Below are 112,183 nucleotides of genomic sequence, written 5' to 3'. Positions count from 1 at the left end.
GCTGCACTGCGTGGACTGCTGCCGTTCGAGATCGTCTACATCGACGACCACTCGCGCGATGACACCCTGGCGGTGCTGCAGGGCCTGAAGGCGACCACGCCGGAACTGCGGGTGCTGCACCACGTGGACCAGAGCGGGCAGAGCACCGCCGTGCGCACCGGCGTCAAGCACGCACGTGCGCCGTGGATCGCGACCCTCGATGGCGACGGGCAGAATGATCCGGCCGACATTCCCAAGCTGCTGGCCGCGCGCGATGCGGCTGAGGCGCAGGTGAAGCTGTTCGCCGGCTGGCGGGTCAACCGCCAGGACAGCGGCAGCAAGCGCTGGGCCAGCAAGTGGGCCAACGCCATCCGCGCGCGCATGCTGCGCGATGACACGCCTGACACCGGCTGCGGCATCAAGCTGTTCGAGCGCAGCGCGTTCCTCGACCTGCCGTACTTCGACCACATGCACCGCTACCTGCCGGCGCTGATGCAGCGTGCCGGCTGGAAGACCACCAGTGTGCCGGTCAACCACCGCCACCGCACCGCCGGCGTCTCCAAGTACAACAACCTGGGCCGTGCGCTGGTCGGCATCCGTGACCTGCGCGGCGTGGCCTGGCTGATCACCCGCAGCAAGCGCACTGCGGTGGAAGAGCGGTGATGGGCCTGGAACTGCACTGGCTCGACCAGCCGCTGACCTGGCTGTACTGGACTGGCCTGCATGTGACCGGCTGGAAGCTGATCGGCTATACCGGCGCGCTGATGTTCGGTGGCCGCTGGCTGGTCCAGTTCGTCGCGTCCAAGCGTGCGGGCAAGCCGGTGATCCCGCGGCTGTTCTGGTACATGAGCGTGGTCGGCAGCCTGATGACGCTGAGCTACTTCCTGTTCTCGGCCAAGCAGGACTCGGTGGGGGTGCTGCAGAACCTGTTCCCGGCGTTCACCGCGCTGTACAGCCTGCAGCTGGACATCAAGCACCGGGGCTGGAAGCGGGACAAGGCGAGCCACTGAGGCCTGCGGGGCCCATCCTGTAGGTGCCGACCTTGGTCGGCACAGGTGTATCGGGGCCCGGCGCATCCACGCATGGCGTGGATCTACTGCGTGCCTCGCGGCCACGCTACGGTAGACGCCGACCTTGGTCGGCGCTGGCTTTGGGGGGGCCAACCTAGGTTGGCCGCTACCCGGGCCCCGGTCTGCGTTGCAGGCAGGACCTTCGTCCCATGCCACGGGCCGTGGGCGGTGCCATCATCAGGGTCTGCCTTCCCGGGAACCTGTGCTCGTGAAAACCCGTCTTGCCGTTGCCCTTTTGATCGCCCTGTCCGCCCCCGCTGTGGCCCTGGCCGCGTCGCCCGCCACCGCCGCACCGGCCAGCGTGGCCGCCGAATCGCCCGCCGATGCCGCCTTCCGCGCGCTGTACGAGAAAGAATGGAAGTGGCGCCAGCAAGGTGGCGGCGAGGCCAGTGAGGACGAGGACGCCCCGGCCAATGCCACCCGCATGCCCGACATCGGCCCGGCCGCGCAGCAGGCTCGCCTGAAGGTGTGGGACGAGACCCTCGCCGCGCTGAAGAAGATCGACCCGAAGACCCTGTCGCCCGACAACCAGGTCAACTACGCGATCTACCGCGACCAGGTGTTCAACCTGGCCGAAGAGACGCGCCTGCGCGGCTACGAGATGCCGTTCAACGCCGACTCCTCGTTCTGGTCCAACCTGTCCTTCATGGCCCGGCGCGAGATGAAGACCGTGCAGGACTACCAGAACTACATCGCACGGCTGAACGATGTGCCGCGCTACTTCGGCCAGCAGACCGAGAACATGCGTGCCGGCCTGAAGCGTGGCTTCAGCGTGCCGCGTGCCGTGCTCGATGGCCGCGAGGTCTCCATCGCCACCGTCGCCGAACTGAAGGACCCGACCGAATCGCCGCTGTACGCGCCGTTCAAGAAACTGCCCAACAGCATTCCGGCCGCCGAACAGGCCAGGCTGCAGGCACAGGCGCGTGAAGCGATCAGCGGCAAGGTGGTACCGGCGTTCCAGCAGCTGCGCACCTTCTTCGTCAACGAGTACGTGCCGCAGGCGCGTACCACCCTGGCCGCCGAAGCGATGCCAGATGGCAAGGCGTACTACAAACAGCAGATCCACGAATACACCACGCTGGACCTGTCGCCGGACGAGATCCATCGCATCGGCCTGGATGAAGTCGCACGCATCCAGAAGGAAATGAACGACATCATCAAGCAGGTGAAGTTCAAGGGCAGCTTCGCCGAGTTCCTCACCTTCCTGCGTACCGATCCGCAGTTCTACGCCAAGACGCCGGAAGAGCTGTTGTCGCGTGCCGCGTGGATCTCCAAGCGGGCCGATGGCCAGCTTGGCAAGTACATGACGCTGCCGCGCGCGCGCTTCACCATCGTGCCGGTGCCGCCGGACATCGCCCCGTTCTGGACCGCCGGCCGCGGTGGCATGGGCACCTACTGGCTCAACACCTACAACCTGCCGTCGCGCCCGCTGTACAACCTGCCGGCACTGACCCTGCATGAGTCCGATCCGGGCCACGCGCTGCAGGGCGCCATCGCCGCCGAGCAGAAGAACCTGCCCGAGTTCCGCCGCAACGCCTACATCTCCGCCTATGGCGAAGGCTGGGCGCTGTACTGCGAGAAGCTGGGCGTGGAAATGGGCATCTACGAAACCCCCTACGAGGATTTCGGCCGCCTGACCTACGAGATGTGGCGCGCCACGCGCCTGGTGATCGACACCGGCGTGCACAGCAAGGGCTGGACCCGCGAGCAGGCGCTGGCCTACCTGCGCGACCACACCGCGCTGAGCGAGCATGAAGTGACCACCGAAGTGGACCGCTACATTTCCTGGCCGGGCCAGGCGCTGAGCTACAAGCTGGGCGAGATCGCCATCGTGCGCCTGCGTGCGCAGGCCGAGAAGGAACTGGGCGACAAGTTCGACATCAAGGGCTTCCACGACACCCTGCTCAAGCAGGGCTCGGTGCCGCTGCCGGTGCTGGAACAGCAGATCCAGGCCTACATCGCCGAACGCAAGAAGGCCTGACCGCTACCGGGTAGTGCCGGCCGCTGGCCGGCAACCTGCACGCACCGCAATCGTTCGACATTGCCGGCCAGCGGCCGGCACTCCCTCGGACCGGGAAACGGGGTCGGATCACAGGATCCGACCCCGTGGTCTTTCAGCCCACCGCCCGCGGCTTGGCCACCCGTGCAGCGAAGGTCGGCAGCACCAGCAGGGTCAGCACGGTGGCGGTGATCAGGCCACCGATCACCACCGTCGCCAGCGGCTTCTGCACCTCCGCGCCGGAACCGCTGGCAATCGCCATCGGAATGAAGCCGACGATCGCCACCAGCGCGGTGGTCAGCACCGCGCGGATACGGCTGGAGGCACCGTTGATCGCCGCCATCATCGGCAGGTCGCCGGCATCCAGCCGCTCGCGGATCGCCTGCATCAGTACCAGGCCGTTCAACGTGGCCACGCCGGAGACGGCGATGAAGCCAACCGCCGCCGACACCGAGAACGGCATGCCCCGCAGCAGCAGCGCGAGGATGCCGCCGACCAGCGCCAACGGCACGCAGCTGAACACCAGAATGGCCTCCTTGCCACTGCGCAGGGCCATGAACAGCAGGCTGCCGATCAGCAGGAACACCACCGGCACCACCGTTGCCAGTCGCTTCTCCGCGCGCTGCAGGTTCTCGAACTGGCCACCCCAGGTCAGGTAGGCACCCGGCGGCAGCGCCACGTCGGCCACCGCCGCCTGCGCCTCGCCGACGAAACCGCCCAGATCGCGACCGCGCACGTTGGCCTGCACCACCACGCGGCGGCTGCCGTTGTTGCGGCTGATCTGGTTCGGCCCTTCGCTCACCGTGATGCGCGCTACCGATGACAACGGAATCACCAACCCCGAGGGCGTAGCAATCGGCAGCGAGGCCAGCTGGTCCGGATCGTTGCGCGAGGCATCGTCCAGGCGTACCACCACGTTGAAGCGGCGATCACCTTCGAAGATCTTGCCGGCCGCCGTGCCACCAATGCCGGTGGACAGTGCATCGCTGACGTCCGCAGCAGTCAGGCCGTACTGCGCCGCCGCCACGTGGTCGATCGCCACGTTGAGCGTCGGCAGGCCGGAGATCTGCTCCACCCGCACGTCGGCCGCGCCATCCACCGCACGCAGCTTCAGCGCCACCTGGTCGGCCACCTTCTGCAGCTGGCTGAAGTCATCGCCGAAGATCATCACCGCCAGGTCGGTACGCACGCCGGAAATCAGCTCGTTGAAGCGCAGTTCGATCGGCTGGCTGAACTCGAAGCTGTTGCCCAGCTGCTGCCCGGCCAGCTTTTCAAAGCGCGCCACCAATGCCTCCTTGTCCAGCTTCGGATCGGGCCAGTCCTTGCGCGGCTTCAGCACGATCACGCTGTCGGAGATATTGGTCGGCATCGGGTCGATGGCCGCCTCGGCGGTACCGGTACGCGAGAACACGGTCTCCACTTCCGGCTGCTTGGCGATCGCCTTTTCCAGTGCCAGCTGCATCGCCAGCGACTGTTCCAGCGAGGTCGACGGCACGCGCAGGGCCTGCATCGCCACGTTGCCTTCGTCCAGCGTCGGCATGAACTCGCGGCCCAGCAGCGAGAACGAACCGATGCCCACCACCACCATCATCACCGCACCGGCCAGCACCGTGCGCGGATGCGCCACGGCCTTGCGCACCACCGGTTCGATGCGCGCACGCAGCACGCGGATCAGCTTGGTTTCGTGCTCGCCGTCGTCCGCATGCGCGTCGCCGTCCTTCACCTTGGGCTCGCGCACCAGCAGCGCGGCCATCGCCGGCACGAAGGTGAAGGAGAAGATGAAGGCACCCACCAGGGCCAGCATGAAGGTCGCCGCCATCGGGTGGAACGTCTTGCCCTCCACACCTTCCAGCGTGAGGATCGGCGCGAACACCAACAGGATGATCAACTGTCCGAACGCCGCAGGGCGCGCCATCTTCATCGCCGAATCGGCGGCCACGCGCAGGCGCTCCATCGCGGTCAGCGCACGGCCCAGTTCGGCGCGGCGCTGGCCCAGCATCAGCAGCGTCGACTCGACCACGATCACCGCACCGTCCACCAGGATGCCGAAGTCCAGCGCGCCCAGGCTCATCAGGTTGCCGCTGATGCCGAAGCGGTTCATGCCGATCACTGCGAACAGGAACGACAGCGGAATCACCAGCGCGGTGATCGTCGCTGCACGCAGGTTGCCCAGCAGCAGGAACAGCACCACCACCACCAGCAGCGCGCCCTCGGTGAGGTTCTTGGCCACGGTCTTGATGGTGGAATTGACCAGCACGCTGCGGTCCAGCACCGGCGCGGCCACGATGTCGGCCGGCAGCGACTTGTTCACCTGTTCCAGGCGCGCCGCAGCGGCCTGCGCCACGGTGCGGCTGTTGCCACCGGCAATCATCAGCGCGGTACCGAGCACGGCTTCATGGCCGTTGCGGCTGGCCGCGCCCAGGCGCGGCGCGCGGCTCAGATCGACGTCGGCCACATCGGCCACGCGCACCACCACGCCATTGCGGGTCGCCACCGGGGCCTGTGCCAGATCGTCGGTGGTCAGCGCCAGGCCATCGGCACGTACCACCAGGCCCTCGCCGGCACGCTGTACAAAACCGGCACCGGCCTGCACGTTGGAACGCTGCAGGGCAGTGACCAGGTCGGCCAGGCCGAGGCCGTGCGCGGCCAGTCTGGCGCTGTCCGGATGCACGCCGTATTCCTTTACATAGCCGCCGACCGTATCGACGCCGGCCAGCCCCGGGCTGGAACGCATCTGCGGCGCGATGATCCAGTCCTGCACGGTGCGCAGGTAGGTCGCACGTTCTTCGGGGGTACGCAGCAGGTTGCCTTCCGGCGTGCGGTAGACCTCGCCGGCCTGCCAACCCGCTTCACCGGGTTTGGCCAGTTTGGCCGGATCGAACGCAGTGAAGTCCACCGTCCACATCAGCACCTCGCCGAGGCCGGTGGTGACCGGCGACAGCATCGGCGACGCGCCATCGGGCAGGTCTTCGGAGGCCTCGCGCATGCGCTCGGCCACCTGCTGGCGGGCGAAGTAGATGTCGGTCGCATCGGTGAATATCGCGGTCACCTGCGAGAAGCCATTGCGCGACAGCGAACGCGTGGTGGTCAGGCCGGGAATGCCGGCCAGCGCGGTTTCCAGCGGATAGGTCACCTGCCGCTCGATCTGTTCGGGCGTCAGCGCCGGTGCCACCGTGTTGATCTGTACCTGGCGGTTGGTGATGTCCGGCACCGCGTCGATCGGCAGCTTGCCCAGCTGGAACAGGCCCACGGCGGCGATCAGCGCGGCCATGAACACCACCAGCCAGCGGTGGCGCACCGCTGTTTCAATGATCAGCTTGAACATGGTCGCCTCCTCAGTGGCCGTGCTCGGCTTCGCCCTTGGCCAGTTCGGCCTTGAGCAGGAAGGCGTTGCTGCCAACGATGCGCTCGCTGCCGGTCAGGCCACCGAGGATCTCGATGCGGTCACCGGCGCGACGGCCAGCAAGAACCGGCTGCACCTTGAAGCCGCCTTCGACAGCGACGAACACTGCACTGCTGCCATCGACGTTCTGCACCGCATCGGCCGGCACGCTGAGCGAGCCGTCCTGGCCTTCAGTGACGACCACGGCCGATACCGGCGAACCGGCCGGCGGCAGCGAAGCATCCACCGGCGTGGCACGGATCACCGCGACGCCGCCCTGCTGGCGCACATCGGCGGCCGAACCGGTGACGGTGGCGGTGAAGCTGCCACCCGGCACGCTCACTTCCAGCTTCATGCCGGGCGTGACCTGTGCGGCCAGCGCCGGCGGTGCGGTGAACACCAGCTCGTTCATCGTCGGGTCGGCGACGTCGGCCACCGCGCTGCCGGCGGCGACCACGCCACCCGGGGTGACCTGCACGTTGCCGACGATGCCGGCTACCGGGCTGGTGATGCGCACGCGACCGCTGCTGTCCGGCGAACCGTTGGCAGCGGCCTGGGCCTGCGCGGCGGCGGCCTGGGCCTGTGCCGCCAGCGAACGTGCGCGCGAGGTTTCCATTTCCTGGCGGGCGACCACGCCCTGGTCGACCAGCGCCTTGTCGCGGCCATAGGCCAGGCGCGCGGCTTCGGCTTCGGCCGATGCGGCCAGCGCATTGGCGCGGAACACCGCGGCCTCGCCACTGACCACGATGGCCAGTGCCTGGTTCTGCTTCACCGCCGTGCCCGGCGCGACCAGCACGCGCTCGACGCGGCCGGTCACCGTGGAGGCCACTGAAGCGCGGGCGCCCACGGTGGGCTCGACCCTGCCGGACAGCCGGGTCGAGCCACCACCACCGCGACCGATCGCGACCACTTCGATACCGGAGGCCTTGATCTGTTCCGTGGTCAGCGCAACCACGCCTTCGTCAGCATCAGCGGGGGCCTTGGCGGCTTCCGCCTTGGCTTCCTTGCTGTCGGTCGCGTGGCCATGGCCATCGTCGGTGCCCGCCTTGGCCGCGGCGGGGTCTTCATTTGCAGGTGTCTGCGCGTTGCCAGCGCAGCCGGCCAGCAGGACGGTCAGCAGCACGCCGCCGATCAGCGGGAAAGTACGGGAGAGAGTCATGGGGCCTCCACAAAAGGTGCGCGCCCTTCAAGGCGGGCAAGATCGATTTCCGCGCCGACGCGCGACAGGCGTGCGTCCACGGCGGTGCCGCGGGCGGCGATGAGAGCGCTGCGGGTGCTGCGCAGTTCCAGCTGCGAGATGCGTCCTGCATCGAAGCCGACGCGGGCCAGGCGATACGCCTCTTCGGCGGCGACCACGCTTTCATCGGCGGCGCGGGTACGGCTGCCGGCGGCTTTCAGTCCGGCTACGGCGGACAGGCGTGCGGCCTCGCTGTCGCGGCGCTGCTGGTCCAGGCGTGCTTCGGCCGCGCGCTGGTCGGCATTGGCGGCGCGGATGCCACCGCGGTTGCGGTCGAACAGCGGGATGCTGAGGCTGACCCCGAGGTTGTAGGCACGCTCGCCGCCTTCGCGGAAGCGGGTCTGCGCGGCGGTGACGCTGAGGTCGGGCAGGGCGCGCTTGCGCTCCACGTCGACCAGCTTGCCCGCCGCATCGGCTTCGGCTTCGGCGATGCGCACCGCCAGCGCCACGTCGGTGGCGCCGCGCGGCAGCGGCGGCGCCCGGTCGAGCAGGCTGTCGTCGATCGATTGCACCGGCGCATCCAGCAGCGCGGCACCGGCCAGGCGGGCCAGCGCGGCATCGCGGAAGGCCTGCGCCTCATCCAGTGAAGCACTGGCGTTGGCCACTTCGCTCTGCGCCTGCACCGCACGCAGCTGCGGCTCGCGGCCCTGCTTGACCATCGCGTTGACGGCGTTGGCGTCATCGCGGGTGAGGGTCAGCGCTTCTTCGGCCAGGGTGTAGCGGCGCAGTGCACTTTCCGCCTGTGCGTAGACCACCGCCAGCTGGCTGGCCACATCGCTGCGACTCTGCGCGCCACGCAGGTTGGCCGCCTGTGCCTCGGCGCGGGCGGCACGGACACGCGCGCCACGCTGGCCCCAGACCTCCAGCGGCTGGGACAGGGTGAGCACGGTATCGGCCTTGCCCATGCCGCCATAGGAGCCGGTGCCCCAGGCGTTTTCGGCAGAGTAGGAAAGGGAAGGGTTGGGCAACGCACGGGCCTGGTCGGCGCGCGCATCGGCGGCCTCGGCCAGTGCCGTACCCACACGGGTGCCGGGCAGCTGGTCCAGGCGTTCAAGCAGGGTGTCGTAGGAAGGGGCGGCTTGTGCCGACGCCTGCATTGCCGGGGCCAGGCCCAGCAACACGGCGACGACCAGCCCGGCCGCGCGCGGCGACCGAGGTGTCAGGATCGACATAGGGGGATTCCGGTTGTGAGTGAAACGGGAGCCCGCAATCGCGGGACGCGCTCAACTCACGCCCGGGGGGGACGCGTCAATTCATCCTGGGCGACCGCATAGGTCGCCACGTCGCCGGCATTCATCCAGCGCGCCGGCAGCGGCGTACCGAAGGCGGCGAAATCGTTCGCTGGCAGGCTCAGCGTGGAGTGATGGCAGTGGTTATGCGTGCAGGCACCCGTGTGCTTGCTGTCGCTGTCACCGCCTGCATCGTCCGCAAGGGACTCGACATGGGCGCTGCTGGCATGCGGTTCCACCGCACACACCAGTGCGTCGGCCACCGGCACGACCACGAATGCCGCCATCAGCAGCATCATCAGGTACGTACGCAGTTGGCGGGTGATCCGGCGCATGGAAGGGAGGCTAGCAAGCGGTTTTCGCCGGATACAATATCAATGGCCACCTCGGGAATTCGTCGGAACCTCCCGTTCAGGTGGGCCGCGTCGCCTGCTTTGGTGGGGATCAACCTCCTGCCTTGGTGGGTGTCGACCTCCCGCCCTGGTGGGTGCCGACCTTGGTCGGCACGCTTTTCGGCCCCACCAGGTTGCCGGCCAGCGGCCGGCACTACCCGTGTCACGGCAGCTTCGCGATCACCTTGATCTCGAACTGGAACCCGTACAGCCAGGTCACGCCGATGCCGGTCAGGGTCGGGTGCGGCGCCTCGCCCCAGTACTCGGGCACGATCGCCCAGGCCTTCTGGAAGTTCGTTTCCGGGTCGACCAGGAACACGGTCACGTCGACCACGTCATCGAACGTGCAGCCTGCGGCAGCCAATACCGCATTGAGATTCTCGAAGGCGCGGCGCACCTGCGTTTCGAAGTCCGGCTCGGGCGAGCCGTCCTCGCGACTGCCGACCTGGCCGGAGACGAACAGGAAGCCATTGGATCGGATCGCCGGCGAGTAGCGGTTGCGCTCGTACAGGGCCTGGCGGCCGGCGGGGAAAACGACATCGCGCTGTGACATGGGGAAGATCCCGTGGGAGAGAACACCATCCTCCCCCGCCAGCGCTGTCTGGATAAACCGCGATGATCGGCCTAGATTGATTGCTAATTCCAAACAATCATGGCCCGCCATGGACCGTTTTGAGGCGATGCGGGCGTTTGCCCGGGTGGTGGAGACCGGCAGCTTCACCCGCGCGGCGCAGACCCTGCAGATCAGCCGCACCACAGCCACCCAGCTGGTGCAGCAGCTGGAGGCGCACCTGCGGCTGCGCCTGCTCAATCGCACCACGCGCCGGGTCAGCGTCACCGCCGATGGCGCGGCCTACTATCCGCGCATCGCCCGGCTGCTGGCCGAACTGGAAGAGGTGGAAGGCGGGCTGGGCGACGCGGCCACCCAGCCGCGCGGACGCCTGCGCGTGGATGTGCCCGGGCCGTACGCGCGGTTGCGGCTGGTACCCGCACTGCCGGATTTCCAGGCGCGTTACCCGGAGATCCAGCTGGACATCGGCGTCAGTGACCGCGAGGTCGACGTCATCGTCGACAACGTCGACTGCGTGATCCGTGGCGGCACGCCGGCCGATCCTGCACTGGTGGCGCGACCGCTCGGCGCGCTGCCGATCGGTTTCCACGCCAGCCCGGGCTATGTGCAGCGCTTCGGCCTACCGACCGATCCGCGCGCGCTGGAAGGGCCCGATCACCACATGGTCGGCTTCCTCAGCCCGCGTAGTGGTCGGGCGAGAGTATTCAGCGCGCAGCGCGGCGATGAGCGCGTTGAGGTGCAGGGCCGCTATACGGTCGGCTTCGATGACGGCAACGCCTATCTGGCCGCCGCGTTGGCGGGGCTGGGCGTGGTGGCGCTGCCCAGCTACATGGCCGAGCCGCATGTGGCGCGTGGCGAGCTGTTGCCGGTGTTGCTGGACTGGCAGCTGCCGCCGATGCCGATGCACGTGATGTTCCCGCCGAACCGGCACATGAGCCAGCGGTTGCGGGTGTTCATCGATTGGGTGGTGGAGGTATTGGGGTGACACGCACCGGGCGTGCGAAAATCACCACAGCACGCAACAGGAAACAGCCCCACGCATGAGTCGCATCGTCGCACTGGATACCGAAACCACCGGCATCTCCCACCGCCTGGGGCACCGGGTGATCGAAATCGGTGCCGTCGAACTGATCGATGGCCAGCTCACCGGCCGCCAGTTCCACACCTACCTGCAGCCGCAGCGCAAGGTCGATTGGGGCGCGCAGCGGGTGCATGGCATCAGCGATGCGATGCTGGTGGGCAAGCCACTGTTTTCCAGCAAAGCCGCCGAACTGCTCGACTTCCTGCGCGGCAGCGAGATGGTCGCGCACAACGCCACCTTCGATGTGGGGTTCCTGGACAACGAGCTGCGCCTGTCCGGCATCCCCGGCACGCTGGCCCAGCATTGCCGCATCACCTGCAGCCTGAAGCTGGCGCGGGGGCGCTGGCCTGGCCAGGGCAACAAGCTGGACGATGTGCTGCAGCGCCTGCGCATCCCGGGCAACCGGGGCCTGCATGGCGCGTTGAAGGATGCCCATCTGCTGGCCCAGGTGATTCCGCACCTGCGTTGAGCCAGTCCTTGCCGCTCCGGTAGAGCCGAGCCCACGCTCGGCTGCTGTGTCCCGGAATGCCTGAGCCGAGCATGGGCTCGGCTCTTCAGGCCAGGTGGGGCCGCCGCATTCAGCCCCAGCCTGTGGGTAACTTGCGCAAGTGCTTGAACCCGTGCATAATGCGCGGCTCGCTGTGTCCGGTTTTCTACCGGGCGGCGCCCCCGGGAGCACGTCCCCGGCCGCCCAACGCCAGCGTAACCCTTTGATTCTCTTGACGTGTGGTGGGCAACCATCGAGGCCGCCGTCTCCCGGGCTACGGGCTGACACAACTTACTATCGAGGTGCGCAATGTCCCGCGTATGCCAGGTTTCCGGCAAGCGAGTGCAGACGGGTAACAACGTCTCGCACGCCAACAACAAGACCCGTCGTCGTTTCCTGCCGAATCTGCACGAGCGCCGCTTCTGGGTTGCCAGCGAAAACCGCTGGGTGAAGCTTCGTGTTTCCGCGCATGCACTGCGCACCATCGACAAGAACGGTATCGATTCCGTTCTGGCTGAGCTGCGTGCGCGCGGCGAAAAGGTCTGAGGAGTAGACGATCATGGCAGGCAAGCGCGATAAGGTCCGTATGATTTCGACCGCTGGTACCGGTCACTTCTACACGACCGACAAGAACAAGAAGAACACCCCGGGGAAGATGGAATTCTCCAAGTACGATCCGGTCGTGCGCAAGCACGTCCCGTACAAGGAAGGCAAGATCAAGTAATCCGCAAGGATTGCTGATCCCCGCGAAGAAACCCGCCCTTGTGGCGGGTTTTTTCATGCCCGGTGTTCCCGTGGTGGGTGCCTGTGGGTGCCTGTGGGTGCCGACCGTTGGTCGGCACACTCCCCCCACACCCGGTAGGTGTCGACCTTGGTCGACACGCTGGTTCAAAGCAGTCGAGCGCAGCTCGACTCTACACACCCCGCTGGGCAGAATGGCCCATCACCTCCCGACGGGCGACACGATGCTGTTCGAGTGGTTGCTGGGTTCGTACCTGCTGCTGATCGACTGGCTGATCCGGCTGGTCGCGCTGTGCTGGATCCCCACCCGCACGACGCCGGGTGCGGCGCGCAGTTGGCTGCTGCTGGTCGGCTTCGTGCCGCTGCTGGGCCTGCCGCTGTACCTGCTGTTCGGCCACCCGTGGCTGTCACGCGAGCGCATCCGCCGCCAGGCCGAGGCCTCGCAGGTCATCCGCGAGGAACAGGCGCTGCAGCATCGCCTGCGCTGGACCCCGCAGCCGGACACCGCCTGCGCCGAGATCGTGCCGCTGGTGCAGCGCCAGGGCGACTTCATGCCGGTGCACGGCAACGCGGTGGACCTGCTGACCGACTACGACGAATCGCTGCACACGCTGATCGCCGACATCGACCAGGCCGAAGACCGCGTGCACCTGCTGTACTACCTGATGTTCGACGACGCGGTGGGCGAGGCGGTGGTCGAGGCACTGCAGCGTGCCGCCGCCCGTGGCGTGCAGTGCCGTGTGCTGCTCGACGCGGTGGGCGCCAAGCGTGGCCTGCGTGCCTATCGCAAGCGCCTGCAGGCGCGCGACATCGAAGTGCGCGCGATGCTGCCCGGCGGCCTGCGCTGGCGCCGCAGCGGGCGCATGGACCTGCGCAACCATCGAAAGATCGCGGTGATCGACAACGAAGTGGCCTATGTAGGTTCGCAGAACCTGGCGGGCCCGCAGTTCGTGCCCGGCCACCCGAACCGCGAGCTGGTGGCGCGCGTGCGCGGCCCGGCGGTGGCGCATCTGGAAGCCGTGTTCGCCAGTGACTGGTACATGGAGACCGGCCAGCGCCTGGATGTGATCGCCGATGTGCCCGAATGCGGCGACGACATCGCCACCCAGCTGCTGCCCAGCGGCCCGGCCTACCCGTACAGCAACGCGCGCGACGCGGTAGCCGCGCTGATCCACCTCGCACGGCGCCGGCTGGTGATGGTCACCCCGTACTTCGTGCCGGACGAAGCCACGCTCAGCGCCTTGCGCATTGCGGCGTTGTCCGGCGTGCAGGTGCAGCTGATCCTGTCGGCCAGCAACAACCAGCGGCTGACGTCGTGGGCGCAGGAGGCGTACTACGACGAGCTGCTGCGCTGTGGCGTGCGCATTGCCCTGTACGAACCGCAGTTCCTGCACGCCAAGCACATGAGCGTGGACGAGGACATCGCCGTGCTCGGCTCGATCAACATGGATATCCGCTCGTTTGCGCTGAATGCCGAGATCGGCCTGATCTGCTACGACCGCGCGCTGGTGAAGCAGTTGTGCGCAATCGAGGATGGCTATCTGCGTGAGTCGCGGCAGCTGGATCTGCAGCAGTGGCGCAGCCGCCCCACGTGGCGGCGCAGCCGCGAAGGCATCGCACGGCTGGCCGATGCGTTGATGTAAGGCACTGCCGGCCGCCCATTCCGGCAATCCGGCCTGTCATCGCCGATGGCCTACAATCGGCACATGACTGATTCACCGCGTAATGGCGAACTGGACCTGGCGATCATCGGTGGTGGTGCGGCCGGGGTGCTGGTGGCGATCCAGGTATTGCGCCAGGCCAAGGCGCCGCTGGCGCTGGCCATTTTCGAACCCGCCTCGCAGCTGGCCCAGGGCATCGCCTATGCCACGCCGTGGCCGGAGCATCTGCTGAACGTGCCGGCGGCGAAGATGAGTGCGTTTGCCGACCAGCCTGGCGATTTCCTCGACTACCTGATGGCCGCCGACGCCTACCCGGGCGAGGCGCGCGAGGTGCTGGGCGAGCGTTACGTATGCCGCCACTACTTTGCGGCTTATCTGCAGCAGCGCCTGCAGGAGGCCGCCGCCGCCAGCCCGGCGCAGCTGCAGGTGATCGCGCAGCCGGTGCTGGGCCTGCAGCCGGATGACCACGGCTACCAGCTGACACTCGGCGATGGCAGCACGCTGCACGCCGCGCAGGCGGTGCTCGCCACCGGCAACAGCATGCGGCCGCTGCCGGTGGCCGGTGCCGAGGCACTGCCCGCCGATGACGTGATCGAGGCCTGGGACTACGACGGCGTACGCACCCTGGCCGGCGAGCAGGCCGTGGCCATCGTCGGCTCCGGCCTGAGCATGGCCGACAGCGTGTTGGCATTGGTCGCCGCCGGCCACACCGGCCCGCTGCATGTGATCTCGCGCCACGGCCTGCTGCCGTTGCCGCATGCGCATGGTGGCCTGCCCACGTTCGACCCGGCTGCGCTGCTGCCGATGAACCTGCGCCAGCGCCTGCGCGCGCTACGCGGGTTCGCTCGTCAGGCGCAGGCCGACGGCCTGCCATGGCAGGGCGTGATGGACCGTATTCGTCCGCACGGGCAGGCGCTGTGGTGCAGCCTCGATGAGGCCGACCAGCGCCGATTCCTGCGCCATGTGGTGCGCTACTGGGACGTGCATCGCCACCGCATCGCCGAAGAGGTGGACGCGCAGCTGCAGTCCCTGCAGGACAGCGGCCAACTGCGCATCCATCGGTCACGCCTGCAGCGCGTCTGGCGCGAAGGCGATGCCCTGCGGCTGTCTGGCCGCGCTCCCTCCGGCAATGAACAGCAGTGGACGATCGGCGGGGTGATCAACGCCACCGGTGTGGAAACCCGTGCCAGTGCACTGCGCAATCCGTTGCTGCAGCAACTGCTGGCCGATGCGCTGGCCCGCCCCGGCCCGCATGGGCTGGGCCTGGACAGCACGGTGCCGGGCGACCGCCTGTGTGCCGCCGGTGGCCAGCCGCAGGCACGGCTGGGCGTGCTCGGCAGCCTGCGTATTGGCAGCCTGTGGGAAAGCCTGGCAGTGCCTGAACTGCGTCAGCAGGCGCAGGCACTGGCCACGCAGGTGGTCGCAGGAGCCGCGACGGCGATGCCGTAAAATGGGGGCATGGATGTCTCCCACCTGCTTGATGGCCTGAACCCGGCCCAGCGCGAAGCCGTCTCCGCTCCCCCCGGCCACCACCTGGTGCTGGCCGGTGCCGGTTCCGGCAAGACCCGCGTACTCACCCACCGCATCGCCTGGCTGCATGAAGTCGATGGCGTGCCGACCCACGGCATTTTCGCGGTGACCTTCACCAACAAGGCGGCCGGCGAAATGCGCCACCGCATCGACGCACAGCTGCCCAACGGCAGCCGTGGCATGTGGATCGGTACCTTCCACGGCCTGGCCAACCGCCTGCTGCGCCTGCACTGGCAGGACGCGAAGCTGCCCGAAGGCTTCCAGGTGATGGATTCGGACGACCAGCTGCGGCTGGTCAAGCGCGTGGTGCAGGCGCTGGAACTGGATGACGGCAAGTACCCGGCCAAGCAGATCGCGTGGTGGATCAACGAACAGAAGGACGAGGGTCGCCGCCCGCAGCACATCCAGCCCGAACCGCACGACGCGTGGCTGGAAACCATGCGCCAGGCCTACATCGAGTACCAGGCGCGCTGCGACCGCGCCGGCCTGGTCGACTTCGCCGAGCTGCTGCTGCGCGCGCATGAACTGCTGCGCGACAACCCGGCGCTGCTGGCGCACTACCGCGCCCGCTTCCGCGAGATCCTGGTGGACGAGTTCCAGGATACCAATGCCATCCAGTACGCCTTCGTGCGCGTGCTGGCCGGCGATTCCGGCCACGTGTTCGTGGTCGGCGACGATGACCAGGCCATCTACGGTTGGCGCGGTGCCAAGGTCGAGAACGTGCAGGGCTTCCTGCGCGACTTCCCGGGCGCACAGACCATCCGCCTGGAACAGAACTACCGCTCCACCGCCAACATCCTGGGCGCCGCCAATGCGGTGATCGCGCACAACCCGGATCGCATCGGCAAGCAGCTGTGGACCGACAGCGGCGACGGCGAGCCGATCGACCTGTACGCCGCGTACAACGAGATGGACGAGGCGCGCTACATCGTCGAGCGTGCCCGCCAATGGGTGCGCGATGGTGGCAGCTACACCGAAGTGGCCGTGCTCTACCGCAGCAACGCGCAGTCGCGCGCGCTGGAAGAAGCGCTGCTGAGCGAGCAGGTGCCGTACCGCGTGTATGGCGGCATGCGCTTCTTCGAGCGGGCCGAAATCAAGGACGCGCTGGCCTACCTGCGCCTGCTGTCCAACCGCAACGATGACGCCGCCTTCGAGCGCGCGGTCAACACGCCCACCCGCGGCATCGGCGACCGCACGCTGGACGAAGTGCGCCGCGAGGCACGCGCGCAGGGCATCTCGCTGTGGGAAGCGACCATGCTGGTCACCCAGGGCAGCGCGCTGGCCGCACGTGCGCGCAATGCACTGGCCGGCTTCCTGGTGCTGGTCAACGAGCTGCAGGCGCAGACCCTGCACATGACCCTGGCCGAGCGCGTGGACCATGTGCTGGCCCGCTCGCAGCTGCGTGAGCACTGGAGCAAGGAAAGCCGCAACGCGCTGGACTCGGAATCGCGCACCGACAACCTCGACGAACTGGTCTCGGTGGCCTCGCGCTTCGTGCGCCGGGCCGACGACATCGAGGAAGTGGGCGAGGACATGGACGAGCTGGTCGCGTTCCTGGCCTATGCCGCACTCGAGGCCGGTGAGGGCCAGGCGCAGGCGGGCGAGGACGGCGTGCAGCTGATGACCCTTCACTCGGCCAAGGGCCTGGAATTCCCGCTGGTGTTCCTGGCCGGTCTGGAAGAAGGCCTGTTCCCCAGCGCACGTTCGCTGGAGGAAAGCGGGCGGCTGGAAGAAGAGCGCCGGCTGGCGTACGTGGGCATCACCCGCGCGCGCCAGAAACTGGTGCTGAGCTATGCCGAATCGCGCCGCATTCATGGCCAGGACAACTACAGCCTGCCATCGCGCTTCCTGCGCGAGATTCCGCGCGAGCTGCTGCACGAAGTCCGCCCGAAGGTGCAGGTCTCGCGACCGGCCTCGATGGGCGCAAGCCGGGTGATGGGACATGCCTCGATCGAGGCACCGCCGATCAAGCTCGGCGCGCTGGTCACCCATCCCAAGTTCGGCGAAGGCATGGTGACCGACTACGAAGGCAACGGCGCCCACGCCCGCGTGCAGGTCGAGTTTGCCGACGCCGGCAGCAAGTGGCTGGTGATGGCCTACGCCAACCTGACGGTGATCTGATCACCGCAGGCATCCTGTAGAGCCGAGCCCATGCTCGGCTGCCTGTACCGGGAAAATCAGCCGAGCATGGGCTCGGCTCTACAAGGGCGAGTACCCATGACCCGCAACGTGCTCTTCCTCTGCAGCCAGAACCGCCTGCGCAGCCCAACGGCCGAGCAGGTATTCGCCGATTGGCCGGGCATCGAGACCGCCTCGGCCGGGCTGCTGGCCGACGCCGAGGAAGTGCTCAGCCCGGAGCTGCTGCAGTGGGCCGACCTGGTGTTCGTGATGGAGCGCGCCCACCGCAATCGGCTGTTCAGCCGCTACAAGGCCTAGTTGAACGGCAAGCGGGTGATCTGCCTGGATATCCCGGATGACTACGACTACATGGACCCGGTGCTGGTGGAGCTGCTGAAGCGCAAGGTGGCGCCGTTCCTGCGTTGACGGGATGTTGTGGAGCCGAGTCCATGCTCGGCTGCTTCTGGCGGGAAAGGCAGTCGAGCAAGCTCGACTCTACAATGGGGCCTGACATCTTCCAGGAACGCCCCCATGACCGAACCCACGCTGTACGTCACCGTGAAGTTGAACGCCCGACTGCAGCCGGAGCATCGCCACGAACTGTTCGAGGATCCGCTCGACGCGTTGTTGCAGGCGGCCCAGGTGGGCGAGCTGACTGGCGGCGGCACCGCGATGTCCGACCTCGGTGAGGTCGAATACGGTGATATCGAAGTTGCCCTGGTCGATGCGGCCGGCGTGCCGAAGCTGATCGACCTGCTGGAACAGCTGGGTGCGCCGAAGGGTTCGCAGCTGCAGGGTGCGGGCGAGGTCGACCGCAGCTTCGGCGTGACCGAGGGGCTGGGCATCTACCTGGATGGCCTGAACCTGCCGGACGACGTCTACGAACAGTGCGATTCCAACCACGTGTTCGAACAGCTGTCGGAGAACATCGACGGCCTTGGCGAGATCTGCAGCTGGTGGCAGGGCCCGACCGAGACCGCGCTGTACATGTACGGCGAATCGTTCGAAGCGATGCGTGATGCGATTGCCGAATTCGTGGCCAGTTATCCGCTGTGCCAGAACGCACGCGTGGTGCAGATCGCCTGAAGATGGGGGCACTGTAGAGTCGAGCTTGCTCGACTGCCTTTTGTGAGCAGAAGCAGTCGAGCAAGCTCGACTCTACGGCAGCAGGTTATCGGCCGGCTGACTGCCGGGCGTTGTCGCGCTGGGCAAGATCCTTGCCCAGGTAATAGCCGCCGCAGAACAGCGCGAAGGCGGCGATGAGGCTCCACAGGATGATCCTGAGCGTTCTTGGTGGTGTCGGCTTGCTGTCCTGCATGCGGGTTCTCCCAGGGCGGCCCGATACCGCTTGGTCAGCATGCGCCGCGGTCAGTGGGTACGCAAGCCGGCGGTGCGCACACGCCGCTGCGCGGCGCCGGATTGATCCTGCTCAAGGCGCGCCCTGCACATCCGGTGTGCAATGGTGTTGTTCCCATCTGGCAGACCGCCACGGAGCCCCACCATGTACAAGCGCATCCTGATTGCCACCGACGGATCCGAGCTGGCCGACAAGGGCCTGGCCAAGGGCCTTGAGCTGGCCAAGGACCTCAATGCCGAGGTCGATATCGTGACCGTTTCCGAGCCATGGGCCGTCGGCATGTACGACGCCATGGGCTGGAGCGTGGGCTACATGAACAGCCCCGAGTACAAGGCCGACCGCGAGGAAGGCGCGCAGAAGGTGCTGCAGCCGGCGCTGGCCAAGGCTGCCGAGCAGGGCATTACCGCCAATCCGGTGCACGTGCTGGACCGCTATGCGGCTGACGGCATCATCGAGACCGCCGGCGAGCGCAATAGCGACCTGATCGTGATGACCTCGCATGGCCGCCGTGGCGTGACCCGCGTGCTGCTGGGCAGCCAGACTGCCGAGGTGCTGGCACGCAGCACGCTGCCGGTGCTGGTCATCCGCTGATTCAAGCGTTCCCGGGGAGGGGACCCGACGCCGGCCGCAGGATGCGCGCCGGCGTTGTTTTTTGTGGGGGGCGGGGAAGGCCATATCCACGCATGGCGTGGATCCACGTTCGTTGTCCCGGTAGATCCACGCCATGCGTGGATACGCCGTGCCGATCGCTCTGACCCCGGTCACCTCACCAGCTGTACAGCTTCCAGTACACCGGCGACACACCGTCCTTGTCGTTGTCGAAACGGCCATCGCCGTTCTTGTCGTACATGTAGAACGGGGCGCCGCGCGACGGAGTCACTTTGACCATGCGCAGCTGGCCGGATACGCGGTACTCCTCGATGACATCGCCGTTGTCCATGGTGCGCTTGGACACATCCGCGCCCTTGACGTCCACCGGGGGAGCGCCTGCGCCACCCATGCTGGCGCAGCCAGCGAGCAGGAGCAGGGAAGCCAGCATCAGGGTCTTCATCGGCGGGGGCCTTTGCCTGGAATGAGCCTTGATTATGCCCCATCGCCGGGCACCTGCCGTGTCGCCGCGATGCAGGCACGGGCGCGTAGAATCGACCCATGAGCAGATTAGTCCTGATCGACGGGTCCAGTTACCTGTACCGCGCGTTCCACGCGCTGCCGCCCCTGTCCAATGCACAGGGCGAACCCACCGGCGCGCTGTTCGGCGTGGTCAACATGCTGCGCTCGACACTGAAGGAGCGCCCGGCCTACGTGGCGTTCGTGGTCGATGCGCCGGGCAAGACCTTCCGCGATGACCTGTATGACCAGTACAAGGCCAACCGCCCGCCGATGCCCGATGAGCTGCGCAGCCAGGTCGAGCCGATGTGCCGCATCGTCGAAGCACTGGGCATCAGCATCCTGCGCATTCCCGGCGTGGAAGCCGACGATGTGATCGGCACGCTGGCCCTGCAGGGCGTGGCGCAGGACCTGAAGGTGACCATTTCCACCGGCGACAAGGACTTCGCCCAGCTGGTGCGCCCGGGCATCGAACTGGTCAATACCATGACCGGCAGCCGCATGGATTCGGATGCGGCGGTGATGGAGAAGTTCGGCGTGCGCGCCGACCAGATCATCGACTTGCTGGCGCTGATGGGCGACACCGTCGACAACGTGCCGGGCGTGGAGAAGTGCGGGCCGAAGACCGCCGCCAAGTGGCTGGCCGAGTACCAGCACCTGGATGGGGTGATGGCGGCCGCGCCGACCATGAAGGGCAAGATCGGCGAAAACCTGCGCGCGGCACTGGAGCGCCTGCCGCTGAACCGCGAGCTGGTGACCATCCGCACCGACGTGGAGCTGGACGCCAGCCCGACCACGCTGGCCCTGCGCGAGCAGGACGTGCCGGAGTTGACCGAGCTGTATGCGCGCTACGGCTTCACCCAGGCGCTGAAGGAGCTGGGTGCACCGCTGCCGGCGCCGACCGCCGCCAGCGAAGCTACCCCAAGCCTGCGTGGCACCGCGGCCGGCTTCGCCCGTGGCAGCGCCGAGGCACCGGCAGCGGGCACGCTGGATCCGGCGCTGGCGGCACCGGGTGAATACGAGACCGTGCTGACCGCCGAGCAGCTGCAGGCCTGGGTCGAGCGCCTGCAGCAGGCGGACCTGATCAGTTTCGATACCGAAACCGATGCGCTGGACGCGATGCGTGCGCGCCTGGTGGGTATCAGCCTGGCGGTCGAGCCGGGCAAGGCCGCCTACATCCCGGTTGGCCACGATTACCCGGGCGCGCCGGCACAGCTGCCGTTGCAGCAGGTGCTGGACGCATTGCGCCCGGTGCTGCAGGACCCGGCGAAGAAGAAGCTGGGCCAGCACGGCAAGTACGACCTGCATGTGCTGCGCCGCCATGGCGTGGACGTGCAGGGCTACCACGACGACACGATGCTCGAGAGCTTCGTGCTCAACTCCACCGCCACCCGCCACGATATGGATTCACTGGCCCTGCGTTACCTGGGCTACAACACCATCAAGTTCGAGGACGTGGCCGGCAAGGGCGCCAAACAGATTCCGTTCTCGCAGGTGGGCATCGACGAAGCCAGCCGCTATGCGGCCGAGGACGCCGACATCACCCTGCGCCTGCACCGCGCGCTGCAACCGCAGCTGCTGGCCGAACCGGCGCTGGACAGCGTGTACCGCGACATCGAGATGCCGCTGGTGCCGGTGCTGACCAGCATCGAAGCCAATGGTGTGCAGATCGATGCCGCCGAACTGCGCCGGCAGAGCCAGGACCTGTCCTCGCGCATGCTGGCGGCGCAGCAGAAGGCCACCGAGCTGGCTGGGCGCAGCTTCAACCTGGATTCGCCCAAGCAGCTGCAGGCCGTGCTGTTCGACGAGTTGAAGCTGCCGGCGGTGGTGAAGACCCCGAAGGGCCAGCCCAGCACCAATGAAGAGGCGCTGGAGGCGATTGCCGACCAGCACGAGCTGCCGCGGGTGATCCTGGAGTACCGCGGGCTGGCCAAGCTGCGCAGCACCTACACCGACAAGCTGCCGGAGATGGTCAATCCGGACACCGGCCGCGTGCATACCAGCTACCACCAGTCCGGAGCCGCCACCGGCCGCCTGTCCTCGTCAGACCCGAACCTGCAGAACATCCCGATCCGCACCGAGGATGGCCGCCGCATCCGCCGCGCGTTCATCGCCCCGGAGGGCTTCCAGCTGCTGGCGGCCGACTATTCGCAGATCGAGCTGCGGATCATGGCCCACCTGTCCGAGGACCCGGGCCTGGTGCGCGCGTTCGAGCAGGGCGCCGACGTGCACCGTGCCACCGCCGCCGAGGTGTTCGGGCGCACGCTGGAGGAAGTGACCCCGAACGAGCGCCGGGCTGCCAAGGCGATCAACTTCGGGCTGATGTACGGCATGAGCGCCTTCGGCCTGGCCCGCAACCTGGGCATCGACCGTGGCCAGGCGCAGGATTACGTGGCGCTGTACTTCAGCCGCTACCCGGGCGTGCGCGACTTCATGGAGCGGATGCGCCAGCAGGCCCGCGACCAGGGCTATGTGGAAACCCTGTTCGGTCGCCGCCTGTACCTGAACGACATTCATGCACGTAACCAGGGCCTGCGCGCCGGTGCCGAACGTGCCGCGATCAACGCACCGATGCAAGGCACCGCCGCCGACATCATCAAGCGTGCGATGGTGGACGTGGATCAGTGGCTGCGTGACAGCGGCGCACCGGCGCGGATGATCCTGCAGGTACACGACGAACTGGTGTTCGAAACCGAAAGCAGTTCCGTCGAGGAGTTGCGTTCGCAGGTGGTCGAGCGCATGTCGCAAGCGGCCAAACTGCGGGTGCCGCTGGTGGTCGATACCGGCATCGGCAACAACTGGGACGAAGCGCACTAAGGGTGTTTCAGGCCGAAAACGACGTGAATTCGTTCATTCGTCAGAGGTTTCTGACTCGATCATGAATGTTGCCCTGATCGAGGTTCATTAAATTGGGCCCCTTCACGAACCGTTAGTGTTCGGAGTGCTTCTATAACTCTCGACAGGCGCAACGCCTGTTGTGGATCTCTCCCATCCCCTGGAGCAGATCTCGGAACGGGGACTCCTCCCCAAGTGCCCGTTCCCCGGCCCCGTTGACCTCCCCCTGGTCAGCGGGGCTTTTTATTTGTGCCGTTGCCAGACGCCATGGCCTGCGCCACGCTGGGCCACCGCTCCGCAGGGGAAGACAATGCCCGACCTGTTCGCACTGGCAATGCCGTGGTGGGAATTCATCCTGCGCGCGGTGGTGGTCTACGTGGTGGTGCTGGGCATGGTCCGGCTCAGTGGCAAACGTCCGCTGGGGCAGATCACGCCCTTCGACGTGCTGCTGGTGGTGCTGCTGGGCAACGCGGTACAGAACGCGCTGCTGGGTACCGACACCTCGCTGGGGGGTGGCCTGCTGCTGGCGGCCACCCTGATCCTGCTCAACTACGGGGTGGGTTGGGTGAGTACCCGCAGCCGGCGGATCGAGCGCCTGGTTGAAGGAGAACCCGTGGTGATCGCGCGTGATGGGCGCCTGTTCGACGCCGTTCTGCGTCGCGAGCAGGTCACCCGTGCCGATTTCGAGGCCGCCATGCGCCAGCAGGGTTGCCTGGGCGTGGAGGATGTCGAGCTGGCCCTGCTGGAGATCAACGGGCACATCACGATCATCCCCAGGAAGAGCACCTGACCTGTAGAGTCGAGCCTGCTCGACTGTTTCCATCCACTGCCAGCAGAAGTCGAGCAAGCTCGACTCTACGGGTACCCCTTCCCGCGCCCTCAGGGCGCGGCTTCGGCCTTCAGCGCCGGCCAGTTGCGGGTGGCGTCCACATCACAGGCCACGTGCGTGCCTTTGCCATCCTTCGCGCAGATCGCCGCCATGGCCTGCGGGATCTTCGGGTCTGCGGTGTGCGAATACACCGCTGCCAATGCCAGGCACCCTTCGCGCACGCCCGCGCCGCACAGCGTCTCGAAGTAGGGCAGCGACGCGGCCCATTTTTCGGACTCGAACAGCGCTTCGCCGGCAACCTTGCAGCCCAGCAGCTTGCCATCGGTACAGCAGGCCTTGGCGCCGTCCTTGCGGGCCAGGGTCGGGCAATCCAGCGGAAGCGGGATCTCCACGAAGGCCACCGGCGGTGTGCAGGTGGCATTGCCTGTGGCGGGCTTGCGCTCGTAATAGGCAAAGCGGTTGCCGCTGTCGACGCTGGCCAGGTTTCCGTTCTTCAGCGGCTGCAGTACGAAGTCGCTGCCGACATCGCGACGGATGAAGATGCGGCCGTCCTGCAGGCGCGCGCGCAGGCGCTGGTCGCGGCCCTCGGCCTCAACCAGGCCGCCATCGAGGAAGCGCAGCTGCGAGAGCACGCTGTACTCGGCTTCAAAGCTGCCACAGGGCAGCGCGGAGGCCAGCACCGGGGCCAGTGCAGCGGCCGGTGCAGCGGCCAGGCTGGCTAGTGCCTGGGCACGGCCGCAGGCCACGCCGTCCGCGCGCTGCGCGCACGACAGCTGCAGCGCTTCGTGGGCCTGCGAAAGGCGCCCGCCGCTCCATAGCACCTCGGCAACGTCGGCGCAGAAGGTCTCGCCGTGCTGCTGCCGGCACAGTGCGGCCAGCTCATCGAGCTGCGCGGGCAGCAACGCAGGATCGACCGAATGCTGCAGCCCGAGCAGCGACTTGCCGATCATCTCCAGGCCGATCACCTCGGCGATCGCCCGGCAGCCCTCGGCGTTGAAGGACGCGGAATCCTCCTTGCAGATCTCCGGCTTCGGCGGCTCGGCCCGTGCAGGTGCTGGGGCTGCGTCCTTGGCCTGCTGCTGGTAGGTCTCCAGCAGTCGCATGCAGGCTGCGCCCACGCCCTCGGCGCACCAGGCGTGCAGTTTCACGGGTGCGGCCTCGGGCAGCGCCTCCAGACACCCGGAGGTGTTCATCACGCAACCGTCCTCGACGGGCTCCGGCATCGTCCTGCAGGCGGCGGCGTGCTCACGGGTGAACTCGCGATAGGGCGTGCTGATCGTGCGGTCGTTGTCCGAGAAGTACCAGTTTTCCAGCTGGCCCGTGGACAGGTTGCCGGTACCGAGCACGTCTTCCTGGCGGGCGACGCGCAGCTCCTCGGTGGCCTGGTAGGGGCCGGACAGGAAGCCGTGGCCTTCGCTCTCCAGGGTCAGCGTGGTGTTGCCGCTGCTGTCCTTGTAGGTGCCGCAGGCCATCGACTGCGCGGCGGCCGGCAGGCTGGCCGAGGCCAATGCAAGCAACAGCAGGGAGCGCCAGCCCGCAGCGCGGGGGCGGAGGGAAACAGCGGCAGGCATGGGGTCATCCTTGAAGGAAGTGGGACAGGGCCTGTCCGGTGCGGGGCGCACCACAGGCAGGAGAAAGGGCCACGCGTCAGGCGTGGCGCCGGAAGATCAGAGCCAGTCGCGCGGCACCAGATAGTCGGCCAGGCGCGCCTCGGCGCTGCCCGCTTCCGGACTGAAGCCGTACTCCCAACGCACCCGCGGCGGCAGGCTCATCAGGATGCTTTCGCTGCGGCCACCGCTCTGCAGACCGAACAGCGTGCCGCGGTCATAGACCAGGTTGAATTCCACATAGCGGCCGCGACGGTACAGCTGGAACTCGCGTTCGCGCTCGCCATGCGCGGTGTCCTTGCGCTGCTGCACGATCGGCAGGTAGGCGTCGAGGAAGCCATCACCGACCGCGCGCAGGTAATCGAAATCGCGCTCGAAGTCGCCGTGCAGGTCGTCGAAGAACAGACCGCCGACACCGCGCGTTTCATTGCGGTGCCGCAGGAAGAAGTACTCGTCGCACCAGCGCTTGTGTGCGGCATAGCGTTCTTCGCCGAACGGCGTGCACAGGTCGCGCGCAACCCGGTGCCAGTGCTGCACGTCCTCGTCGAACGGATAGAACGGGGTCAGGTCGAAGCCGCCGCCGAACCAGCTGGCCACCACTTCGCCGTCGCGCTGTGCCTGGAAGAAGCGCACGTTGGCATGGGTGGTCGGCACGTAGGGATTGAGCGGGTGGAACACCAGCGACACGCCGGTGGCACGCCAGGAGGCGCCGGCCAGTTCCGGGCGGTTGGCCGAGGCCGACGGCGGCAGGCGGCTGCCGGCCACGTCGGAGAATCCGATGCCGGCCTGCTCGAACACCGCACCGTCGCGCAGCACGCGGGTACGTCCGCCACCGCCCTCGGCCCGCTGCCACAGGTCTTCCTGGAAGCGGGCCTGGCCGTCGGCGGCCTCGATCGCCGCACAGATGCGGTCCTGCAGGTCGGTGAGGTAGGCGCGCACGCGCTCGAATTCGTTCATGGCGCGTACTTTACCGCAGGGCCCGCCCGAAGCTGCGGACAGGCCCTGGCCGGCTCAGCGCTTGCGGTTGGAGTTGCGCGGCGCCGGAGCGTCGTCCGCGGTCGCCTCGTCAACCGCCTTCTGCAGGGCACCGCCCAGTGTGATCAGCTCCCAGTTCTGGGTTTCGAGCACGTCGCAGGCCACATGCAGGCCGCTGCGGTCGGCCTTGCACAGCTGCTCCAGGAGTGCTCGTGCGCTCACTTCGGCACCGTTGCCCTGCGCGGTGACCAGGTTCTCGCACCCTTCACGGACGCCGGCACGGCAGACCGTGGTGTAGTGCTCGACGGCCTGCAGCCAGTTCCCGGACAGCGCAAGACGGTTGCCGAGTATGTTGCAGCCCTGCAGCTTGCCCTGCGCGCAGCAGGCTTCGGCACCGTCCTCGTTGGCCAGCGCCAGCGGGCAGTCCTGCGGTAGTGGCAGCACCTTGAACTGCTTCGGCGCACTGCACCGGGTCGGGCCCTCCCCGGTCGGGACGAACACCTGGAAACGGGTCCAGTTATCCAGGCCCAGCAACTGGCCGCCGGGCAGCGGGCGCAGCACGAAGTCGCCGTCACGGTCGTGGCGGATGCGGATGTCGCCCGCTTCGACGCGTGCGCGAAGATGGCTGCTCCAGCCCACACCGACCAGGCCGGCGTCACCGAAATCCAGCGTGTCCATCAGGCCGCCGTCGGACCGGTAATTGCCACAGGGCAGGACCGTTGCCGGCTGCGGTTGCAACGATGCACCCACCGCCTGCAGCGCCGGCAGGCGCTCGCAGGTGGCGGTGTCATTGCCGGGGGTGCAGGCCGCAGCCAGGGCCTGCACCGCCTGCTGGGGGTCTCCTGCTTCCCAGGACAGCTCAGCCACGCGGGTGCAGAAGCCGCCGTGCGGCACCTCGCGGCACAGCCGCAACAACTGTTGCCGCCGCTCAGCCGGAATGATCACCGGCACGGTCGGCGCCGTCATCGTCACCATGGCTTCGGTCATGGCTGCCGTCATCGCCGCCTTGACCAGCTGCTCCTGCACCGCGGGATCGGCCTCGAGTGCGGCGGCACACGCCGGGGTTCCCTGTTCGAAGCCACCGTCGTCACAGGCGGCGGGGAGCTTGATGCCGGACAGGGCGGCGTCCAGCGCTGCCTTCGTCAGGGCGGGATCGGCCTCGACCGTGGGTTTGGCCTCCTCGTGCCAACGATCAGCCAGTTGCAGGCACATGCCGGGCACGCCTTCCCGGCACCCTGCTTCCAGCGCGGCCGGGGGCGCTTCACGGCGGTTGTCCAGGCACGCCGCCGCATCGGCCAGGCAGCTGCCTTCAGCCGGCCTGGCTGCGGCGGCGCACTGTGCGGGGGTCTGCAGAATGTAGACCGTGCCATCCACCTCGACCGTGCGGCCACGATCGCGCACCTGCAACGCGCTGGGCAGGCCGTACTCCAGGTTCACCAGTTGCAGCTTTCCGTCGATCTGCTGGAACGCGACCGGAGATGGCGCACTGCCGAAGTGTTTCTGCTCGCCGCGGTTCGGTGAGCTGATGCGCAGCGTACCGCTGCCTTCGTCGGCCTTGAACAGGCCGCATTGCGGTGACTGTGCGGCGGCCATCGGCGCGGCCAGCAGCAGCGCCCAGGCCAGCCAGCGGCGGCGCGGTGCGGGTGAATGCATGTCGTCTCCTTGACGATCGAACGGGAAACTCCAGGCGCTACGGCGAACCACGGCCCTCGCGCGGGGGCGTGCATTGTGCCGTGCCGGGCACGGGCTGGTAACGCTGGTAGGCGGTCTGCGCATCCATGCCAAGCAGGTCGCCATTGCCGAGCTGGCGCAGCACAAGGGTTTGGCCGTTCTGCTGCAGGTGGATGGCGCCGCTCTGCAGGCGGCCTCGCGCGCCATCGCCGAAGTCGAGCCTGTCGATCACGCCACCGGCGGCCTGGTAGCGGCCGCACGGCACCTGTTGGGCCGGAACCAGGCGCAGGTCAGCACCGAGTGCCTGCAACGGCGCGGTACGTTCGCAGGCACTGATGCGGCCTGCATCGCAGGCCACCTGCAGCGCCTGCACCGCCAACGCAGGTTCCTGTGCGATCCACTGCTGTTCGGCCACTTCGATGCAGAAGCGGCCATTTCGATGCTGCTGGCACAGCTGCTGCAGATGATCGCGTGCAGCGGCCGGAAGCGGCGAATCCGGCGTGTCTTCGTCTTCCTGTTGCAGGCGTTCACCGACCTGCTGCATGGCGGTGACCAGCGCATCGCCGGTCAGCGTCTCGCAGGCCTGCGGGTCATGGCCGGGCGTGTGTTCGCGGCAGACGGGCGGGCGTTCGAAGCGCGCGGGGCTGGTGTCATCGCTGCCGACTACAGATGTTCCATCACGAAGCTGTCGCAGCAGCGCCGAGCAGCCCGCGCCAACGCCTTCGCTGCACGCACGCTGGGCCTGGCCGGATGAAGCCGTGGGCAGCTGCGCAATGCAGTGGCTGCCGGCGGCGCGGCAGCTGCCGTCCATCGCGCTGGGCTCGCTGGCGCAGGTGCGGGACCGGCGCAGGGTGTAGGTCACCACCCCGTCGTCCTCGATGCGCTGCCCATCGGCGCTGATCCGGATCGGCTGCGCCACACCATCGTCGAGCATGACCAACCGCGTCTGTGCCGCACCGCGATCAACCCACAGCGGCTGCGGTTCGCTGCCGTCATCGTGGCGGTAGCCGCTGCCGCGAGTGGTGAACATCAGCGCCATGCCGCCATCGGCGCTGCGGTATTCGCCACATTGCAGCGCATCGGCGGCAGCGGGCAGCGCAGCCAACAGCAGCAGTGCGGGGAGAAGGGTCAGCAAGCGCATGCGACGGTCCTTGTCGTGCGGGAAAGGGGTGTGGCTCAGTGGAAGCGCGAGCGGATGTCCGGCCGCAACAGGCGCCAGGCCAGCCAGCCCTGCAGGCCGAGGATCACAAATGACATGGCCACCACGGTCAGCGTGACCAACCAGCGTTTCAGATGGAGTTCCTGCTGCAGGGCGGCGTCGTCGGAGAGAAACGGGATGACGTCACGCATGAACACGTCCAACCAGCCGGCGATCGCAAAGTTGGTCAATGCGCTCAGCAGCAGGATCACCACAAAGCTCCACAGGCCCCAGCTGCGCTCGCGCAGCAGGCCCCAGCTGGCCAGGGTCGAGGCCAGGCACAGCAGCGCGGCAATCATCGACGTGGCCACCGGATGCGCCAAAAGCCAGATCAGGCTGTGCAGGTGCTGGTCTTGCACTTCCCTCTCAACCAGGTGCCAGATCGGAAGGTTGTGCAGCGGCCACAGCAGCAGTCCCTGCATCACGAAGTAGACCGTGAGCAGCAGTGACAGCCAGAACGAGGCCTGTGCGATCGGGCGCACCCAGGCGTGATAGGCCGGCTGGACCAGCGAAGGAATCGGCGGGATCGACATTGACATCCGGTGTCCTTGCGGTCGGCGCCCGCACGCTCAGCGGGCTGTCACCCGAGTGGCGACGGCCGGCAGGATATGGTGTTCGCTCAACGGTGCCAAGGGCTGGCCATGCGGCGGCTGCAGCGGCACCCAGGCCAGTTCGGCGATCTCTGCACGTGCCTGTGGCGTGCCGTCCACCCGCACCCACCAGGCCTGCGCCTGCACGCGATGGCCGGGCTCGTTCACCGCCCAATCCTCAAAGGTGCCCAGCGCGATGGCGGTTTCGGCGCACAGCTGCACACCGAGTTCTTCGTCCAGTTCGCGGGCCAGCGCCTGCAGCGGCGCTTCGCCGGGTTCGGGCTTGCCGCCCGGCTGGATGAAGCGGCTGGCGCCCTGCTTGCGCACCACCAGCGCCCGGCCGCGGTCATCCAGGATGACCGCGGCCACGATGTGGATCGTGGCCGCGGCGTTGCTCACTTCAGGTTCTGCTCGAACAGCTTGAGGATGCGCTTGTACTGGTCCAGCCAGGAATCGGCGCGCACGTAGCCGTGGCGCTCCAGCGGGTACGGTGCGATCGACCAGTTGTCCTTGTGCAGTTCGATCAGGCGCTGGGTGAGGTTCACCGAGTCCTGGAAGAACACGTTGTCATCCATCATGCCGTGGGCGATCAGCAGGTTGTCCTGCAGGTTCTGCGCGTATTCGATCGGCGAGGACACGCGGTACGCCTCCGGATCGATGTCCGGCGTGTTGAGGATGTTGCTGGTATAGCCGTGGTTGTACTGGTGCCAATCGACCACCGGGCGCAGCGCGGCGCCGGCCTTGAACGTGCCCGGCGAGCGGAACAGGGCCATGAAGGTCATGAAGCCGCCGTAGGAACCACCGTAGATGCCGGCATGGTCGCGGTCACCCTGCTGGGTGTCGACCAGCCAGTCCAGGCCGTCCTTGTAATCCTCCAGCTCCGGGTGGCCCATGTTGCGGTAGATCGCCGTACGCCAGTCGCGGCCGTAGCCTTCGCTGCCGCGGTAATCCATGTCCAGCACGATGTAGCCCTTCTGCACCAGCAGGTTGTGGAACATCTGCTCGCGGAAGTAGGCCGGGTAGCGCTGGTGCACGTTCTGCAGGTAGCCGGCGCCGTGCACGAACATCACGATCGGGTACTTCCTGCCGGGTTCCTTGTTCGCCGGCTCGTAGTACTTGGCCCAGACCACGCCGGCGCCATGCTTGGACGGCACTGCCACCAGCTTCGGCTGGATCCACTCGCGCGCCTTGAACTCGGCAGTGCGGGTGTCGGTCAGCACGCGGGCCTGGCCTGCGCCGGAGCTCGGTACCACGGCCAGCTGCGCCGGCAGGTAGGCGCCGGAGTAGCGCACCAGCAGCTGCTGGCCGTCAGGCGACAGCGAGAAGTCTTCCACGCCGTTGAGGCTGGTCAGCTCGCGCACCTGGCGGCTGCCGGTGTCGACCGCGCAGACTTCGTAGTCATGCGGCGCCTGCTGGTTGCACAGGAAGTAGAAGCCCTTGCCATCGGCCGACGGCACCGGCGCCGAGGTTTCCCACTTGCCGCCGGTCAGCGCCTGCGGCTTGGCCGTGCCGGCCTGGGTGTACAGGTGCGAGAAGCCCGATTCCTCCGACAGCAGCCACAGCGTGCGGCCATCGGCCATCCAGCCGAAGTCGTTGAAGCCCCAGTTGATCCAGCCGTTGTCGGTCAGGCGATGGCGGTTCTGCACGCGGCCGTCGGCGGCGTTGACGCTGATGATCCAGCGGTCCTTGTTGTCGTTGGCACGCAGCATCACCGCGGCCTGCTGGCCATCGGGGCTCCAGCGGATGCCACCGCCCATGAAGTCGCTCATCACCTGCAGGCTGCGCTCGCCCTTCAGCGCGTCCTTGCCGGCCTTGCGGCGCAGCTCGGCCAGCGGATCGGTGTTGATGCCCGGCAGGCCGGCCAGCGAGACCTTCTCGGCCTTGCCGGTGCGCACGTCCACGTACCACAGGGTGTGCGGTTCGAAACCGTTGCGGCCGACGCGGGTACGGGTGTCTTCGGTTTCCTCGTAGCCCGACTCGGTCACGTACAGCGGCATCTTGCCGCCACGGCCGTCGTCGAAGTCTTTCGGCTTGGTCACCACGATCAGGTGGGTCAGGTCCGGCGACAGCACGCTGTCGGCGATCTCCACCTCGGCGCCCAGGTACACCGGGCCCGGCGCGCGGGTCGGGTCGGCCTGGCGCCAGCGCTGGTCCTGGTCCTTCAGTGCTTCGCGCTGGTCACGGTCGCGGCGCAGGGTTTCCAGCGTGCGCAGCTGCTGGTCGCGCAGCACGTCGGCCTTCGGTGCGGTACGCGGGTCCTTCTCGGCCTTCAGGCTGGCCACCTGCTGCACGCCGCTGGCGGCAGTCCAGTGGAACCAGTTCTGGCCGACGCGCCAGATCACGCCGTTGTCGGCGGCGAAGTTCACGTTGCCCGCGCGCTCGTTGCTGCGGGTCAGCTGGGTCAGCGCGCCGCTGCGCAGGTCGCGCACGAACACATCGCCATTGCGCACGAAGGCGCTGCGGCTGCGGCTGCGGTCGTAGACCGGTTCGGCCACGTCCAGGGTGCCGCGCTGGTCATCGGCCACCTGCGCGGCCACGCCACCGGTCACCGGCTGGCGGAAGGTATCGCGCACCGGGCTGCCGTTGCGCTTGAGCTGGTACTCCACCTGCTGGCTGTTCCACGACCACCAGGCCTTCTCGACCGGCGGGCCGATCCAGTCCGGGTCGGCCATGGCCTGTTCGATGGTGATCGGCGTCGGCGCGGCATGCGCAGCCGGTGCGGCCAGCACGGCCGACAGCAGGAGGGACAGGGGCAGCACTCGGGACATGGGCGGACGGCACCAGAAGAGGAAACCGGCCAAGCGTAGCAGCCGCAAGGGCCGGGGGCAGGGGCCACAGGTCATGGCAGCGGAATCGGCAAAATGCTGCAACCGGTTGCCGTGGTCGCGCATCCATTCTCCTGAACCCGCATCATCCACCGAACAGGAGCCCGACCATGCAGGAACTGATCCCGATCACCCTCTTCATCTGCATCGCCTACGCGATCCACGCCATTGCCGATGCGCGCGCGCGCAGCAAGCTGGTGGCCCCGCACGTGCCCGAGGAAGTGATCCGCTCGCTGGCCGTGCTGGAAGAAGAGCGCCGCCGCCAGGGCGCCCTGCGCTGGGGCATCAGTCTGGTCTGCCTGGCGCTGGCCATGGCCCTGCTGGAAGCCATCGGTGCCCGCGACCTGACCTTTGGTGCCGTCGCCGCACTGGTCGGCAGCGCCGGCCTCGGCCAGCTGCTGGCCTGGCACTTCACCCGTCCTGCCACACGCAAGGGCTGAGCCGGAACATGCCACGGGCACAGGGGGCGCCCCGTAGATGAGCCTGCTCGGCGAGGCATTGTCGGCACTGCGGGGCCGTCGCCGCCACGATACAGCGGCGACGGCGGCACCCGCCGCACCGCTGGACGCGGACCAGGCCCTGGTGCGGGCCATCATCGACGGCTCGCAGGTGGCGTTTTCGCAGCTGGTCGAGACCCATCAACGCACCTGCGCGCACGTGATCGGGCGCATGGTGGGCGACCGCGATCAGGTGGCCGACCTGCTGCAGGAAACTTTCCTTGCGGTGTTCCGCCAGCTGCACCGGTTTCGTTTTGAATGCTCGCTGCGCACCTGGGTATCCCGGGTCGCTTACACCACGGCGCTGCAGCACCTGCGCCGGCGGCGGCTGGAGGCGCAATGGATGGTGGCCGTGGAGGTGCCGGAGGAACTGGGCGTCGGCGATGAAGGCCCGGGCCCGGTTGAGTTGAGTGAGGCGCTGCAGGCCGGGCGCCAGCTCGGCGCGGCGCTGGAACGGCTGAGTGCACCGCAGCGCCTGATCGTCGGCCTGCACTACCTGGAGGATTTCGATCTGGCCGAGATCGAGCAGGTGACCGGACTGGCACGCGGTACCATCAAGAGCCACCTTCACCGCGCGCGCCAGGTCCTGAAGCAGGAGCTGACGCGACGTGCTGCCGCCGGAGAACTGCTGTGACTCAATCGACCGACCCTCGCGATGCGGAAAAGCGCGCGCTGGCGCAGGCGTTGCGTGAGCAGGCGCAGCAGGAAGAAACACCGGATGTGAGTGAGACGCTGCAGAAGCGCATTGCCGCTGAGTCGCGCGACAGCGGTGTGGGCTATGTGGTGGTGCAGGTGCTGTTGTTTGGCGCACTGCTGGCTGCAGCGGCCTGGTATTTCTGGCACTGAGGCGACTGCCGGGCAAGGGGCCGTTTCAATCGCGGTGGGTAGATGCCGACCCTGGTCGGCGCCCGGGTGTGTGCCAACCAAGGTTGGCAGCTACCAGAGCGGTCAATCGGTAGCGCCGGGCCATGCCCGGCGGCCTTCACGCCACCCTGCGACAAAGTGAAGCAGCGCGTCACCCGGTCGCATCCCACCTTAACGAAATCCTCCTAAAGTGGTCCGGTATCCCACCGGTCACAGGCAGGAGGCGTCCCTTGGACGCGTTGTTGTTGTCGCGGATCCAGTTCGGATTCGTCATCAGTTTCCACGTGCTGTTCCCCGCCTTCACCATTGGCACGGCGAGCTGGCTGGCCTTCATCGAATGGCGTTGGCTGCGCACGAAGTTGCCCGTGTGGCGCGAGCTGTATTTCTTCTGGCAGAAGATCTTCGCGGTGTCGTTCGGCATGGGCGTGGTCAGCGGCATCGTAATGGCCTTCCAGTTCGGCACCAACTGGCCGCGGCTGAGCGAGGTGGCCGGCACGGTCATCGGCCCGCTGTTGACCTACGAGGTGCTGACCGCGTTCTTCCTGGAAGCCAGCTTCCTCGGCGTGATGATGTTCGGCTGGGGCCGGGTCTCGCCGCGCCTGCATTTCTTCTCCACCTGCATGGTGGCGCTGGGCACGCTGTTCTCCACGTTCTGGATCCTGTCGTCCAACAGCTGGCTGCATACGCCGGCCGGCTACGAGATGGTCAACGGCATCGTGCATCCGGTCGACTGGTGGCAGGTGGTGTTCAATCCGTCCTTCCCGTACCGGCTGGCGCACATGGCGCTGGGTTCGTTCATCACCACCTGTTTCGTGATCGGTGGCGTGGGTGCGTGGTACCTGCGCAAGGGCACGCACGTGGAAGCGGGTCGGCGCATGCTGATCGCGGCGGTGGCGTTCGCCGCACTGACCGTGCCGGTGCAGATCTTTGTCGGCGACATGCATGGCCTGAACACGCTCAAGCACCAGCCGATGAAGATCGCGGCGATGGAAGCGCACTGGCATGAAACCAGGGAAGGCGAAGGCGTGCCGCTGGTGGTGTTCGCGCTGCCGAACGAAAAGGAAGAGCGCAACGACTTCGAGGTGGCCATTCCCAAGCTCGGCAGCGTAATCCTTACCCACAGCCTGGACGGCACCTTCGATCCGCTCACCTCGGTACCCGCAAGCGAACGGCCGCCGGTGACGCCGGTGTTCTTCGCCTTCCGCATCATGGTCGGGCTGGGCACGTTGATGCTGGTGCTGGCCTGGGTGTCGGCCTTCCAGTTGTGGCGGAAGAAGCTGCTGGATTCGCCGTGGCTGCTGCGTGGCTGGAACTGGATGCTGCCCAGCGGTTTCATCGCGCTGCTGTCGGGTTGGTTCGTTACCGAGATGGGGCGCCAGCCGTGGGTGGTGTATGGCGTGCTGCGCACCGCTGATGCAGTGGGCCCGCAGAGTGCGTGGATGACGGCGTTGTCGCTGGGCGTCTACGTGGTCGGCTACGCCTTCGTGTTCGGCTGGGGCATCTGGTATCTGGTGAAGATCCTGCGCCATGGGCCGCAGCCGTACGCCGAGGGGCCGTCGCTGGACCATGGCAGCCATACCCCGGCGCGCCCGCTGTCGGCCGCCGACGAACCGCTGGAGGAGCGCTGACATGGACCTGATGACCTGGCTGCCGGTGGCGTGGTTCGCGGTGATCGGCTTCGGCGTGCTGATGTATGTGGTGCTGGATGGCTTCGTGCTGGGCATCGGCATCCTCGCCCCGTTCGCCGAGGACGAGGAACAGCTGGACCTGATGATGAACACCGCCGCGCCGATCTGGGACGGCAACGAGACCTGGCTGGTGCTCGGTGGCGCCGGCCTGCTGGCGGCGTTCCCGAAGGCGTATGCGGTGCTGCTGTCGGCACTGTACCTGCCGGTGCTGCTGCTGGTGGTGGCGCTGGTGTTCCGCGGCGTGGCGTTCGAATTCCGCTTCAAAGCACATCGTTCGCGCCGGTTGTGGAGCGTGGCGTTCGGCCTCGGTTCGCTGCTGGCTACGTTTGCCCAGGGCGTGATCCTCGGCACCCTGGTGCAGGGCATCCCGCCGGTGGACGGTGTCTATCAGGGCGGGCCGTTTGCCTGGTTCAGCCCGTTCGCGATGCTGACCGGCGCCGCGCTGGTGGCCGGCTATGCGCTGCTGGGCAGCACCTGGCTGATCCTGAAGACCGAAGGGCGCGTGCAGGCGCTGGCGCGGCAGATGACCCGGCCGCTGGTGGTGGCGGTGATCGCGGCGATGGGCCTTGTGAGCAGCTGGCTGCCGTTCCTCGATTCGCGGTTGATGGATCGCTGGTTCAGCGACGGCAACTTCTGGTGGCTGTCGCCGGTGCCTTTGCTGACCCTGGCGGTGGCTGCCGCGCTGTGGCGCAGCGCGACCCATCCGCGCCGCGACCTGCCGCCGTTCCTGCTCAGCCTGGCCCTGTTCGTGCTCGGCTTCCTCGGCCTGGTGCTGGGCATGTGGCCCTACCTGCTGCCGCCGTCGATGACGCTGTGGCAGGCCGCCGCGCCGGCCTCCTCGCTGGGCTTCACCCTGGTCGGGCTGGTCATATTGCTGCCGGTCATCCTCGGCTATACGGCGTGGTCCTACCGGGTGTTCCGCGGCAAGGTGCACGCCGACACCGGTTACCACTGATCGATGGAAGACGGGGCCTGCCGTTGCCGGGCCCCGTGTTGGGGAATGTGAAACCTGCACACCCTGCGCGGGACGTGCTAGCGTGCGCTCCTTTCCGGCGGCCAGGGGGGCAGCCGGCGACGTCCTGGACGGACGCACGGCTGCAGGAACGGGGGGCCGCCGCGCGTCGCCGTAATGGCTCGTGCCTATCGTTCTCCCGTTGAAGCACCATCGCTAAATGATCGAATTCTCCATCGTCGACTGGGCCGCCTGGGCGCCCGGCCTGAGTGAGCGTAGCCAGTGGCTGGGCTGGGCCGATGCGCCGTACCTGCCGCACGGCGGGGACACGCCGGCGCTGGCCGAAGTGCCGGCGATGCAGCGCCGCCGCATCGAGCGGCTGGGTCGTATGGCGATCCAGGCCGCGTGCTGGTGCGAGGACGGGCAGGGTGCCGACAGTGATGTGCCGCTGGTGTTCGCCAGCCGCCACGGCGACGTGGCCCGTTCGATGGACCTGCTGGGCGCGCTGGTCGGCGACCAGCCGTTGTCGCCGACCGGATTCGGCCTGTCCGTGCACAACGCGATCGCCGCGCTGTATTCCATCGCCCGCGGCCACCGCGGCAACTACCTGGCGCTGGCGGCGGGCCAGGCCACGGTGGAGACGGCCTGCCTGGAGGCCGTCGGCCTGCTGGCCGACGGCGCCCGCGAGGTGCGGGTGGTGGTCTATGAGTCGCCGCTTCCTGAGATTTACGCGACGTTCGCCGACGAACCCGACCCGTTCTTTGCCTGGTGCTGGCGTTTGACCGCCCCGGCAGCGGGCCGGCCGACGCTGTCGCTGCAGTGGCAGCCGGCCGACGGCCAGGCCAGCACTGCGCCCGGCCTGCTGCCGCATGCGCTGGACCTGCACCGGTTCCTGTTGTCCGGCGCGCCGGCCCTGGAACACGTGGCCCACGGCCAGCGCTGGCGCTGGAGCCGCCGTGGCTGAGCTGCTGCGCCGCCTCGACCATGCCTGGCGGGTGTTTGGCACCGGCCTCAGCTTCGTCGCATTTGGCCTGGGCGGGCTGCTGCTCGGCGTTCTGGTGATGCCGGTACTGCTGCTGATGCGTGACCCGGTGGCGCGCCGCCGCCGCGCCCGGCGCGTGGTCCAGGTCGCGTTCGCCAGCCATCTGCGGCTGATGCGCGGGCTGGGGGTGATGACGTACGAGATCGAGGGCGGTGAGCGCCTGCAGCGCGACGGCCTGCTGGTGCTGGCCAACCACCCGACGCTGATCGACGTGGTCTGCCTGATCTCGCTGCTTCCCAACGCCGACTGCGTGGTCAAGCGGGCCGTGGCCTGCAACCCGTTCATGCGCGGTCCGGTGCGGGCCGCCGGCTACATCTCCAATGACGATGGCGCCGGCCTGGTCGATGACTGCGTGGCTGCGGTGCATGCCGGCGGCACCCTGGTGATCTTCCCGGAGGGCACCCGCAGCGTGCCAGGGCAGCCGCCGCGGCTGCAGCGCGGGGCCGCCAACATCGCTGTACGGGGCCGCCTCGACGTCACCCCGGTGCGGATCACCTGCAGCCCGCCGACGCTGACCAAGGGGCAGAAGTGGTATCGTGTCCCCTCACGTCGCTTTCACGTTCGGCTGCAGATCGGCGAAGATATCCCGATCGCGCCATTTCTGGCCGAAGACGACTCGCCAAGGGGGGATGCCTTGGCAGCCCGTCGCGTCACCGAGCACCTTTCTCGTTATTTCGACCTGTCTGGAGATCCGAACCGTGCAAGCACTTGAGCACGAGATCAAGGAATTGATCATTTCCTCCCTTTCGCTGGAGGACATCACGCCGGAGGACATCGATCCGACCGCGCCGCTGTTCGTCGAGGGCCTTGGCCTGGATTCGATCGACGCGCTGGAGCTGGGCCTGGCGCTGCAGAAGAAGTACGGTGTGAGCCTCTCGGCCGATTCGGAAGAAACCCGTCGCCATTTCTCCAGCGTGCGCGCGCTCGGCGAGTTCGTCGCCGCCCGCCAGTCGTAACGGTGCCAGGACCTGCCATGACCAAGAATGAACTGTTCGAACGCATCGTCAGCATCCTGACCGACAGCTTCGAGATCGAAACCGCCCGGATCACGCCCGAGGCCCGCCTGTACGACGACCTGGACATCGACAGCATCGATGCGGTGGACCTGATCGTGCAGCTCAAGCCGCTGCTCGGCCGCAACCTGCAGCCGGAAGCGTTCAAGGCCGTGCGTACCGTGCAGGACATCGTCGATGTGGTGCACAGGCTGCTGCCGGACCAGGCAGCCGCCTGACCGCAGCGCCGGCGGCTCCACCATGGCACGCGCACGCACGGTCGTGGTGGCTGCGATCTCGCTGGCCTACCCGGTGCTGGTGTACCTGGCGATGGGCCGCTTCGAGCCACGCTGGCTGTCGCTGCTGCTGTTCACCCTGGCCCTGCTGCGCGCGCTGAGTACGCGCCAGCCGCTGTGGTGGGCCGCGGCTGCGGGCACCGGCCTGCTGGCGGTGCTGGCCACCGTGCTCAACCAGGCCCTGCCGCTGAAGCTGTACCCGGCGCTGGTCAACGCAGTGATGCTGGCGGTGTTCGGCACCAGCCTGCGTTTCGGCCCGCCGCTGGTGGAACGCCTGGCACGGCTGCAGGAACCGGACCTGCCTGCGTTCGCGGTGGCCTATACCCGCCGCGTCACCCAGGTGTGGTGCGGGTTCTTCGTTCTCAACGGCAGCCTGGCCCTGCTGACCGCGCTGTATGCGTCGGACCGGGTCTGGATGCTCTACAACGGATTGTTGGCGTACGTGATGATGGGCGTGCTGTTTGCAGGTGAGTGGCTGGTGCGGCGGCGGGTGAAGGCGGCGCACGCGCATGGCTGAGTGGATTGCCCTGGACCGGCTGCTGCTGGAGGCGCGGCCGCATCGAAGCGTTGGCGTCTGCGATGGCGAGGTGATCGACCACGCCCGCTTCCGCCAGCGCGTGCTGGCCTGGCGCGCCGCATTTGGGGCCGCCGAAGGCCGTGACTGGGCCCTGTATTTCGATGATGCCGTGGCCTTTGCCGCTGCGTTGTTCGGTGCCTGGCATGCCGGCAAGCGAGTGTTCCTGGCCGCCGACAACCTGCCGGCCACGCTGCAGGCGCTGCAGCCGCAGGTGAGCGGTTTCGCAGGCGACGTGTCCGCCGATTACCGCCCGCTGGCGGCGCTGGACGCTGCACTGGACGACGGACTGCAGGCGCTGGACGAGCGCGCCTGCGAACTGTGCGTGTTCACCTCCGGCAGTACCGGTCAGCCGAGCGCGATCGGCAAGCGCCTGGACCAGCTGGCGCGCGAGGTGGATGCGCTGCAGGCTGCGTTCGGCGCGCAGATGGAAGGCGTGCAGGTGCATGGCACGGTGTCCCACCAGCACATCTACGGCCTGCTGTTCCGCGTGCTGTGGCCGCTGGCCGCCGGCCGCCTGATCCATCCACGCCGGTTCTTCCATGAAGACCTGGTGGGCGCGCTGGCCGGTACCGACACGGTGCTGGTGGCCACCCCGGCCCACCTCAAGCGCCTGCCCGAGCAGCTCGACTGGGCCAGCCTGCATGGCCGCCTGCGCGCGGTGTTCTCCTCCGGTGGCCCGCTGCCGGAAGACGCCGCACGCCAGGTGCGGCAGTGGCTGGGCGTGGCACCGACCGAGGTCTATGGCAGCAGCGAGACCGGTGGTATCGCCTGGCGCCGCTGGGATACGGATCTGCCGCCGTGGCAGCCGCTGCCGGGCGTGCAGTGGCGCATCGAGGATGGCTGCCTGGCGGTGGCCTCCGCGCATCTGGAAACCCCGGATTGGTGGCGTACCCAGGACCGCGTTGAAGCGTTGGCCGACGGCCACTTCCGCCTGCTGGGCCGTGCTGACCGCATCGTCAAGATCGAAGAACGCCGCGTTTCGCTGGATGCACTGGAACGCGCGCTGCGCGAAGACGCCGAAGTGGACGACGTGCGCGTGCTGGTCCTGTCTGGCCAGCGCGAGCAGCTGGCCGCCGTGGTGGTACCGGCCGACCCGGCACTGCTGGAGGGCGGTGACGCCGCGCGCCGCGCGCTGGGCCAACGCCTCGGCGCGCGCCTGGCACATGCGCATGACGCGGTGACCCGGCCGCGCCGTTGGCGGCTGCTGCCGGCGCTGCCGATCAACGCACAGGGCAAGGTCACCCAGGCGGCACTGGCAGCGCTGTTCCAGCCGCTGATGCCGGTGCCGGTCTGGGACCGCCGCGATGCTGCCAGCGCCACGCTGCGCATGACCCTCGACCCGGCGCTGCGGCCGTTCCAGGGTCATTTCCCGCAGGCGGCGATCCTGCCCGGCGTGGCGCAGCTGGACTGGGCGGTGCGTTTCGGCCGCCAGGTGTTCGCGATGCCGGCAGCGTTCCTGCGCATGGATGCGGTGAAGTTCCAGCATGTGGCCCGACCGGGCGATGAGCTGACCCTGCAGCTGGACTGGGATGCTGCACGCAGCGTGCTGGCCTTCCGTTACACCTCCAGCCACGGTGTGCATGCCAGCGGCAAAGTGGTCTTCGCCGATGCGGACTGATCCGGCCGTTGCCGGTGCCGCGTTCGCGCCACTGGTGGTGATTCCCGTCTACGACCACGAGCACGCCATCGCGGCGGTGGTCGACGGCGTGCAGGCCGCTGGCCTGCCGTGCCTGCTGGTCGACGATGGCTCGCATGAGGCGTGCGCGACTGCACTGCGTTCACTGGCGCAGCGCCAGGGCGTCGACCTGCTGCGCCTGGACATCAACCAGGGCAAGGGCGGGGCGATGCTGGCCGGTTTCGCCGAAGCCGGTGTGCGTGGCTACAGCCACGCGCTGCAGATCGATGCCGACGGCCAGCACGATACCGCTGACCTGCCACGCTTCATCGAAGCAGCGCGCGCCCATCCCGAGGCGGTGATCTGCGGCATCCCGGCCTACGACGCCAGTGTTCCGAAGGCGCGCCTGTACGGCCGCTACGCGACCCATATCTGGGTCTGGATCAACACACTGTCGCTGCACCTGCGCGACACCATGTGCGGCTTCCGCGTGTATCCGCTGCCGCCGGTGCTGCGCCTGATCGGTGAAGAGACCATCGGCCACCGCATGGATTTCGATACCGAGGTGATGGTGCGCCTGTACTGGCGACAGCTGCCGGTCGAGCACCTGGCCACGCGCGTGACCTATCCCGCCGATGGCGTGTCGCACTTCGATGTGTGGCGTGACAACGTGCGCATCAGCCGCATGCATACCCGCCTGTTCTTCGGCATGCTCTGGCGCGCACCGCGCCTGCTGTGGCGCCGCCTGCGGGGGCAGTGCTGAGATGGCGGCCGCGCAGGGTGCCCCGCACTGGGCCGACATCGGCGAATCGACGTCGGTGGCCGGCGTGCTGTTCCTGTGCTGGGTGCACCGCTGGTTCGGGCGCTGGCCGTTCCGCCTGTGCGTGTGGCCGGTGGTGGCCTGCCATTGGCTGGGCAACCGTGTCGGTCGCCAGGCTTCAATGCAGTACCTGCAGCGCCTGCAGGCGCACAGCGGCGCGCTCGGCCGTGCGCCGACCCGGCGCGACAGCCTGCGCCACTTCTTCGCCTTCGCCGACACGATGCTGGACAAGATCCTCGGCCTGGGCGGGCGCTATCCGGCCGAACGCATCCACCTGCATCGCGACCTGGTGCTGGAGAAGATCGCGCGCCGCGAGGGCGGGCTGATCCTGACCGCGCACATCGGCTGCCTGGAACTGTGCCAGGTGCTGGCCGAACAGGTGCCGGGGTTCCGCATCACCGTGCTGGTGCACACCGCGCATGCGCAGCGCTTCAATCGCCTGCTGCAGCGGCTGGATCCGCTGGCGGCGGTGGAACTGGTGCAGGTGACCGAAATGGGGCCGGCCACGGCAGTGATGCTGGCCGAGCGCGTGGCGGCGGGTGGCTTCGTCGCCATCGTCGGCGACCGCACGCCGGTGCAGGGCGGACGCAGCGTCACCGCCGATTTCCTTGGCCACCGCGCCCCGTTCCCGATCGGCGCCTATGTGCTCGCCGCCGCACTGGGCTGCCCGGTCTACACCATGGCCTGCCTGCACCAGGGCGAGGGCTACCGCGTGGCATTTGAACAGTTCGCCGAACGCATCGTGCTGCCGCGTGGCTCACGCGATGCGGCACTGGCCGAACAGGCGCAGCGCTTCGCGCGCTGGCTGGAACTCCAGGTCATCCAGTCCCCGTTGGACTGGTTCAATTTCTTCCCCTTCTGGGATCAGGCTCCGCATGACGACTGACGCCGTACCCGTGTGCCGCTTTGGCGATGCACCGTTGACCATCGAAGACGTGGTTGCCCTGGCCCAGCGCCAGTGCGAGGCCGCACTGAGCGACGCGCCGGCGTTCCGCGTGCACATCCAGCGTGGTGCCGACTTCCTCGACCGCCTGCTGTGCGAGGATGGCGTGATCTACGGTGTGACCACCGGCTATGGCGACTCGTGCACGGTGAATATTCCGCCGGCGCTGGTGGCCGAGCTGCCGCACCATCTGTACACCTACCATGGCTGCGGCCTGGGTCGTTACCTGGACCCGGTCGAGACCCGTGCGGTGCTGGCCGCGCGCCTGGCGTCGCTGGTGCGCGGCATGTCCGGCGTCAGCGTGCCGCTGCTGGAAGGCCTGGCCACGCTGCTGCAGCACGACGTGCTGCCGATGATTCCGGCCGAAGGTTCGGTCGGTGCCAGTGGCGACCTGACGCCGCTGTCGTACGTGGCGGCGGTGCTGTGCGGCGAGCGCGAGGTGCTGCACGACGGCCGCGTGCAGCCGGCGGCGGATGTGCTGGCAAAGATCGGCATGACCCCGCTGAAGCTGCGGCCGAAGGAAGGCCTGGCGATCATGAACGGCACCGCGGTGATGACCGGCCTGGCCTGCCTGGCCTGGCAGCGCGCCGATTACCTGGCACGCATGGCCACGCGCCTGACTGCGTTCAACGTGCTGGCCAGCGATGGCAACGCGCACCACTTCGACGAAACCCTGTTCGCGGCCAAGCCGCACCCGGGCCAGGGCCGCATCGCCGCGCGCCTGCGCAGTGACCTGCACAGCGAGCGCCCGCCGCGCAATGAACAGCGCCTGCAGGACCGCTATTCGCTGCGCTGCGCGCCGCATGTGATCGGCGTGCTGGAGGACAGCCTGCCGTTCCTGCGCCAGCTGATCGAAACCGAACTGAACAGCGCCAACGACAACCCGCTGATCGACGCCGACGGCGAGCGCATCCTGCATGGCGGCCACTTCTACGGGGGCCACATCGCGCTGGCGATGGACACCTTGAAGAACACCGTGGCCAACGTTGCCGACCTGCTCGACCGGCAGCTGGCCCTGGTGGTCGATGCCCGCTACAACCATGGCCTGCCGGCCAACCTGTCGGCGGCCACCGGCCCGCGCGCGGCCATCAACCATGGCCTGAAGGCACTGCAGATCAGCGTGTCGGCCTGGACCGCCGAAGCGCTGAAGCAGACCATGCCGGCCAGCGTGTTCTCGCGTTCCACCGAATGCCACAACCAGGACAAGGTCAGCATGGGCACCATCGCCGCGCGCGACTGCCTGCGCGTGATCGAGCTGACTGAACAGGTGGTGGCCGCGATGCTCATCGCCGCCCGCCAGGGCCTGGCCCTGCGTGAACGGGTTGGCCTGAACGCGCAGCTGCATGGCAGTCTGGCCGGCATGTACGCCGACCTGGGGCAGCGCATCGCCCTGGTTGAAGAGGACCGCGCGCTGGATCGCGAACTGCGGGAACTGCTGGTGGAGATCCGCGCGCAACGTTGGGAGCTGTATGCCGGTGAATGAGGCTATCGAACGGGTTGGCGAGATTGCGTTGACGCCCGCCTTCCATGACTGCGATCCGATGAACGTGGTCTGGCATGGCAACTACTTCAAGTACTTCGAAATCGCGCGCTGCGCGCTGCTCGGGCGCTACGACTACGACTATCCGCAGATGCTCGAATCGGGCTACCTGTGGCCGGTGGTCGATGCACGGGTGAAGTATGTGCGCCCGCTGCTGTTCAACCAGGCGCTGCGCGTGATCGCGCGCATCGTGGAATGGGAGAACCGGCTGAAGATCGAGTACGAAATTCTCGATGCGCAGAGCGGCCAGGTATTGACCCGTGCGATGACCATCCAGGTCGCGGTGGACGCGGCCAGCAAGGAAATGCTGTACCAGTGCCCGCCGGTACTGTGGGAACGCCTGGGAGTGCCTGCGCCATGAACCGAGCGAACCGTTTCGCGCGTGCGCTGCTGTGCGCGCTGCTGCTGGTGGCCGCACCACTGGTGCAGGCGGCCGATCCTGCCATCGATGCGATTACCCAGGCGGTGGCGCGGCCGGATGTGCTGCGTGGCCAGTTCAGCCAGGAAAAGCAGGTCAGCGGCTTCAAGAATCCGCTGCGTTCGCAGGGCCGGTTCGTGGTCGCGCGCCAGCACGGCGTGATCTGGACCACGCTCAAGCCGTTCCCCTCGGAAGTGGTGGTCACCGCCGACCGCATCCTCAGCCGCCAGCGTGATGGCAGCACCCGCGTCGAACTGGACGCGCGGCAGCAGCCGGCGATGCGTTCGGTGAACGCGATCATGTTCGCGCTGATGAGTGGCGACGTGCAGGCACTGTCCAGCCAGTTCAACGTGGCGGCCAGCCGTGAAGGGCAGGGCTGGCGGCTGCGCCTGACGCCGAAGTCGGCGATGCTGGCCAAGGCTTTCGAATCGCTGACCCTGCAGGGCGACCGCTACGTGCGCCAAGTCGAGATCGTCGAGGCCAACAAGGATCGCACGCAGATCCAGTTCAGCGCGTTGAGCGAGGCGCCGGCCACTCTCAATGCCGACGAGGCCCGCCGCTTTGAGTGAGGCCGTGGCATCGAACGCACCGGACCGGTTGCGGCGCTGGTGGCACTGGCTGGGCATTGCCTGGCTGCTGGTGCTGCTGGTGATGGGCGCGCAGCAGTGGCGCCTGTGGAGCCAGCAATCGCGGATCGACACCGACATCCTCGCCCTGCTGCCGCAGGATGCGCACGACCGCCTGTTGAGCGACGTCACCCGGCGCATCGCCGATGGCAGTTCGCGGCAGGTGGTGGTGCTGCTCGGCAGCAAGGACAGCGCGGCCGCCAAGCGTGCGCAGGCGGCCTTTGCGGCGGCCATGGCCAAGGACGCCGACCACGCCTTGCTGGTACCCAGCGGCTCGATCGAAGGCTGGTTTGACGAGGCGCGCGCGTTCTACGCGCCGTACCGCGACCGCCTGCTGACGCCGGTCCAGCGCGAGCAGCTGCAGGGCAGCGAACCGGGCGCGTTGGCCGAGCAGGCGTTGGCCGCGCTGTACGGCCCGATGGGTGCGCCGCGATTGACTGAATGGCGCCAGGATCCGTTGTCGCTGTGGCCGCAGTGGTGGCAGCAGCAGGCGCAGGGTTCGGGCCTGCGGTTGGGCGATGACGGCCTGCTTGAAGCCGAGGGCAGGCATTGGGCCGTGCTGCAGTTCGATACGCCCGGCTCGGCGTTCCAGCTGGATGGCGAGCGCCATCTCGATGGCCTGCTGGAACGTGCCGGGCAGGCCGCCACGGCGGCGGCGCCGGAGCTGGAAATCCTGCACGCGGGCGTGCCGCTGCATGCCGAGGCCGCCGCGGTGCAGGCCAACCAGGAGATCAACACCATCGGTTGGGGGTCGCTGGCGGCGGTGCTGCTGCTGGTGTGGCTGGCATTCCGCTCGCTGCGGCCGATCCTGCTGGTCGCCGCCTCGCTGCTGATCGGCTGTGGCGTGGCGCTGGCGGTGACCGTGCTGGTGTTCGGCAAGGTGCACGTGCTGACCCTGGTGTTTGGTGCGTCGCTGGTAGGTGTGGCCGAGGATTACGGCATTCACTGGTTCGCCTCGCGCCAGGCCGAACCGGCCGATCGCCGCTGGAAACTGCTGCGGCATCTGCTGCCCGGCCTGTGGCTGGCCCTGCTGACCAGTGCGCTGGCCTACCTGGCGCTGGGCCTGGCCCCGTTCCCGGGCCTGCGCCAGATGGCATTGTTCTCGGTGGTCGGCCTGGCCGCTGCTTTCCTTACGGTGATCTTCTGGTTCCCGTGGCTGGATGGCGGTGAGATCCGCCAGACCCGTTTCTCGCAGTGGCTGGGCAACACGCTGGAGCGCTTCCCGCGCCTGCATGGCCGCCGCGCGGTGACGATGTTCGTGGTGATCACGCTGGCGCTGTCTGCCATCGGCATCGCCCGCCTGCAGAGCAATGACGACCTGCGCAGCCTGCAGTCCTCGCCGCCGGCGTTGATGGCGCAGCAGATCCGCCTGAGCCAGCTGCTGGGCATGCCCAGCCCGGCGCAGTTCTACCTGGTGCAGGGTGCCGATGCCGCGCAGCTGCTGCAGCGCGAGGAAGCACTGACCGAGCGCCTGCGTGTATTGGCCACCGACAAGCGCATTGGTGGCTATCGCGCGATCAGCGATTGGCTGCCGTCGCCGGCGCGCCAGCAGGCCGATGCCGCGCTGACCGCGAAGGTGGAACCCGGCGTGCTGTCGGCCGTGGCCGAGGCCGTGGGCGAGCCGCTGCAGCGACCGCAGTTCGCCGCCGCGCCGCTCACCGCCGAAGCCTTCCTGGCCTCGCCGGCGTCGCAGCCGTTCCGCCACCTGTGGGTGGGCGGGGTCGGCGGGCAGATGATCAGCGTGGTGATGGTCGATGACCTGTCGCGCGCCGACGCGCTGTCCACCCTGCAGGGCGCGGCCGAAGGCCTGCCCGGTGTGCGCTGGGTGGATCGCACCGCCGACTTCTCCACGTTGCTGGGCCACTACCGCAAGCTGATGGGCGGGCTGCTGCTGGTCGGCATCGCGCTGGTGTTCGGCGCGCTGTGGCTGCGCTACCGCCGCCAGGCCTGGCGCGTGTTCGCGCCGACCCTGATTGCCGGTGCATTGACCCTGGGCCTGCTGGGCCTGTTCGGCCAGCCGCTGCAGCTGTTCAACGTGCTGGCGTTGATGCTGCTGCTGGGCATGGGCATCGACTACGGCATCTTCCTGATCGAGCACCGTGGCGATGCCAGCGCCTGGCTGGCGGTGTGCGTGGGCGCGGCCAGCACCTGGCTGTCGTTCGGCCTGCTGGGCCTGTCGCAGACCCCGGCGCTGCGCGCGTTCGGCCTGACCCTGCTGTTCGGCATCGGCCTGGTCTGGCTGATCTCGCCGTTGTTCCGGCCGCCGCCGCATGACCTGCCGCCAGCCTGAACCTGTCTTCCGACTTCCTTCTTTCCACCTGATCGAGCAACAAGGACGCACCGATGAATACTGCTGTGGATGCTGTCGAACGTACTGAGATCCTGATCATCGGCGCCGGCCCGGCCGGCTCCGTGGCTGCGGCGATGCTGCGCCAGCAGGGCCGCCAGGTGCTGATGCTGGAGCGCCAGCAGTTTCCGCGCTTCTCCATCGGCGAAAGCCTGCTGCCGCAGAGCATGGAATACATCGAGGCCGCCGGCCTGCTGCAGGACGTGGTCGAAGCGGGCTTCCAGCACAAGAACGGCGCCGCCTTCGTGCATGGCGAGGCGCGCACCGCGTTCGATTTCAGGAAGAAGTTCTCGCCAGGCTGGGGCACCACCTACCAGGTGCAGCGCGCCGACTTCGACAACGTGCTGGCACGCGGTGCCGAGCGCATGGGCACCACGCTGCGCTTCGGCGACGAAGTGCTGTCGGTCGAAGCGGGCGAGCAGCCGGCGGTGGCCGTGCGCCGCCCGGATGGCAGCGAATACCGCATCGAGGCCGATTTCATCCTCGACGCATCGGGCTTCGCGCGCCTGCTGCCGCGCCTGCTGCAGCTGGAATCGCCGTCCAACTTCCCTGTGCGCGGCGCGATCTTCTGCCACGTGCGCGACAACATTCCGGCTGAAGCGGACTTCGACCGCAACAAGATCCTGATCACCACCCACCCCGAACACATCGACGTCTGGTACTGGACGATCCCGTTCTCCAACGGCTGCTGCTCGCTGGGCGTGGTTGCCGAACCGTCGTTCTTCGAACGCTACGAGGGCGACGACCTGCGGAAGCTGCAGGCCATCGTCGGCGAGGACCCCAACCTGACCCGCCTGCTGGCCAACGCCGAATGGGCGGTGCTGCCGGTGCGCCGCATCACTGGCTACTCGGCCAACGTCAGTTCGCTGTGGGGCCCGGGCTACGCCCTGCTGGGCAATGCCGGCGAGTTCCTCGACCCGGTGTTCTCCTCCGGCGTCACCATCGCCTTCAAGTCCGCGCAGCTGGCCAGCGAATGCCTGGCGCGCCGCTATGCCGGTGAAACCGTCGACTGGGAAGCTGAATTCTCGATCCCGCTGCGTGCCGGCGTGAAGACCTTCCGCCGCTTCGTCGAAAGCTGGTACGAGGGCGGCTTCCAGAAGATCATCTACCACCCGCAGCAGCAGCCCGAAGTGCGCGACATGATCAGTTCCATCCTGGCCGGCTACGCCTGGGACACCAACAACCCGTATGTGGCCGACGAAAGCGGCCGCCGCATGCGCGTGCTGGAGCAGCTGTGCAGCGCCTGATCGCCCGTACCGCGACCGTGCTGCTGTGCCTGCTGCTGGCCGCCTGTGCCGGCCGCATGCCCAAGCCATTGGTGGAACTGCCGCCGCTGCGCCTGTCGCCGGCCAGCCTGCCGGCGCCGCTGGCATTGCAGCAGCAGCTGCATTTCCGTTTCGGCAGCCATGAGCGCGACCTCGATGCGCTGCTGGAAGCCGATGCGCAGCAGGTGCAGCTGGCGGTGCAGGCGATGGGCCAGACCGGCGTGCGCCTGCAGTGGGACGGCCAGCAGCTGACCCAGCAGCGCGCGCCGTGGCTGCCGCCGCAGGTACGTGCCGAGCGTGTGCTGGATGACCTGCAGTTCGCGCTGTGGCCGACCGCGGCCATCGCCGCCGCGCTGCCGGCCGGCTGGGAGGTCAGCGACGACGGCCAGCAGCGCCGCCTGTCGCGTGGCGGCACGGTGTGGCTGCAGCTGCAGCGCCTGGACGATGGCAGCGTGCAGCTGGACAACCGTGCCGAAGGCTATGCGCTGCGCATCGAATCGATCGACATGGCCGGGCAGGACCGATGAGTGCACCGATCTACCTGAACGACCTGGGCGTGGTCTGCGCGCTCGGCGATGGCCGCGCCGCGGTCGCGTCGGCGATGTTCGCCGATGTGCCGGGCGGGCTCAGCGACAACGACAGCCTGTTGCCGGGGCGCACCCTGGCGTTGGGGGAAGTACGCACGCCGCTGCCGGCGCTGGATGACCTGCCAGTGGCCCTGCGCGGGCGCAACAACGCCCTGCTGGACGTGGCGCTGGCGCAGATCGCACCGGCGGTGGCCGCCGCGATCGCCCGCCACGGTGCCGAGCGCGTGGCGGTGGTGCTGGGCACCAGCACCTCGGGCATTGGTGAATCCGAGCAGGCATTGCGCAGCCACGCCGAACAGGGCCAGTGGCCGCAGGGCTTCGATTATGCCCAGCAGGAAATGGGCACCGCCGCGCAGTTCGTGCGCCAGCGCAGTGGCGCACAGGGGCCGGCATGGACCCTGTCCACGGCGTGTTCGTCCAGCGCCAAGGCGCTGATGTCGGCCGCGCGCATGCTGCGTGCCGGCATCGTTGATGCGGTGATTGCCGGCGGTGCCGATTCGCTGTGCCGCTTCACGGTGGCCGGCTTCAGCGCACTGGAATCGGTGTCGGCCCTGCGCTGCAATCCATTCTCGCAGCACCGCTCCGGCATCAACATCGGCGAGGGCGCCGCGCTGTTCCTGCTCACCCGCGAGCCCGGCCCGGTGTGCCTGGCGGGGTGGGGCGAATCGGCCGACGCCCACCACATGTCCGCCCCCGACCCGCAGGGGATGGGGGCCATCGACGCCCTGCAGCAGGCGCTGCTGCGCGCCGGCTGGGGCGCCGACGAAGTGGATTACGTGAACCTGCATGGCACCGCCACCGGGCACAACGATGCGATGGAAAGCCTGGCGGTCTCGCAGGTGCTGGGCCACAGCGTGCCAGCCAGTTCGACCAAGCCGCTGACCGGCCACACGCTGGGTGCCTCGGGCGCGATCGAGGCCGCGCTGTGCTGGATCCTGCTGGCCGAGAACCCGCAGCAGCAGCTGCCGCCGCACTGGTGGGACGGCGTGGCCGACCCCGCGCTGCCGGTGTTGCCGCTGGTCGCACCGGCCACCCGGCTGGCGCAGGCGCCGCGGCGGGTGCTGAGCAATTCGTTCGCCTTCGGCGGCAGCAATGCCGTGCTGGCGCTGGAGCGCCGATGAACACCTTGTACGCAATCGAAGACGTGGTGCCGCACCGCCAGGACATGTGCCTGCTGGAGCGCATCACGCAGTGGGACCAGGACACCCTCGAGGCCGAACTGGTGGTGCCCGAATCCGGCCTGTTCGTGGAGAACGGCGAAGTGCCGGCGTGGGTCGGCATCGAATACATGGCGCAGGCCATCGCGGCCTGGGCCGGCTGCCGTGCGCGTGCGGCCGGCAAGCCGCCGCAGCTGGGCTTCCTGCTCGGCAGCCGCCGCTACAGCAGCGCGCGCAGCAGCTTCCCCAGTGGTTCGCGGCTGCGCGTACAGGCGCGCTGCGAGCTGTTGGGTGACAATGGATTGGGGATGTTCGCCTGCCGCATCCTGGCAGGTGAGGACGAATGGGCGACAGCCAACGTGTCGGTGTTCGAACCGGCCGACGCGATGGCCTATCTGGAGAGTGGACAGGCATGACAGGGAATCGAAGCGTGCTGGTGACCGGCGCCAGCCGGGGCATCGGCCGGGCCATCGCGCTGCGCATCGCGCGTGATGGCTTCGACGTGGTGGTGCATTGCCGCAGCCGCCTGGAAGAAGCACAGGCCGTGGTGGCCGAGATCCAGGCCTTGGGCCAGCAGGCCCGCGTGCTGGCGTTCGACGTGGCCGACCGCGAGGCCGCACGGGCCGCGCTGGAGGCCGATGTCGAAGCGCACGGCGCGTACTACGGCGTGGTCTGCAATGCCGGCATCGCCCGTGATGGCGCCTTCCCGGCACTGTCGGCGGAGGATTGGGACCAGGTCATCCACACCAACCTGGATGGCTTCTACAACGTGCTGCATCCGCTGATCATGCCGATGGTGCGGCGGCGCAAGCCGGGCCGCATTGTCACCCTGTCGTCGGTGTCCGGACTGGCCGGCAACCGCGGCCAGGTCAACTACAGTGCCGCCAAGGCCGGCATCATCGGTGCCACCAAGGCCCTGGCGCTCGAACTGGCCAGCCGCCAGATCACCGTCAACTGCGTGGCCCCGGGCCTGATCGAGACCGAAATGCTCAACGATGAAGTGATCGAACACGCGCTCAAGCTGATTCCCGCCGGCCGCGTCGGTCGTCCCGACGAAGTGGCGGCGACGGTGGCGTTCCTGCTGTCCGAGCCGGCCGGCTACATCACCCGCCAGGCCATCTCGGTGAACGGGGGCATGCTCTGATGGCCGCCGATCGTCGCGTGGTGGTTACCGGTGCGGCCGCCATCAGTCCGCTCGGCCACGACTGGCCGACCATCGAGGCGCACCTGCGCAGCTGCCGCAACGCGGTGCGCGCGATGCCCGAGTGGGACGTCTATGCCGGGCTGAACACCAAGCTGGCCGCGCCGGCGCAGGACTTCGAGCTGCCGCCGAACTACAACCGCAAGACCACCCGCTCGATGGGCAAGGTCGCGATCATGTCGGTACGCGCCACCGAAGTGGCGCTGCGCGAAGCCGGCCTGCATGAGCACCCGGTGCTGCGCAGCGGGCGGACGGGCGTGGCCTACGGATCGTCCTCGGGCAGCCATGAGGCCACCGGCGAATTCGGGCGCATGCTCAACGAATTCACCACCGAAGGCATCAGTGCCACCACCTACCTGAAGATGATGAGCCATACCGCGCCGGTCAATATCGGTGTGTTCTTTGGTTTGTCCGGGCGCGTCTACACCACCTCCAGCGCCTGCACCTCGGGCAGCCAGGGCGTGGGCGCAGCCTATGAAGCGATCCGCAGCGGCAAGCAGACGGTGATGGTGGCCGGCGGTGCCGAGCAGCTCGATGCCACCGCCGCGGCGGTGTTCGACACCCTGTTCGCCACCAGCGTGCGCAACGATGCGCCGCAGACCACGCCGCGCCCGTTCGATGCCGGCCGCGATGGCCTGGTGCTGGGCGAGGGTGCCTGCACGCTGATCCTGGAAGACCTGGAGCACGCGCAGGCGCGCGGTGCCACCATTCTTGCCGAGGTGGTCGGCTACGGCACCAACAGCGACGGCCAGCACGTCACCCAGCCCAGCGCCGACACCATGGCCCAGGCCATGCGCCTGGCGCTGGAGGATGCGGGCCTGGAGGCGGCGCAGATCGACTACGTCAACGCCCACGGCACCGCCACCGATCACGGCGACATCGCCGAGACCCAGGCCACCGTGCAGGTGTTCGGCAGCCGCATGCCGATCAGCTCGCTGAAGAGCTACGTCGGCCACATGCTGGGCGCCTGTGGTGCGTTCGAGGCCTGGATGAGCATCGAGATGATGCGTGCCGGCTGGTTTGCGCCCACCCTGAACCTGGCCGAGGTCGATCCACGCTGCGGCCAGCTCGACTTCATCACTGGGCAGGGCCGCGAACTGCAGGCCGAGTACGTGATGAGCAACAACTTCGCCTTCGGCGGCATCAACACCTCGCTGGTGTTCCGCCGCTGGCGCGAGTGATCCACCGCCCCACCGCCGCTGTTCCCGCAACCTACCCGCACCCTCGACAAGGAGATGTTCCGATGCGCCGCACCCTGATGATCGCCACGGCCACCGCACTGCTGGCCCTGGCCTCCACCGCTTCTGCCCGCGATACCCGCGTGGAGCAGTCCCTGCAGGAACTGGTCAGTTCGCAGGCTGCCAAGGACGCCGGCATCGACGGCAGCGTCCGTTTCTACCTGGCCGGCCAGCCGGTCAGCGTGCAGCAGCGCCTGGGCGAAGACGTGACCAACAAGAAGACCAACGCCGCCAACAAGAGCGATGCCGAAGCCTGCCGCTGGGTCGCGCTGTCGGCGCTGCGCGCGCTGCAGGACGGTGCCAAGTCGCGCGGCGCCAACGCCGTGGTCGACATCGTCAGCTACTACAAGAAGAACGAGTTCAAGAGCAGCACCAACTACGAATGCTATGCCGGTGCGATCCTCGCCGGTGTCGCGCTGAAGGGCACCTACGCCAAGGTCAAGTAAGCGCCTGCGTGGTGGCGGCTGTGGCTGAACGCCGCCGCCACATTGCTGAACCCCGCCGGGGAAACGCCGTCGATCGCGCCGCCATCGTCGGCTGACGGCTTTCCCCGGTGTCGGCTTTCCGACACAATCATGGCTCTTCCCGGGTTATCGTCCCGCGGACATGCACGCCTACGTCTATAAAAGCCAACTCAAGCCGGACACCTACGTCTACGTTCCCCGTCGCGATGATTTCAGCGCGCTGCCTGCGCCGCTGCTCACTTCGCTGGGGACGCTCGCCTTCGTCCTGGAAGTGGCCCTGGATGCCCAGCGCCGCCTGGCCCAGGCCGATCCGGAAAAGGTCCGCAGCGAAATGAGCGAGCGCGGGTTCTACCTGCAGGTGCCGCCGTCGGTGGCCAGCCTGATGCCGCGCCACTATGACTGACACGTCCCGTCCGCGCGCCCTGTCGATCGCCTTCGCCGTGGGCGCCGTGCTGGCGCTGGGCGCCGCCGTGGGCGGCGTTCCAGGCGCCATCCTTGCCGCACTGGCACAGCCGGCGTTCGCGCTGGCGGTGTCGTGGTGGCGGCGCAGCCGCGCGTTGCTGCCGCTGAAGGTGGTTGCGCGCCAGGACCTGCCGGCGCTGCTGGCGTTGTGGGCCGCCGCCCCGCTGCTGCTGGCGCTGCTGCTGGCCTGGCCGCTGGCGGCGCTGCGTGACAGCGGCAGCCTGGCCGCGGTGCTGGGCCTGAGCGTGCTGGTCAGTGCGGGCCTGCTGGCGGCCTGGCGCACCTGGCCGCTGTGGAACGACGTTGAACGCCTGGATGGCAGCCTGGCCCAGCATTGGCAGGCGCTGGCCGGACGCGACCTGACCGCCTGGCGCGGCCTCGGTGTCGCCGCGCTGGTGATCGCGCTGGCCGCGCTGGTGGTGCTGCCGGCCTGGCCGGGCCTGCTGCCGGAAAGCGCACGCTGGCCCGCCGCGCTGGCGGTGGTGCTGCTGTCTCCCGTGCTGCACCTGCTGCTGCAGCGGGTCGCGCCGGCACCGCTGGTGTCGCTGCGCGCGAGCCCGTTGGCCACCGCCAGCAACGAGCACGAGCCAATGTTCGCCGCCGCGGCAGAAACCGCGCCGCTGGAGGCGATGGCACCGCAGGAGCTGACCCCGGCACTGTATGAAGCCGCCCGCCATGGCCGCATCGACCGGGGCCTGCAGCTGCTGCAGGCCGGTGCCGATCCGTATGCGCTGCCGGACCCGAACTGGCGCGACCAGCGCAGCCTGGCAGTGCTGGCGGCGGTGCTGCCGGACTTGCGCCTGCTGCGTGAACTGATCGCCCGCGGCGTCGATGTGAATGCGCCGCACCGGGGCATGACCCCGCTGCTGGCCGCCACCCGCGACAGCTGGCACGGCCGCCCCGAAGCGGTGATGACCCTGCTCGCCAACGGTGCCGATTCGCGTGCCATCGACAGCGATGGCAACACCCCGCTGCACCATGCCGCGCGCAGTTCCGACCCGGGCGTGGCCGCACTGCTGCGCGATGCCGCCGCCGAAGTCGATGCATTGAACAACGAAGGCTGGTCGCCGCTGGCCGTGGCCTGCCAGGTCGGCAACTGGCGCCTGGCCCGCTTCCTGCTCGAACGCGGTGCGCGCAGCGAACCGGCCGAGGGCACGCCGGTGCTGTTGGCCGCCGCTGCCACCGAAGATGACGATCCGGCCGGTGTGCAGCTGCTGCTCAAGCACAAGGCGCGCGCCGACGCCCGCGATCGCCAGCGCCGCAGCGCGCTGCACGAGGCGGCGCTGGCTGGCCACGTGGAGATCATCGGCGTGCTGCTCGGTGCCGGAGCCAATCTGGAAGCGCGCGATGCACTGGGCCGCACGCCATGGCTGGAAGCGGCCCGTGCCGGTCGCGCCGCCGTGGTCGAACATCTGCTGCCGCACAAGCCGGACCTGGTCGCGGTGGACGGCGAAGGCCGCAACGCGGTGCAGCTGGCGGCGATGGCCGAGGATGTCTCGCCGCTGCTGATCAAGCGCCTGGTCGAACTGGGCATCGCCGCCGATGCCGCTGATCCGGTCGGTCGCCGTGCGGTGGACTACGCCGCCGAAGCCGGCCGCTGGGCGATCGTGGCCCTGCTGGACCCTTCCTACCCGTTGCCGGCCGCCGTCAGTGATGGCCTGGCCGAGCGCGGCGAAGCCGCCAGCGCCAGTGGCCTGCTGCCGGACCGTCCGCCGTTGACCCTGCTGCGCGAAGCGCTGGGCTTCGGCAACACCGAAGGCATGGCCGCGCTGGCCAGGCTGTGCCAGCCGGAAGAACTGGGTGGCCTGCTGCTCGATCCGGAACTGGCGCTGGAGCCGCGTGCGGTCGATTGGCTGCTGACCCATGGTGCCGATCCCTACGTGCGTGACGCCTGCTCTGACACGCCGATGTTCGCTCTGCTGTCGCGTGGCATCGATGCGGTGCCGGCGCTGCAGGTGATGCTGCAGCGTGGCCTGTCACCGGCCGGACGCGGTGGCCTGGCGCGTTTCCTGGCGGCCTGTGCGCAGCACGACCAGGCCGCCCGTGGCCTGGAACAGCTGGCGCTGGAACTGCTGGAACGTGGCGCCGATCCGTTCGCAGCTTCGCCGGCCGGTGATCCGCCGTTGTCGCTGGCGGTGCGCCTGGGCTGGCTGCGCCTGCAGCAGGCCCTGCTCAAGGCCGGTGTCGATCGTGAAGCGCGCGACAGCCATGGCATGACCGCATTGCATCTGGCCACCGCCTTGGCCCGCGAAGGCGCGCTGAAGCTGCTGGTGCAGCACGGTGCCTCGCCGGAAGCCCGTGCCGCCGACGGCCAGACGCCGCTGGGCGTGGCGCTGTCGATCGGTCGCCGTGATCTGGCCGACTGGCTCGACTGGCGGGTATGGCCGTTGCCGCGCCGCACCCTGCGCGAGGCCGATCTGCCCGCCGCCGCGATGGCCGGTGATGTGGATGCGGTGCGCCGCCTGATCGATCTGGGCTTCGCCGTCGACGCGGTCGACGCACAGGGCTGCACCGCGTTGCTGCGCGCCGCCGGTGGTGGCCATCTGGCGGTGACCGACCTGCTGCTGGCGCGTGGCGCCGATCCGCAGCACGCGGCGGCCAGCGGTGCTACGCCGCTGTCGGCGGCGGTCAGCATGCGCCAGGTGGATATCGTCTCGGCCCTGCTCGACGCCGGCGCCAAGCTGGAACACCGCCTGCCGGGCGGCGTGACCGTGCTGATGCTGGCCTCGGCGCTGGGCCTGCCGGACATCGTCGCGCGCCTGCTCACCGCCGGTGCCGACGTGCATGCCGGTGACGCGCAGCAGCTGGGCCCGCTGCACTGCGCCGCGCTGTACGGTTTCAGTGCCCGCGACCGCTCGCGCCTGCTGGCCCTGCTCGACACCCTGCTGCTGGCCGGTGCCGAACCGGACCAGGCCGCCGCCGGTTCGGTGACGCCGCTGCTGCTGTTGCTGGGCGCGCGCGCCGAGCCGGGTACCGCCTGCGACGAGCAGGTGGTGATGGCGGCGGTGGAGCGCCTGTTGGACGAGGACGTCAGCCTGGACGTGCGTGATCCGCGCGGCTTCGGCCCGCTGCACCTGGCCGCGCTGCATGGCCTGCCGCTGCTGGTGCAGCGCCTGCTGCGTGCCGGTGCCGATCCGGAAGTGCGCGACAGCCTCAACCGCAGCCCACGCGAGATCGCGGTGATGCGCGGCTTCATCGACGTGGCCGGCGAGTTCGAACCGCGCGTGCCGGGCGTATCGTCGATGGCGCGGTTCCTGCGCGACAACGGCTGAGCCGAGGTCTGCGACATCCACGCATGGCGTGGATCTACGGCCGCAATCTGTGGTGGGTGCCGACCGTTGGTCGGCACGCCTACTTGCCGTCGCTTTCCGCGTCGGCCTCGAACAGATGCATCAGGTCGTTGCGTGCGTCGCGCGAGGTCTGGATCACCGCCGCCTCGTCGTCGTACACCAGGTACTGGTCGCGCAGCAGCTGCTCATCGTGCTCACGGAAGCGCTGCACGTGGCGTTCGGCCACGTCCGGTGCCACGCCCAATGCAGTCAGCACGCGCCCGCTCATCTCCAGGCTGGTGCCGAACACTTCGCGGAACGGCTCGGCCGACATGTCCATCAGGCGCCACGCATGCTGGCGGTTGCGTGCACGCGCCAGCACCTTCGCGTCCGGGTACAGCCGGCGCACCATGCGCACCGCGCGCAGGTTGGTCTCCGGGTCGTCCACGGTGATCACGAACACATCGATGTGCTCGCCGCCGGCCGCACGCAGCATCTCCGGCCGGGTCGGGTCGCCGTAGTACAGCTGGTTGCCGAAGCGGCGCAGGTCGGCCACGGTGTCCGGATTCGCTTCCAGCGCCACGAACGGCACCTTCTGCGCGGTCAGCAGGCGCGCGATCACCTGGCCGAAGCGGCCCATGCCGGCGATCAGCACCTTGGGCCGGTTGTCCGGCGCCACCTTGTCGGCCTCGGCGGCCTGGCGCGGTGCGACCTTCTCCTGACCGAGCAGCTTGAGCAGCGCGATCATCAGCAGCGGCGTAATCGCCATCGACAGGCCGACGATGGCCACCAGTCGGTCATGGTTGGCGTTGCCCAGCAGGTGTGCGCGCTGCGCTTCGTTGAACACCACGAAGGCGAACTCGCCGCCCAGCCACAGCACGCTGCCCAGCAGCAGTGACTGTCGCGAACTGAGTTTGGCAATACGTCCGATCACGTACAGCAGGCTGAATTTGACCACCAGCAGGATCGCCACGCCGGCAGCGATCAGCCACGGCTCGGCGGCGATGCGGTCCAAGTCGATGCCCATGCCTACCGCGATGAAGAACAGGCCCAGCAGCAGCCCCTTGAACGGCTCGATCTGCGCTTCCAGTTCGTGCCGGAACTCCGAATCGGACAGCAGCACGCCAGCCAGGAACGCGCCCAGGCTGGGGCTGAGGCCGGCCTCCTGCATGAACCAGGCGGTGCCCAGCACCACCAGCAGTGCGGTCGCGGTGAATACTTCCGGGCTGCGGGTGCGCGCGATGATGCTGAACACCTTGCGCAGCACCGGGCGCCCGCACAGGATCACCACCGCCAGCGCGCCGAGGGCCACGGCGGCGTCTTCCCAGCGCAGGGTCTCGTTCTTCACCCCGCCCAGCAGCGGGATGGCCGCCAGCAGCGGAATCGCGATCAGGTCCTGGAACAGCAGGATGGCGAACCCGAGCCGGCCATGGTCGCTGTTGATCGCCTTGTGCTCGGACAGCAGCTGCAGGCCCACCGCGGTGGATGACAGCGCCAGCGCCACGCCCACCACCAGCGCGCTTTTCCATTGGAAGTGGTCAAGCAGCAGCAGGCCGCCCAGCACCAGCCCGGACAGCGCCACCTGTGCCGCACCGGCGCCAAATACCGAGCGCCGCATCACCTTCAGGCGTGCCGGCGACAGCTCCAGGCCGATCACGAACAGCAGCATCACCACGCCGATCTCGGCGGCACCGAGGATGCGGTCGGCGTCCTGCACGAAGCCCAGCCCGTCCGGGCCCAGCACCACACCGGCCGCCAGGTAGCCCAGCACCGCGCCGAAGCCGAACTTCTTGAACACCGGCACGGCGATGACCGCCGCCAGCAGCAGCACCAGGGCCAGTTCCAGACCACCGCTATGCATGGGAATACCTGGTCATCGGCGGAGCCCGCTGTGCGTCCATTCGGGTGGGAGAAGAGGTGGCGAGTGCCACCGCGTCATTATGCGCGCCGGCCTGTGTATGCACGAGAACAACCTGCCGGGCAGGTGCCCCGCGCGGGGCTGCCGGGTTGACCTGCATGGCCCACGGGTCCAGACTGCCCGCCGCTGGCGGCGCGTCCGTCGGCATACGCATCCCGGAGTCCCCAACCCATGTCCAGCGACAGTAGAAGTCGACCTCGTTCGACGCCAGCGATGGCCACCGCCTGACATCGGGACGGATTGCCTGCGTTGGCGTTGCGCGAGGTCGCACCCCACAAGGCAAACCCGATGAACCAGAAGCAATTGCTGCGCCCGGTGGCCGATGCCGCCGCACTGGCCGCACCCCTGGCGAACTACAACACCGCCGACGCGGTGGAATTCCTCAACACGCTGGAACTGACCCGCGCCGCGGAAACGCTGGCCGCGCTGCCGTTGCCGCGTGCAGTGAAAATGCTGGAAGCGCCGGAACTGCACCGCAGTGGCGAACTGGTGGCCGCGCTGCCGCCGGCGCGCGCCGCCGCCCTGCTCGGTCTGATGGCCGACGACCGCGCCACCGACATCGTCCACGAGCTGGATGAGGAAGAACGCGCGCGGTTGATCCCGCTGCTGGGCACCGACGCCCGCCAGGCCATCCAGAAGCTGCTCAGCTACCCGCCGAACACCGCCGGCGCGCTGATGACCACCGAGTACGTGGCGGTACCCTCCAGCTGGACCGTGGCGCAGACCCTGCAGCACATCCGCCAGGTCGAGCGCACCCGTGAAACGGTGTACGCGATCTACGTGCTGGAGCCGGCCAGCCAGCAGCTGCAGCAGGTGGTGACCATGCGCCGCCTGATTACCGGCCTGCCCGAGGAATCGATCCTGGACGTGGCCCAGGTCAATCCGCCGGTGACGGTGGACGCGCTGATGGACCAGGAAGAAGTGGCGCGGCTGATCCGCCGCCACGACCTGCTGGCGATCCCGGTGGTCGATGCGCAGCAGCAGATGCTCGGCATCGTCACCGTGGACGACGTGCTCGATGCGCTGATCGAGGAATCCACCGAGGACGCGCACAAGTTCGGCGGCATGGAAGCGCTGGACAAGCCGTACATGCAGATCGGCTTCTTCGAGATGCTGCGCAAGCGCGCCGGCTGGCTGAGCGTGCTGTTCCTGGGCGAGATGCTGACCGCCAGCGCGATGCAGCACTACGAGGACGAACTGGCGCGCGCGGTGGTGCTGACCCTGTTCATCCCACTGATCATGAGCTCGGGCGGCAACTCCGGTTCGCAGGCGACCTCGCTGCTGATCCGCAGCCTGGCACTGCGCGAACTGCGCCTGCGTGACTGGTGGAAGGTGGCCCTGCGCGAAGTGCCCACCGGCATGGTGCTGGGCGCCATCCTCGGCTGCCTGGCCATCGTGCGCATCGTGATCTGGCAGCTGGGTGGCCTGCATGACTACGGCGAGCACTGGATCCTGCTGGCGATCACCATCGGCGCCGCGCTGGTCGGCATCGTCACCTTCGGTTCGCTGTCCGGCTCGATGCTGCCCTTCATTCTCAAGCGGCTCGGCTTCGACCCGGCCAGCGCCTCGGCCCCGTTCGTGGCCACCCTGGTGGATGTCACCGGCCTGGTGATCTATTTCAGCATCGCCGCGATGATCCTGCACGGCACGCTGCTGTAACAAAAAGGGGACGGAGGGGATTAAGTCGTTTGTGGCACAAACGACTTAATCCCCTCCGTCCCCTTTTTTGGGTACCGTAGGCGCATGAGTACCTACCACCTGCAGTCCGTGTTCCGTCCGCAGTCGGTCGCGGTGATCGGCGGCAGCCCGCGTGAGCGCTCCGCCGGGCGCGCGGTGATGCGCAACCTGCGCGGCACCGGTTTTCCCGGCAAGGTGGCGTGGATCAACCCGCGGCATGCCGAGATCGATGGCATCCGCACGATCAAGCGCTTGAAGGACCTGGACTGGGTACCCGACCTGGTGGTCATCACCGCACCGGCGGCGATCGTGCCGCAGGTGGTGCGTACCGCCGCCGAACGCGGCGTGCAGGCCGCGATCATCCTCACCGCGCACCTGGGCGAAGGCCCGGGCTCGTTGTCGGAACAGGTGGAAACGGTGTCGCGCAAGCACGGCCTGCGCATCCTTGGCCCGCACTGCCTGGGTGTAATCGCACCGCATGCACGGCTTAACGCCAGCATCGCCGCGCACTTCCCGCAGGCCGGTGATCTTGCGTTGATCTCCGAATCCTCCGCCATTGCCGCCGCGCTGGTCGAGTGGGGCGTGGCGCGCTCGGTCGGCTTCTCCGCCGTTGTTTCGCTGGGCGACACGATGGACGTCGACTTCGGCGACCTGCTCGACTACTTCGCCACCGACTACCGCACCCGCGCCATCCTGCTCTATGTCGAGCAGATCAAGGATGCGCGCAAGTTCATGTCGGCCGCACGTGCCGCCGCCCGCGCCAAGCCGGTGGTGGTGGTGAAGTCCGGCCGCGCCGAGCGCGTGCAGCCGGGCAGCCGCGATACCCATGTGCAGGCCCTGGCCCGCACCGACGACGTGTACGGTGCGGCCTTCAATCGTGCCGGCCTGCTGCGCGTCAGCGCGCTGGACGAACTGTTCACGGCTGCCGAATCGCTGGGCCGGTTGGGGACGTTCCCCGGTCGTCGCCTGGCCATTCTCAGCAATGGTGGCGGTGTCGGCCGCCTGGCCGTGGACCAGCTCATCGCATTGCGTGGCACGCTGGCCAACCTGTCCGACAGCACGGTCGAGAAACTCGACGCCGTGTTGCCGCAGGGCTGGTCGCGCAGCAATCCGGTCGACATCGTGGTCGACGCCGATGGTGACCGCTATGCCGCCGCCATCGAAGCGCTGCTGGCCGACAACGAGAACGACGCGGTGATGGTGGTCAATGTGCCCACCGCATTCACCTCGTCTGCAGACGCTGCGCAGGCGCTGACCCGCACGCTCGGCCTGCGTCCGCGCCACCATCGCGACAAGCCGGTGTTCGCGGTGTGGCTGGGCAACGATGACCAGGCCACCGCCACGCTCAACGCGGCGCGGGTGCCGACCTATCCGACCGAGGCCGAAGCGGTACGTGGCTTCCAGCATCTGGTGCGTTACCGTGAAGCGCAGAACGCCCTGATGGAAACGCCACCCAGCCTGCCGCAGGACTTCAACGTTGACGCAGCGGCCGCGCGTGCACTGGTCGATGCTGCGCTGGCCAATGGCCAGCAGTGGCTGGACCCGCTGGCCACGCATGAACTGCTCAAGGCCTACGGCATTCCGTCCGCGCCGGTGATGCATGCGCGTGATGCGCACGAGGCGATGGACCTGGCGCAGCCGCTGCTGGAACGTGGTGCCACGGTCGCACTGAAGATCCTGTCACCGGACATTCCGCACAAGTCGGAAGTGGATGGCGTGCGCCTGAACCTGTCCACGCTGCCGGCGGTGCAGAGCGCTGCCAACGCGATCCTGTCGCGCGCGCGCCAGCTGCGGCCGGATGCGCGCATTGACGGCCTGCTGGTGCAGCCGACCATCGTCCGCCCGAAGGCGCGCGAGTTGATCGTCGGCATTGCCGATGACGCGACGTTCGGTCCGGTGATCGTGGTCGGCCGTGGCGGTACCGCGGTCGAAGTGATCAATGACAAGGCGCTGGCGCTGCCGCCGCTGGACCTGCGCCTGGCCCATGAGCTGATCGGCCAGACCCGTGCCTCGCGCATCCTCAAGGCCTACGGTGATGTGCCTGCCGCCGACGAGCGCGCACTGGCATTGGCGCTGGTCAAGCTGGCACAGCTGGCCGCCGACATCCCCGAAGTGCGTACGCTGGACATCAATCCGCTGCTGGTCGACGGCAAGGGCATCCTTGCCCTCGACGCACGTGTGGCGGTGGCGCCGTCGCGCATCCTGCACAAGGGCCGTGGCCATCCGCGTTTTTCGGTGTTCCCGTACCCGAAGGAGTGGGAGCGAACCATCGAACTGTCCGATGGCGGCCGCGCCTTCGTGCGCCCGGTGCGGCCGGAGGACGACGCGCTGTTCCGTGCGTTCTTCGCCCGCGTCAGCGACGAGGACCTGCGCCTGCGCTTCTTCCAGTCGGTGAAGCACTTCAGCCACGAGTTCATCGCGCGCCTGACCCAGCTCGACTATGCACGCTCGATCGCGCTGGTGGCGATCGAACCGCGCAGTGGCGAAATGCTCGGCGCGGTGCGCCTGCATGCCGACGCCGATTACCACCGCGGCGAGTACGGCATCCTGATCCGCTCGGACCTGAAGGGCCACGGCATCGGCTGGCGGCTGATGGCGATCATGATCGAGTACGCCAAGTGGCTGGGCCTGGACGTGGTCGAAGGCCAGGTACTGCGCGAGAACAGCACCATGCTGGCGATGTGCCAGAGCCTGGGCTTCAAGACCAAGCTCGATCCGGACGACCCGACGGTGATGATGGTGACCCTGCCGGTCCAGCAGGTAGAGGTGCCGGCGGCACCGCTGTAGAGTCGAGCTTGCTCGACTGTTGCCATCGAAAGCAGTCGAGCAAGCTCGACGCTACGACCAGGCTACCGCAGTGGTTCCACCACCACCGCCGTGCCATAGCACAGCACCTCGGTCAGCCCGGTCATCACATCGGTGGCGTCGTAGCGCATGCCGATGATCGCGTTGGCACCCAGTTGCCGCGCATGCTTGACCATGTCGCGGTAGGTTTCCTCGCGGGCCTGTTCGCACAGTTCGGTGTAGATGGTGATGTTGCCACCGAAGAGCGTCTGGATGCCGCCCAGGAAGTTGCCGACGATCGAGCGCGAGCGCACGGTGATGCCGCGCACCACGCCCAGGTTGCGCACGACGCGGTGCCCGGGCAGCTCGAAGGCGGTGGTGACCAGCGCATCGTCGAAGCGCAGTGTGGGCGGGGAAGGTGAGCCGCTGTTGTAGGGGTCTGCCATGGTCGCGTCCGTATCGCTGCCTTCTGTAGAGTCGAGCTTGCTCGACTGGTTGTGGAGCAGTCGAGCAAGCTCGACTCTACAATGCAATCGCCCGTTGCGGCATGGCTCCGTCACCGTGATGGCGCGACAATACCCCCATGACCGACCGTATCCCTCTGTTGCTGCTGCCCGGACTGCTCAACGATGCCGAACTGTGGCGCGCGCAGTTGGCTGACCTGGCCGACATCGCCGATTGCACCGTAGGCGACCAGACCCGCGGCGAGACCCTGCAGGCGGTGGCCGAGGACGTGCTGGCGCAGGCGCCGGAGCGCTTCGCCCTGGCCGGGTTCTCGCTGGGTGGTTTCGTCGCCCAGCAGATACTGCGCATCGCGCCGGAACGCGTGCTGCAGCTGGCGCTGGTCGATACCTCGATCCACGCCGATTCACCGGAACGTGCTGAACAGCGTCGCAGCCAGCGCGCCAGCGTGCGCCTGCCCGGCAAGTTCCATGGCTTCGGTGACGCGCTGATGCGCAGCTACATCGATGCCTCGCGGCTGGATGACTACGTGTTGGTGCAGCGCGTGCGCGATATGACCGCTCGCTTGGGCGCGGAAGTGTTCCTGCGCCAGAGCGGGCTGGAACGCCGCGATGGCCACGATGTGCTGGCCGGTTACCACGACCCGCTGCTGATCGTATGCGGCGCCAATGATCGCATCACGCCGCTGGCGGTGAGCGAGGAAATGCACGCGATGGTGCCGCACTCGCAGCTGGTGGTGGTGCCCGATTGCGGGCACCTGGCACCGATGGAAAAGCCGGACGAGGTCAGTGCCGCAATGCGTGGATGGTTGCTGCAGGCGTGACACTGTCCAGCCTGATGGATTCCTCGTTCCAACCCATGCCGTTGTAAACGTGATAGCGCAGGACGCCGATGTACTCGTGCAGCATCACTTCGATCAGCAGCAGGTTGTACGCAGAGGGAAGCCACCCCGGCGAGGCGCGGAGGCGATCACTGGGCAAGCCCTCGGCCACGACACCGAAGTGCCGGAAGTAGATCAGACTTCGCCTTAGGTGCAGGCCAGAGGTCAACAGCACTACCCGGACACTGTCGCGCTGGATCATTCGGCTGCTGTTCCTGGCGTTCTGCCAGGTGTTCACGCTGGCGTGCTCGCGGATGATGTGTTCCGCAGGCACGCCCAGCGCAATCAGTTCACGCGCGTAGACGTTGGCTTCTGCGGCATTGTCTGGCGCAGTAGCGCCACCGCTGACCAGCACCACGCAGGATTCGCCGGTGCGTTCGCAGGCGAGGTAGCGCTGCGTTGCGGCCATCAACCGGCTATAGCCAGCCAGGCCGGGCCTGGAGCCGTGAGCGTCCTGATCGATGCCAGCGCCCAGCACGACAATCGCCGTGCGTGGATGGTGCGCTGTTGCAGTGCTTGGCGGCGCGTCCTGTGCCAGGTCCAGCAGCAGTTGCGTGATGGGCGTGCTCGCGCTGGCCAGGATGGCCAGTGGCGCTACGGCGAGCAGGGCGCCGCTACGCACGTGTCGCTTTCGGACCAGAACCGCACACGAGAGCAGCAGAAAGAGTGTCAGGGCGAGCATGACGAACCTCAGGAAAATTTGAAAGGAATCCGATGGCGTTACGCGATCGTTGCTTCCATGCTGGATGCCATGGATCTGAAGCGAATGTCACTCCCGGTCAGATGTGTTGCCATCGTGGGCGCCATCCTGCTCGCGGTTGCAGGCGGGCATCTGCTGGGTAGCCTGTTTCCGCAGCTGTTCCTGCAGATCCATCAACGGATGCAGTAGTCCGTACGCTCCGCACGTTGTCGCTTCAGGCCTCTGTTTGGGCGTCGCGGAACGCGGAAACGCATCTCTTCAGGTGTTGAATGCGACAAGCAGAGGAAAGCAATGCGACGCTTGAACTCAACGCAAGGCGTAGAGCCGCGGGGACATCCTGCAGACGGACCTGAGCTCGGGGAGCGATCGATGCTCAACCTGATTGCAGCGACCGCGCCAGACCAGTTCTCATCGTTTGTCGTTGACCTGGACGAGGCGATTTCGCGCTGGATGAGCGCTGCGGAGAATGAATCCCCGGGTTGCCTGGAACAGGAGCTTTCGCGCATGCATGCCTTGAAAAGTGTGACCTCGGCGTTGGGCAGCTGCAGGATTGCCGATGCCTGCGAAGATCTGGCTGATGCTCTCCGCTCCGGCGAAGCCATCGGCAGCGTGCGGCTGCGCGGCTGCGCGCTGGCAATCTCGGCAAAGCGCCTTCTGGGACGCACGACAGGTCAATCACTGACCGGGGGGCGCTGACATGCATGATCCGTACACGCCCTCTCCAATGTCGTCCCCGGCAGCGCTGCTGCATGCTGCGCGCGTGCTGGAAATGCATCGTCTGGCGCTACTGCTGTCATGCTTCCAGGAGCCGCGCGCCAGTGGGTTCCGGGTGCTGCTGCAGGCGCTTGCGGTGCTGTGGTGCTGGCTCTGGATCGATGGCCCTCAGCCTGTTCTGGCCGATGAGGCAGCGCGGGTGCTGCCGGCCGCCGTTGTACTTCTGGCGGTATCTGTAGCGTGGGCACTCTTTGTAAACCTTCGCAGGGCGCGTCACGACACGTGGTACGACGCGGCGGGTCTTCTGCTCAGTCTGGCGATGGTGGCCATCCAGGTGCACGCGGCCTTCATCCTGTTGATGGCACTCAATGCAATCCTGCCGTTCCTCGTCATCGCCGCGACGGTGGCTTACGGACGCAAGGCCATGGCGCCGGCAATCGCGGTAACGGCCGTGGCGCTGCTGTGGGCAGCCCCTGAAGGCTACTGGTTCTCGCGGCCCGCCTATCTGGCCTATGCGCTGGCGCTGACCATCCTGTTGCCGCTGGTCGTGGCGTCACTGGTGGCAGCGATGCGCGAAATCGCGTTGCGTGCCATTGCGTCGCGTGAGGCGCAGGGGCGATTCGTCGGCACCATGAGTCATGAGCTTCGCACGCCGCTCAATGCCATCATCAGCGGCATCCAGCTTCTGGAGGTCAATACGGCAAGTGCTGCCCAGCGACACGCACTGGCCACCGTTGCAGGGCAGGCCCAGGCGCTCCGACGTCGCATTGATGATGTACTTGATGTTGCCAGCATTGATGGTGGCAAGCTGAAACTGCGGCCACATCCTTGTTCGCTGCGTTCCATCATCGAGGCGGCGCAGGCGAGCTGCATGCCTGCGGCTGCAGACAAAGGCGTGGTACTGCAGGTGGATGTTGGGAGAGCAGACGTATGGCTGTTGGCAGATGGCGGTCGCATCGAACAGGTGGTGACCAATCTTCTCTGCAATGCCATCAAGTTCAGTCCCATGGCGGGCGAGGCGAGGGTCTCGGTTGGCGCCGTTCGAGCGGTGGATGACTGGGAGGTGCGGATCTCGGTCTGCGACTCCGGGACGGGCATCGACGAAGCACAGAGAGACATGATTTTCTCGCCTTTCGTGCAGGTCAGTCAGGGCGAAGCACGTTGCGAACAGGGCGTCGGGCTCGGGCTGTACATCGTTCGGTTGATCTCCGATGCCATGGGCGGAACGATCAGCGTCGGCCGCAGCGACGCCGGCGGCGCCTCATTCGTGTGGTGCTTCGCTGCTGCCGTGGCCGATGAGGCTGACCCGCTTCCTTCCCTGGGTGAGCTTTTCCAGTCGCACGCGGCGGTGGTTCGTCCGCTGCACTGCCTGCTGTTCGAAGACGTGGAGACCAACCGCGAGGTGGTGCAGCACCTGCTGCAGTGTGCAGGCCATCGCCTCAGCTTCCGGAAAGATGGTCACGATGCTCAGGCCGTCATCAAGGCGCTGGCGCCCGACGTAGTTCTGCTGGATCTGCACATGCCAGGTTGCAGTGGATGGGACGTACTGGAGGCGCTGGTCAGGGACCCTGCGGCGCCTCCCGTTCTGGTGATGAGCGCAGACACCCGGGTGGAGGTGATTGACAGGGCGCAGGCGCTGGGCGCGGCTGGTTTTCTGTGCAAGCCACCGGACATCGAGAGCGTCCTGGATATGTTGCGCGGTGTTGCCGAGCGCTGACCGTCCGGTAGGTGCCGACCTTGGTCCGCACGGTGTTTCAATGATCGATCAGAGGTCAGTGCCGACCATGGTCGGCACCTACCGATTCCGATCCGTAACCGCAGTTGGGATCAATCCCAGGCCGGGGCGATACCTTCCGGGTTGGCCAGGCGGTGCCCACGATCCAGCTTGGCGATCTGTGCCATGTCTTCGTCGGTCAGGCGGATCGCTGCTGCTTCCAGGTTGCCCGACAGGTTTTCGCGCTTGGTGGACGAAGGGATCACCGAGAAGCCCTGCTGCAGCGCCCAGGCCAGCGCGATCTGCGCCGGAGTGGCCTGGTGACGGCCGGCAATGGCCTGGATCACCGGGTCCTTGATCACCTCGCCATAGGCCAGGCTCATGTAGGCGGTGATGTGGATGCCGTTGTCCTGCAGGAACTTCACCAGCAGGCGGTTCTGCAGGTACGGATGGATCTCGATCTGGTTGGTGGCGATGGCGTCGGCACCGAGGATGCCGATCGCCTTGCGGGTCTGTGCGATGGTGAAGTTGGAGATGCCGATCTGCTTCGTCATGCCCTGTGCCTTGGCCTCGGCCAGTGCGGTCAGGTACTCCTCCATCGGCACGTCGACCTTGTCGTTCGGCGACGGCCAGTGGATCAGCGTCAGGTCCACATGATCGGTACGCAGCTTTTCCAGACTGGTATGCAGGCTGGCCAGCAGCGCTTCGCGCTTGAACTCGGTGATCCAGACCTTGGTGGTCAGGTAGATCTCTTCGCGCGGCACGCCGGCATCGGCGATGGCCTGGCCGACCTCGGCTTCATTGCCGTAGATCTGCGCGGTATCGATGGCGCGGTAGCCGACATCCAGCGCGTTGCGCACGGAGTCGATCACGGTCTGGTCTTTCAGGCGGAAGGTGCCGAGACCGAAGGCGGGGACAGTCATGGGGAGCTCCAGCAGAGGGGGAGGGACGCGAATATCCGGCAAAGAGTAGGCCAGTGGCCGCATGCGTGCCGGCAACGGTGCATTGCACCACCGTACCGGCAGGGCGCCGGCACGGCATGACTTATCTCAATGCGCGGCCACGGCGATGCCATCGGCGCGGTCATCGATGCCGTCGCGGCGGTCCAGGCGGCCGCTGAGCACGGTCAATGCATACGCGCCCACCACCACCAGCGCGCCCAGCCACGGCGTGTGCATCAGGCCGATGTTCTCCACCACCAGCCCGCCGAGCGAGGCGCCCAGCGCGATGCCGATGTTGAAGGCGGCGATGTTCAGTCCCGAGGCCACATCAGTGGCCTGCGGCGCGTAGCGCTGGGCCTGCTTGACCACATACACCTGCAGGCCTGGCACGTTGCCGAACGCCACCGCACCCAGTGCCAGCACCGTCAGCAGCATCAGCCAGGTGTTGTAGGCGGTGAAGGTGAGCACGAACAGCACGACGGCCAACAGGGCGAAGATGCGCTTCAGTGCGGGCACCGGACCCATGCGGTCGGCCATGCGCCCGCCCCACAGGTTGCCGATCGCCACCGACACGCCGTACACCAGCAGCACCAGGCTGACCGCATTGGCGGAGAAACCGGTGACGTCCTGCAGGATCGGCGCCAGATAGGTGAAGGCCAGGAAGGTGCCGCCGTAGCCCAGCGCGGTCATCGCATAGACCAGCAGCAGGCGGGGTTGGGCGAGTACGGCCAGCTGCTGGCGGAAGCTGGCCGGCGCACTCTGCGGCACGCTGCGCGGCACGAACAGCAGCGCGCCGAGCAGGGCGATCACGCCCAGAGCGGCCACCGCCAGGAAGGTGGCGCGCCAGCCCAGATGCTGGCCGATGAAGGTGCCCAGCGGCACACCGGTCACCAGCGCCACGGTGAGGCCGGTGAACATGATGGCGATCGCGCTGGCGGCCTTCTCCTTCGGCACCACCGCGGTGGCGATGATCGAACCGATCGAGAAGAACACACCGTGGGCGAGACCGGTGAGGATGCGGGCGACGATCAGCGAGGTGTAGCCCGGCGCCAGGAACGCGATGACGTTGCCCAGGGTGAAAAGCACCATCAGCGCCACCAGCAGCGACTTGCGCGGCACGCGGCCGGTGAGCGCGGTCAGCACCGGCGCACCGATGGCCACGCCGAGGGCATACAGCGAGACCAGCAGGCCGGCCGAAGGCAGGCTGACCTGAAGGTCGGCGGCAATGGTGGGGATCAGGCCGACGATGACGAACTCGGTGGTGCCGATGGCGAAGGCACCGAGGGTCAGCGCCAGCAGGGCGAGGGGAATGCCACGGATCATGGCCGGCTCCGGAGGGAAGGAAGGCGCGCAGTGTGCGCGGCGCACCTTTGCCGAAAAACCGGTCTTCACGCCAATCACTATTGCCCCCCAGTCAATAATGGCGGCATGAAAACCACTCTCGATGAAATGCAGGCCTTCCTCGCGGTGATCGACAGCGGGTCGATCAGTGCTGCCGCCGAACAGCTGGGGCAGACGCCCTCGGGCGTGAGCCGGGCGCTGGGGCGGCTGGAAGACAAGCTCGGCACCACCCTGTTGACCCGTACCACCCGCCGCCTGCACCTGACCGCCGAGGGCGAGGCCTACCTGCGCCATGCACGGGTGATCATCGATGCGGTGGAGTCCGCTGAGGAACAGATGGCCGCCCGCCGCGAGCGCCCGGCCGGGCGCCTGCGCGTGGATGCGGCGATGCCGTTCGTGCTGCACGTGATCGCGCCGCTGGTGGCCGGGTACCGCGCGCGCTACCCGGAGGTGCAGCTGGAGTTGAACAGCTCCGAGCGCTACATCGACCTGTTGGAACGGCGCACCGATCTGGCGATCCGGATCGGGCCGCTGGCCGACTCCACCCTGCATGCGCGGCCGTTGGGTCGCTGCCAGCTGCGGCTGGTGGCCAGTCCGGCCTACCTGGCGGCGCACGGCGAACCGGCCAGCGTCGCCGCGTTGGGCCAGCACACGCTGCTCAGCTTCAACGAACCAGAATCGTTGAATCACTGGCCGCTGCCGGGCGATGCCGATGGCCTGCTGCGGGTGCGCCCGGATATCGCGGTGTCCAGCGGCGAAACACTACGCCGACTGGCGGTGGAAGGCGTGGGCATCACCTGCCTGTCCGACTTCGTGACCGACCGCGACCGCGCGGCCGGCACCCTGGTACCGGTGTTGGCGACGCAGACGCTGGATGTGTACCAGCCGATCCACGCGGTGTACTACCGCAACACGGCGGTGTCGGCGCGGATCAGCTCGTTCCTGGATTACCTGGGTGAAGCGATGGCGCAGAGCGGTTACCTGCGCTGAGGGTTGCAGCCGGGTTGCCGGCCAGCGGCCGGCACTACCGAAGGTTACGGTGGGTGCGGACCGTTGGTCCGCACTGCCCCTGCCATCGCCCGACCAACGGTCGGGCGCTACCCACCTGGCGTTGGACGCTGCCGGCCAGCGGCTGGCACTACCGAAGGTTACGGTGGGTGCGGACCGTTGGTCCGCACTGCCCCTGCCATCGCCCGACCAACGGTCGGGCGCTACCCACCTGGCGTTGGACGCTGCCGGCCAGCGGCTGGCACTACCGAAGGTTACGGTGGGTGCGGACCGTTGGTCCGCACTGCCCCTGCCATCGCCCGACCAACGGTCGGGCGCTACCCACCTGGCGTTGGACGCTGCCGGCCAGCGGATCAATCAGGCCGCGCGGGCCAGCGCGTCCTTTGCTACGGCCGATGTCGACAGATCGAACACATCCACCGCATCGATCAACCGGTTCGCCTGCTGTTCCAGGCTGCGCGCGGCGGCGCTGGCTTCCTCCACCAACGCGGCATTCTGCTGGGTGGTGCCGTCCATCTGGATCACGGTCTGGCTGACCTGTTCGATGCCCGCGCTCTGCTCCTGCGAGGCAGCGGAGATCTCGGCCATGATGTCGGTCACGCGCTGCACCGATGCGACGATCTCGGCCATGGTGTCACCGGCCTCGCGCACGCGCTGTGCACCGTGCCCCACCTGTTCCACCGAGGCTTCGATCAACGCCTTGATCTCCTTCGCGGCTGACGCCGAACGCTGTGCCAGGGTGCGCACTTCGCTGGCGACCACTGCGAAGCCGCGGCCCTGCTCGCCGGCGCGGGCCGCTTCCACCGCAGCGTTCAATGCCAGGATGTTGGTCTGGAAGGCGATGCCGTCGATCACGCTGATGATCTCGGCGATCTGTCGCGACGAGGTCTCGATCGCGCCCATTGTCGTCACCACCTGGCCGACCACGCTGCCGCCGTGAGAGGCAACGGTGTGCGCGCCGATCGCCAGCTGGTTGGCCTGGCGCGCATGCTCGGCGTTCTGGCGCACGGTGGAGGTCAGTTCCTCCATCGATGCCGCCGTCTCTTCCAGGTTGGCGGCCTGCTGTTCGGTACGGCGTGACAGATCGTTGTTGCCGGCGGCGATCTCCGCCGCAGCCGTGTGGATATTGCCGGAGGCGTGCTTGATGTCGGTGACGATGGTCGCCAGCTGCGCGGCGGTGGTATTGGCATCGCCGGCGATACGCGCGAACACGCCCTGGAAATCACCTTGCATGCGCGCGCCGAGGCGGCCATCGGCGATCGCGCGCAGCATGCTGGAGACCTCGCCGAGGTTCAGTTCGGTGGTCTGCATCAATCGGTTCAAGCCGTCCACCATCGCGCGGAAATCATGCTCGAAACGCGCGCTGTCGCCGCGCTGGCTGAAGTCACCAGCGGCCGCGGCTTCGGCCAGGCGGCGGATCTCGCCATTGATCATGCCGAGGTTGCGCTTGGCCATGTCCAGTGCCTCGGTGATCACTGCCTTCTCGCCGGGCAGCCGTTCCATGTCCTGGCTGAGGTCGCCGATGGCATAGCGGCCCATGATCGCGATCGCGCGCAGCTTCACCTGGATGTGCGCATCGACCAGCGCGTTGCTGTCGGCCACCATCGTGCCGAACGCGCCGGGGAAGGCACTGGCATCCATGCGGTGGCTGATGCTGCCGGCTTCATGCGCCTGTGCCATCGCGGCCTGTGCATCCAGCACACCACGCAGCGTCGACTGCACTGCCTGCATGGCCTGAGCGAGGCGGCCGATCTCATCGCGGCTGCGTACCTGCACCACGTGCTGCAGGTCGCCGGCAGCCACTGCGCGCGCAGCGGCTTCCACCGCCAGTACCGGCTGCACCACCGCACGCCGCAGCCACCAGGCCAGGCCCATCAGCAGCAGCACGGCAGCCAGCACGGTCAGCGCTGCACACAGCAGCAGGGTCTGGCGCGCCTGCTGCGAGCGTGCCGTCACCGCCGCTTCGGCCACCTGCGTGGCGTGCGTGCTCAGCGCATCCAGTGCGGTCGCCACCGGACGGTCCTTGCCGCGCACCAGATTGTCGCCGGCGGCGGGATCGTAGCTGGCCTCGGCGAAGGCCTGCAGCGCGGCGTGGTACTCCTGCTGCAGCTGCGCATGCAGGCCGATGAAGGCCTGCGCCAGATCACGCGTGCGTGCATCCGGGCTGCTGGTCAGGCCCTTGGCCAGCTGCTCGACCAGGCGGCCTTCGCTGTCGAACGCCTCCAGGTGGCGCTGGCGCAGTGCGTCGTCGCGGCCGCGCAGCAGTACGTTCTTCCATTCCTGTACCTGGCCGCGGAACTCGCGCTGCAGGCGTTCGGCATCGCGGCTGTGCGCGACCTCGGGCGGAACCTCGGTGGACAACTTCAACCAGGCGGAGGCCAGGCCCGCCAGAGCGCACAGCAGGACCACGGCCAGACCAACGGAAACCGCGCCGAGCAGCTTGGACTGCAGGCGCGGAGCACGGACAGACGCATTCATGGGAAAGAACTCTCGGGAAGGGGCACTGCGGTATCGACCCGTTGCGCACGCGCTGAAGTGGGACGCGCATCACATTCGCGTTTCGTTTATCGATGTGAAGAAATCATTTCATAGGACAAATGTGTCCATATGGAACGAATGAGGACCCTCGACAGGGGATTTAAATGTAACTATTGTTGTTACATGAAATCCGCGAACCCGCTTTCCGACGCCCTGCATGTGATGGCGCACCTGGTCGGCCATGCCGCCCCGCGCACTTCCGAGCAGCTGGCATCGTGCCTGCCCACCCATCCGGTGGTGATCCGTCGCCTGCTGGCACAGCTGCACAAGGCCGGCCTGGTGCGCAGCACCCGCGGCCACGGCGGCGGCAGCCTGCTGGCACGCGATGCCGCGGCGATCACCCTGCATGACATCTACCTGGCGGTGGGGGCTCCACCGCTGGTGCAGGTCGGCGCCCGCGATTCCGGCGGTGGCTGCCCGATCCAGCAGCTGGTCAACAGCGCCCTGCTCGAGGGTGCACGCGAGGCGCAGCGCCTGCTCGAACAGCGCCTGCAGGCGACCACGCTGGACCAGCTCGGCGCCGACTTCGCCCGTCATCTTGCCCATCACCGTTCCCTGGAAGGTCACCATGAATCCTGATGTGCTCATCGTCGGCGGCAGCTATGCCGGCATTGCCGCCGGCCTGATCCTGGCCCGTGCCCGTCGCCCGGTCACCGTCATCGACGCCGCCTCGCCGCGCAACCGTTTCGCCAGTCATTCGCACGGGGTGCTGGGGCTGGATGGCATCAGTGGCGCCGAGCTGCTGAAGACCGCGCGCCAGCAACTGCTGGACTACCCCACGGTGCGTTGGGTGCATGCCGAAGCCGTGCAGGCCACCGCCCACGCCGAAGGCGTGGAAGTGCGTACCGCCGATGGCCAGGTGCTGGCCGCGCGCAAGCTGCTGCTGGCCAGCGGTATCGCCGACCAGTTGCCGGAGTTGCCGGGCCTGGCCGAGCGCTGGGGCAGCACCGTGCTGCATTGCCCGTACTGCCATGGCTATGAAGTGGGTGGTGGTGCCATCGGCCTGCTCGGCGGCCATCCGATGTCCGCCAGCAAGGCGCCGCTGTTCGCCGACTGGGGCAATGTCACGTTCTTCAGCATGGGACTGGACATCACTGATGAGGAGCGCGCCGCCATGCAGCAGCGTGGCGTGCAGATCGAGACGTCACCCGTGCTGGGCCTGCAGGGCGACCAGCCGACCTGGCTGGAAGTGGAGCTGGCCGAAGGCCGCCGCATCGCCCAGCGTGCGTTGTTCGTGCCGGCCACCCAGGCGATGGCCACGCCATTGGTGCAGCAGCTGGGCTGTGCGCTGGCCGAGAATCCGCTGGGCGTGCTGATCGAAGTCGATGCGATGAAGCAGACCTCGGTGCCTAACGTGTATGCCGCAGGCGACGCCACGACGGTCGGCAACATCACGTTGGCTGCTGCCGAGGGCGTGCGTGCGGGCATTGGTGTGCACCATGCGCTGGTGGCCGAGGACAGCGTGCCGCGCTGATTGATGCCGGCCCTGGTCGGCGCCGTTTCATCCATGCATGGCATGGATCTACTGCAATCGGGAGCGGTGGGTGCCGACCTTGGTCGGCACCGCTCCATTACCCCTTCACGCACAGCACCTGCCGCAGCGTGTGCACCACGTCCACCAGGTCGAGCTGCGCCGCCATCACATCGTCGATCGACTTGTACGCGGCCGGTGACTCGTCCAGCACGCCACTGTCCTTGCGGCATTCCACGTGCGCGGTGGCCTCGCGGTGCTGGGCCAGCGTGATCTGCTGGCGCGCCGTGCCACGGCTCATCACCCGGCCGGCGCCGTGGCTGCAGCTGTGGAAGCTGTCCGCGTTGCCCTTGCCGCGCACGATGTAGCTGCGCGTGCCCATGCTGCCGGGAATGATGCCCAGCTCGCCCTCACGCGCGCTGACCGCGCCCTTGCGCGTCACCAGCAACTCCTGGCCGTGGTGCGTCTCCTTCTGCACGTAGTTGTGGTGGCAGTTCACCGCCATCGCCGCCAGCTGGAACTTCGGCAACCGGTGGCGCATCTCGGCCAGCACGCGCGACATCATCGCCTCGCGGTTCTGCCGGGCGTAGTCCTGCGCCCACGACACCGCTTCAACGTAGTCATCGAACAGCGGCTCGCCTTCCATGAAGAACGCCAGGTCCTTGTCCGGCAGGTGGAAGCCCAGCACGCGCCGCGCCAGTTCCTCGCGCGCCTTCTCGATGAAGTAGGTGCCGATCAGGTTGCCGGTGCCGCGCGAGCCGCTGTGCAGCATCACCCACACCGTGTCCGTCTCGTCCAGGCACAGCTCGATGAAGTGGTTGCCGCCGCCCAGCGTACCCAGCTGGCGATCCAGCTTGTCGGTGCGGATCCTGCGGTGCTTGTCCTTGATCTTCTCCAGGCCGTCGGCCAGCCCCGACTGCACCAGCCGGGTGTGGATGCTGTCGGGCATGCGGTGATGTTCGCCGCCGCGCCCATTGCCGACCGGGATGCTGCGCTCGATGCTGTTGCGCAGTTGCCGCAGGTCATCAGGCAGGTCGTTGGCGCGCAGCGTGGTACGCACCGCCGCCATGCCGCAACCGATGTCGACGCCGACCGCGGCCGGGATGATCGCCCCGCGGGTCGGGATCACCGAGCCCACGGTCGCGCCCTTGCCCAGGTGCACGTCCGGCATCACGGCCACCCAGGGTCCGACGAACGGGATCGCGGCGATGTTGCGCAGCTGCTCATGCGCCTGCGCTTCCAGCGGCACACCGTTGACCCAGCCCTTGATCGGCGTGGTGCCCTCGGCGTGCAGCCATTGATAGTTGTGTTGAGTGTCCATGTCTTCGTATATGTCCTTGATGGGCCGGCGGCGCGTCCCTGCGCCGCCGCTACCCCCTACCTGATCGTCACCAGCTGCTTCAGCACGCCATCCAGGCCGCCGAACACGGTGAGCTTGTCGATCTTCTCGGTGACCTTTTCCAGTGCCTCCAGCTCCTTCAAGCGCATCAGCACCGGGTTGTCCTCGATCAGCTTTGCGGTGTTGAGCTGCGAACGCGTGGCGTTGGCCTCCTCGCGGCGACGGATCACGCTGGCCTGGGCCTGCTTTTCGGCCAGCACCACGCCGTTGAGGATCTCCTTCATCTCGCCCGGCAGGATCACGTCCTTGATGCCGACGCCGAGCAAGCGCACGCCGTGGCCTTCGATCGCCGCCTGCACATGCGCAGCGATCTCGCCGTCCAGTGCAGCCTTGTCACCCAGCAGCTCGTCCAGGCTGCGCGCGGCAATTGCCTGGCGCAGGCCGAACTGCAGCTGCCGGTAGACGAACTCATCGGCATTGCTGAGCGTGCGGTGTGCACGCACCGGGTCGACCACCTGCACGGTCGCGGCCAGGTTCACCCGCAGGGTCACCTTGTCGCGGCTGAGCAGTTCCTGGCCGGACACGTCCAGTGAACGTGCACGCAGTTCCACACGCTCCACCGACACGTTGCCGTTGAAGTTCCAGAACGCGTGCAGGCCGGCGTCCAGCGTCTGCCGCAGCGTGCCATCGATGAACAGCAGGCCGACCGACTCGCTCGGCACGGTGCTGATCACCGCCACACGCGGCAGCACGCCCAACTGGCCCAGGCGCTGCTGCACGTCCGCCGGAATGCGCGGCTCGTCACCCAGCGCCATCACGCGCACTTGGGTGTCGACCGAACCCCGCCAGTACAGACGGCGGCTGCCCGGCGGCAGGACTTCATCGATGCGGCCGTTGCGCAGCAACAGACCGACCTCGGTGGCACCGACGTTGGCCAGCACGAAGTGCGTGTCCAGCGTCGCGCCCAGTGCCTCGATCAGACTGTCCTGGTCGCTGCCGGTGTAGGCCGCGCCCTTGGATGCGGTGTGGATGTCCACGTGCGGGCGGCCGCCGAACGGCGACAGACGGTGCACGCCCGGCAGCAGGATCTGCTGGAAGCGACGGTTGCGATACACCAGGCCGCGCTCGCCGTCGCCGATCACGACCTTGATGGTCCAGAACATGGGAGTCTCTCCTTGTATGGCTCTGGTGGTTCGACCCGTTGCGAATGAATCGCCGTGACCCGGGTCGATCCGGTCGTGGCGAGGCCGCCTGCACATCACGTGCAGGCGGCGGAAGAGGGCGGCCATCGGCGGACGGTCCGCGCGCGGAGCCTTCGGTGCACCGGCACTGCTGCCATCGTCGTTCCCGGCAGGCAGCACCGGTGCGGAACGTGGCTGGCAGTGGCGGCGGGCCGGGGCCCGGCGTGCGGTCCGTTGCCTTCCACGTTCCTGCCCGAAGGCGATATCCGTGGATGGCGACGATGGCCGCTGGGGCTTGCGCCCCGGGTGTTGCTTCAAGTCATGACGTGACAGGTCATGTGGTTTGGAGTGGGAATCGAACCCACGACAGACGGATTACGGATCCGTTGCTCTGACCAAGCTGAGCTATCCAGTTGGGGACCGCGCGGAATCGAACCGCGTACCGGCGAACCGGCGCCTGACTCCAGCAGGCGATCCAGGCGATGGCATGTCCGCGACCTCCGGCATACGCCACGGCAATGCCGCGCGCACCAGCCCGTGGTTGAAACGGGACCGTTGGAGAATCGAGGGTGCAGGCCACCGACATTATCGGCGAGCGATAATGTTTGAGTGCAATGCAGATAATGTCCAGGCGTTGCCGGTCGCGCGAAGTAAATCCTTCGGCGGGGCGGGAAAAACCTGGGTCAGTGAGCGGCGGGTCGCCGCGCGGGGTGCAGTTCTGGCATCGCGGGTCCTTGTGCCGACGCAAACGAAAACGCCCCCGGGACTTGCGTTCCGAGGGCGTCGTCAGGCCTCGGAGATCGGGGTGGCCGATCTCCGCAGGGCGGGTATCAGGCCGTTGTCAGCTGGTCTTCCTTGCCGAACGCGCGCGCCAGCACGTCCATGCGCAGGCATGGCAGCAGTTTGGCGGTGGCGACGGAATGCGCGTTCAAGGGAAGTTTCCAGTGGTTGTTGAAACGAGGTGCGCACGATAAACCACGATTTAGTCGTGCGCAACCATTTTGTTCAATTATTTTCTTCTTTACCGCGCGATGCCGGCCAGCGGCCGGCACTACCGGACTGTGCAATGCCGGCCAGCGGCCGGCACTACAACTCAGTCTTCCGTGCTGGCGGCGTCGAGTTGCGCGACATCCTGCACGCTCAGCGTTACGTTGGCCGCTGCCAGCAGATCGTGCAGCTGCTCGACGCTGGTGGCGCTGACGATCGGTGCGGTGATCGACGGCCGTGCGATCTGCCAGGCCAGTGCGATCTGTGCGGCGCTGGCGTTGTGCTTGCTGGCCACGTCATCCAGTGCCTGCAGGATGCGCAGGCCGCGCGGGTTCAGATAGCGCTTCACCACGGTCTCGCCACGTGCCGGGCTCTTGGTCGCATCGGACGGCGTGCGGTACTTGCCGCTGAGGAAGCCACTGGCCAACGCGTAGTAACCGATCACGCCGATCTGTTCGCGCTGCACCAGCGGTTCCAGTTCCTTCTCGTAGCCGGCGCGGTCGTACAGGTTGTATTCCGGCTGCAGGGTTTCGTAGCGCGGCAGCTTGTAGTCGGTGGACACCTTCAGCGCGTCGGCCAGGCGTGTGGCGCTGTAGTTGGACGCGCCGATGGCGCGCACCTTGCCGGCTTCGATCAGGCGACCGAATGCCGCAAGCGTCGCCTCCAGCGGCGTCGACTCGTCGTCCTCGTGGGCCTGGTACAGATCGATCACGTCGGTCTGCAGGCGGCGCAGCGAATCTTCGACCGCGGCATTGATGTTGTCCGGGGTCAGGCCGGGGCGCTCGGCCCACTTGGCCACCTTGGTCGCCAGCACCACCTTGTCGCGCTTGCCGCTGCGGGCGAACCACTTGCCGATCAACGTTTCCGATTCGCCGCCGGCATTGCCCGGCACCCAGGCCGAATACACATCGGCGGTGTCGACCAGGTTGAAGCCGGCGTCGACGAAGGCATCGAGCAGGGCGAAGCTGGCCTTCTCATCGGCGCTCCAGCCGAACACGTTGCCACCGAAGGCGAGCGGACGTACATGCAGGCCGGAACGGCCCAGTTCGCGGGTTGCCGTCATGGGCACGGACTCCTTGGGGGAAGTGCTCCAGAATAAAACGCGTTGTGTGACCGTGCTGCGGCGGTGACCACAAAACAGTGTTCCGCGATACGCACGCAGCTAACGTTTTGTGAACACCTGGGACGCCGCGGCTGCTAGTCTCGCCGCATCTTCCGCTGGAGTCGCTCCGATGATGCCTGCTTCGTCCCTGCGTGGTTGCCGCCTGCTGCTTGCGTCGGCCCTGCTTGCCGCTGTTCCCGCGTTCGCCGCACCGGCCACGGTGGCGCCGGCGAAGATCCAGGTCTCACCGGCCATCGATGCGGCGGTGAAGGCACCGACCCGCGATGCCAACAACGTCAAGCGCGATGGCTTCCGTCATCCGGCGCAGACGCTGTCGTTCTTCAAGGTGACGCCGGAAAAGACCGTCATCGAGATCACCCCCGGCAACGGCTGGTACTCGGAAATCCTGGCGCCGCTGCTGCATGATAAGGGTCATTACGTCGCCGCCGTGGTCGATCCGATGGCGGTGCCCGAGGGCCGCGGCCGTGACTACCAGCAGCGCAGCCGCGACAGCCTGGAAAAGAAGTACGCCGGTGCGCCGGCACAGTTCGGCAAGACAGCCGTGGTCGCCTACGATCCGGCCAAGCCGGTGTTCGGCCCGGCCGGTTCAGCCGACGTGGTGCTGACCTTCCGCAACGTGCACAACTGGCGCAAGGCCGGCCAGGCGCAGGGCATGTTCCAGGGCTTCTTCAACGTGCTCAAGCCGGGCGGTGTGCTGGGCGTGGTCGAGCACCGCGCCAAGGCCGATGTGGCCGACGACGATGACACCGGTTATGTCGGCCAGCAGCAGGTGATCGCGATGGCCGAGGCCGCCGGCTTCAAGCTGGATGCGCGCAGCGAGGTCAACGCCAACCCGCGTGATACCAAGGATCACCCGAACGGTGTGTGGACGTTGCCACCGACCAACCAGCACGACAAGACCGATGATGCGAAGTACCAGGCGATTGGCGAAAGCGACCGCATGACCCTGCGCTTCATCAAGCCGTAAGGCGGCACGCTGTACTGCCAGCGCGGCGTGTGGCTGGCCCGAGGGCCGGACACACGCGGAGATTCAATCTCATTCAAGGACGTAGACCGTTGAAGAAGGTGTTGTACATCGCCGTGGCAGTCTTTGTGCTGACACGGCTGATTGATTTCGTGTTTCACGGTGGCCATGCCCATGACCTGGTCGCGGCCGTTGGTTTCGGAGTGCTGTTCGCGGGCATCCTGTTGGAGGAACGCGCACGCAACACCAGTCCGCCTACGATCCGGCTGCGGCGCCGGGCCAATGTCATTGCGGCGTGCGGCATCGCATTGGTCCTGGGTTCGTTCCTGCTGGAATGGAAGGTTTTCGGCTGAGCCCGCCGTGATCGCGGCGGCGGGAAAGAGCCGCCGAGCCCGCGTTCATCGCGCGCGGCGCGAGGTATGGCCGGCCCCAGATCCGGCCATGCGCCGGAGCCCCATCGAATTCAAGGACATGGACCGTTGAAGAAGGTGCTGTATATCGTCATCGCGGTGCTGGTGCTGCCGCGGCTGTATGACTTCGTGTTCCACGGTAGGCATGCTTACGACCTGCTGGGAGCGACGGGTTTTGCGGTGCTGTTCTTTGGTGGCGTGCTGGACGAACGCGCCCGCATGACCTGCCCGCCACCCGCGGCGCTGCACCGCCGGGCCAATGTCGTTTCGGCATGCGGTTTCGTGCTGGTGCTGGGTTCGTTCCTGCTGCAGTGGAAGGTATTCGGCTGAGCCCTTCGTGTTCGCGGTCGCAGGAAAGAGCAGCCGGGCGTGGCCATGCCGGCCGTCCTGACCGGCACCCTTTGGTGCTACACCACCGGGGCGCCAGTACTTCGCGGCATGGGACAATGCCCCACCCGCTGACTGCCGTGCCCGCAATGCTGATCGCCTTCAACAAGCCCTTCAACGTGCTCTGCCAGTTCACCGACCGCAGCGTGCCGCCGCGGCCGACCCTGGCCGGGTTCGGCCTGCCGCCGCGCGTGTATGCCGCAGGCCGGCTGGACCATGACAGCGAGGGGCTGCTGCTGCTGACCGACAACGGCACGCTGGCGCACAAGCTCACCGACCCCAGGCACAAGGCCGACAAGACCTACTGGGTGCAGGTGGAAGGCACGCCCAGCGATGAGCAGCTGCAACAGCTGCGCGACGGCGTCGAGCTGAACGACGGGCCGACCCTGCCGGCGAAGATCGAACGCCTCGATCCGGCGCCGTCGCTGTGGACGCGCGATCCGCCGGTGCGTTTCCGCAAGACCGTGCCTGACAGCTGGCTGGCGATCACGATCCGCGAGGGCCGCAACCGCCAGGTGCGGCGGATGACCGCGGTCGTGAACCTGCCGACGCTGCGGCTGGTCCGCGTGTCGATGGGACCCTACCGGCTGGACGACCTGCAGCCAGGGCAGTGGCGGCAGATCGGTTGAAATGAAAAGGCCGGAGCCCTTCCTGCGGAAGGACCCCGGCCCTGACAGTGGCCGACGATCTCAGGCGTCGCTGCCGATATCGCTGTGCTCGTCCACGACGGTGTCGTTGCGGCGGTCACGTGCGTTGATGCGCTGCGCCTGCCCATTCACCACGTGGCCATTGGCGGCCTTCTTCTTCTGCTGCTTGCGGTACAGCGCATAGCCGAGCAGGCCCACACCCACCGCTGCAGCGGCCACGGCCACTGCCGGATTGCGGCGCACGAACTTGGTCGCGGCCTTGCCGCCGGTCTTCACTGCGCCGATGGCGGCGCCGGTCTTGATCCAGTCCGCATTGCGCAGGCTGCCACCGGCGCTCTTCAGGCCATCGCCGGCGGTGTGGGCCAGCTCCAGGGCGCGCTCCAGAGCGCGGTCGGTGATTACGGTCAGCTTGCTCATGCGGGGGTCCTTTGCCTCGGGTCGAAGTCCAGTGTCGCGTGTTGCCCGTAAACGGTATGTCAGTCGGGGCAGCACGTGGCGTGACTTTACCGCAGCCATTCAGGATCAGGCAGGTTCCGCAACCGGTCGTGCCGGCACGACCGGTCAGGTTCCGCGCGGCTTGGCCCGGTGCGTGGCCGTGGCGGTCCACGGATCATCCGGCCACGGATGGCGCGGGTAGCGTCCCTTCATCTCCTTTTTCACTTCAGCGTAGGTGTTTTCCCAGAAGTTGCGCAGGTCCTGGGTGACCTGCAATGGGCGGCCACCTGGAGAGAGCAGGTGCAGGGTGAGCGGCACGCGGCCATCGGCGATGCGCGGCGTATCCGCCAGGCCGAACAGTTCCTGCAGCTTCACCGCCAGCACCGGTGGCAGCGGATCGCCGCTCTCGCCGTCCAGCGCATAGCTGATCGGCCGCTCCAGCCCGGACGGCACGGTGATTCGGGTCGGTGCGTGGCGTTCGACCAGCTGCCGTTGAGACCACTCCAGGGGTGACTTCAACGCTTCGCCGAAGCCGGATTCATCCAGCGCATCCAGTCGCGTCTTGCCGGCGAACGCGGGCTGCAGCCATTGCGTACGCGTGGCCAGCAGGGCGTCGTCGCTGCAGTCGGGCAGGCCGAGCTCGGGCATCCAGCGGCGCAGCGATTCCACCCGTGCCTGCCACTGGCGCAGGCCTTCGGTCCACGGCAGCGCCTGCAGGCCGAGCTCGGCCACCGCATCGGTCAGCGCCTGCGCGGCGTGCTGCGGATCGACCCGGCCGGCCGAGCGGCTGTCTAGCACGATGCGGTCGAAACGGGTCTCGCGCAGGGCCACCAAGGCGCGGCGCTCGCTGTCCCAGCGCACCACATCTTCGGTGATGAGCCGCTCCGGCCACGCCTTGCGCAGTTGGCCCTCATCCACCGGTGCGGCACGCAGCAGCAGCGCATCGCGTGCCTCAAAGCGAAGCTCGCTGGCCACCAGCCACGGTTCGCCACGCAGGTCGCTCAGTTCGTGCAGGCGCGCGCTGCGACCATTGGCCAGCAGGTAGCGCAGTGGATCGCTGGGATGCTGGACACCGATCCGGTCGGGGAAGGCATGTGCGAGCAGGTCACCCAGTTCGTGCGCCTCGATGCTGGCCGGTGGCGCGGCATCACAGCGCAGGCGTCGTCGCCACTGCTTGGCGGCAGCGTCAATGGCGGCCAGCCCGCTGCGATTGGCGTCGCCCGGCGCGCGGCCGTTGCGGAACGCGGCCAGTGCGCGCCAGCGGGCCGCCAGCGCGTCACCGCCCTGGCGCAACGGGTCGCGGGCTTCCAGCAGGGCGGCCAGATCGGCGGCCAGCGCCTGCGCACGTGCATCGGGCGCCGCCAGCAGCATCGCTGCCATCCGTGGGTGCGTACCCAGCGCCAGCACACGCCGGCCGAGTGCGGTGATCGCACCACTGCTGGACAGCGCGCCCAACCGCTGCAGCAATTCGCGGGCGGCGCCCATCGGGCCGGCCGGTGGCGGATCGAGGAAGCGCAGGTCGCTGCTGCCCCAGGCGGCCAGTTCCAGCGCCAGCCCGGCCAGCTCCACCTGATCGATCTCGGCGCGGCGCTGCGGCTCCAGCCGCTGCGACTGCGGCCACAGCCGCCAGGCCACGCCTTCGGCCACGCGACCGGCACGGCCCGCGCGCTGGTCGGCCGATGCCTGGGCGATGGCCACCACGTCCAGCCGGGTGAAACCGCTGTTGGGATCGTAGCGCGGCTCGCGTGCCTGGCCGCTGTCGATCACCACGCGCACGCCGGGCAGCGTCACCGACGACTCGGCGACGTTGGTCGCCAGCACCACGCGGCGGCGGCCATCGCTGGCCACCTGCAGCACGCGCGCCTGCTGTTCCACCGGCAGTTCACCGTGCAGGGCCAGTACTTCGACGCCGGCATCCAGCGATTCCAGCAGGCCGGTCTGCACCCGCGCGATCTCACGCTGCCCGGGCAGGAACACCAGCAGGTCACCGGGGTGTTCGGCCAGGGCCTGTTGCACCGCGCGGCGCACCTGCAGTTCCAGCGCCTCATCGCGGCGCGCCGGGAAATGGCTGACCGTCACCGGGTAGCTGCGGCCCTCGCTGCTCAGCCGCGGCGCATCAAGGAAGCGTGCCAGCCGCTCGCCATCCAGCGTGGCCGACATCACCACCAGGCGAAGGTCATCGCGCAGCTGCGCCTGCACGTCCAGCGCCAGCGCCAGGCCGAGGTCGCCACTGAGATGGCGCTCGTGGAATTCGTCGAACAGGATCGCACCGACCTCTTCCAGCATCGGGTCATCCTGCAGCATGCGGGTCAGGATGCCTTCGGTGACGACTTCAATGCGGGTGCGTGCCGAGACCTTGTTCTCGAAGCGGATGCGGTAGCCGACCGTGCCGCCGACCTCTTCGCCCAGCTGCCGCGCCATGAACAGCGCAGCACTGCGTGCGGCCACCCGGCGCGGCTCCAGCAGGATGATCTTCCGGCCTTGCAGCCACGGTGCATCGAGCAGCGCCAGCGGCACCTGGGTGGTCTTGCCGGCGCCGGGCGGGGCTTCCAGCACCAGCCGTGGCTGCACGGCCAGGTGCTGCTGGATCTGCGGCAGCAGCGGGGAAATGGGGAAGAGCGGGGTGTTCATGTGCAAAGGATAAGGGGCCGCGGCGGGCGCAGGTACAATGCGCGGGCACTTTTCCCCCGCGATGACCATGCACCTGATCGATATCGGCGCCAACCTGACCCACGACTCCTTCGACCGCGACCGCGATGCCGTCCTCGACCGCGCACGGCAGGCTGGCGTGGTGCAGATGGTCATCACCGGTGCCAGCCGCGAGCACTCGCCGCTGGCCGTGCAGCTGGCGCAGCAACACCCCGGCTTCCTGTATGCCACCGCCGGCGTGCACCCGCACCACGCGGTGGAATACACCGAGGAATGCGATGCCGAGATGCGCGCGCTGCATGCCCACCCGGAAGTGGTGGCGGTGGGGGAGTGTGGGCTGGACTACTTCCGTGATTTCTCGCCGCGCCCGGCCCAGCACCGTGCGTTCGAGCGCCAGCTGCAGCTGGCCGCGGACAATGGCAAGCCCCTGTTCCTGCACCAGCGCGACGCGCACGCCGATTTCATGGCACAGATGAAGAACTTCGAAGGTCGCATCGGCCCGGCGGTGGTGCATTGCTTCACCGGTGAACGCGACGAGCTGTTCGATTACCTCGACCAGGACTGGTACATCGGCATCACCGGCTGGCTGTGTGACGAGCGCCGCGGCGCGCACCTGCGCGAACTGGTGAAGAACATCCCGGCCAACCGCTTGATGATCGAGACCGACGCGCCGTACCTGCTGCCGCGCACGCTGAAGCCGATGCCGAAGGATCGCCGCAACGAACCGATGTTCCTCTCGCACATCGTGGAGGAACTTGCACGTGACCGTGGCGAGGACGTGGCAGTGACGGCGGCCAACGCGGCTGCCGCGACGCGTACGTTCTTCCGCCTGCCCGGCACTACCGGAGCAGGTCGCGCAGGCCCTCACGGTAGCTGGGGAAGCGCGGCTGCCACGCCAGCGCTTCACGCGTGCCGCGGCTGTCGATGCGCTTGTTGCTCTCGTAGAAGCGCCGCAGCGTCGGGCTCAGTGCCGGATCATCCCAGGCCACGGCCGGCGGCATCGCGAACCCGCCCAGCTGCGCGGCGAAGGCCAGCACATCCTGTGGCGGTGCCGGTTCGTCGTCGCTGGGCAGGTAGAGACCCTGCAGGGTCGGTCGCTGCATCGCAGCGATGATGACGGTTACCAGGTCCTGCACGTGCAGGCGGTTGAACACCAGGCCCGGGCGGATCACGTGGCGTGCACGGCCCTCCGCCAACTGCAGCAGGGCGTTGCGGCCAGGGCCATACAGGCCGGGCAGGCGGAACACCGCCGAGGCGATGCCACGTTCCTCTGCAAGCGCACGCCATTGCGCTTCGGCACGCAGGCGCTGCACGCCGGCTGCTTCAGTGGCATCGGCTGCGCTGTGCTCGTCAACCCAGCCGCCGGCCCGGTCGGCATACACCGACGTGGACGACAGATAGCCTACCCAGCGAAGTGCCGGGCTGACCTGCAGTCCCGGGAACAACAGACGTAGTGCCGGGTCGCCCTCGGCATCTGGCGGCACGCTGCACAGCACGGCCTCGGCCTGCGCGATCTCATCGAGCAGGGCTGACGACGGTGGCGCGTCGGCGCGCAGCTGATGCCGCAGCAGGCCATCGTCCGGCGCCGACGAGGGGTCACGCACCGTGCCGACGACGTGCACGCCCCGTGCCTGCAGATGCGTGGCCAGCACGCATCCGCTCCAGCCCATACCGAGGATCAGCACCCGCGTAGGCAGCGCGCTGGCCTGCAACGGGAGGCTCACGCGCCGCGCAGTGCCTGGTAGGCCTGCAGGCTGCTGTAGGCGACCTGCAGCAGCAGGGCTTCCTGATCGGCCTTGCGTGCACGCGCCAGCATGTCGCCGACGATCTGCTCGGCTTCCACCTGCTGGCCGGCTTCCAGATCTCGCAGCATTGATGCCTTCAACGCCGAGCCCGCCTGGGTGAGGGTGCCGCGTGCGGTGTCCTGCGCGGCATCGGGAATCGGCTCACCGGCAGCTTCGGCCACGGCCAGGCATTCGTCGTACAGGCCGCGCACGATCGCCTCGCCATCATCGGTGGCGACGATGGTGCCGATATCCGCACGCAGCAGGCAGGTAGCGGCGGCCAACGCGGTCAGGAAGGTGTACTTGATCCACTGTTCCTGGCCGATGTGTTCGCTCGCCAGGTGATCAAGATTGGCCTGCGCGCAGGCGGCGGCGAAGGCACGTACACGTGCGGACGCCGCGCCGCCATCGCGCTCGCCGAAGGTGAGCTTGGCCGGCTTGCCCAGATGCAGCACGGCGCCATCGGGTGCCTTGGTGGCGCTGATGAAGCACAGGCCGCCGAGCACGGCGTCGCGGCCGAAGCGCAGGTCCAGCGCGTTGTAGTGGTGCAGGCCGTTGAGGATCGGCAGCACGGTGGTGTTCGCGCCCACGGCCGGAGCAATGGCGTCGATCGAGCTGTCCAGGTCGTAGGCCTTGCAGCTGAGGATGACCAGATCGAACGGCTTCTGCGCGGCCAATGCGGGCAGCGCATCGGCGGTGACGTGCTGCACCGGGAAGCGGGCATCGCCGAGCGGGCTGCGGATGACCAGGCCATCGCGGTCCAGCTGTGCGGCGCGCGCGGGGCGTACGAGGAAGGTTACGTCCACGCCGGCCTGGGCCAGGCGACCACCGAAGTAGCCGCCGGTACCACCGGCGCCAAGGATCAGGATGCGCATTGCACGTTCACCGTTTTCTGGGGGAATCATGATGGCGATTGTGCCGGAGATTGCGGCCAGCGGCGCCCCTGGTGGTGGTTCGCGGAATGCACTGTTCATTGGGGTTGGCCGGGCGCGGCTACCACGGGTAGCAGTGCAAGAACGGAAGTGGATCGCTCGCTGCGCTCGCTCGTGTGGGGCGGTGCTCAGGGCAGCCGTTCGCTGAAGTCCTCGGTGTATCCCAATAGAAGCGTGGTGCGGGCGGCCAGCGTTGTGGCCAGTTGCGACCAGGTGTCATCCGTTCCTGCGGCATAGATGTGCTGCAGATCCGCGACCAGAGCGCTTGCTTCTGCAGGCGACGGTGCGCTATCGCGCTGGAAGCCCAGCCACGACGCGCCAAGCCCGAACAGGCGATAGCCATGGTATTCCTGCAGGTGCCGGATCAGGGCGTGGTTCTGGAAGATGTCCCAGTCCGCGCTGAAGTAACCGTTGGGCAGGGCGGCGATCAGCAGGTCGTGACGGTCCACCGGCACCTGCTGCACGCAGGCTACCTCGTCGACGATCAGGTCCGGCGCGGCATTGGCCGCGACCAGCGCCTCGATGTCCGCGTCATTGCACAACAAAGTGCCCGCCAGCGCGGTCCATTGCAGCCGATGAGAGGAATGTTCGAGCTGTGCGATGACATGCGCCAGCAACCGCTCGCGTGCCGCCAACGCATCGTCGGGGGTCGCCGGGTCTTCGTCCTCGTACAGTGCGATGCGCTCATCGTTAGACGCGTGCATGCTGGTGTAGCGGCACTGGCCGGCATCATCGAGCGTGCACAGGTAGCGATACCGGGGATCAGCCGTTTGTAGTGACGCCAGGTATTCCAGCATCTCATCCAGCGTGGGCGAATCGCCCAGCAACGCATGGCTGAAGGCATCGATGGGGCCGTCCGACACGGCCTTGTCCAATGGAATGGAAGTGATCTTCATCGCCACAGCCTAGCCGCAATTCCAGACGAAAAGAGCCGAGCATCGGCTTGGAACGCTTCATCCACGCATGGCGTGGATCTATCGTGTCGACCAAGGTCGACACCCACCAGGCACCGGCCATGCCACGGATAGTCAGCTTTTGCCGTTGCCGTTGAAGTTGATTCGGCGGGTGCAGGGCCGCAGGCCCTGCAGGCAAAACTCAGCTGCGCATGCCCACGCCGCGGCGCAGCAGCCACAGCGCCAGCGCCGTCAGCGCCACCACGAAGCCGAGCATCAACCCGTAGGCCACCGGCAGCGGCACGTCACTGCTGCCCAGCAGGCCATAGCGGAACGCATTGACCATGTAGAAGATCGGATTCGCATGCGTGGCCGCTTCGGCCCAGCCCGGCAGCAGCTTCACCGAATAGAACACGCCACCCAGGTAGGTCAGCGGGGTCAGGATGAAGGTCGGTACGATCGCCACGTCATCGAACTTCTTCGCATACACCGCGTTGATGAAACCAGCCAGCGAGAAGATCGTCGCGCCCAGGATCACCGTGGTCAGCATCACCAGCGGGTGCGGGATGCGCACCGGGGTGAAGAACATCGCGATGATCAGCACGATCACGCCCACCATCAGCCCGCGCAGCACCGCACCGGCCACGTAGCCCCACAGGATCACCCAGTTCGGCATCGGGCTGACCAGCAGCTCTTCCACGTGGCGACCGAACTTGGCACCGAAGAACGAGGAACTGATGTTGCCGTAGCTGTTCTGGATCACGCTCATCATCACCAGGCCCGGCACGATGAACTGCATGTAGGTGTAGCCGCCCATGTCACCCACGCGCGACCCGATCAGGTTGCCGAAGATCAGGAAGTACAGGGTCATGGTGATCGCCGGCGGCACCAGGGTCTGGCCCCAGATGCGCATGATGCGGGCGACTTCGCGGCGCACGATGGTCATCAGTGCGACGCGGTTGCGCTGGCCGTCGGTCAGCTCGGTGGTGCTCATGCGAATTTCTCCAGGTTGCCGGTGAGGCGCACGAACAGCTCCTCCAGGCGGTTGCTCTTGGTACGCATCGAACGCACGCGGATACCGGACTCGTTGAGCGTGGCGAACACGCGGTTGAGGTCCATTGCGCGAGGCATGTCGATATCCAGCGTGTGCGGGTCCGGCGCGGTCAGCGTCGCGCCTTCGATCACCGGCAGCTGCGCCGGCAGGTCACCGTCGATGTCCAGCAGGAAGCCTTCCACGTCCAGCTTCGCCAGCAGGGTGCGCATCGGCCCCTGCTCGACGATCTGGCCATGGTTGATGATCGCCAGGTGGCGGCACAGGTACTCGGCCTCTTCCAGGTAGTGCGTGGTGAGGATGATCGTGGTGCCGGCGGCGTTGATCTCCTTCAGCACGCGCCACATGTCGCGGCGGATCTCGATGTCCACGCCGGCGGTCGGTTCGTCCAGGATCAGCAGCCGCGGGCGGGTCATCATCGCGCGGGCGATCATCAGCCGGCGCTTCATGCCACCGGACAGCGTGCGGCTCATCACCTGTGCCTTTTCCCACAGGTGCGCGCGCTTCAATTCTTCTTCGGCGCGCTGCTCGGCTTCCTCGCGCGGTACGCCATAGAAGCCGGCGTAGTTCACCAGGATGTCGAAGGGCTTTTCGAACAGGTTGAAGTTGATTTCCTGCGGCACCAGGCCGATCAGGCGCATGGTGGCGCTGCGGCTGCGCACCAGGTCGCTGCCGAACACTTCCACCTGGCCCTCGCTGAGGTTGACCAGGGAGCTGATGATGCCGATCAGGGTCGACTTGCCGGCGCCGTTGGGGCCGAGCAGGGCGAAGAAGTCGCCCGGGGCCACTTCCAGGGAAACACCCTTCAGGGCCTGGGTGCCGTTGTCGTAGGTCTTGCGCAGGTCGCGCACGCGCAGGGCGGGCGCCGTATCGTTCTGGGATGCCAAGCTCGAAGCCTTCGCGCCCATGGGCTGGCGCTGGAGAGGGGCGGGGAGGGGCTATTATAGAAGACCCCGAGGGCTTGCCCCGGCTACACACTGTCCCGAAAAGTCGTGCCTGTTCAATTCCCCCTCAAGCTGGTCGGCTGCCGCATGCTGGCCCCGACCGTCGGCCACTACCAGTTCGTGCGTGACGATGGGCAGCCGCTGGATTTCCAGCCCGGCCAGTTCATCCAGGTCCATTTCAGCTACGCAGACGGCACCGAAACCAAGCGCAGCTACTCGCTGGCGACCATCCACGACCACGCGCTGGGCCCAGGCGAGGCGGTGGATATCGCGGTCAGTTTCGTGCCCGGTGGCGCCGCCACGGCCCTGTTCGAGGCACTGGAGCAGGGCGGCCAGATCAGTGCGTCCGGCCCCTATGGCCGGTTCTGCCTGAACCCCGGCGACCACAACGCCCGTTACCTGCTGATCGCCACCGGCACCGGCGTTACCCCGTACCGCTCGATGCTGCCGCTGCTGGAAAAGGCCATGGCCGAACGCGGTGTGCAGATCGTGCTGCTGCAGGGCGCGCGCAGCCCGGGCGAGCTGCTGTACAGCGAAGATTTCTACAGCTTCGCCGAAAAGCACCCGAACTTCCGCTATGTTCCGTGCCTGTCGCGCGAGTTGCCGGCCGATCCGCACCCGGACGTACAGCACGGCTACGTGCAGCAGGCGCTGGCCGGCTTCACGCCGGACCCGGCCACCGACATCGCCTACCTGTGCGGCAACCCGGACATGGTCGATGCCTGTGCCGAGCTGCTGAAGGCTGCCGGCCTGGGCAACCCGCAGATCCGCCGCGAGAAGTACGTCAGCAGCAAGTAGGCCCGGGTAGTGCCGGCCGCTGGCCGGCAACCGCACGAACCGGAGGCGGCATCACGCCGCCCCCGGTCGCCTGCCTCAGTACGCGATCCAGGCGTCGCGCCAGGCAGAGCCGGTGCCAGGGCGGTAGGGTTCGGCATTGACGTTGCACCACGCACCTTCCGGGAACGGGCGGCAGGCGTAGAGCTTGCCGTCGGTGCCCTTGACCACGGTTTCGCCCGGCGTGTAGCTGCCGATACCGTCCGGATACACGAAGTCATAGTCGCCCGGAGGCGGATCGACCGGATCCGGCAGCTGCGTGTCGAGCTGGAAGCGATGGCCCGGCTTCAGGTAGACGCGGTTCTCGGTGGCCGAGGCGATGGGTGTGATGATGCCGTTCTTCAGTATGCCCACCCGGGCATGCTGGGCAGAAGCGTTGATCTTGCGGCCCAACGCCAGCGGCCATTGCGTGGCGGAGGTCTGCCCGGTGGCAAGGGTGATCTTCGGGCTTTCCAGGTCATTGCCGCTGGCGTTGAACACGCGCAGGGTCAGGGTGGTACCGGTCTCCAGTTCACCCCGCGCGGTGATGGCCCCAGCGTCCTCCCACTCCGGTGGCGGGATGATGTCACCACCTTCAAAACGTACGTCGGCACAGGTATAGAACGCTTCGGCCGAATCCGCGCGTTGCCAGGTGTTATAGATGATGTGCTGGCCAGTACGCTTGGGCAGTGGGCAATCCAGTCGGTAGATGCCGTTGGCATCCTCGTCCACGTGACCCAGCGAGCAGAACTGCTCTAGGTCATCCCAACGCAGCAGGTTGCCCGGTTGCCAGCCTTCGCGGGTTACATAGAAGACCCAGTCGCGGGTCTTGTGCGGAGCCGATGCGAGGTACTCGAAGGTGTATCGGCCGCGGGCATCGGCGCGGATCGGGCTGGTCGACCAGTCCGTGCGATTGAGGTCCATGCCGCGGTACTTTGCATTGCCGCCGCTGCACAGTTCGCCGTCAGGCACGACCTGGCGATGGTTGCCGTCAGCGTCGGCCTGGTTGATGCCGGCCCAGTCGTAGAAGGGCTGTGCGCCACCGATGTCCTTGGCTGCCGCACAGGCCGCGTTGGTCGGATTCTCGGGGTTGGCCTGACGGCAGGCGTAGATGCGGCTGATCGGCTTGGAAAGGGTGCCGTGGGCCTGGGCCTCTTGTGAGGCGAAGAGACCCGCGCACAGGGAGGCAGCAACTGCTGCAAGAAGGTGGGCTTGCATCGATGACGTCCTTTGACGTGTGGAAGGCCCGTCGAGTCTCCACGCAGCAAAGAGCGTCCTCCATTCAACAATTCCGAAAAAAAAGAGGCTGCGAACCCATCGGCCTTTTCCATGCGATCTCCATCGCAATGAGCCTCATGCAGGAGGGGCGACACCAAAGTGCCACCCCCGTCATGCTTAGTACGCGATCCACGCATCGCGCCAGGCCGCACCCACGCCCGGGCGGTACGCCTCGGCATTGACGTTGCACCACGCACCTTCCGGGAACGGGCGGCAGGCATACAGCTTGCCGTCGCTGCCCTTCACCACGGTCTGGCCGGGCACGTAGCTGCCGATGCCCGCCGGGTACACGTGGTCGAAATCACCGCCCGGTGATGGCGTACCCGGGTCCGGCACCTGGGTGTCGAGCTGGAAGCGGTTGCCGTCCTTCAGGTACACGCGATTGTCGGTGGCCGACGCCGACGGCGTGATCACGCCATTGGCAAGCACGCCCACGCGCGCATGCTGCGCACTTCCATTGACCTTGCGGGCCAGCGCCAAGGGCCACTGCGTGGCAGACGTCTGGCCGCTGGCCAAGGTCGCTTCCACACGTTCGACATCGTTGCCGTTGGCGTTGAACACACGCAGTGCCAGTGTCGTACCCACCGGGAGTTCACCGCGTGCGGTGACCGGGCCTGCATCCTGCCATTGCGGTGCCGGTGTCGCACCACCGCCGCCGCCTTCAAAGCGCACATCCATGCAGGTATAGAACGCTTCGGTCGAATCCGAACGCTGCCAGGTGTTGTAGATCACATGCTGGCCGGTGCGCTGCGGCAGCGTGCACTGCAGCTTGTACGTGCCATCGGCCGAGAGCGGCGTATTGCCCAGTGTGCAGAACTCCTGCAGGTCGGCCCAGCGCAGCGGGCTGCCCGGCTGCCAGCCGTCGCGGGTGACGAAGAAGCGCCAGTCACGCGTGGCGTGCGGCGCGGTCGCCTTGAACACGAAGGTGAATTTGCCATTGGCATCGGCCTGGATCGGCGTGGTCTGCCAGTCACTGCGGTTCACGTCCAGGCCGCGGAAGGTCGGGTTGTTGCCGCTGCACAGCTTGCCGTCGGGCACTACGGCCTGGTGGTTGCCGTTGGCGTTGGCCTGGTTGATGCCGTTCCAGTCGTAGAACGCCTGTGATCCGCCGACGGCCTTGGCGGCGGCACAGGCCGGGTTGGTCGGGTTCTCGGGATTGCCCTGGAAGCAGGCATAGACGCGGCTGATCGGCGTGGTCATGGTGCCGTGGGCAAATGCGTCGGCGGCCAGCAACAGGCCGGCGGCGGCCAATGAAGTGGCCAGCAGCAGTGGTGTGGATCGGAATGACATGGCGCTTCCTTGTGGTCGTCGAAAGAGAGCGGTGACCGCAGGAGCTGCGCTGCACGGCGGACTTTCGGCGGCACCACGGCGAGTATCGAGTCGCAGCGCAGGGTGCGGAACCATGGAAATGCCGATCCGTGACTGTGGGTGTGAAGCCCTTCCCGCAGGCTTCACGCGGGACTGAACGGATGCGCCGGCGATCACGTCTTCGGCGTGGCAACGATCACGTCGTGGAGATCCGGCTACGTCGGCGCCATGCCCACGCGATCCGCCTGGCACGAAAAGCAGCCGTGGGCCGCGTTGTGCAGCTGCACGAAGGCCACGGCAGGGTCGGCAAACAGCGCGTCCAGCCGAGTGGAGACATCCGTGCCCTCACTGATCTCTGCGGCCAGCATCAATGCAGCCTGGTCATAGGCGCGCAACGAGATCATCCGGCGCTGCACATACGGGGGCACTTCGCCTGGCGACAGTACGCAACGGGTCACGCCACGCTGCACGAAGATCGGGCCCGAAGCGTGATAGGGCGAGTGCAGGGGCAGATGCACATGGGACAACAGCAGCAGCTCGCTGCCACAGGGTGGATCGCTCAGGCTGATCCGGCAGGGGTGCCCTCCTGTTTCACCGGCCCAGCGACGCTGGATGCCCAGCGCAGCCAGCGCGGTGTCGCTCTTCTCGAACAGGTGCAGGAACGGGCGGTGGTCGATGCCACCGAGGTACCACGCATGCATGGGCGTCTCCTTGGTTTTCCGCCGATTCTGCGCAGGCACCGGCCGCCGTGCTCGCCGTTTTCAGACCCCGCATCTCCATCGGGCCAGCCAGCGCCGCGGGGAACGCAGCACAAGGCGCTAAGATGCGCGCGCCGCCCCGGCCGATGAGCGCCGCATGTCCCTGGATTTCCCCACCATCACCGTGCTTGGCTTCCTGCTCTGCATCGGCATTGCCGTGGGGTTCTCGTTGTTGCTGGTGGTGTTGCGCGGGCAACCGGTGCTGCGCCTGTGGACCGCCAGCCTGTGGCTGCTGACCCTGGGCGTGACCCTGTTGGCGCTGCGACCCTACCTGCCGTTGGCACCGGCCATACTGGCCGGGAATGCGGCGATGGCCGGCTGCGCGGTGCTGATGCTGCGTGGCGTGGCGCTGCATCTGGAACAGCCGCTGCCGCTGTGGCGGCCGTTGTTGATGGCGGCCGCGTTCATGGCCTGCATCTTCGCCTTCCTGATGCTGTGGCCGGACCTGCGCGTGCGCCTGCAGGTGTTCAGTGTGTTCACGCTGCTGGTCGATGGCTGGATCGCGTGGCTGCTGCTGCGGCATGCCCCCGCGCAGCAGCGCACCAGCTGCCGCCTGGCGGCGGCGGTGTTCCTGGCCGAGGCGGCCCTGTACGCGGTGCGCCTGTTCCTGCCGGTGGCACCCGATGCCGGTGAGGACATCATGCGCACCGGTACACCGATGTTCGTCACCTACATTGCCGGTGTGATGCTGGAACTGGCGCGGTGCTTTGCGATGGTGCTGCTGCTGGTCGAACGCATGCTGGTCGATCTGCGGCGTGCGGCGCGCACCGATGGCCTGACCGGGCTGCTCAACCGCAGCGCGGTGCTGGCCGACGGCCAGGCGCAGTTGCAGCGGCTGCGCCGGCAGGGCCGGCCACTGGCCCTGTTGCTGGTCGACGTCGATCACTTCAAGCAGATCAACGACCGCTGGGGCCATCTGGCCGGAGACCAGGTACTGCGCCACTTTGCTGCGGTGCTGCAGCACGGTTTGCAGGGCCATGACACGCTGCTGGGCCGCTACGGTGGCGAGGAGTTCGTGCTGGTGCTGGCCGGCAGCACGCAGGGTGAAGCGATGGCGTGGGCTGTGGCGATCCGTACCGCTCTGCAGCAGAAACCGGCGCGGCTGACCACCGGGCCCGTGACGGTCACCGCCAGCATCGGCCTGGCCATGGACGACGGCCACGGCGACCTGTCCACGCTGCTGGCAGCGGCAGACGCGGCGCTGTACCGGGCCAAGGCCGCCGGCCGCGATCGTCTGGCCTGTGCCACGCCGGCGGAGATTTCGCGTCTGCCCATCGCCGACGACGCCATGCCCGTGTAAGTTGAGTCACATCTTCCGCGGCAGCCCGTCGTGGTTGCCAGGAACGTCCTCCAGGGGAAACGAGCACGATGCAAAGACACCACCTCGCGTTGGCCGCAACGTTGGCCAGCCTGATGCTTGCCGGTTGCAGCCAGTCACCGTCACCCGGCGCCGAAGGCGCCAGTGATGGGCCCAGCCGCCGTTTCGGCATGATCGACTTCCAGCCCTGCACGCTGTCCACTGAAGGCGCCAGCGCCAACGTGGAAGCGCAGTGCGCCACCCTGCAGGTGCCGGAGGACCGGGCCCAGCCCGATGGCCGACGCATCGGCCTGCGCATCGCCTGGCTGGAATCGGGCAGCAGCGGCTCCAGCCAGCCCGACCCGGTGTTCTTCCTGGCCGGTGGGCCCGGCCAGGCCGCCAGCGAAGTGGCGGTCATCGTCGATACCGCGCTGCGCCAGGTGCGCAAGCAGCGCGACATCTTCCTCGTCGACCAGCGCGGGACCGGCGGTTCCAACCCGCTCAACTGCCTTGGCGCGGATGGCAAGGAGCTGGCCATGGACGAGGATGCCGCACCCACGGAAGCCTCGCTGCGCGATTACGCCGAGCGCTGCGCCGCCTCGCTGCAGGGGCGTGCCGATGCGCGCTTCTACACCACCAGTGAGGCGATTGCTGATCTGGATGCGGTGCGTCAGGCGCTGGGCGCCGAGCGCATCAACCTGGTCGGCGGCTCCTACGGTACCCGCGTAGCCCAACGCTATGCCGGTGCCTATCCACAGCACACGCGCAGCATCGTCATCGATGGCGTGGTGCCGAACGAGCTGGTGGTGGGCGGCGATTTCGCCACAACGTTCGAGGATGCGATCGCCCTGCAGTCGGCGCAGTGCCGCAAGGATGCCGCCTGCAGCAAGCGCTTCCCGACCGACACCCGCGCACAGCTGCGCAGCGTGGTCGAGACCCTGCGCCGTGCCCCGGTCTCGGTGGAGTATCGCGACCCCGGCACCAACCAGACCCGGCAGGATGTGCTGAGTCCGGACAGCGTGATCGGCCTCGCGTTCGCCTTCTCCTATGTGCCGCAGTATTCCTCGCTGCTGCCGCTGGTTCTCGATGAAGCCGCGCACGGCCGCTACGCACCGCTGGCGTCGCTGGCACGCGGTGCGAACCGCAGCATGGATTTCCAGATCAACCGTGGCATGCAGTGGTCGGTGATCTGCAGCGAAGATGCGCCGCGCTACCACGCGCCGGCCGAGGATCCCGAGCGCCTGTTCGGCAACGACGTGGCCAGTGCCTTCTTCGCCGCCTGCCCGGTATGGCCGCACCGGCCGGCACCGGCAGCCAATGCCGTGCCGCTGCGCAGTGACGTACCGGCGCTGCTGCTGTCCGGTGAACTGGACCCGGTGACGCCGCCGCGCTATGCCGAGCAGGTCCTCAAGGGCCTGCCCAATGGCCGCACGCTGGTCGCCCGCGGCCAGGGCCACGGCACGCTGACGGCTGGTTGCATGCCGCGCCTGCTTGGCCAGTTCATCGACAAGACCGATGCCAAGGCGCTGGATGCCGGCTGCCTGGACACGCTGAGCTACGTGCCGGCGTTCACCTCGTTCAACGGATGGGAACCATGATCGTCGCCGACAACCTGCACAAGGCTTTCGACACCCGCACAGGCCGTATCCAGGCAGTCGCCAACGTCGGCTTCCGTGCCGAGGATGGCCGCATCACCGGCCTGCTGGGGCCCAATGGTGCCGGCAAGACCACCACCATGCGCATGCTGTACACGCTGATGACGCCCGACCAGGGCAGCATCAGCGTCGACGGGGTCGACGCTGCGCGCAATCCGGTGGAAGTGCGTCGCCATCTTGGCGTGCTGCCCGATGCGCGTGGCGTCTATAAGCGCCTGACCGCGCGCGAGAACATCGCCTACTTCGGCGAACTGCATGGCCTGTCGGCCGAGCGCATCCGCGAGCGCATCGAGGTGCTGTCGCACGCGCTGGACATGGGTGACATCCTCGACCGCCAGACCGATGGCTTCTCGCAGGGCCAGCGCACCAAGACCGCGATTGCCCGCGCGCTGGTGCACGACCCGCGCAACGTCATTCTCGATGAGCCGACCAACGGTCTGGACGTGATGACCACGCGCGCGCTGCGGCGATTCCTGCTGGGCCTGCGCGAAGAAGGCCGCTGCGTGATCCTGTCCAGCCACATCATGCAGGAGGTGGCCGCACTGTGCGATCACATCGTGATCATTGCCAAGGGCACGGTGATGGCCGCCGGCAGCGCCGATGAACTGCGTACGCAGGCCGGCGAATCCAACCTGGAAGATGCGTTCGTGAAACTGATCGGCAGCGAAGAGGGCCTGCACGCATGAGCATGATGTCGACCCTGATGACGGTGATGCGCAAGGAACTGCGCGACCTTTCCCGTGATCGCCGCACGCTGCTGCTGACCCTGCTGTTCGGGCCGCTGCTGTACCCGGTGCTGCTGCTGGGCATGGGCAAGCTGGCTGAGAGCCGGGTGCGCACCCAGATCGAACAACCGCTGCAGATTCCGACCATCGGTGCGGACAACGCCCCCAATCTGGTGCGTTTCCTCGCCGCGCAGGGGCTGAACACCGCTCCGGCACCGAAGGACCTGGCCGAGGCCATCCGCAGCCAGGAGATCGACGTGGCGCTGCGCATCAGCGATGACTTCGGCAAGGACTGGGCCGATGGCAAGCCGGCGCTGGTGGAGGTGATCAAGGACAGTACCCGTCGCGCCGCAGAAGTACCCAGCGCGCGCCTGGAGGCGGCACTGGCGACCTATAACGGCCAGGTCGGTGCGCTGCGCCTGATGGCGCGTGGCATCGACGCGCAGGTGGCGCGGCCGCTGGACGTGGCACGCCAGGATCTGGCCAGTGCCGAAGCCAAGCGCGGCATGATCCTGTCGATGCTGCTGCCGGTGCTGCTCACGCTGACCTCGTTCATCGGCGGCGCCTATCTGGTGATGGACGCCACCGCCGGCGAGCGTGAGCGACAGTCACTGGAGCCGTTGCTGGCCACCCCGGGCTCGCGCAGCGCCATTGTCAGCGGCAAGATCGCCGCCGCCTGCGTGGTCGGTTTCGTGTCGCTGCTGCTGACCCTGGTGGCGTTCAAGGTGAGCGCACAGATCGCGCCTGGCAACATCGGCCGCCAGTTCAACATGAACGTCGGTTCGATGCTGCAGATGCTGCTGGTGATGTTGCCGATGCTGATGATCGGCACCTCGCTGCTGACCTTCCTGTCGGCCGCGGCCAAGAGCATGAAGGAAGCGCAGAGCCACATGACCTGGCTGATGCTGTTGCCGATGATGCCCGGCTACGCGCTGGTGGCCTATCCGCTGAAGAGTGAGCTGTGGCAGTACGCCGTGCCGTTCCTGTCGCAGAACCAGATGCTGCTGAAGGTGATCCGCCACGAGGCCATCACCCCGGCGGTCTGGGCCATCTATCTCGGCGCCAGCCTCGGCCTGGCCGCCGTGCTGTGGTTCGCCGCCGTGCGCCGCTACCACAACGAGCGTCTGGCCATCTCTGGCTGACCGAAAAAGGGGACGGAGGGGATTAAGTCGTTTCTAACCCTCTGTCCCCTTCTTCTGGGGGCGCCCGCGCTTGCGTAGCACCACGGGGCGGCCCAGTGTCTGTTCCACCATCCGCAGGTAAGTTGCATTTCCCAACGGATGCTGCCCGGCACTGTGCGCACGGATTGCGGGCAGGTCAGCGGACGCGTTCATGTCCTGCAGAAACTCCGCATAGAGCATTGCCCGCTGTCGCCGGGTCGGGGCGAGCGCCTGGAATGCGGGATGTTCTGTCAGCATCGGATCGTGGCGTCGCTGCAGGTTTCCATGCACGCTCGACCATGGGTGATCTTCCGGGGCGGTTGTCATGCCCGCACGAACCGGATTGAGTTCGATGTAGCGATAGACGCTGAGCAGATAGGCGTCGCCGTCCACCATCGAAGAATGGAAGCGGCCTTGCCAGAGCGGTCCGCTGCGCTCATGCCGCTGATTGAACGCCTGGACATAGTTGTTACCCTGCATCCGCATCGCATTCGCCAAGCCGACGCCCGTGGAAGGTGTGGCCAACAGATGAACGTGATTGCCCATCAATACGTAGGCATGCAGCGCGACCTGATGCTTCAGGAAGGCGCTGTGCAATAGGTGCAGAAACAGCTGGCGGTCGATATCGTCAACGAAAATCGCCCCCTTGTTCACACCGCGCTGGGTTACGTGGTACGGCTGTTCGGCCAACATCAGGCGCGCTTGTCGAGGCATGGCAGTTCAGGGCTTCAAGGAATCATCAGCCTGCCGCCACGCTGACCGCGAAGGGCATCAGGCGATGCCGCGAGATGGTGTGGGGGAAGGCAGAAGCGACTTAATCCCCTCCGTCCCCTTTTCCATACCGCGCAGGTGTCACGCCCATCTCGCGCTTGAACACGGCAATGAAGGCACTGGGCGTGTCGTAGCCCATCGACAGCGCGACGCTGATCACCGGCTCGCCCGCCAGCAGGCGTGGCAGCGCCAGCAGCACGCGCAGGCGTTGCCGCCACTGGCTCAAGGTCATGCCTGTTTCGGCCTGCCAACGGCGGGCGAGACTGCGGCTGGACAGCCCGCTGGTGGCCGCCCACGCCTCAACACTGCGCAGGTCGTCCGGCCAACGCGCCAGCACCGAAGCGATCTTCTGCAGTCGCCGGTCACGCGGTTGCGGCAGGGCAAGCGGCAGGGGCATGCTGGCGGCAATCTCATCGGCGATCACACCGGCCAGTCGTGCCTGCGCAGCATCCAGTGGTTGATGGGGCCATTGCAGCGCACGTGCTGTCGCCGCCTGCAGCAGTGCATTGGGCTGGAAAATGCGCGGTGTGGTGGGCAGACCCAGGCAGGCCTCGGCGTTGAAGTACAGGCTCCAGCCATCGAACCCGTCTGCGCTCAACAGCGCGTGGGGTAGCAAGGGCGGTATCCAGGCGACATGACCTGCGGGCAGCAGCCAGTGCAGGTCGTCGGCGGCGATCCGCAGCAGCCCCTGGTGCGCACCCAGCAGCTGCCCGCGGGCATGCCGGTGGCGCGCTGTGCGACGCACACCGCGCTGGCGCAGCCGGGCCGCCAGCATCACCGGTCCGTCGGCGGCATCGGCCAACGCTGGGTCGAGAAAGGCGGTGGTTGTCTGATCTGCCATATCGATTGGCAGTTATACGGCAGAAACGTCGAGTCCGGGCCCCGACACTGGAGCCCACTTCAACGGAGCGCTTCCCCATGCAGCCACAGGACATTCTTCCCGACCATCAGAACGACGTGCAGGTGAACGGCCTCACCGTGCGCAAGGGCAGCGTGGGTGCTTTCCTCGCCAGCGTTCGCGACTGGCAGGATCCGTCCAGCGATCCCGCCACGCGCGCCACTGCCGAAGCCGACCTGCGTGCGTTGCTGCCGGGCCTGCATGCGCTGGGCCTGTTCCAGGTGCTGGCCGCGCGCGATCCGGCCCTGCAGCGCCTGATTGATGGCGGTGCCTGAAACGGACAAGGCCCGGATGGACCGGGCCTTGGCGTCATGGACGTGGCAGAAACGACTTAATCCCCTCCGTCCCCTTTTTTGCGGTCAGCCGCCCGGTGCGAACACCAGGGTGCGGCGGGTGGTGACCGGCGCGTTGACCGGCTCGAAGCGCCAGCGCTTGACCGCGTTCAGGGCTTCGCGGTCGAAGGTCCGTCCGGACGTCGCGCGCAGCACGCGGGCGCTGACTACTGAGCCGTCGGTGCCGACGGTGATCTCCACCAGCACTTCGCCCGACGTTCCCGAACGCAGGGCTTCGGCCGGATAGCGCGGCGCCGGCGTACTGACCGGGCGCAGGGTGGGAGCTGCGGCGGCGGCTGCCTGGCGCGCGGCGCTGGCCTGCTGGGCGGCGGCCTGCTGCTGCTTCTGTTCGGCATCGCGACGGGCCGCGGCCTGGCGCTCGGCCTCCTGGCGCTCGTTGTCGCGGCGTGCGGCATCCTGCTGCGCGGCGATCTGCTTGGCTGCGTCGGCTTCCTTGGTGCGTTGTTCGGCCAGGCGCTGCTGTTCGATCTGCTGCTTGCTGCGATCCTCGGCGTCCTTCTTTGCCTTCTCGGCTTCGGTCTCGGTGCGCTTGGCCGCGTTTTCCACACCCTTGGCCAGGCCTTCCTTCAGGCGGGGCAGGGCGGGGGCGGAGGCATCCACCTTCTCGATCAGTGCCACCAGGCGCTGCGCTTCGGTGTAGTCCTCGCGGCCCAGGTGCTGCTCGGCGGCGATCAGGGTGTACGGCAGCAGATCGGTCAGTGCGCTCTTCACCGAGGCGTCGTCCGGCGTCTTGTCGCGCAGGGCGAGGTAGTACTCGATGGCGTTGTCGCCTGCCGGCGCATACATGCGGTTCTCGCGCAGTGCCTGGCTGGCTGATTCACGCAGCTGTTCGGTGCCCATCGACTGCACCTTGGCGGCGACCACCGGGGCGGCCGGAGCAGCGGCCGTGGGTGCGGCGGCGGGGGCCGGTGCGGGCGTTTCTTCCTTGCCCGAGCAGGCGGCCAGCGCCAGTGCAAGGGCAATCGGCAGCCACCGGCGCGCGGCGGTGATCGTTGAGACGTGCGACATCCTGCTCCCCTCTAGAAGACGACGTGACGTAAATCATTGATACGCATGGCCGGGACCTGTGGTCCGGGCGCGGAACGATGACGTTTCCCGACGCCACCGCCGGCAACGGCGAGGGTGCAATCTAGCATCCCGGCCACCGCCGCGTACAAGGGGCGGTGGCCGGGACGGGGCAGCGGCGAAGCGCCGCTGCCGGTTGCTGCATCAGTGGTCGTGCGACTTGCTGTGACTGTTGGACATCAGCTTGTCGGTCCAGGCGATGCCGATCGCCGACAGGATGAACACGCAGTGGATGATGGTCTGCCACAACACGCCTTCCTGGGTCATGGTCGTGCAGGTATCGACGCCAGCGTTGTAGAAGCTGGTCGAAGCCGACGACACTGCTGCTGCCCATTGTTCCGGTTTGCACAGCGGCAGTCCCTTCAGCGCGCTGGTGGCGATGAAAGTCTTCAGCAGGTGGATCGAGGAGATGCCGATGATCGCCATCGCCAGCTTCACCTTCAGCACGCTGGCGTTGACGTGGCTCAGCCATTCCGGCTGGTCCGGATGGCCTTCCAGGCGCAGGCGCGAGACGAAGGTCTCGTAGCCGCCGACGATCACCATCACCAGCAGGTTGGAGATCATCACCACGTCGATCAGGCCCAGCACGATCAGCATGATCTGCTGTTCGCCCATCGAGACCGAGTGGGACAGCAGGTGCCAGAGTTCCTTGCCGAACAGGAACACGTAGACGCACTGGGCAAGGATCAGGCCCAGGTACAGGGGCAGCTGCAGCCAGCGCGAGGCGAAGATCAGCGAGGACAATGGGGACAGGGGGCGAGGACTGTGGCTCATGCAGGACAGTGCGTTTCGGGGGAGCCGCGAGGTTACCGGCCCGCCGTGACGGTGCCAACCCAACTCACGCACTAGACTTCAGGTTCCTTTCCGCACCCCGAGCCGCCGCCATGATCGACCTGTATTACTGGCCCACCCCGAACGGCCACAAAGTGACCCTGCTGCTGGAAGAAGCCGGCCTGGAGTACCGCATCCACCCGGTCAACATCGGCTCGGGCGACCAGTTCAAGCCGGAATTCCTCGCCATCTCGCCGAACAACAAGATGCCGGCCATCGTCGACCATGCTCCGGCCGATGGCGGCGCCCCGCAGAGCGTGTTCGAGTCCGGCGCGATCCTGCTGTACCTGGCCGAAAAGACCGGCCAGTTCCTGCCCAGCGACCCGCGCGGCCGCGTCACCACCCTGGAATGGCTGTTCTGGCAGATGGCCGGCCTGGGCCCGATGAGCGGCCAGATGGGCCACTTCAATGTGTATGCGCCGGACAAGATCCCGTATGCCATCGAGCGCTACGACAACGAGGTGCGCCGCTTGCACGGGGTGATGGACAAGCGCCTGGCCCAGCACGCCTTCCTGGCCGGCGACGAGTACACCATCGCCGACATGGCCAGTTATCCGTGGATCGGCGCCTACGACAAGCTGCCGGTGGACTTCGCCGCGTTCCCGAACCTGAAGCGCTGGCATGAAGCGATTGCCGCACGCCCGGCCACCCAGCGCGCGTATGCCCTGCGTCAGCAGGTGAACCCCAACGCCGGCAAGCCGCTCAGCGACGAAGAGCGCAAGCACCTGTTCGGCCAGCGCTGACCCAGGACAGCGTCATCCACGCATGGCGTGGATCTACTGGTGGTGGGTGCCGACCGTTGGTCGGCACTCGTCCGCACGCCTTATGGGCAAAAGGTCATGCTGCCTTCCTGCACGGGCTTGGTTAGGATGGGGAACGACCGCCCCGTGCTCCGAGCCGGGGTGGACCTGCCGTTTGCCGGGACCTTCCATGCGCCACCTGTTCGCTTCGCTCGCCCTCATGCTCGCCACCACAACCGCCGCCCACGCTGAAAAGCTGACCCTGGAAGCCATCACCGGCCCGTTGCCGTTGTCCGGCCCGACCCTGATGAAGCCGAAGGTGGCGCCGGACGGTTCGCAGGTCAGTTTCCTGCGCGGCAAGGACAGCGACCGCAACCAGCTGGACCTGTGGACCTACGACATCGGCAGCGGCCAGACCCGCCTGCTGGTCGACTCCAAGGTGGTGCTGCCCGGCACCGAAACCCTCAGTGATGAGGAAAAGGCCCGCCGCGAACGCCAGCGCATCGCCGCGATGACCGGCATCGTCGATTACCAGTGGTCGCCGGACGCGCAGCGCCTGCTGTTCCCGTTGGGCGGCGAACTCTACCTGTATGACCTCAAGCAGCAGGGCCAGGCCGCGGTACGCCAGCTGACCCACGGTGAAGGCTTCGCCACCGACGCCAAGCTGTCGCCCAAGGGCGGCTTCGTCAGTTTCATCCGCGGCCGCAACCTGTGGGTGATCGACCTGGCCAGTGGCAAGCAGCTGCAGCTGACCCGTGATGGCAGCACCACCATCGGCAACGGCGTGGCCGAGTTCGTCGCCGATGAAGAAATGGACCGTCACACCGGTTACTGGTGGGCGCCGGATGACTCGGCCATCGCTTTCGCCCGCATCGACGAGGCACCGGTGCCGGTGCAGAAGCGCTACGAGGTCTACGCCGACCGCACCGACGTGATCGAGCAGCGTTACCCGGCCGCCGGCGACGCCAACGTGCGCGTGCAGCTGGGCGTGATCGCACCGGCCGCCGACGCGCAGCCGCGCTGGGTCGATCTGGGCAGGGAACAGGACATCTACCTGGCCCGCGTCGACTGGCGCGATGCGCAGCACCTGAGCTTCCAGCGCCAGTCGCGTGACCAGAGGCAGCTGGACCTGGTGGAAGTGGCGCTCGATTCCAACCGCCAGCGCGTGCTCGCCCACGAGACCAGCCCGACCTGGGTGCCGCTGCACAACAGCCTGCGCTTCCTCGATGACGGCAGCGTGCTGTGGTCGTCCGAGCGCACCGGCTTCCAGCACCTGTACCGCATCGACAGCAAGGGCAGGGCCACCGCGCTGACCCACGGCAACTGGCCGGTGGACGAACTGCTGGCGGTCGATGAAAAGGCCGGAAAGGCCTACTTCCGTGCCGGCATCGAGACCTCGCGCGAAAGCCAGATCTACGCGGTGTCGCTGCAGGGCGGTGAGCCGCAGCGCCTGTCCAAGGCACCGGGCATGCACAGCGCCAGCTTCGCCCGCAACGCCAGTGTCTACGTTGACAGCTGGTCCAACAGCACCACGCCGCCGCAGATCGAACTGTTCCGCGCCAATGGCGAGAAAATCGCCACCCTGCTCGAGAACGACCTGGCCGATCCCAAGCATCCGTACGCGCGCTACCGCGATGCACAGCGCCCGGTCGAGTTCGGCACGCTGATGGCTGCCGACGGCAAGACCCCGCTGAACTACAGCCTGATCAAGCCGGCCGGCTTCGATCCGTCCAAGCGCTACCCGGTGGCGGTGTACGTCTACGGTGGCCCGGCCAGCCAGACCGTCACCAACAGCTGGCCCGGCCGTGGCGACCACCTGTTCAACCAGTACCTGGCCCAGCAGGGCTACGTGGTGTTCTCGCTGGACAACCGTGGCACCCCGCGCCGTGGCCGCGACTTCGGTGGCGCGCTGTATGGCAAGCAGGGCACGGTGGAAGTGACCGACCAGCTGCGCGGCGTGACCTGGCTGAAGCAGCAACCGTGGGTGGACCCGGCGCGCATCGGCGTGCAGGGCTGGTCCAACGGCGGTTACATGACCCTGATGCTGCTGGCCAAGGCGTCGAACCAGTACGCCTGTGGCGTGGCCGGTGCGCCGGTGACCGACTGGGGCCTGTACGACAGCCACTACACCGAACGCTACATGGACCTGCCGGCGCGCAATGAAGCGGGCTACCGCGAAGCGCGCGTGCTGACCCATATCGACGGCCTGCGTTCGCCGCTGCTGCTGATCCACGGCATGGCCGACGACAACGTGCTGTTCACCAATTCGACCAGCCTGATGAGCGCGCTGCAGAAGCGTGCACAGCCGTTCGAGCTGATGACCTACCCGGGTGCCAAGCATGGCCTGTCCGGCGCCGATGCCCTGCATCGCTACCGCGTGGCCGAAGCCTTCCTGGGACGTTGCCTGAAGCCCTGATCCGCAGCCGGGAAGGAGCCCGCCGATGACCCTGCCACCCCCGATTCCCGCCCATCGACAGACGTCCGCCGGTTGGTGGTGCCGTCATTGGCGCTGGGCGATGCCGTTGACGGTGGTGCTGGTGCTGGGCGGTGCCGGTGGCGTGGTGACCTGGAGCGTGTTGCGCTGGAGCGAGGCGGCACGCGAGAGCCCGCCGATGCGCGAAGCGCTGCGTCGCGCGGGCTGCAGCATCGAACTGGTGGAAGCCTTCGGCGAGCCGCTGCAGATCGAATCGATGCCGCTGGGCAGCATGCAGACCGCGATCAACGGCCAGCGCGATGTCGGCCTGACCGTTGCGCTGGAAGGGCCGCATGCGCACGGCCGGTTGTTCGTGCAGGGCAGCCGTCGTGACGAAGTCTGGGATTACCCGGTGATGTATGTACTGGCCGAAGACAAGCAGACCTTCGATCTTACCGCGCTGGATGACGACGAGGCTGCGGGGGAGTGCGAGCTGCAGGCCTGCCGTGATCGCGGCGATTGCCCGCTGACCGCCGCGCTGTGACCTCCAGCCGATTGTCGCCATCGCCGTGAGCGCGTAGGGTGCGGGCAACCCTTTGCTGGAGTGTCCCATGAAGCCGATTGCGCTCGCCGTTGCCCTGGCCCTGACTGCTGCACCGCTGCTGTCCGCACCACCGGCGCTGGCGGCACCCACCGCCAAGGCCGCCACCCCGGCCAGCCCCGCCTGGGTCGCCCGCAGCAATGCACTGGCGCAGATCCTGCTTGATGCGCAGGGCCCGTTCCAGCCGGAGGAAACCGGCTTCTTCGGCGTTCCCGGCTACGACGACAAGGTGGCCGATCTTGGCCCGGACAACAGCAGGCGCTATCGCGCCGCGATGGCCAAGGCCCGCGACGAACTGAAGGCAAAGCTGGCCGCCGAAAAGGATCCCAATGTCCGCCAGGACCTGGAGATCATGATCCATGCCGCCAGCCAGAACATCGAAGGCAGCGAGCTCAACGAGAAGTACCTGCTGCCGTGGAGCGATGCGCCGCAGACCGTGTTCAGCGGCCTCAACCTGCTGCTGTCCGACCAGGTGCCGGCCGAGCGCCGGGCCAAGGCCGTCGACCGCCTCAAGGCCTATGCCGGCCTGCAGCCGGGCGGCACCGCCTTCACCACGCTGGCCCGCCAGCGCTACGAGGAACGGCTGAAGGACAGCAGCCTGCTGCAGCCGACGAAGATCGAAGTGCAGCAGTCGCTGGACAACGTCGAGACCTACATCACCGGTATCGAGTCGCTGCTGAAGAAGTACCAGATTGCCGGCGCCGATGAAGCGATGAAGGCACTGGCCGGACAGATGAAGGACTACGCCAGCTGGACGCGCACGACCGTGCTGCCGAAGGCGCGTACCGACGCACGCCTGCCGGCACCGTTGTACGCATACCAGCTCAAGCAGGTCGGCATCGACATCGACCCGAAGCTGCTGATGCAGCGCGCGCAGCTGGAGTTCATGGAAACCCGCTCGGCGATGCAGCAGCTGGCGCCGCTGGTGGCGAAGGACAAGGGCCTGAAGGTGGCCGACCCTAGCGACCCGGTGGCGGTGATCCGCGCACTGAAGGCCGACAAGATTGCCGACGACCATCTGGAAGGCCACTACCGCAAGGTGATCGACGCGATCGATCCGCTGATCCGCGAGCACGCCATCGTCGACGTACCCAAGCGCGCCATGCAGATGCGCCTGGGTTCGGCCGCCGAGAGCGCGGCCAGCCCGGCCCCGCACTTCCTGCCGGCGCCGCTGGTCAACAATACCGGGCAGCAGGGCACCTTCGTGCTGCCGCTGGGCAACCCGGCGGCGGGCCCGGGTGCGCAGTACGACGACTTCAATTTCGGTGCAGCGGCATGGACGCTGAGCGCGCATGAAGGCCGCCCCGGCCACGAGCTGCAGTTCACCGCCATGGTCGAACGTGGCGTGTCGCTGGCACGCACGATGTTCGCGTTCAATTCGGTGAACGTGGAAGGCTGGGCGCTGTATGCCGAGGCCGAGATGGTGCCGTACGAGCCGCTGGACGGTCAGATGATCGCCCTGCAGTTCCGCCTGCTGCGTGCCGCGCGCGCGATGCTGGACCCGATGCTCAACCTCGGCCTGACCGACCGCGCCAACGGCGAGCGTGTGCTGATTGAGCAGGTCGGCCTGTCCAAGGCGATGGCCACCCAGGAACTGGACCGCTACATGGTGCGGATGCCGGGTCAGGCGGGCAGCTATTTCTATGGCTATACCCGCATCCTGGAACTGCGCATGCAGACCGAGCTGGCACTGGGCGCGAAGTTCGACCGCTTGGCCTTCAACAACTTCCTGCTCGACCAGGGCCTGCTGCCGCCGGACCAGCTGGCCGACGCAGTGAACAAGGTATTCGTGCCGAAGTACAAGCGCTGAGCATCACCGGTAGTGCCGGCCGCTGGCCGGCAACCGGTGTTGGTAGATGCCGACCTCGGTCGGCGCTGTGGGTTTCGTGCCAACCAAGGTTGGCACCTACCAGAGCGATGCGTCGGTGTTGCAGGGGTAGTGCCGCCCGCTGGCCGGCAATCATTGGTGGTAGATGCCGACCTTGGTCGGCGCTGTGGGTTTCGTGCCAACCAAGGTTGGCACCCACCAGAGCGATGCGCCGGTTGTTGCAGGGGTAGTGCCGGCCGCTGGCCGGCAGCCGGTGTTGGTAGATGCCGACCTTGGTCGGCGCTGTGGGTTCGTGCCAACCAAGGTTGGCACCCACCAGAGCGATGCGTCGGTTGTTGCAGGGGTAGTGCCGGCCGCTGGCCGGCATTGCCCTGGCGTAGAGGGGATTCCTGAGGTTGCCGGCCAGCGGCCGGCACTACCCGCGGCGACGCTGCTGCGTCACCGCTGCGGGGTAATCACCTGTGTCGGCAACCGCGCTGGCGGTGCCGGATTCGGCACCCATATCGCGACGCCGGCAGCGCGCTTCTGCGTGGTGGGAATACCGATGCCGACGCCGCCACCGACGTGCGAACCGTACGTGCCGGCGCCCACCGACATGCCCACCGGCGAGCCACTGCTGCCCACGCCCATCAACACCACGCCATTGGCGCCGAGCGCGGCGGCCTCACGCTTCAGGCGTGCCACGGCGGCATCGGTCTGGCCCTGGGTGCCGAAGCCGACGGCGGACGCCGATTCCAGCTGGGCGATTTCCTGGGAACCGGCCGGTGGCGTCGAGTAGATCTGCACCAGCGCCGGATCGATCGGTGCGCGGGCGCGGCCCAGCATCACCTTGGAGGTGCTGGCACAGCCCGCGGCGACCAGCAGGATGGCCGCCAACGCGGCCCAACGGATGTTCATGGCACGACCCCTGTAGGACTGGTTGCGATCATCGGCGGGCCACTCTGAATCGGCGCCAACACCCGGGCCAGGGCACGCACGGCAGCACGCTAGCACGGTGCGGGTGACAGCCCTGCCAATGGCAGTAGGCGGCGGCAGCGGGAACGTCTATGGTTGGGGCAGGAACCAACTGCGGGAGAGCGGCATGGGTGTGATCAGTCTGTTGTGGGGCGTACTGGCGCTGTTGTGGATGATCCTGGCGCTGATTCCACTGCTCGGCTGGGGCAACTGGTTCCTGATCCCGTTCGCTGCGGTGGGCGCGGTCATCGCCGCGCTGGGCATCCTGTTCACCCACCCGAGCAAGCGTGGCCGGGCCTGGGCCGGTCTGGTCCTGAACGGCATCGTGGTGGTGGTCGGCATCCTCCGCCTCGGCCTGGGTGGCGGCGTGATCTGAGCCCGTACCCGGGTGCGACAGGGCGTCGCAGGCGCTCGGTCCATCGCCTGGCAGGGGCGTACAATGAATGGCTGCGCGAGCCCCCCGCGTGCCTGTGAATCCGCGCCCGGCGCGGCTGCCCCATGATCATCCGACCCCGTCCCCACGGCTGGCAACTGCTGTACATCCTGCGCGGCTCGATCGTCAAAGCGATCGCGCCCAAAGTGCTGGCCATCCTGATCCTGTCCATTGCGGTGGCCGCCGTGGTGGAACTGGCGCCACCGACCGGCATCGAGCGTGTCTCGGTCACGCCGTTCACCCTGCTTGGCCTGGTGCTGTCGATCTTCCTCAGCTTCCGCAACAGCGCCTGCTACGAGCGCTGGTGGGAAGGCCGCAAGCTGTGGGGCCAGCTGGTCTACGAATCGCGCTCGCTGGCCCGCCAGGTCAACCTGCTGCTGGCCGATGACACCGGCCGTCGCCGCCGCATCGCCTACCTCACCACCGCCTTCGCCCATGCCCTGGCCGGTCGCCTGCGCGGACGCATCGTGGCGCTGATGGCCCTGCCGTGGCTGGACAAGCGCCAGCGCGAACAGCTCGGCCAGCGTGAGAACGTGCCCGACGCGCTGTTGTCGATGATCGCCGCCGAGCTGGCCCAGGCCCTGCGTGCCGGTGACCTCGACCCGATCCTCTACGCCCAGCTGGAGGACCGTCTGCACGCGATGTCGTCGATCCAGGCGGGCTGCGAGCGCATCCTCACCACGCCGCTGCCGTTCGCCTACACCCTGCTGCTGCACCGCTGCGCGTGGATGTTCTGCGTGCTGCTGCCGTTCGGCCTGGCCAGTTCGCTGGGCTGGGGCACGCCGGTGCTGTCGGCGGTGCTGGCCTATGCCTTCTTCGGCCTGGACCAGCTGGGCGAAGAAATGGAAGACCCGTTCGGCCTGGAGCCGAACGACCTGCCGCTGGACGCGCTGGTGCGCACGATCGAGATCGACCAGCTCGACGCGCTCGGCGAACGCCCCTTGCCCGAACCCCTGCTGCCGCAGGGTTACCTGTTGCAATAGCCACTCCTCGGAGCCTGCCATGTCCCACCCGCTTTACCGCCCGCGCCGCATGCGCCATGACGAGTTCTCACGCCGCCTGATGCGCGAGAACACGCTGACCACCGACGACCTGAT

At 67.6% G+C, this 112,183-nt stretch carries 104 protein-coding genes, 1 tRNA gene and 2 pseudogenes (2 of these 107 running past the window's edge); 68 read left to right on the top strand and 39 right to left on the bottom strand.

The features are described from left to right. The 3 genes from AC13GF_RS16350 to AC13GF_RS16340 all read left to right on the top strand — a co-directional run. Positions 1 to 642 carry the 3' portion of a glycosyltransferase family 2 protein gene (locus AC13GF_RS16350; protein ID WP_483005315.1) on the top strand. It extends 81 nt beyond the left edge of the window, so 642 of the gene's 723 nt are visible here — the last part of the coding sequence; its start codon lies beyond the left edge, outside the window; it ends in the stop codon at positions 640 to 642. After that, complete coding sequence (locus tag AC13GF_RS16345) at positions 642 to 989, top strand: lipid-A-disaccharide synthase N-terminal domain-containing protein (RefSeq protein ID WP_057500910.1); 348 nt, start codon at positions 642 to 644, stop codon at positions 987 to 989. The genes AC13GF_RS16350 and AC13GF_RS16345 overlap by 1 nt, the downstream gene beginning before the upstream one ends. Before the next feature lie 268 nt (positions 990 to 1,257). Beyond that, on the top strand, positions 1,258 to 3,030 hold the full coding sequence (locus tag AC13GF_RS16340) for a DUF885 domain-containing protein (RefSeq protein ID WP_483005314.1): 1,773 nt from the start codon (positions 1,258 to 1,260) through the stop codon (positions 3,028 to 3,030). Between the two features lie 133 nt (positions 3,031 to 3,163). Here AC13GF_RS16340 and AC13GF_RS16335 read toward each other — a convergent pair whose 3' ends face one another. The 5 genes from AC13GF_RS16335 to AC13GF_RS16315 form a co-directional block, all read right to left on the bottom strand. Beyond that, positions 3,164 to 6,373 (bottom strand): efflux RND transporter permease subunit, encoded by a 3,210-nt coding sequence (locus AC13GF_RS16335; RefSeq protein WP_483005313.1) that lies wholly within the window; start codon positions 6,371 to 6,373, stop codon positions 3,164 to 3,166. A 10-nt stretch (positions 6,374 to 6,383) separates the two neighbouring features. After that, the gene (locus AC13GF_RS16330; RefSeq protein WP_126928183.1) at positions 6,384 to 7,589 is read right to left on the bottom strand and encodes an efflux RND transporter periplasmic adaptor subunit; all 1,206 of its coding nucleotides are present in this window, start codon (positions 7,587 to 7,589) and stop codon (positions 6,384 to 6,386) included. Continuing rightward, positions 7,586 to 8,839, bottom strand: a complete 1,254-nt coding sequence (locus AC13GF_RS16325; RefSeq protein ID WP_108759242.1) for a TolC family protein — start codon at positions 8,837 to 8,839, stop codon at positions 7,586 to 7,588. Before AC13GF_RS16325 ends, AC13GF_RS16330 begins: the two co-directional genes overlap by 4 nt. A gap of 56 nt (positions 8,840 to 8,895) precedes the next feature. Further along, on the bottom strand, positions 8,896 to 9,231 hold the full coding sequence (locus tag AC13GF_RS16320; RefSeq protein ID WP_006402574.1) for a hypothetical protein: 336 nt from the start codon (positions 9,229 to 9,231) through the stop codon (positions 8,896 to 8,898). Between the two features lie 220 nt (positions 9,232 to 9,451). Then, the gene (locus AC13GF_RS16315) at positions 9,452 to 9,841 is read right to left on the bottom strand and encodes a RidA family protein (protein WP_483005312.1); all 390 of its coding nucleotides are present in this window, start codon (positions 9,839 to 9,841) and stop codon (positions 9,452 to 9,454) included. A 109-nt stretch (positions 9,842 to 9,950) separates the two neighbouring features. Here AC13GF_RS16315 and AC13GF_RS16310 point away from each other — a divergent pair, with 109 nt between their 5' ends. The 9 genes and pseudogenes from AC13GF_RS16310 (at position 9,951) to AC13GF_RS16270 (ending at position 18,563) form a co-directional block, all read left to right on the top strand. Next, positions 9,951 to 10,844, top strand: a complete 894-nt coding sequence (locus AC13GF_RS16310) for a LysR substrate-binding domain-containing protein (RefSeq protein WP_483005311.1) — start codon at positions 9,951 to 9,953, stop codon at positions 10,842 to 10,844. A 55-nt stretch (positions 10,845 to 10,899) separates the two neighbouring features. Further along, positions 10,900 to 11,409, top strand: a complete 510-nt coding sequence (dnaQ, locus tag AC13GF_RS16305; protein WP_483005310.1) for a DNA polymerase III subunit epsilon — start codon at positions 10,900 to 10,902, stop codon at positions 11,407 to 11,409. Positions 11,410 to 11,736: 327 nt separating this feature from the next. Beyond that, positions 11,737 to 11,973: a 50S ribosomal protein L28 gene (gene rpmB, locus AC13GF_RS16300; protein ID WP_005411638.1), complete on the top strand. Its 237-nt coding sequence runs from the start codon at positions 11,737 to 11,739 to the stop codon at positions 11,971 to 11,973. A gap of 10 nt (positions 11,974 to 11,983) precedes the next feature. Further along, a complete protein-coding gene (gene rpmG, locus AC13GF_RS16295) occupies positions 11,984 to 12,151 on the top strand; it encodes a 50S ribosomal protein L33 (protein ID WP_170272460.1) in 168 nt (55 codons plus the stop codon). A 241-nt stretch (positions 12,152 to 12,392) separates the two neighbouring features. Then, on the top strand, positions 12,393 to 13,811 hold the full coding sequence (gene cls / locus AC13GF_RS16290; protein ID WP_483005338.1) for a cardiolipin synthase: 1,419 nt from the start codon (positions 12,393 to 12,395) through the stop codon (positions 13,809 to 13,811). A 45-nt stretch (positions 13,812 to 13,856) separates the two neighbouring features. After that, positions 13,857 to 15,278 carry an FAD/NAD(P)-binding protein gene (locus AC13GF_RS16285; protein WP_483005309.1) on the top strand — a complete coding sequence of 474 codons (1,422 nt, stop codon included), beginning with the start codon at positions 13,857 to 13,859 and terminating at the stop codon, positions 15,276 to 15,278. A gap of 9 nt (positions 15,279 to 15,287) precedes the next feature. Next, positions 15,288 to 17,480, top strand: coding sequence for a DNA helicase II (gene uvrD, locus AC13GF_RS16280; protein ID WP_483005308.1), 2,193 nt, complete (start codon positions 15,288 to 15,290; stop codon positions 17,478 to 17,480). 96 nt (positions 17,481 to 17,576) lie between these two features. Next, a pseudogene (locus AC13GF_RS16275) lies at positions 17,577 to 17,903 on the top strand (low molecular weight protein tyrosine phosphatase family protein). A gap of 105 nt (positions 17,904 to 18,008) precedes the next feature. After that, positions 18,009 to 18,563 carry a hypothetical protein gene (locus AC13GF_RS16270; RefSeq protein WP_483005307.1) on the top strand — a complete coding sequence of 185 codons (555 nt, stop codon included), beginning with the start codon at positions 18,009 to 18,011 and terminating at the stop codon, positions 18,561 to 18,563. Positions 18,564 to 18,648: 85 nt separating this feature from the next. Here AC13GF_RS16270 and AC13GF_RS16265 read toward each other — a convergent pair whose 3' ends face one another. Then, entirely contained in the window at positions 18,649 to 18,795 is a 147-nt protein-coding gene (locus tag AC13GF_RS16265; RefSeq protein ID WP_483005306.1) for a hypothetical protein, read from the bottom strand. Positions 18,796 to 18,978: 183 nt separating this feature from the next. On the opposite strand from AC13GF_RS16265, the gene AC13GF_RS16260 reads away from it, so the two are divergent. Then, the gene (locus AC13GF_RS16260) at positions 18,979 to 19,425 is read left to right on the top strand and encodes a universal stress protein (protein ID WP_005411629.1); all 447 of its coding nucleotides are present in this window, start codon (positions 18,979 to 18,981) and stop codon (positions 19,423 to 19,425) included. Positions 19,426 to 19,600: 175 nt separating this feature from the next. Here the strand turns inward: AC13GF_RS16260 and AC13GF_RS16255 are convergent, their stop codons facing one another. Then, positions 19,601 to 19,885, bottom strand: a complete 285-nt coding sequence (locus AC13GF_RS16255; protein WP_005411628.1) for a DUF2782 domain-containing protein — start codon at positions 19,883 to 19,885, stop codon at positions 19,601 to 19,603. A gap of 98 nt (positions 19,886 to 19,983) precedes the next feature. Here AC13GF_RS16255 and polA point away from each other — a divergent pair, with 98 nt between their 5' ends. Next, on the top strand, positions 19,984 to 22,758 hold the full coding sequence (gene polA, locus AC13GF_RS16250) for a DNA polymerase I (protein ID WP_483005305.1): 2,775 nt from the start codon (positions 19,984 to 19,986) through the stop codon (positions 22,756 to 22,758). 328 nt (positions 22,759 to 23,086) lie between these two features. After that, positions 23,087 to 23,566, top strand: coding sequence for a DUF421 domain-containing protein (locus AC13GF_RS16245; protein ID WP_032129193.1), 480 nt, complete (start codon positions 23,087 to 23,089; stop codon positions 23,564 to 23,566). 89 nt (positions 23,567 to 23,655) lie between these two features. Here AC13GF_RS16245 and AC13GF_RS16240 read toward each other — a convergent pair whose 3' ends face one another. From AC13GF_RS16240 to AC13GF_RS16210, 7 genes are all read right to left on the bottom strand, one after another. Next, entirely contained in the window at positions 23,656 to 25,176 is a 1,521-nt protein-coding gene (locus AC13GF_RS16240) for a hypothetical protein (RefSeq protein ID WP_483005304.1), read from the bottom strand. A gap of 96 nt (positions 25,177 to 25,272) precedes the next feature. Beyond that, positions 25,273 to 26,169 carry an oxygen-dependent coproporphyrinogen oxidase gene (hemF, locus tag AC13GF_RS16235; protein ID WP_057500894.1) on the bottom strand — a complete coding sequence of 299 codons (897 nt, stop codon included), beginning with the start codon at positions 26,167 to 26,169 and terminating at the stop codon, positions 25,273 to 25,275. Positions 26,170 to 26,223: 54 nt separating this feature from the next. Beyond that, on the bottom strand, positions 26,224 to 27,840 hold the full coding sequence (locus AC13GF_RS16230; RefSeq protein WP_483005303.1) for a hypothetical protein: 1,617 nt from the start codon (positions 27,838 to 27,840) through the stop codon (positions 26,224 to 26,226). A gap of 37 nt (positions 27,841 to 27,877) precedes the next feature. Beyond that, the gene (locus tag AC13GF_RS16225) at positions 27,878 to 28,999 is read right to left on the bottom strand and encodes a hypothetical protein (RefSeq protein ID WP_483005302.1); all 1,122 of its coding nucleotides are present in this window, start codon (positions 28,997 to 28,999) and stop codon (positions 27,878 to 27,880) included. Between the two features lie 35 nt (positions 29,000 to 29,034). Next, positions 29,035 to 29,595, bottom strand: coding sequence for a hypothetical protein (locus AC13GF_RS16220; RefSeq protein WP_483005301.1), 561 nt, complete (start codon positions 29,593 to 29,595; stop codon positions 29,035 to 29,037). 30 nt (positions 29,596 to 29,625) lie between these two features. After that, positions 29,626 to 30,045, bottom strand: a complete 420-nt coding sequence (locus AC13GF_RS16215) for an NUDIX hydrolase (protein ID WP_483005300.1) — start codon at positions 30,043 to 30,045, stop codon at positions 29,626 to 29,628. After that, positions 30,042 to 32,414 (bottom strand): S9 family peptidase, encoded by a 2,373-nt coding sequence (locus AC13GF_RS16210; protein WP_483005299.1) that lies wholly within the window; start codon positions 32,412 to 32,414, stop codon positions 30,042 to 30,044. The genes AC13GF_RS16215 and AC13GF_RS16210 overlap by 4 nt, the downstream gene beginning before the upstream one ends. 167 nt (positions 32,415 to 32,581) lie before the next feature. On the opposite strand from AC13GF_RS16210, the gene AC13GF_RS16205 reads away from it, so the two are divergent. From AC13GF_RS16205 to AC13GF_RS16080, 26 genes are all read left to right on the top strand, one after another. After that, on the top strand, positions 32,582 to 32,911 hold the full coding sequence (locus AC13GF_RS16205; protein WP_483005298.1) for a hypothetical protein: 330 nt from the start codon (positions 32,582 to 32,584) through the stop codon (positions 32,909 to 32,911). 37 nt (positions 32,912 to 32,948) lie between these two features. Next, a complete protein-coding gene (locus AC13GF_RS16200) occupies positions 32,949 to 33,602 on the top strand; it encodes an RNA polymerase sigma factor (RefSeq protein WP_161770923.1) in 654 nt (217 codons plus the stop codon). Further along, positions 33,599 to 33,814, top strand: coding sequence for a hypothetical protein (locus AC13GF_RS16195; RefSeq protein WP_483005297.1), 216 nt, complete (start codon positions 33,599 to 33,601; stop codon positions 33,812 to 33,814). The genes AC13GF_RS16200 and AC13GF_RS16195 overlap by 4 nt, the downstream gene beginning before the upstream one ends. Before the next feature lie 248 nt (positions 33,815 to 34,062). Continuing rightward, positions 34,063 to 35,460, top strand: a complete 1,398-nt coding sequence (locus AC13GF_RS16190; protein ID WP_483005296.1) for a cytochrome ubiquinol oxidase subunit I — start codon at positions 34,063 to 34,065, stop codon at positions 35,458 to 35,460. 1 nt (position 35,461) lies between these two features. Continuing rightward, positions 35,462 to 36,475: a cytochrome d ubiquinol oxidase subunit II gene (cydB, locus tag AC13GF_RS16185; RefSeq protein WP_483005295.1), complete on the top strand. Its 1,014-nt coding sequence runs from the start codon at positions 35,462 to 35,464 to the stop codon at positions 36,473 to 36,475. Between the two features lie 217 nt (positions 36,476 to 36,692). After that, on the top strand, positions 36,693 to 37,436 hold the full coding sequence (locus AC13GF_RS16180; protein ID WP_483005294.1) for a beta-ketoacyl synthase chain length factor: 744 nt from the start codon (positions 36,693 to 36,695) through the stop codon (positions 37,434 to 37,436). Further along, positions 37,429 to 38,226 carry a lysophospholipid acyltransferase family protein gene (locus AC13GF_RS16175; RefSeq protein WP_071228595.1) on the top strand — a complete coding sequence of 266 codons (798 nt, stop codon included), beginning with the start codon at positions 37,429 to 37,431 and terminating at the stop codon, positions 38,224 to 38,226. The genes AC13GF_RS16180 and AC13GF_RS16175 overlap by 8 nt, the downstream gene beginning before the upstream one ends. Continuing rightward, complete coding sequence (locus AC13GF_RS16170) at positions 38,213 to 38,470, top strand: phosphopantetheine-binding protein (RefSeq protein WP_005411610.1); 258 nt, start codon at positions 38,213 to 38,215, stop codon at positions 38,468 to 38,470. Before AC13GF_RS16175 ends, AC13GF_RS16170 begins: the two co-directional genes overlap by 14 nt. Positions 38,471 to 38,487: 17 nt before the next feature. Beyond that, positions 38,488 to 38,745, top strand: a complete 258-nt coding sequence (locus AC13GF_RS16165; RefSeq protein ID WP_006402206.1) for an acyl carrier protein — start codon at positions 38,488 to 38,490, stop codon at positions 38,743 to 38,745. 22 nt (positions 38,746 to 38,767) lie between these two features. Beyond that, positions 38,768 to 39,319: a COG4648 family protein gene (locus AC13GF_RS16160; RefSeq protein WP_010482325.1), complete on the top strand. Its 552-nt coding sequence runs from the start codon at positions 38,768 to 38,770 to the stop codon at positions 39,317 to 39,319. Continuing rightward, entirely contained in the window at positions 39,312 to 40,997 is a 1,686-nt protein-coding gene (locus tag AC13GF_RS16155) for an ApeI family dehydratase (protein ID WP_483005293.1), read from the top strand. The genes AC13GF_RS16160 and AC13GF_RS16155 overlap by 8 nt, the downstream gene beginning before the upstream one ends. Then, on the top strand, positions 40,987 to 41,757 hold the full coding sequence (locus AC13GF_RS16150) for a glycosyltransferase family 2 protein (protein ID WP_483005292.1): 771 nt from the start codon (positions 40,987 to 40,989) through the stop codon (positions 41,755 to 41,757). Before AC13GF_RS16155 ends, AC13GF_RS16150 begins: the two co-directional genes overlap by 11 nt. A 1-nt stretch (position 41,758) precedes the next feature. Further along, the gene (locus AC13GF_RS16145; RefSeq protein ID WP_483005291.1) at positions 41,759 to 42,700 is read left to right on the top strand and encodes an LpxL/LpxP family acyltransferase; all 942 of its coding nucleotides are present in this window, start codon (positions 41,759 to 41,761) and stop codon (positions 42,698 to 42,700) included. After that, the gene (locus AC13GF_RS16140; RefSeq protein WP_483005290.1) at positions 42,690 to 44,240 is read left to right on the top strand and encodes an HAL/PAL/TAL family ammonia-lyase; all 1,551 of its coding nucleotides are present in this window, start codon (positions 42,690 to 42,692) and stop codon (positions 44,238 to 44,240) included. Before AC13GF_RS16145 ends, AC13GF_RS16140 begins: the two co-directional genes overlap by 11 nt. Next, positions 44,227 to 44,658, top strand: a complete 432-nt coding sequence (locus AC13GF_RS16135) for an acyl-CoA thioesterase (protein ID WP_126929826.1) — start codon at positions 44,227 to 44,229, stop codon at positions 44,656 to 44,658. The genes AC13GF_RS16140 and AC13GF_RS16135 overlap by 14 nt, the downstream gene beginning before the upstream one ends. After that, complete coding sequence (locus AC13GF_RS16130) at positions 44,655 to 45,284, top strand: outer membrane lipoprotein carrier protein LolA (RefSeq protein WP_165711138.1); 630 nt, start codon at positions 44,655 to 44,657, stop codon at positions 45,282 to 45,284. Before AC13GF_RS16135 ends, AC13GF_RS16130 begins: the two co-directional genes overlap by 4 nt. Further along, positions 45,256 to 47,631: an MMPL family transporter gene (locus AC13GF_RS16125; RefSeq protein WP_483005289.1), complete on the top strand. Its 2,376-nt coding sequence runs from the start codon at positions 45,256 to 45,258 to the stop codon at positions 47,629 to 47,631. Before AC13GF_RS16130 ends, AC13GF_RS16125 begins: the two co-directional genes overlap by 29 nt. Before the next feature lie 53 nt (positions 47,632 to 47,684). Further along, positions 47,685 to 48,935, top strand: coding sequence for an NAD(P)/FAD-dependent oxidoreductase (locus tag AC13GF_RS16120; protein ID WP_483005288.1), 1,251 nt, complete (start codon positions 47,685 to 47,687; stop codon positions 48,933 to 48,935). Beyond that, positions 48,923 to 49,480, top strand: coding sequence for a DUF3261 domain-containing protein (locus tag AC13GF_RS16115; protein WP_483005287.1), 558 nt, complete (start codon positions 48,923 to 48,925; stop codon positions 49,478 to 49,480). The genes AC13GF_RS16120 and AC13GF_RS16115 overlap by 13 nt, the downstream gene beginning before the upstream one ends. Beyond that, entirely contained in the window at positions 49,477 to 50,661 is a 1,185-nt protein-coding gene (locus AC13GF_RS16110; protein WP_483005286.1) for a beta-ketoacyl-ACP synthase, read from the top strand. Before AC13GF_RS16115 ends, AC13GF_RS16110 begins: the two co-directional genes overlap by 4 nt. Further along, positions 50,658 to 51,113 carry a hotdog family protein gene (locus AC13GF_RS16105; protein ID WP_032129169.1) on the top strand — a complete coding sequence of 152 codons (456 nt, stop codon included), beginning with the start codon at positions 50,658 to 50,660 and terminating at the stop codon, positions 51,111 to 51,113. Before AC13GF_RS16110 ends, AC13GF_RS16105 begins: the two co-directional genes overlap by 4 nt. Next, positions 51,110 to 51,841, top strand: coding sequence for a 3-ketoacyl-ACP reductase FabG2 (locus tag AC13GF_RS16100; RefSeq protein ID WP_483005285.1), 732 nt, complete (start codon positions 51,110 to 51,112; stop codon positions 51,839 to 51,841). The genes AC13GF_RS16105 and AC13GF_RS16100 overlap by 4 nt, the downstream gene beginning before the upstream one ends. Continuing rightward, the gene (locus tag AC13GF_RS16095; RefSeq protein ID WP_483005284.1) at positions 51,841 to 53,079 is read left to right on the top strand and encodes a beta-ketoacyl-ACP synthase; all 1,239 of its coding nucleotides are present in this window, start codon (positions 51,841 to 51,843) and stop codon (positions 53,077 to 53,079) included. The genes AC13GF_RS16100 and AC13GF_RS16095 overlap by 1 nt, the downstream gene beginning before the upstream one ends. A 62-nt stretch (positions 53,080 to 53,141) precedes the next feature. After that, on the top strand, positions 53,142 to 53,582 hold the full coding sequence (locus tag AC13GF_RS16090) for a hypothetical protein (protein WP_010482305.1): 441 nt from the start codon (positions 53,142 to 53,144) through the stop codon (positions 53,580 to 53,582). A gap of 160 nt (positions 53,583 to 53,742) precedes the next feature. Continuing rightward, entirely contained in the window at positions 53,743 to 54,003 is a 261-nt protein-coding gene (locus tag AC13GF_RS16085) for a YcgL domain-containing protein (RefSeq protein WP_014648833.1), read from the top strand. Next, positions 53,996 to 57,334, top strand: coding sequence for an ankyrin repeat domain-containing protein (locus AC13GF_RS16080; protein ID WP_483005283.1), 3,339 nt, complete (start codon positions 53,996 to 53,998; stop codon positions 57,332 to 57,334). The genes AC13GF_RS16085 and AC13GF_RS16080 overlap by 8 nt, the downstream gene beginning before the upstream one ends. A gap of 79 nt (positions 57,335 to 57,413) precedes the next feature. Here AC13GF_RS16080 and AC13GF_RS16075 read toward each other — a convergent pair whose 3' ends face one another. Next, the gene (locus tag AC13GF_RS16075) at positions 57,414 to 59,192 is read right to left on the bottom strand and encodes a monovalent cation:proton antiporter-2 (CPA2) family protein (protein ID WP_483005282.1); all 1,779 of its coding nucleotides are present in this window, start codon (positions 59,190 to 59,192) and stop codon (positions 57,414 to 57,416) included. 345 nt (positions 59,193 to 59,537) lie between these two features. On the opposite strand from AC13GF_RS16075, the gene mgtE reads away from it, so the two are divergent. After that, a complete protein-coding gene (gene mgtE, locus AC13GF_RS16070) occupies positions 59,538 to 60,908 on the top strand; it encodes a magnesium transporter (RefSeq protein WP_483005281.1) in 1,371 nt (456 codons plus the stop codon). 84 nt (positions 60,909 to 60,992) lie between these two features. Next, the gene (locus AC13GF_RS16065; RefSeq protein WP_483005280.1) at positions 60,993 to 63,713 is read left to right on the top strand and encodes a bifunctional acetate--CoA ligase family protein/GNAT family N-acetyltransferase; all 2,721 of its coding nucleotides are present in this window, start codon (positions 60,993 to 60,995) and stop codon (positions 63,711 to 63,713) included. Between the two features lie 62 nt (positions 63,714 to 63,775). On the opposite strand, the gene AC13GF_RS16060 is transcribed toward AC13GF_RS16065, so the two are convergent. Then, positions 63,776 to 64,156: a YbjQ family protein gene (locus AC13GF_RS16060; protein WP_483005279.1), complete on the bottom strand. Its 381-nt coding sequence runs from the start codon at positions 64,154 to 64,156 to the stop codon at positions 63,776 to 63,778. A 137-nt stretch (positions 64,157 to 64,293) separates the two neighbouring features. Between AC13GF_RS16060 and AC13GF_RS16055 the strand changes: the two genes are divergently transcribed. Continuing rightward, positions 64,294 to 64,995, top strand: coding sequence for an alpha/beta fold hydrolase (locus tag AC13GF_RS16055; protein WP_483005278.1), 702 nt, complete (start codon positions 64,294 to 64,296; stop codon positions 64,993 to 64,995). Here AC13GF_RS16055 and AC13GF_RS16050 read toward each other — a convergent pair. Then, the gene (locus AC13GF_RS16050) at positions 64,958 to 65,734 is read right to left on the bottom strand and encodes a YdcF family protein (protein ID WP_483005277.1); all 777 of its coding nucleotides are present in this window, start codon (positions 65,732 to 65,734) and stop codon (positions 64,958 to 64,960) included. The genes AC13GF_RS16055 and AC13GF_RS16050 overlap by 38 nt on opposite strands. A gap of 57 nt (positions 65,735 to 65,791) precedes the next feature. On the opposite strand from AC13GF_RS16050, the gene AC13GF_RS16045 reads away from it, so the two are divergent. The 3 genes from AC13GF_RS16045 (at position 65,792) to AC13GF_RS16035 (ending at position 68,183) form a co-directional block, all read left to right on the top strand. Beyond that, on the top strand, positions 65,792 to 65,941 hold the full coding sequence (locus tag AC13GF_RS16045) for a hypothetical protein (protein ID WP_483005276.1): 150 nt from the start codon (positions 65,792 to 65,794) through the stop codon (positions 65,939 to 65,941). A gap of 180 nt (positions 65,942 to 66,121) precedes the next feature. After that, positions 66,122 to 66,448: a hypothetical protein gene (locus tag AC13GF_RS16040; RefSeq protein WP_483005275.1), complete on the top strand. Its 327-nt coding sequence runs from the start codon at positions 66,122 to 66,124 to the stop codon at positions 66,446 to 66,448. A gap of 1 nt (position 66,449) precedes the next feature. Beyond that, positions 66,450 to 68,183 (top strand): hybrid sensor histidine kinase/response regulator, encoded by a 1,734-nt coding sequence (locus tag AC13GF_RS16035; RefSeq protein ID WP_483005274.1) that lies wholly within the window; start codon positions 66,450 to 66,452, stop codon positions 68,181 to 68,183. 110 nt (positions 68,184 to 68,293) lie between these two features. On the opposite strand, the gene dkgB is transcribed toward AC13GF_RS16035, so the two are convergent. Together dkgB and AC13GF_RS16025 are read right to left on the bottom strand one after the other, a co-directional pair. Continuing rightward, positions 68,294 to 69,103 carry a 2,5-didehydrogluconate reductase DkgB gene (gene dkgB / locus AC13GF_RS16030; protein ID WP_483005273.1) on the bottom strand — a complete coding sequence of 270 codons (810 nt, stop codon included), beginning with the start codon at positions 69,101 to 69,103 and terminating at the stop codon, positions 68,294 to 68,296. Positions 69,104 to 69,229: 126 nt separating this feature from the next. Continuing rightward, positions 69,230 to 70,444, bottom strand: a complete 1,215-nt coding sequence (locus AC13GF_RS16025) for an MFS transporter (protein WP_483005272.1) — start codon at positions 70,442 to 70,444, stop codon at positions 69,230 to 69,232. Positions 70,445 to 70,549: 105 nt separating this feature from the next. Between AC13GF_RS16025 and AC13GF_RS16020 the strand changes: the two genes are divergently transcribed. Beyond that, the gene (locus AC13GF_RS16020; protein ID WP_483005271.1) at positions 70,550 to 71,452 is read left to right on the top strand and encodes a LysR substrate-binding domain-containing protein; all 903 of its coding nucleotides are present in this window, start codon (positions 70,550 to 70,552) and stop codon (positions 71,450 to 71,452) included. A 375-nt stretch (positions 71,453 to 71,827) separates the two neighbouring features. Here the strand turns inward: AC13GF_RS16020 and AC13GF_RS16015 are convergent, their stop codons facing one another. Beyond that, a complete protein-coding gene (locus tag AC13GF_RS16015; RefSeq protein WP_483005270.1) occupies positions 71,828 to 73,948 on the bottom strand; it encodes a methyl-accepting chemotaxis protein in 2,121 nt (706 codons plus the stop codon). Between the two features lie 183 nt (positions 73,949 to 74,131). Here AC13GF_RS16015 and AC13GF_RS16010 point away from each other — a divergent pair, with 183 nt between their 5' ends. Continuing rightward, positions 74,132 to 74,587: an Rrf2 family transcriptional regulator gene (locus AC13GF_RS16010; RefSeq protein ID WP_033833804.1), complete on the top strand. Its 456-nt coding sequence runs from the start codon at positions 74,132 to 74,134 to the stop codon at positions 74,585 to 74,587. Beyond that, complete coding sequence (locus AC13GF_RS16005; RefSeq protein WP_483005269.1) at positions 74,577 to 75,482, top strand: NAD(P)/FAD-dependent oxidoreductase; 906 nt, start codon at positions 74,577 to 74,579, stop codon at positions 75,480 to 75,482. Before AC13GF_RS16010 ends, AC13GF_RS16005 begins: the two co-directional genes overlap by 11 nt. Before the next feature lie 97 nt (positions 75,483 to 75,579). On the opposite strand, the gene AC13GF_RS16000 is transcribed toward AC13GF_RS16005, so the two are convergent. From AC13GF_RS16000 to AC13GF_RS15985, 4 genes are all read right to left on the bottom strand, one after another. Continuing rightward, positions 75,580 to 76,800, bottom strand: coding sequence for an RtcB family protein (locus AC13GF_RS16000; RefSeq protein ID WP_483005268.1), 1,221 nt, complete (start codon positions 76,798 to 76,800; stop codon positions 75,580 to 75,582). Positions 76,801 to 76,856: 56 nt separating this feature from the next. Next, positions 76,857 to 77,981, bottom strand: a complete 1,125-nt coding sequence (locus tag AC13GF_RS15995; protein WP_014038908.1) for a slipin family protein — start codon at positions 77,979 to 77,981, stop codon at positions 76,857 to 76,859. Positions 77,982 to 78,338: 357 nt separating this feature from the next. Beyond that, positions 78,339 to 78,412 (bottom strand) — tRNA-Thr (locus AC13GF_RS15990). 680 nt (positions 78,413 to 79,092) lie between these two features. Continuing rightward, on the bottom strand, positions 79,093 to 80,049 hold the full coding sequence (locus tag AC13GF_RS15985) for an aldo/keto reductase (protein WP_483005267.1): 957 nt from the start codon (positions 80,047 to 80,049) through the stop codon (positions 79,093 to 79,095). A 169-nt stretch (positions 80,050 to 80,218) separates the two neighbouring features. Between AC13GF_RS15985 and AC13GF_RS15980 the strand changes: the two genes are divergently transcribed. From AC13GF_RS15980 to AC13GF_RS15965, 4 genes are all read left to right on the top strand, one after another. Further along, positions 80,219 to 81,076: a class I SAM-dependent methyltransferase gene (locus AC13GF_RS15980; protein WP_483005266.1), complete on the top strand. Its 858-nt coding sequence runs from the start codon at positions 80,219 to 80,221 to the stop codon at positions 81,074 to 81,076. A gap of 98 nt (positions 81,077 to 81,174) precedes the next feature. Next, positions 81,175 to 81,426: a hypothetical protein gene (locus AC13GF_RS15975; protein WP_483005337.1), complete on the top strand. Its 252-nt coding sequence runs from the start codon at positions 81,175 to 81,177 to the stop codon at positions 81,424 to 81,426. A 135-nt stretch (positions 81,427 to 81,561) separates the two neighbouring features. Further along, positions 81,562 to 81,813 (top strand): hypothetical protein, encoded by a 252-nt coding sequence (locus AC13GF_RS15970; protein WP_483005336.1) that lies wholly within the window; start codon positions 81,562 to 81,564, stop codon positions 81,811 to 81,813. 146 nt (positions 81,814 to 81,959) lie between these two features. Further along, positions 81,960 to 82,499 (top strand): pseudouridine synthase, encoded by a 540-nt coding sequence (locus tag AC13GF_RS15965; RefSeq protein WP_483005335.1) that lies wholly within the window; start codon positions 81,960 to 81,962, stop codon positions 82,497 to 82,499. Between the two features lie 60 nt (positions 82,500 to 82,559). Here AC13GF_RS15965 and AC13GF_RS15960 read toward each other — a convergent pair whose 3' ends face one another. Beyond that, positions 82,560 to 82,934: a hypothetical protein gene (locus AC13GF_RS15960; protein ID WP_019336760.1), complete on the bottom strand. Its 375-nt coding sequence runs from the start codon at positions 82,932 to 82,934 to the stop codon at positions 82,560 to 82,562. A 144-nt stretch (positions 82,935 to 83,078) separates the two neighbouring features. Beyond that, positions 83,079 to 85,583 carry an ATP-dependent helicase HrpB gene (gene hrpB / locus AC13GF_RS15955; RefSeq protein WP_483005265.1) on the bottom strand — a complete coding sequence of 835 codons (2,505 nt, stop codon included), beginning with the start codon at positions 85,581 to 85,583 and terminating at the stop codon, positions 83,079 to 83,081. 67 nt (positions 85,584 to 85,650) lie between these two features. Between hrpB and AC13GF_RS15950 the strand changes: the two are divergent. Next, positions 85,651 to 86,454, top strand: a pseudogene (locus tag AC13GF_RS15950) (TatD family hydrolase); the annotation flags it as partial. Here AC13GF_RS15950 and AC13GF_RS15945 read toward each other — a convergent pair. The 5 genes from AC13GF_RS15945 to AC13GF_RS15925 form a co-directional block, all read right to left on the bottom strand. Then, positions 86,441 to 87,325 carry a Rossmann-fold NAD(P)-binding domain-containing protein gene (locus tag AC13GF_RS15945; RefSeq protein WP_483005264.1) on the bottom strand — a complete coding sequence of 295 codons (885 nt, stop codon included), beginning with the start codon at positions 87,323 to 87,325 and terminating at the stop codon, positions 86,441 to 86,443. The pseudogene AC13GF_RS15950 and the gene AC13GF_RS15945 sit on opposite strands and share 14 nt — an antisense overlap. Beyond that, the gene (gene panE, locus AC13GF_RS15940) at positions 87,322 to 88,260 is read right to left on the bottom strand and encodes a 2-dehydropantoate 2-reductase (protein ID WP_483005263.1); all 939 of its coding nucleotides are present in this window, start codon (positions 88,258 to 88,260) and stop codon (positions 87,322 to 87,324) included. The genes AC13GF_RS15945 and panE overlap by 4 nt, the downstream gene beginning before the upstream one ends. 185 nt (positions 88,261 to 88,445) lie before the next feature. Further along, positions 88,446 to 89,213, bottom strand: coding sequence for a hypothetical protein (locus AC13GF_RS15935; RefSeq protein ID WP_483005262.1), 768 nt, complete (start codon positions 89,211 to 89,213; stop codon positions 88,446 to 88,448). A gap of 199 nt (positions 89,214 to 89,412) precedes the next feature. Continuing rightward, positions 89,413 to 90,204 (bottom strand): ABC transporter permease, encoded by a 792-nt coding sequence (locus AC13GF_RS15930; RefSeq protein ID WP_295558530.1) that lies wholly within the window; start codon positions 90,202 to 90,204, stop codon positions 89,413 to 89,415. Continuing rightward, positions 90,201 to 91,169, bottom strand: coding sequence for an ABC transporter ATP-binding protein (locus AC13GF_RS15925; protein WP_483005261.1), 969 nt, complete (start codon positions 91,167 to 91,169; stop codon positions 90,201 to 90,203). The genes AC13GF_RS15930 and AC13GF_RS15925 overlap by 4 nt, the downstream gene beginning before the upstream one ends. Before the next feature lie 84 nt (positions 91,170 to 91,253). Here AC13GF_RS15925 and AC13GF_RS15920 point away from each other — a divergent pair, with 84 nt between their 5' ends. Beyond that, entirely contained in the window at positions 91,254 to 92,003 is a 750-nt protein-coding gene (locus AC13GF_RS15920; RefSeq protein ID WP_024958208.1) for a ferredoxin--NADP reductase, read from the top strand. A gap of 75 nt (positions 92,004 to 92,078) precedes the next feature. Here the strand turns inward: AC13GF_RS15920 and AC13GF_RS15915 are convergent, their stop codons facing one another. From AC13GF_RS15915 to AC13GF_RS15905, 3 genes are all read right to left on the bottom strand, one after another. Continuing rightward, complete coding sequence (locus AC13GF_RS15915) at positions 92,079 to 93,236, bottom strand: lytic polysaccharide monooxygenase (protein WP_483005260.1); 1,158 nt, start codon at positions 93,234 to 93,236, stop codon at positions 92,079 to 92,081. Between the two features lie 177 nt (positions 93,237 to 93,413). Then, complete coding sequence (locus AC13GF_RS15910; protein WP_483005259.1) at positions 93,414 to 94,586, bottom strand: lytic polysaccharide monooxygenase; 1,173 nt, start codon at positions 94,584 to 94,586, stop codon at positions 93,414 to 93,416. A 233-nt stretch (positions 94,587 to 94,819) separates the two neighbouring features. Beyond that, entirely contained in the window at positions 94,820 to 95,305 is a 486-nt protein-coding gene (locus tag AC13GF_RS15905) for a DUF1203 domain-containing protein (protein ID WP_483005258.1), read from the bottom strand. A 154-nt stretch (positions 95,306 to 95,459) separates the two neighbouring features. Between AC13GF_RS15905 and AC13GF_RS15900 the strand changes: the two genes are divergently transcribed. The 4 genes from AC13GF_RS15900 (at position 95,460) to AC13GF_RS15885 (ending at position 100,181) form a co-directional block, all read left to right on the top strand. Next, positions 95,460 to 96,662: a GGDEF domain-containing protein gene (locus AC13GF_RS15900; protein ID WP_483005257.1), complete on the top strand. Its 1,203-nt coding sequence runs from the start codon at positions 95,460 to 95,462 to the stop codon at positions 96,660 to 96,662. Between the two features lie 68 nt (positions 96,663 to 96,730). Next, the gene (locus tag AC13GF_RS15895; protein ID WP_483005256.1) at positions 96,731 to 98,257 is read left to right on the top strand and encodes an alpha/beta hydrolase; all 1,527 of its coding nucleotides are present in this window, start codon (positions 96,731 to 96,733) and stop codon (positions 98,255 to 98,257) included. Continuing rightward, entirely contained in the window at positions 98,254 to 99,000 is a 747-nt protein-coding gene (locus AC13GF_RS15890) for an ABC transporter ATP-binding protein (RefSeq protein ID WP_126929840.1), read from the top strand. Before AC13GF_RS15895 ends, AC13GF_RS15890 begins: the two co-directional genes overlap by 4 nt. Next, on the top strand, positions 98,997 to 100,181 hold the full coding sequence (locus AC13GF_RS15885) for an ABC transporter permease (RefSeq protein WP_483005255.1): 1,185 nt from the start codon (positions 98,997 to 98,999) through the stop codon (positions 100,179 to 100,181). The genes AC13GF_RS15890 and AC13GF_RS15885 overlap by 4 nt, the downstream gene beginning before the upstream one ends. 33 nt (positions 100,182 to 100,214) lie before the next feature. Here AC13GF_RS15885 and AC13GF_RS15880 read toward each other — a convergent pair whose 3' ends face one another. Both AC13GF_RS15880 and AC13GF_RS15875 read right to left on the bottom strand, forming a co-directional pair. Further along, on the bottom strand, positions 100,215 to 100,913 hold the full coding sequence (locus AC13GF_RS15880; protein WP_483005254.1) for a transposase: 699 nt from the start codon (positions 100,911 to 100,913) through the stop codon (positions 100,215 to 100,217). A gap of 100 nt (positions 100,914 to 101,013) precedes the next feature. Then, positions 101,014 to 101,811, bottom strand: coding sequence for a helix-turn-helix domain-containing protein (locus AC13GF_RS15875; RefSeq protein WP_483005253.1), 798 nt, complete (start codon positions 101,809 to 101,811; stop codon positions 101,014 to 101,016). Between the two features lie 77 nt (positions 101,812 to 101,888). Here AC13GF_RS15875 and AC13GF_RS15870 point away from each other — a divergent pair, with 77 nt between their 5' ends. Further along, on the top strand, positions 101,889 to 102,143 hold the full coding sequence (locus tag AC13GF_RS15870; protein ID WP_483005252.1) for a hypothetical protein: 255 nt from the start codon (positions 101,889 to 101,891) through the stop codon (positions 102,141 to 102,143). A gap of 84 nt (positions 102,144 to 102,227) precedes the next feature. On the opposite strand, the gene AC13GF_RS15865 is transcribed toward AC13GF_RS15870, so the two are convergent. Then, positions 102,228 to 103,229 carry an energy transducer TonB gene (locus AC13GF_RS15865; protein WP_483005251.1) on the bottom strand — a complete coding sequence of 334 codons (1,002 nt, stop codon included), beginning with the start codon at positions 103,227 to 103,229 and terminating at the stop codon, positions 102,228 to 102,230. 201 nt (positions 103,230 to 103,430) lie between these two features. Beyond that, positions 103,431 to 104,060, bottom strand: a complete 630-nt coding sequence (locus AC13GF_RS15860; RefSeq protein ID WP_032129129.1) for a TIGR00645 family protein — start codon at positions 104,058 to 104,060, stop codon at positions 103,431 to 103,433. Positions 104,061 to 104,170: 110 nt separating this feature from the next. On the opposite strand from AC13GF_RS15860, the gene AC13GF_RS15855 reads away from it, so the two are divergent. From AC13GF_RS15855 to AC13GF_RS15840, 4 genes are all read left to right on the top strand, one after another. Then, the gene (locus AC13GF_RS15855) at positions 104,171 to 104,860 is read left to right on the top strand and encodes a glutathione binding-like protein (RefSeq protein WP_483005250.1); all 690 of its coding nucleotides are present in this window, start codon (positions 104,171 to 104,173) and stop codon (positions 104,858 to 104,860) included. Between the two features lie 187 nt (positions 104,861 to 105,047). Next, a complete protein-coding gene (locus AC13GF_RS15850; protein ID WP_483005249.1) occupies positions 105,048 to 107,273 on the top strand; it encodes a S9 family peptidase in 2,226 nt (741 codons plus the stop codon). Between the two features lie 25 nt (positions 107,274 to 107,298). Continuing rightward, positions 107,299 to 107,814: a cytochrome c oxidase assembly factor Coa1 family protein gene (locus AC13GF_RS15845; RefSeq protein WP_483005248.1), complete on the top strand. Its 516-nt coding sequence runs from the start codon at positions 107,299 to 107,301 to the stop codon at positions 107,812 to 107,814. Positions 107,815 to 107,881: 67 nt separating this feature from the next. Continuing rightward, positions 107,882 to 109,681 carry a DUF885 domain-containing protein gene (locus tag AC13GF_RS15840; protein WP_483005247.1) on the top strand — a complete coding sequence of 600 codons (1,800 nt, stop codon included), beginning with the start codon at positions 107,882 to 107,884 and terminating at the stop codon, positions 109,679 to 109,681. Between the two features lie 456 nt (positions 109,682 to 110,137). On the opposite strand, the gene AC13GF_RS15835 is transcribed toward AC13GF_RS15840, so the two are convergent. Further along, positions 110,138 to 110,596 carry a hypothetical protein gene (locus tag AC13GF_RS15835; RefSeq protein WP_483005246.1) on the bottom strand — a complete coding sequence of 153 codons (459 nt, stop codon included), beginning with the start codon at positions 110,594 to 110,596 and terminating at the stop codon, positions 110,138 to 110,140. 184 nt (positions 110,597 to 110,780) lie between these two features. Between AC13GF_RS15835 and AC13GF_RS15830 the strand changes: the two genes are divergently transcribed. From AC13GF_RS15830 to hemB, 3 genes are all read left to right on the top strand, one after another. Then, complete coding sequence (locus tag AC13GF_RS15830; protein WP_006475755.1) at positions 110,781 to 111,029, top strand: hypothetical protein; 249 nt, start codon at positions 110,781 to 110,783, stop codon at positions 111,027 to 111,029. 122 nt (positions 111,030 to 111,151) lie between these two features. Beyond that, on the top strand, positions 111,152 to 112,069 hold the full coding sequence (locus tag AC13GF_RS15825) for a bestrophin family protein (RefSeq protein ID WP_483005245.1): 918 nt from the start codon (positions 111,152 to 111,154) through the stop codon (positions 112,067 to 112,069). Positions 112,070 to 112,088: 19 nt separating this feature from the next. Next, positions 112,089 to 112,183: the 5' portion of a porphobilinogen synthase gene (gene hemB, locus AC13GF_RS15820; protein ID WP_057501007.1), read on the top strand. It continues 895 nt past the right edge of the window; 95 of the gene's 990 nt are visible here — the first part of the coding sequence; its start codon is at positions 112,089 to 112,091; its stop codon lies beyond the right edge, outside the window.

It is taken from the genome of Stenotrophomonas sp. 22LJNL06-5-1 (assembly GCF_056861455.1).
The sequence above is the reverse complement of the archived record's forward strand: the minus strand, read 5'-3'. Positions and strand labels throughout refer to the sequence as shown.

Bases quoted from the DNA above. Each gene is read 5' to 3' on its own strand.
- AC13GF_RS15980 (WP_483005266.1), top strand. From the start codon at position 80,219: ATGATGCCTGCTTCGTCCCTGCGTGGTTGCCGCCTGCTGCTTGCGTCG.
- AC13GF_RS16325 (WP_108759242.1), bottom strand. From the start codon at position 8,839: ATGTCGATCCTGACACCTCGGTCGCCGCGCGCGGCCGGGCTGGTCGTC.
- AC13GF_RS15885 (WP_483005255.1), top strand. From the start codon at position 98,997: ATGAGCATGATGTCGACCCTGATGACGGTGATGCGCAAGGAACTGCGC.
- AC13GF_RS16080 (WP_483005283.1), top strand. From the start codon at position 53,996: ATGACTGACACGTCCCGTCCGCGCGCCCTGTCGATCGCCTTCGCCGTG.
- AC13GF_RS16240 (WP_483005304.1), bottom strand. From the start codon at position 25,176: ATGCCTGCCGCTGTTTCCCTCCGCCCCCGCGCTGCGGGCTGGCGCTCC.
- AC13GF_RS16225 (WP_483005302.1), bottom strand. From the start codon at position 28,999: ATGCGCTTGCTGACCCTTCTCCCCGCACTGCTGCTGTTGGCTGCGCTG.
- AC13GF_RS16205 (WP_483005298.1), top strand. From the start codon at position 32,582: ATGCAGGAACTGATCCCGATCACCCTCTTCATCTGCATCGCCTACGCG.
- AC13GF_RS16100 (WP_483005285.1), top strand. From the start codon at position 51,110: ATGACAGGGAATCGAAGCGTGCTGGTGACCGGCGCCAGCCGGGGCATC.
- AC13GF_RS16040 (WP_483005275.1), top strand. From the start codon at position 66,122: ATGCTCAACCTGATTGCAGCGACCGCGCCAGACCAGTTCTCATCGTTT.
- AC13GF_RS15875 (WP_483005253.1), bottom strand. From the start codon at position 101,811: ATGGCAGATCAGACAACCACCGCCTTTCTCGACCCAGCGTTGGCCGAT.
- AC13GF_RS15960 (WP_019336760.1), bottom strand. From the start codon at position 82,934: ATGAGCAAGCTGACCGTAATCACCGACCGCGCTCTGGAGCGCGCCCTG.
- AC13GF_RS16245 (WP_032129193.1), top strand. From the start codon at position 23,087: ATGCCCGACCTGTTCGCACTGGCAATGCCGTGGTGGGAATTCATCCTG.
- AC13GF_RS16335 (WP_483005313.1), bottom strand. From the start codon at position 6,373: ATGTTCAAGCTGATCATTGAAACAGCGGTGCGCCACCGCTGGCTGGTG.
- AC13GF_RS16310 (WP_483005311.1), top strand. From the start codon at position 9,951: ATGGACCGTTTTGAGGCGATGCGGGCGTTTGCCCGGGTGGTGGAGACC.
- AC13GF_RS16140 (WP_483005290.1), top strand. From the start codon at position 42,690: ATGACGACTGACGCCGTACCCGTGTGCCGCTTTGGCGATGCACCGTTG.
- AC13GF_RS16045 (WP_483005276.1), top strand. From the start codon at position 65,792: ATGCTGGATGCCATGGATCTGAAGCGAATGTCACTCCCGGTCAGATGT.
- AC13GF_RS16095 (WP_483005284.1), top strand. From the start codon at position 51,841: ATGGCCGCCGATCGTCGCGTGGTGGTTACCGGTGCGGCCGCCATCAGT.
- AC13GF_RS16210 (WP_483005299.1), bottom strand. From the start codon at position 32,414: ATGTCCCGAGTGCTGCCCCTGTCCCTCCTGCTGTCGGCCGTGCTGGCC.
- AC13GF_RS15850 (WP_483005249.1), top strand. From the start codon at position 105,048: ATGCGCCACCTGTTCGCTTCGCTCGCCCTCATGCTCGCCACCACAACC.
- cydB (WP_483005295.1), top strand. From the start codon at position 35,462: ATGGACCTGATGACCTGGCTGCCGGTGGCGTGGTTCGCGGTGATCGGC.
- AC13GF_RS16220 (WP_483005301.1), bottom strand. From the start codon at position 29,595: ATGTCAATGTCGATCCCGCCGATTCCTTCGCTGGTCCAGCCGGCCTAT.
- AC13GF_RS16075 (WP_483005282.1), bottom strand. From the start codon at position 59,192: ATGCATAGCGGTGGTCTGGAACTGGCCCTGGTGCTGCTGCTGGCGGCG.
- AC13GF_RS16055 (WP_483005278.1), top strand. From the start codon at position 64,294: ATGACCGACCGTATCCCTCTGTTGCTGCTGCCCGGACTGCTCAACGAT.
- AC13GF_RS15865 (WP_483005251.1), bottom strand. From the start codon at position 103,229: ATGTCGCACGTCTCAACGATCACCGCCGCGCGCCGGTGGCTGCCGATT.
- AC13GF_RS16035 (WP_483005274.1), top strand. From the start codon at position 66,450: ATGCATGATCCGTACACGCCCTCTCCAATGTCGTCCCCGGCAGCGCTG.
- AC13GF_RS15845 (WP_483005248.1), top strand. From the start codon at position 107,299: ATGACCCTGCCACCCCCGATTCCCGCCCATCGACAGACGTCCGCCGGT.
- mgtE (WP_483005281.1), top strand. From the start codon at position 59,538: ATGAACCAGAAGCAATTGCTGCGCCCGGTGGCCGATGCCGCCGCACTG.
- hemF (WP_057500894.1), bottom strand. From the start codon at position 26,169: ATGAACGAATTCGAGCGCGTGCGCGCCTACCTCACCGACCTGCAGGAC.
- AC13GF_RS16110 (WP_483005286.1), top strand. From the start codon at position 49,477: ATGAGTGCACCGATCTACCTGAACGACCTGGGCGTGGTCTGCGCGCTC.
- AC13GF_RS15895 (WP_483005256.1), top strand. From the start codon at position 96,731: ATGCAAAGACACCACCTCGCGTTGGCCGCAACGTTGGCCAGCCTGATG.
- AC13GF_RS16060 (WP_483005279.1), bottom strand. From the start codon at position 64,156: ATGGCAGACCCCTACAACAGCGGCTCACCTTCCCCGCCCACACTGCGC.
- AC13GF_RS15910 (WP_483005259.1), bottom strand. From the start codon at position 94,586: ATGTCATTCCGATCCACACCACTGCTGCTGGCCACTTCATTGGCCGCC.
- rpmB (WP_005411638.1), top strand. From the start codon at position 11,737: ATGTCCCGCGTATGCCAGGTTTCCGGCAAGCGAGTGCAGACGGGTAAC.
- AC13GF_RS15915 (WP_483005260.1), bottom strand. From the start codon at position 93,236: ATGCAAGCCCACCTTCTTGCAGCAGTTGCTGCCTCCCTGTGCGCGGGT.
- AC13GF_RS15935 (WP_483005262.1), bottom strand. From the start codon at position 89,213: ATGAAGATCACTTCCATTCCATTGGACAAGGCCGTGTCGGACGGCCCC.
- AC13GF_RS16120 (WP_483005288.1), top strand. From the start codon at position 47,685: ATGAATACTGCTGTGGATGCTGTCGAACGTACTGAGATCCTGATCATC.
- AC13GF_RS16125 (WP_483005289.1), top strand. From the start codon at position 45,256: ATGCCGACGAGGCCCGCCGCTTTGAGTGAGGCCGTGGCATCGAACGCA.
- AC13GF_RS16085 (WP_014648833.1), top strand. From the start codon at position 53,743: ATGCACGCCTACGTCTATAAAAGCCAACTCAAGCCGGACACCTACGTC.
- AC13GF_RS15930 (WP_295558530.1), bottom strand. From the start codon at position 90,204: ATGAGCACCACCGAGCTGACCGACGGCCAGCGCAACCGCGTCGCACTG.
- AC13GF_RS16180 (WP_483005294.1), top strand. From the start codon at position 36,693: ATGATCGAATTCTCCATCGTCGACTGGGCCGCCTGGGCGCCCGGCCTG.
- polA (WP_483005305.1), top strand. From the start codon at position 19,984: ATGAGCAGATTAGTCCTGATCGACGGGTCCAGTTACCTGTACCGCGCG.
- AC13GF_RS15835 (WP_483005246.1), bottom strand. From the start codon at position 110,596: ATGAACATCCGTTGGGCCGCGTTGGCGGCCATCCTGCTGGTCGCCGCG.
- AC13GF_RS16165 (WP_006402206.1), top strand. From the start codon at position 38,488: ATGACCAAGAATGAACTGTTCGAACGCATCGTCAGCATCCTGACCGAC.
- AC13GF_RS16155 (WP_483005293.1), top strand. From the start codon at position 39,312: ATGGCTGAGTGGATTGCCCTGGACCGGCTGCTGCTGGAGGCGCGGCCG.
- AC13GF_RS16020 (WP_483005271.1), top strand. From the start codon at position 70,550: ATGAAAACCACTCTCGATGAAATGCAGGCCTTCCTCGCGGTGATCGAC.
- AC13GF_RS16145 (WP_483005291.1), top strand. From the start codon at position 41,759: ATGGCGGCCGCGCAGGGTGCCCCGCACTGGGCCGACATCGGCGAATCG.
- hrpB (WP_483005265.1), bottom strand. From the start codon at position 85,583: ATGAACACCCCGCTCTTCCCCATTTCCCCGCTGCTGCCGCAGATCCAG.
- AC13GF_RS15995 (WP_014038908.1), bottom strand. From the start codon at position 77,981: ATGTTCTGGACCATCAAGGTCGTGATCGGCGACGGCGAGCGCGGCCTG.
- AC13GF_RS16265 (WP_483005306.1), bottom strand. From the start codon at position 18,795: ATGCAGGACAGCAAGCCGACACCACCAAGAACGCTCAGGATCATCCTG.
- AC13GF_RS16315 (WP_483005312.1), bottom strand. From the start codon at position 9,841: ATGTCACAGCGCGATGTCGTTTTCCCCGCCGGCCGCCAGGCCCTGTAC.
- AC13GF_RS16010 (WP_033833804.1), top strand. From the start codon at position 74,132: ATGAAATCCGCGAACCCGCTTTCCGACGCCCTGCATGTGATGGCGCAC.
- panE (WP_483005263.1), bottom strand. From the start codon at position 88,260: ATGCGCATCCTGATCCTTGGCGCCGGTGGTACCGGCGGCTACTTCGGT.
- AC13GF_RS16260 (WP_005411629.1), top strand. From the start codon at position 18,979: ATGTACAAGCGCATCCTGATTGCCACCGACGGATCCGAGCTGGCCGAC.
- AC13GF_RS16015 (WP_483005270.1), bottom strand. From the start codon at position 73,948: ATGAATGCGTCTGTCCGTGCTCCGCGCCTGCAGTCCAAGCTGCTCGGC.
- AC13GF_RS16050 (WP_483005277.1), bottom strand. From the start codon at position 65,734: ATGCTCGCCCTGACACTCTTTCTGCTGCTCTCGTGTGCGGTTCTGGTC.
- AC13GF_RS16000 (WP_483005268.1), bottom strand. From the start codon at position 76,800: ATGGACACTCAACACAACTATCAATGGCTGCACGCCGAGGGCACCACG.
- AC13GF_RS16270 (WP_483005307.1), top strand. From the start codon at position 18,009: ATGACCGAACCCACGCTGTACGTCACCGTGAAGTTGAACGCCCGACTG.
- AC13GF_RS15925 (WP_483005261.1), bottom strand. From the start codon at position 91,169: ATGGGCGCGAAGGCTTCGAGCTTGGCATCCCAGAACGATACGGCGCCC.
- AC13GF_RS16200 (WP_161770923.1), top strand. From the start codon at position 32,949: ATGAGCCTGCTCGGCGAGGCATTGTCGGCACTGCGGGGCCGTCGCCGC.
- dkgB (WP_483005273.1), bottom strand. From the start codon at position 69,103: ATGACTGTCCCCGCCTTCGGTCTCGGCACCTTCCGCCTGAAAGACCAG.
- AC13GF_RS16105 (WP_032129169.1), top strand. From the start codon at position 50,658: ATGAACACCTTGTACGCAATCGAAGACGTGGTGCCGCACCGCCAGGAC.
- AC13GF_RS16255 (WP_005411628.1), bottom strand. From the start codon at position 19,885: ATGAAGACCCTGATGCTGGCTTCCCTGCTCCTGCTCGCTGGCTGCGCC.
- uvrD (WP_483005308.1), top strand. From the start codon at position 15,288: ATGGATGTCTCCCACCTGCTTGATGGCCTGAACCCGGCCCAGCGCGAA.
- AC13GF_RS15965 (WP_483005335.1), top strand. From the start codon at position 81,960: ATGCTGATCGCCTTCAACAAGCCCTTCAACGTGCTCTGCCAGTTCACC.
- AC13GF_RS16150 (WP_483005292.1), top strand. From the start codon at position 40,987: ATGCGGACTGATCCGGCCGTTGCCGGTGCCGCGTTCGCGCCACTGGTG.
- cls (WP_483005338.1), top strand. From the start codon at position 12,393: ATGCTGTTCGAGTGGTTGCTGGGTTCGTACCTGCTGCTGATCGACTGG.
- AC13GF_RS15830 (WP_006475755.1), top strand. From the start codon at position 110,781: ATGGGTGTGATCAGTCTGTTGTGGGGCGTACTGGCGCTGTTGTGGATG.
- AC13GF_RS16090 (WP_010482305.1), top strand. From the start codon at position 53,142: ATGCGCCGCACCCTGATGATCGCCACGGCCACCGCACTGCTGGCCCTG.
- AC13GF_RS16065 (WP_483005280.1), top strand. From the start codon at position 60,993: ATGAGTACCTACCACCTGCAGTCCGTGTTCCGTCCGCAGTCGGTCGCG.
- AC13GF_RS16230 (WP_483005303.1), bottom strand. From the start codon at position 27,840: ATGCATTCACCCGCACCGCGCCGCCGCTGGCTGGCCTGGGCGCTGCTG.
- AC13GF_RS16130 (WP_165711138.1), top strand. From the start codon at position 44,655: ATGAACCGAGCGAACCGTTTCGCGCGTGCGCTGCTGTGCGCGCTGCTG.
- AC13GF_RS15890 (WP_126929840.1), top strand. From the start codon at position 98,254: ATGATCGTCGCCGACAACCTGCACAAGGCTTTCGACACCCGCACAGGC.
- AC13GF_RS15840 (WP_483005247.1), top strand. From the start codon at position 107,882: ATGAAGCCGATTGCGCTCGCCGTTGCCCTGGCCCTGACTGCTGCACCG.
- AC13GF_RS15985 (WP_483005267.1), bottom strand. From the start codon at position 80,049: ATGACGGCAACCCGCGAACTGGGCCGTTCCGGCCTGCATGTACGTCCG.
- AC13GF_RS15870 (WP_483005252.1), top strand. From the start codon at position 101,889: ATGCAGCCACAGGACATTCTTCCCGACCATCAGAACGACGTGCAGGTG.
- AC13GF_RS16285 (WP_483005309.1), top strand. From the start codon at position 13,857: ATGGCCTACAATCGGCACATGACTGATTCACCGCGTAATGGCGAACTG.
- AC13GF_RS15855 (WP_483005250.1), top strand. From the start codon at position 104,171: ATGATCGACCTGTATTACTGGCCCACCCCGAACGGCCACAAAGTGACC.
- AC13GF_RS16005 (WP_483005269.1), top strand. From the start codon at position 74,577: ATGAATCCTGATGTGCTCATCGTCGGCGGCAGCTATGCCGGCATTGCC.
- dnaQ (WP_483005310.1), top strand. From the start codon at position 10,900: ATGAGTCGCATCGTCGCACTGGATACCGAAACCACCGGCATCTCCCAC.
- AC13GF_RS15905 (WP_483005258.1), bottom strand. From the start codon at position 95,305: ATGCATGCGTGGTACCTCGGTGGCATCGACCACCGCCCGTTCCTGCAC.
- AC13GF_RS16345 (WP_057500910.1), top strand. From the start codon at position 642: ATGGGCCTGGAACTGCACTGGCTCGACCAGCCGCTGACCTGGCTGTAC.
- AC13GF_RS16160 (WP_010482325.1), top strand. From the start codon at position 38,768: ATGGCACGCGCACGCACGGTCGTGGTGGCTGCGATCTCGCTGGCCTAC.
- AC13GF_RS16320 (WP_006402574.1), bottom strand. From the start codon at position 9,231: ATGCGCCGGATCACCCGCCAACTGCGTACGTACCTGATGATGCTGCTG.
- AC13GF_RS15880 (WP_483005254.1), bottom strand. From the start codon at position 100,913: ATGCCTCGACAAGCGCGCCTGATGTTGGCCGAACAGCCGTACCACGTA.
- AC13GF_RS16025 (WP_483005272.1), bottom strand. From the start codon at position 70,444: ATGATCCGTGGCATTCCCCTCGCCCTGCTGGCGCTGACCCTCGGTGCC.
- AC13GF_RS15860 (WP_032129129.1), bottom strand. From the start codon at position 104,060: ATGAGCCACAGTCCTCGCCCCCTGTCCCCATTGTCCTCGCTGATCTTC.
- AC13GF_RS16330 (WP_126928183.1), bottom strand. From the start codon at position 7,589: ATGACTCTCTCCCGTACTTTCCCGCTGATCGGCGGCGTGCTGCTGACC.
- AC13GF_RS15900 (WP_483005257.1), top strand. From the start codon at position 95,460: ATGTCCCTGGATTTCCCCACCATCACCGTGCTTGGCTTCCTGCTCTGC.
- AC13GF_RS15825 (WP_483005245.1), top strand. From the start codon at position 111,152: ATGATCATCCGACCCCGTCCCCACGGCTGGCAACTGCTGTACATCCTG.
- AC13GF_RS16135 (WP_126929826.1), top strand. From the start codon at position 44,227: ATGCCGGTGAATGAGGCTATCGAACGGGTTGGCGAGATTGCGTTGACG.